90 protein-coding genes and 1 tRNA gene (2 of these 91 running past the window's edge) are annotated in these 115,343 nt (G+C 46.2%); 48 read left to right on the top strand and 43 right to left on the bottom strand.

The features are described 5' to 3' along the window. On the top strand, positions 1–443 hold the 3' portion of the coding sequence (locus tag NQ565_RS03420; protein ID WP_005655768.1) for a radical SAM protein. 331 nt of this gene lie to the left of the window's left edge; only the last 443 of its 774 coding nucleotides appear in the window; the start codon falls outside the window, past its left edge; the stop codon is at positions 441–443. A gap of 74 nt (positions 444–517) precedes the next feature. Continuing rightward, positions 518–1,186 carry a DUF1573 domain-containing protein gene (locus NQ565_RS03415; RefSeq protein ID WP_175455999.1) on the top strand — a complete coding sequence of 223 codons (669 nt, stop codon included), beginning with the start codon at positions 518–520 and terminating at the stop codon, positions 1,184–1,186. A gap of 9 nt (positions 1,187–1,195) precedes the next feature. On the opposite strand, the gene NQ565_RS03410 is transcribed toward NQ565_RS03415, so the two are convergent. The 10 genes from NQ565_RS03410 to NQ565_RS03365 all read right to left on the bottom strand — a co-directional run bounded on the left by NQ565_RS03410 (position 1,196) and on the right by NQ565_RS03365 (position 18,990). Next, positions 1,196–2,275, bottom strand: a complete 1,080-nt coding sequence (locus NQ565_RS03410; protein WP_005655764.1) for a hypothetical protein — start codon at positions 2,273–2,275, stop codon at positions 1,196–1,198. Then, entirely contained in the window at positions 2,275–4,095 is a 1,821-nt protein-coding gene (locus tag NQ565_RS03405) for a leucine-rich repeat domain-containing protein (RefSeq protein WP_175456000.1), read from the bottom strand. Before NQ565_RS03405 ends, NQ565_RS03410 begins: the two co-directional genes overlap by 1 nt. A 31-nt stretch (positions 4,096–4,126) precedes the next feature. Then, the gene (locus NQ565_RS03400; RefSeq protein ID WP_005655762.1) at positions 4,127–5,911 is read right to left on the bottom strand and encodes a BACON domain-containing protein; all 1,785 of its coding nucleotides are present in this window, start codon (positions 5,909–5,911) and stop codon (positions 4,127–4,129) included. Positions 5,912–5,919: 8 nt separating this feature from the next. Beyond that, on the bottom strand, positions 5,920–8,547 hold the full coding sequence (locus NQ565_RS03395; protein WP_175456001.1) for a DUF4458 domain-containing protein: 2,628 nt from the start codon (positions 8,545–8,547) through the stop codon (positions 5,920–5,922). Between the two features lie 23 nt (positions 8,548–8,570). Further along, a complete protein-coding gene (locus tag NQ565_RS03390; protein ID WP_005655760.1) occupies positions 8,571–10,526 on the bottom strand; it encodes a BACON domain-containing protein in 1,956 nt (651 codons plus the stop codon). A gap of 11 nt (positions 10,527–10,537) precedes the next feature. Then, complete coding sequence (locus NQ565_RS03385) at positions 10,538–11,449, bottom strand: DUF4984 domain-containing protein (protein WP_162487333.1); 912 nt, start codon at positions 11,447–11,449, stop codon at positions 10,538–10,540. Between the two features lie 22 nt (positions 11,450–11,471). After that, positions 11,472–13,001: a RagB/SusD family nutrient uptake outer membrane protein gene (locus tag NQ565_RS03380; RefSeq protein WP_040316032.1), complete on the bottom strand. Its 1,530-nt coding sequence runs from the start codon at positions 12,999–13,001 to the stop codon at positions 11,472–11,474. 29 nt (positions 13,002–13,030) lie between these two features. Beyond that, positions 13,031–15,979 carry a SusC/RagA family TonB-linked outer membrane protein gene (locus tag NQ565_RS03375; RefSeq protein WP_005655755.1) on the bottom strand — a complete coding sequence of 983 codons (2,949 nt, stop codon included), beginning with the start codon at positions 15,977–15,979 and terminating at the stop codon, positions 13,031–13,033. 415 nt (positions 15,980–16,394) lie between these two features. Beyond that, positions 16,395–17,255, bottom strand: coding sequence for a DNA/RNA non-specific endonuclease (locus NQ565_RS03370; RefSeq protein WP_022104196.1), 861 nt, complete (start codon positions 17,253–17,255; stop codon positions 16,395–16,397). A 55-nt stretch (positions 17,256–17,310) separates the two neighbouring features. Continuing rightward, a complete protein-coding gene (locus tag NQ565_RS03365; protein WP_005655751.1) occupies positions 17,311–18,990 on the bottom strand; it encodes a SulP family inorganic anion transporter in 1,680 nt (559 codons plus the stop codon). Positions 18,991–19,407: 417 nt separating this feature from the next. Between NQ565_RS03365 and rbr the strand changes: the two genes are divergently transcribed. Further along, positions 19,408–19,986: a rubrerythrin gene (rbr, locus tag NQ565_RS03360; protein ID WP_005655746.1), complete on the top strand. Its 579-nt coding sequence runs from the start codon at positions 19,408–19,410 to the stop codon at positions 19,984–19,986. Between the two features lie 145 nt (positions 19,987–20,131). On the opposite strand, the gene NQ565_RS03355 is transcribed toward rbr, so the two are convergent. The 4 genes from NQ565_RS03355 to nadB all read right to left on the bottom strand — a co-directional run bounded on the left by NQ565_RS03355 (position 20,132) and on the right by nadB (position 26,429). After that, on the bottom strand, positions 20,132–22,333 hold the full coding sequence (locus NQ565_RS03355) for a DUF3857 domain-containing protein (RefSeq protein ID WP_005655741.1): 2,202 nt from the start codon (positions 22,331–22,333) through the stop codon (positions 20,132–20,134). Between the two features lie 2 nt (positions 22,334–22,335). After that, complete coding sequence (locus NQ565_RS03350; RefSeq protein ID WP_005655739.1) at positions 22,336–24,045, bottom strand: transglutaminase-like domain-containing protein; 1,710 nt, start codon at positions 24,043–24,045, stop codon at positions 22,336–22,338. A gap of 236 nt (positions 24,046–24,281) precedes the next feature. Beyond that, complete coding sequence (locus tag NQ565_RS03345; RefSeq protein WP_005655737.1) at positions 24,282–24,851, bottom strand: Crp/Fnr family transcriptional regulator; 570 nt, start codon at positions 24,849–24,851, stop codon at positions 24,282–24,284. 6 nt (positions 24,852–24,857) lie between these two features. Continuing rightward, on the bottom strand, positions 24,858–26,429 hold the full coding sequence (gene nadB, locus NQ565_RS03340; RefSeq protein WP_005655736.1) for an L-aspartate oxidase: 1,572 nt from the start codon (positions 26,427–26,429) through the stop codon (positions 24,858–24,860). A 108-nt stretch (positions 26,430–26,537) separates the two neighbouring features. On the opposite strand from nadB, the gene NQ565_RS03335 reads away from it, so the two are divergent. From NQ565_RS03335 to dacB, 3 genes are all read left to right on the top strand, one after another. Beyond that, positions 26,538–26,933, top strand: a complete 396-nt coding sequence (locus NQ565_RS03335; RefSeq protein ID WP_005655734.1) for a PH domain-containing protein — start codon at positions 26,538–26,540, stop codon at positions 26,931–26,933. An 84-nt stretch (positions 26,934–27,017) separates the two neighbouring features. Beyond that, on the top strand, positions 27,018–28,379 hold the full coding sequence (gene lpdA / locus NQ565_RS03330) for a dihydrolipoyl dehydrogenase (protein ID WP_040316029.1): 1,362 nt from the start codon (positions 27,018–27,020) through the stop codon (positions 28,377–28,379). 133 nt (positions 28,380–28,512) lie between these two features. Beyond that, entirely contained in the window at positions 28,513–29,943 is a 1,431-nt protein-coding gene (dacB, locus tag NQ565_RS03325) for a D-alanyl-D-alanine carboxypeptidase/D-alanyl-D-alanine endopeptidase (protein ID WP_034535859.1), read from the top strand. A gap of 147 nt (positions 29,944–30,090) precedes the next feature. Here dacB and NQ565_RS03320 read toward each other — a convergent pair whose 3' ends face one another. Further along, entirely contained in the window at positions 30,091–31,587 is a 1,497-nt protein-coding gene (locus tag NQ565_RS03320; protein ID WP_005655726.1) for an acetyl-CoA hydrolase/transferase family protein, read from the bottom strand. Between the two features lie 50 nt (positions 31,588–31,637). After that, on the bottom strand, positions 31,638–32,018 hold the full coding sequence (locus NQ565_RS03315) for a hypothetical protein (RefSeq protein ID WP_005655724.1): 381 nt from the start codon (positions 32,016–32,018) through the stop codon (positions 31,638–31,640). Positions 32,019–32,350: 332 nt separating this feature from the next. On the opposite strand from NQ565_RS03315, the gene miaB reads away from it, so the two are divergent. The 6 genes from miaB (at position 32,351) to NQ565_RS03285 (ending at position 43,398) form a co-directional block, all read left to right on the top strand. After that, positions 32,351–33,718, top strand: a complete 1,368-nt coding sequence (gene miaB, locus NQ565_RS03310) for a tRNA (N6-isopentenyl adenosine(37)-C2)-methylthiotransferase MiaB (protein ID WP_005655722.1) — start codon at positions 32,351–32,353, stop codon at positions 33,716–33,718. A gap of 668 nt (positions 33,719–34,386) precedes the next feature. Then, on the top strand, positions 34,387–36,024 hold the full coding sequence (locus NQ565_RS03305; RefSeq protein ID WP_005655719.1) for a fimbrillin family protein: 1,638 nt from the start codon (positions 34,387–34,389) through the stop codon (positions 36,022–36,024). A 67-nt stretch (positions 36,025–36,091) separates the two neighbouring features. Then, positions 36,092–38,020 carry a fimbrillin family protein gene (locus tag NQ565_RS03300; RefSeq protein ID WP_005655717.1) on the top strand — a complete coding sequence of 643 codons (1,929 nt, stop codon included), beginning with the start codon at positions 36,092–36,094 and terminating at the stop codon, positions 38,018–38,020. 190 nt (positions 38,021–38,210) lie between these two features. Continuing rightward, the gene (locus NQ565_RS03295; RefSeq protein WP_005655716.1) at positions 38,211–40,931 is read left to right on the top strand and encodes a TonB-dependent receptor; all 2,721 of its coding nucleotides are present in this window, start codon (positions 38,211–38,213) and stop codon (positions 40,929–40,931) included. A 33-nt stretch (positions 40,932–40,964) separates the two neighbouring features. Further along, a complete protein-coding gene (locus NQ565_RS03290; RefSeq protein ID WP_005655714.1) occupies positions 40,965–42,350 on the top strand; it encodes a DUF5689 domain-containing protein in 1,386 nt (461 codons plus the stop codon). Between the two features lie 13 nt (positions 42,351–42,363). Further along, positions 42,364–43,398: an endonuclease/exonuclease/phosphatase family protein gene (locus NQ565_RS03285; protein ID WP_005655712.1), complete on the top strand. Its 1,035-nt coding sequence runs from the start codon at positions 42,364–42,366 to the stop codon at positions 43,396–43,398. Between the two features lie 78 nt (positions 43,399–43,476). On the opposite strand, the gene NQ565_RS03280 is transcribed toward NQ565_RS03285, so the two are convergent. Continuing rightward, positions 43,477–43,932 carry a DUF3836 domain-containing protein gene (locus tag NQ565_RS03280; RefSeq protein ID WP_005655710.1) on the bottom strand — a complete coding sequence of 152 codons (456 nt, stop codon included), beginning with the start codon at positions 43,930–43,932 and terminating at the stop codon, positions 43,477–43,479. Positions 43,933–44,361: 429 nt separating this feature from the next. Here NQ565_RS03280 and NQ565_RS03275 point away from each other — a divergent pair, with 429 nt between their 5' ends. From NQ565_RS03275 to NQ565_RS03165, 23 genes are all read left to right on the top strand, one after another. Beyond that, entirely contained in the window at positions 44,362–45,279 is a 918-nt protein-coding gene (locus NQ565_RS03275) for a class I SAM-dependent methyltransferase (RefSeq protein ID WP_040316027.1), read from the top strand. Positions 45,280–45,301: 22 nt separating this feature from the next. Next, complete coding sequence (locus NQ565_RS03270) at positions 45,302–46,183, top strand: cell division protein FtsX (RefSeq protein WP_005655706.1); 882 nt, start codon at positions 45,302–45,304, stop codon at positions 46,181–46,183. A 65-nt stretch (positions 46,184–46,248) separates the two neighbouring features. Further along, on the top strand, positions 46,249–46,491 hold the full coding sequence (locus NQ565_RS03265) for a DUF3098 domain-containing protein (RefSeq protein WP_005655705.1): 243 nt from the start codon (positions 46,249–46,251) through the stop codon (positions 46,489–46,491). Between the two features lie 2 nt (positions 46,492–46,493). Beyond that, complete coding sequence (locus tag NQ565_RS03260) at positions 46,494–47,348, top strand: undecaprenyl-diphosphate phosphatase (protein ID WP_005655703.1); 855 nt, start codon at positions 46,494–46,496, stop codon at positions 47,346–47,348. Beyond that, positions 47,348–48,058, top strand: a complete 711-nt coding sequence (gene truB, locus NQ565_RS03255; RefSeq protein ID WP_005655702.1) for a tRNA pseudouridine(55) synthase TruB — start codon at positions 47,348–47,350, stop codon at positions 48,056–48,058. Before NQ565_RS03260 ends, truB begins: the two co-directional genes overlap by 1 nt. A gap of 101 nt (positions 48,059–48,159) precedes the next feature. Next, positions 48,160–49,218, top strand: coding sequence for a tRNA preQ1(34) S-adenosylmethionine ribosyltransferase-isomerase QueA (queA, locus tag NQ565_RS03250; RefSeq protein ID WP_005655700.1), 1,059 nt, complete (start codon positions 48,160–48,162; stop codon positions 49,216–49,218). Positions 49,219–49,344: 126 nt separating this feature from the next. Then, a complete protein-coding gene (gene folK, locus NQ565_RS03245; RefSeq protein WP_040316025.1) occupies positions 49,345–49,794 on the top strand; it encodes a 2-amino-4-hydroxy-6-hydroxymethyldihydropteridine diphosphokinase in 450 nt (149 codons plus the stop codon). A gap of 40 nt (positions 49,795–49,834) precedes the next feature. After that, positions 49,835–51,451, top strand: coding sequence for a DUF6377 domain-containing protein (locus NQ565_RS03240; RefSeq protein ID WP_005655697.1), 1,617 nt, complete (start codon positions 49,835–49,837; stop codon positions 51,449–51,451). 209 nt (positions 51,452–51,660) lie between these two features. After that, complete coding sequence (locus tag NQ565_RS03235; protein WP_005655696.1) at positions 51,661–54,636, top strand: SusC/RagA family TonB-linked outer membrane protein; 2,976 nt, start codon at positions 51,661–51,663, stop codon at positions 54,634–54,636. A 19-nt stretch (positions 54,637–54,655) separates the two neighbouring features. Then, entirely contained in the window at positions 54,656–56,353 is a 1,698-nt protein-coding gene (locus tag NQ565_RS03230) for a RagB/SusD family nutrient uptake outer membrane protein (RefSeq protein WP_005655694.1), read from the top strand. Positions 56,354–56,357: 4 nt separating this feature from the next. After that, positions 56,358–57,632: a histidine-type phosphatase gene (locus NQ565_RS03225; protein ID WP_005655692.1), complete on the top strand. Its 1,275-nt coding sequence runs from the start codon at positions 56,358–56,360 to the stop codon at positions 57,630–57,632. A 329-nt stretch (positions 57,633–57,961) separates the two neighbouring features. Beyond that, on the top strand, positions 57,962–59,254 hold the full coding sequence (gene metK, locus NQ565_RS03220) for a methionine adenosyltransferase (protein WP_005655688.1): 1,293 nt from the start codon (positions 57,962–57,964) through the stop codon (positions 59,252–59,254). Between the two features lie 177 nt (positions 59,255–59,431). Next, a complete protein-coding gene (locus NQ565_RS03215; protein WP_040316023.1) occupies positions 59,432–60,019 on the top strand; it encodes an LOG family protein in 588 nt (195 codons plus the stop codon). Next, positions 60,016–60,747: a DUF4271 domain-containing protein gene (locus NQ565_RS03210; protein ID WP_005655681.1), complete on the top strand. Its 732-nt coding sequence runs from the start codon at positions 60,016–60,018 to the stop codon at positions 60,745–60,747. The genes NQ565_RS03215 and NQ565_RS03210 overlap by 4 nt, the downstream gene beginning before the upstream one ends. A 4-nt stretch (positions 60,748–60,751) precedes the next feature. Then, on the top strand, positions 60,752–61,504 hold the full coding sequence (locus tag NQ565_RS03205; protein WP_005655679.1) for a uroporphyrinogen-III synthase: 753 nt from the start codon (positions 60,752–60,754) through the stop codon (positions 61,502–61,504). 164 nt (positions 61,505–61,668) lie between these two features. Continuing rightward, positions 61,669–62,091 (top strand): ribonuclease P protein component, encoded by a 423-nt coding sequence (gene rnpA, locus NQ565_RS03200; RefSeq protein WP_005655677.1) that lies wholly within the window; start codon positions 61,669–61,671, stop codon positions 62,089–62,091. After that, a complete protein-coding gene (yidD, locus tag NQ565_RS03195) occupies positions 62,088–62,309 on the top strand; it encodes a membrane protein insertion efficiency factor YidD (protein WP_005655675.1) in 222 nt (73 codons plus the stop codon). The genes rnpA and yidD overlap by 4 nt, the downstream gene beginning before the upstream one ends. Beyond that, positions 62,306–62,953: a TatD family hydrolase gene (locus tag NQ565_RS03190; RefSeq protein WP_005655674.1), complete on the top strand. Its 648-nt coding sequence runs from the start codon at positions 62,306–62,308 to the stop codon at positions 62,951–62,953. The genes yidD and NQ565_RS03190 overlap by 4 nt, the downstream gene beginning before the upstream one ends. A gap of 78 nt (positions 62,954–63,031) precedes the next feature. Next, complete coding sequence (gene tyrS / locus NQ565_RS03185; protein WP_005655672.1) at positions 63,032–64,324, top strand: tyrosine--tRNA ligase; 1,293 nt, start codon at positions 63,032–63,034, stop codon at positions 64,322–64,324. A gap of 92 nt (positions 64,325–64,416) precedes the next feature. After that, positions 64,417–64,487, top strand: a tRNA-Gln gene (locus NQ565_RS03180). Between the two features lie 338 nt (positions 64,488–64,825). Beyond that, positions 64,826–65,668 (top strand): 5-dehydro-4-deoxy-D-glucuronate isomerase, encoded by an 843-nt coding sequence (kduI, locus tag NQ565_RS03175; protein ID WP_005655670.1) that lies wholly within the window; start codon positions 64,826–64,828, stop codon positions 65,666–65,668. Positions 65,669–65,701: 33 nt separating this feature from the next. Next, positions 65,702–66,505 (top strand): gluconate 5-dehydrogenase, encoded by an 804-nt coding sequence (locus NQ565_RS03170; RefSeq protein WP_005655668.1) that lies wholly within the window; start codon positions 65,702–65,704, stop codon positions 66,503–66,505. Between the two features lie 143 nt (positions 66,506–66,648). Further along, the gene (locus NQ565_RS03165) at positions 66,649–67,881 is read left to right on the top strand and encodes a DUF4861 domain-containing protein (RefSeq protein ID WP_005655665.1); all 1,233 of its coding nucleotides are present in this window, start codon (positions 66,649–66,651) and stop codon (positions 67,879–67,881) included. A gap of 80 nt (positions 67,882–67,961) precedes the next feature. Here the strand turns inward: NQ565_RS03165 and NQ565_RS03160 are convergent, their stop codons facing one another. From NQ565_RS03160 to NQ565_RS03110, 11 genes are all read right to left on the bottom strand, one after another. Then, entirely contained in the window at positions 67,962–68,576 is a 615-nt protein-coding gene (locus NQ565_RS03160; protein WP_016660930.1) for a polysaccharide deacetylase family protein, read from the bottom strand. 114 nt (positions 68,577–68,690) lie between these two features. After that, positions 68,691–72,056, bottom strand: coding sequence for a glycosyltransferase family 117 protein (locus NQ565_RS03155; protein WP_005655660.1), 3,366 nt, complete (start codon positions 72,054–72,056; stop codon positions 68,691–68,693). A 429-nt stretch (positions 72,057–72,485) separates the two neighbouring features. Continuing rightward, positions 72,486–73,247: a metal ABC transporter ATP-binding protein gene (locus NQ565_RS03150; RefSeq protein ID WP_005655658.1), complete on the bottom strand. Its 762-nt coding sequence runs from the start codon at positions 73,245–73,247 to the stop codon at positions 72,486–72,488. A 4-nt stretch (positions 73,248–73,251) separates the two neighbouring features. After that, complete coding sequence (locus NQ565_RS03145) at positions 73,252–74,160, bottom strand: metal ABC transporter solute-binding protein, Zn/Mn family (RefSeq protein ID WP_005655656.1); 909 nt, start codon at positions 74,158–74,160, stop codon at positions 73,252–73,254. A 71-nt stretch (positions 74,161–74,231) separates the two neighbouring features. Next, on the bottom strand, positions 74,232–74,939 hold the full coding sequence (mnmD, locus tag NQ565_RS03140; protein ID WP_005655653.1) for a tRNA (5-methylaminomethyl-2-thiouridine)(34)-methyltransferase MnmD: 708 nt from the start codon (positions 74,937–74,939) through the stop codon (positions 74,232–74,234). 33 nt (positions 74,940–74,972) lie between these two features. Then, positions 74,973–75,452 (bottom strand): YqaA family protein, encoded by a 480-nt coding sequence (locus tag NQ565_RS03135; protein WP_005655651.1) that lies wholly within the window; start codon positions 75,450–75,452, stop codon positions 74,973–74,975. Continuing rightward, complete coding sequence (locus NQ565_RS03130) at positions 75,437–76,432, bottom strand: hypothetical protein (RefSeq protein ID WP_005655649.1); 996 nt, start codon at positions 76,430–76,432, stop codon at positions 75,437–75,439. The genes NQ565_RS03135 and NQ565_RS03130 overlap by 16 nt, the downstream gene beginning before the upstream one ends. Before the next feature lie 6 nt (positions 76,433–76,438). Next, entirely contained in the window at positions 76,439–77,713 is a 1,275-nt protein-coding gene (gene purD, locus NQ565_RS03125) for a phosphoribosylamine--glycine ligase (RefSeq protein WP_005655647.1), read from the bottom strand. Positions 77,714–77,757: 44 nt separating this feature from the next. Next, entirely contained in the window at positions 77,758–79,950 is a 2,193-nt protein-coding gene (locus NQ565_RS03120) for a S9 family peptidase (protein ID WP_005655645.1), read from the bottom strand. Between the two features lie 20 nt (positions 79,951–79,970). Continuing rightward, a complete protein-coding gene (locus NQ565_RS03115) occupies positions 79,971–81,416 on the bottom strand; it encodes a THUMP domain-containing class I SAM-dependent RNA methyltransferase (protein WP_005655642.1) in 1,446 nt (481 codons plus the stop codon). 101 nt (positions 81,417–81,517) lie between these two features. Then, the gene (locus NQ565_RS03110; RefSeq protein WP_005655640.1) at positions 81,518–82,417 is read right to left on the bottom strand and encodes a serine O-acetyltransferase; all 900 of its coding nucleotides are present in this window, start codon (positions 82,415–82,417) and stop codon (positions 81,518–81,520) included. A 158-nt stretch (positions 82,418–82,575) separates the two neighbouring features. Between NQ565_RS03110 and cysK the strand changes: the two genes are divergently transcribed. Then, positions 82,576–83,523, top strand: coding sequence for a cysteine synthase A (cysK, locus tag NQ565_RS03105; RefSeq protein WP_005655638.1), 948 nt, complete (start codon positions 82,576–82,578; stop codon positions 83,521–83,523). 126 nt (positions 83,524–83,649) lie between these two features. On the opposite strand, the gene NQ565_RS03100 is transcribed toward cysK, so the two are convergent. Continuing rightward, positions 83,650–84,129: a pyridoxamine 5'-phosphate oxidase family protein gene (locus NQ565_RS03100; RefSeq protein ID WP_005655636.1), complete on the bottom strand. Its 480-nt coding sequence runs from the start codon at positions 84,127–84,129 to the stop codon at positions 83,650–83,652. Between the two features lie 43 nt (positions 84,130–84,172). Then, positions 84,173–86,332 (bottom strand): ribonuclease R, encoded by a 2,160-nt coding sequence (rnr, locus tag NQ565_RS03095; protein WP_005655634.1) that lies wholly within the window; start codon positions 86,330–86,332, stop codon positions 84,173–84,175. Positions 86,333–86,490: 158 nt separating this feature from the next. Here rnr and NQ565_RS03090 point away from each other — a divergent pair, with 158 nt between their 5' ends. The 3 genes from NQ565_RS03090 to NQ565_RS03080 all read left to right on the top strand — a co-directional run bounded on the left by NQ565_RS03090 (position 86,491) and on the right by NQ565_RS03080 (position 89,456). After that, entirely contained in the window at positions 86,491–87,405 is a 915-nt protein-coding gene (locus NQ565_RS03090) for a cation diffusion facilitator family transporter (protein ID WP_005655632.1), read from the top strand. 87 nt (positions 87,406–87,492) lie between these two features. Next, complete coding sequence (locus NQ565_RS03085) at positions 87,493–88,500, top strand: NAD-dependent epimerase/dehydratase family protein (RefSeq protein ID WP_005655630.1); 1,008 nt, start codon at positions 87,493–87,495, stop codon at positions 88,498–88,500. Beyond that, positions 88,491–89,456, top strand: a complete 966-nt coding sequence (locus NQ565_RS03080) for a phosphatase PAP2 family protein (protein ID WP_005655628.1) — start codon at positions 88,491–88,493, stop codon at positions 89,454–89,456. Before NQ565_RS03085 ends, NQ565_RS03080 begins: the two co-directional genes overlap by 10 nt. Positions 89,457–89,575: 119 nt before the next feature. Here NQ565_RS03080 and dusB read toward each other — a convergent pair whose 3' ends face one another. Beyond that, positions 89,576–90,553 (bottom strand): tRNA dihydrouridine synthase DusB, encoded by a 978-nt coding sequence (dusB, locus tag NQ565_RS03075; RefSeq protein ID WP_005655626.1) that lies wholly within the window; start codon positions 90,551–90,553, stop codon positions 89,576–89,578. Positions 90,554–90,695: 142 nt separating this feature from the next. Between dusB and NQ565_RS03070 the strand changes: the two genes are divergently transcribed. The 8 genes from NQ565_RS03070 to NQ565_RS03035 all read left to right on the top strand — a co-directional run bounded on the left by NQ565_RS03070 (position 90,696) and on the right by NQ565_RS03035 (position 98,427). Beyond that, positions 90,696–91,160: a DUF2059 domain-containing protein gene (locus tag NQ565_RS03070; RefSeq protein ID WP_005655625.1), complete on the top strand. Its 465-nt coding sequence runs from the start codon at positions 90,696–90,698 to the stop codon at positions 91,158–91,160. A 24-nt stretch (positions 91,161–91,184) separates the two neighbouring features. Continuing rightward, positions 91,185–92,477: a peptidase U32 family protein gene (locus tag NQ565_RS03065; RefSeq protein WP_005655623.1), complete on the top strand. Its 1,293-nt coding sequence runs from the start codon at positions 91,185–91,187 to the stop codon at positions 92,475–92,477. Between the two features lie 37 nt (positions 92,478–92,514). After that, complete coding sequence (locus NQ565_RS03060; RefSeq protein WP_005655620.1) at positions 92,515–92,922, top strand: acyl-CoA thioesterase; 408 nt, start codon at positions 92,515–92,517, stop codon at positions 92,920–92,922. After that, positions 92,915–94,033 (top strand): DNA-processing protein DprA, encoded by a 1,119-nt coding sequence (gene dprA, locus NQ565_RS03055; RefSeq protein ID WP_005655619.1) that lies wholly within the window; start codon positions 92,915–92,917, stop codon positions 94,031–94,033. The genes NQ565_RS03060 and dprA overlap by 8 nt, the downstream gene beginning before the upstream one ends. Before the next feature lie 406 nt (positions 94,034–94,439). Beyond that, positions 94,440–95,405, top strand: coding sequence for a DUF3575 domain-containing protein (locus NQ565_RS03050; RefSeq protein ID WP_005655617.1), 966 nt, complete (start codon positions 94,440–94,442; stop codon positions 95,403–95,405). Then, complete coding sequence (locus tag NQ565_RS03045) at positions 95,402–96,367, top strand: DUF5119 domain-containing protein (protein WP_005655615.1); 966 nt, start codon at positions 95,402–95,404, stop codon at positions 96,365–96,367. The genes NQ565_RS03050 and NQ565_RS03045 overlap by 4 nt, the downstream gene beginning before the upstream one ends. Before the next feature lie 43 nt (positions 96,368–96,410). After that, positions 96,411–97,391 (top strand): fimbrillin family protein, encoded by a 981-nt coding sequence (locus NQ565_RS03040; RefSeq protein ID WP_229127125.1) that lies wholly within the window; start codon positions 96,411–96,413, stop codon positions 97,389–97,391. Between the two features lie 145 nt (positions 97,392–97,536). After that, positions 97,537–98,427: a helix-turn-helix transcriptional regulator gene (locus NQ565_RS03035; protein WP_005655611.1), complete on the top strand. Its 891-nt coding sequence runs from the start codon at positions 97,537–97,539 to the stop codon at positions 98,425–98,427. A gap of 111 nt (positions 98,428–98,538) precedes the next feature. Here the strand turns inward: NQ565_RS03035 and NQ565_RS03030 are convergent, their stop codons facing one another. The 4 genes from NQ565_RS03030 to NQ565_RS03015 form a co-directional block, all read right to left on the bottom strand. Further along, positions 98,539–99,294, bottom strand: a complete 756-nt coding sequence (locus tag NQ565_RS03030) for a succinate dehydrogenase/fumarate reductase iron-sulfur subunit (RefSeq protein WP_005655609.1) — start codon at positions 99,292–99,294, stop codon at positions 98,539–98,541. Positions 99,295–99,327: 33 nt separating this feature from the next. After that, positions 99,328–101,274 carry a fumarate reductase/succinate dehydrogenase flavoprotein subunit gene (locus NQ565_RS03025; protein WP_005655608.1) on the bottom strand — a complete coding sequence of 649 codons (1,947 nt, stop codon included), beginning with the start codon at positions 101,272–101,274 and terminating at the stop codon, positions 99,328–99,330. 35 nt (positions 101,275–101,309) lie between these two features. Then, positions 101,310–102,014: a succinate dehydrogenase/fumarate reductase cytochrome b subunit gene (locus NQ565_RS03020; RefSeq protein WP_005655606.1), complete on the bottom strand. Its 705-nt coding sequence runs from the start codon at positions 102,012–102,014 to the stop codon at positions 101,310–101,312. 162 nt (positions 102,015–102,176) lie between these two features. Beyond that, complete coding sequence (locus tag NQ565_RS03015) at positions 102,177–103,079, bottom strand: helix-turn-helix domain-containing protein (protein ID WP_081448468.1); 903 nt, start codon at positions 103,077–103,079, stop codon at positions 102,177–102,179. Positions 103,080–103,192: 113 nt separating this feature from the next. Here NQ565_RS03015 and NQ565_RS03010 point away from each other — a divergent pair, with 113 nt between their 5' ends. Continuing rightward, a complete protein-coding gene (locus NQ565_RS03010; RefSeq protein ID WP_005655601.1) occupies positions 103,193–103,795 on the top strand; it encodes a phosphatase PAP2 family protein in 603 nt (200 codons plus the stop codon). Positions 103,796–103,808: 13 nt separating this feature from the next. On the opposite strand, the gene NQ565_RS03005 is transcribed toward NQ565_RS03010, so the two are convergent. From NQ565_RS03005 to NQ565_RS02970, 8 genes are all read right to left on the bottom strand, one after another. After that, positions 103,809–105,431: a S41 family peptidase gene (locus tag NQ565_RS03005; protein ID WP_005655599.1), complete on the bottom strand. Its 1,623-nt coding sequence runs from the start codon at positions 105,429–105,431 to the stop codon at positions 103,809–103,811. Between the two features lie 22 nt (positions 105,432–105,453). Further along, positions 105,454–105,921 (bottom strand): pantetheine-phosphate adenylyltransferase, encoded by a 468-nt coding sequence (coaD, locus tag NQ565_RS03000; RefSeq protein WP_005655597.1) that lies wholly within the window; start codon positions 105,919–105,921, stop codon positions 105,454–105,456. Further along, complete coding sequence (locus NQ565_RS02995) at positions 105,918–107,822, bottom strand: DNA topoisomerase IV subunit B (protein ID WP_016660905.1); 1,905 nt, start codon at positions 107,820–107,822, stop codon at positions 105,918–105,920. The genes coaD and NQ565_RS02995 overlap by 4 nt, the downstream gene beginning before the upstream one ends. A gap of 474 nt (positions 107,823–108,296) precedes the next feature. After that, a complete protein-coding gene (locus NQ565_RS02990; protein WP_005655592.1) occupies positions 108,297–109,430 on the bottom strand; it encodes a hypothetical protein in 1,134 nt (377 codons plus the stop codon). 57 nt (positions 109,431–109,487) lie between these two features. Further along, the gene (locus NQ565_RS02985) at positions 109,488–110,450 is read right to left on the bottom strand and encodes a calcium/sodium antiporter (RefSeq protein ID WP_005655591.1); all 963 of its coding nucleotides are present in this window, start codon (positions 110,448–110,450) and stop codon (positions 109,488–109,490) included. 281 nt (positions 110,451–110,731) lie between these two features. Next, complete coding sequence (locus NQ565_RS02980; RefSeq protein ID WP_005655588.1) at positions 110,732–111,664, bottom strand: metallophosphoesterase; 933 nt, start codon at positions 111,662–111,664, stop codon at positions 110,732–110,734. A 102-nt stretch (positions 111,665–111,766) separates the two neighbouring features. Next, positions 111,767–114,535: a TonB-dependent receptor gene (locus NQ565_RS02975; RefSeq protein ID WP_005655586.1), complete on the bottom strand. Its 2,769-nt coding sequence runs from the start codon at positions 114,533–114,535 to the stop codon at positions 111,767–111,769. Positions 114,536–114,741: 206 nt separating this feature from the next. Beyond that, positions 114,742–115,343, bottom strand: the 3' end of a protein-coding gene (locus tag NQ565_RS02970; RefSeq protein ID WP_040316021.1) for a THUMP-like domain-containing protein. The gene runs 607 nt beyond the window's last position; 602 of the gene's 1,209 nt are visible here — the last part of the coding sequence; its start codon lies beyond the right edge, outside the window; the stop codon is at positions 114,742–114,744.

Raw genomic sequence — 115,343 nt, 5'->3', positions numbered from 1 at the left:
TTCCGAAAACCAAGGTAAGCGTATTGAGCAATTCTACTTTCATTCATCGTCCTGCCGTATTCGAGGCTTTGAACAAAGTGGATAACAATATTCTGAAACTGGATACGGCAGACGAAGCTTATATCCGTGAGCTCGATCGTCCGGCAGGACATTATTCCGTCCGCGGGATAATCGGGGGAATGAAGGCTTTTAAAGGTAACTGTATTATCCAAACCATGTTCTTGAAAGGCGGTTTTGGAGATAAGGATATGGATAATACTTCCGATAAGTATGTTTTGCCCTGGTTGGAGGCCGTCAAGGAGATTTCTCCCCGCCAGGTAATGATTTATACTATCGACAGGGAAACTCCCGACCATGACCTGCAAAAGGCTACTCATGAGGAATTGGACCGTATTGCAGCATTGGTGAAAGAAGCAGGGATGGCTGTGAGTGTCTCTTATTGAAAAACATAATTTCCGATATTCTCATGCGAATTCTTTTTCTGATTGTTGCGAATCTTTTGGGTTTATGTGAAATTGTGGCACAAGACATAGTTTTCAATAAGACTGTTTATGATTTAGGTACTGTTTCCGAAGATGCAGATCCGGTTACGGCTACCTATATTTTTACAAATAAAACGAAAGCTCCTTTAGCTGTTGCCACTGTCAGGACAACCTGCGGATGTACTACGGCGAATTATTCCAAAGCTCCGATATTGCCGGGAAAGCAGGGCAGTATTAATATTGTTTATAATCCTGCTGGAAGACCGGGAGTGTTCAATCGTTCTGTTACCGTATTTTTTTCCGGGAAAGAGAATCCTTTCGTATTGCAGGTTAAAGGCTATGTAAGACCCGGAAAGCCGCGAAAATATGCGGGATATGCGTATGTATTGGGCAAGTTGCAATTACGTACTACTCTGGTGCGTTTTCATCCGATGAAACTAGGGACACAGATGCAGAAATCAAATGTCATGGTAATCAATTCAGGCAATTATTCTCTTCAAATCAGGTTTAAAACGGAAGATCCGGATTTTTCTGCTGTAATGATACCAGCCAAACTCGCTCCGGGCGAAAAAGGGGAGATAGTCATTACCCGTAGGAGTACGGAAAAACAAAAACAAGCGGAACAACGGTGTGTCCGCTTGTTTGAGTTAAGCTCAAGAGAGAATGTGTTAGAGTTGTTGGTAAAAAATGAGCTTTGTCAGTAAATTTGATAATCAGGAATGATAACTGATTGTACGTTGTACGTAGAAAGTTCCGCTCCAATGGCTCCAATCGATTTGTTCACTCTGTTTCTGAATGGATTTTGTCCAATTGCCTTGTGCGTCCGTTTCTTCGTATTCATATAGCTCTTTTGGGGTTTCTTCCGGATTATCTGTTGCCGGTAGGTTGCGTATTGCTGATTTTAACCGGCCGTTATTGTCGTAACTATAGGCGATTTCCGTAACATAACTTTGTGCATCAGTTTTGATAAGTACCGGTGCAAGTGGCACGGTTTCGCTGTAACTAGTAGCGACAGACACTTCCAGCGTTCCGTCAGCGGTATAACTTTCTTGCTTGGAAAAGAGTAAAGCACCTTTTTCGTTCCATTGATAATGAATGTTTTCCGTGCTTTCCAATTCCTCGTTTGTATACGTTGTAACTGTTGCGCTTTCAGGAAACAAAGTTTCTGTATCTTTATAGGTATAAACCGTTTCGGTGCGTGTTTCAAACAAAGACCCTGCGTTGGCTATTTGTGTATGTACGAATGTATTGTCCGATTTCCATTCAGAGATATTCCCTGACGGGTCTGTAATTTGTTTCACTCCTTTTATACAAAAGAAACTCATCTCTCCCAAAGGGAATGGCAGCGGAACATAACGTTCCTGTTCATCATAAGAGATATTGTAAACCGTGGGAGAAGTTGTGCCGAGTGTATAAACGGCAATGCTTCTCATTTTGCCTTGTTCGTCATATGTATATTGGAAGTAGTTTAAGTCTACTCCCAACATACGTGTTGACGGTTCCACACCGGTTCCGTTATAATAAGTCAGATTTCCTTTGGTATCAAAGGAATAGTCCGTTACATGAAACGGCTCTTCTGTTTCCGTACCTTCTCCGGTGGCCGGATTAACCATTTGTTGATGTACATCGGAGACATTCCCCTTCAGTCCGAAAAAGGAGGTATGGGGATTGTCCCAGATATATGCGTTTTCAGGTACAGCCGGATTGTCATTGCCGGCAGGCAATGTATCATCTTCACAGGCTGTTACTGAAAACAGCAATAGTGTACATATGGATAGAGCAAATACTTTCATTATTTAAGATTCTGTTCTTTCCACTCTTCAAAATCCTTCACAGGACGCGCATCATGGTTTTTTCCACACTCTTTGTCATTTTCCAGTGGTTCTTTACAATGTTGCGTACGTGTTACTCCATTGGAGTTTTTATGATAAACAACTACATGAGAATCACCGAATTTCAGTCCTACTTTGTTTGTGACATCTATAGTTGGGATGTGATTCCAGGAATCGGGAATAGCCCAGGTCAGATTCGGACAATTATCTACGTCTACACATGCCATATAAATGGGTCTTGCAATTGATGTATTCGTCGATTCTTCCAATTTGTAATCAGTAGTGGTATAGAAAGCATTATTGTCAATTCTTTGTAACTCATTGTTGCCTTCCAGACCCAGTATCGAGAACATTTTACACTTGGTGAAAGCATCTGCCTTAACTTCCTGTATATGATTTTTTGCTACGTACAGAGAACGTAAATTGGGCAATCCGCTTACATCGGGTATCTCGGTCAAACCGCAGTTATCCAAGCTCAGTTCCATCAATTTCTCGTGATTGATTACCGGAGCAGCGCTTAACGGGTTACCATCCAGAATCAGACATTGTAAAGTAGCGCTCAATTCATTGTTGCTGACAGATGTAATTTTGTTGTCTGCCAATGACAACATACGGATACCTTCCGTTGCTGCAATTGCAGGAATTGAAGTAAATCCGCAGCCATCGAGCAGGAAGCCTGCCAATGCTACCCCTTCACCGCGTGTTTCAGGCAGCGAAGAAAGGTCCGGATTGTTTCTGAAGTCGAAAGTAGAAACTTTCTTCATACTGAATATTTCAGCGGGAAGAGACTGCAATTTTGTGTTTCGCATGCTCAATGAGGCTAGTTTCTGCCAGCTCTTTGCAAGTTCTGCCGGGAATGAAGTTATCTCGTTGCCATCCAGGTTTACAGCAAACAGATTCTCCAGTTTCTGTAAGGAAGCCGGGATTTCGGTAAGCTTACTGTTGATGATACTCAAGGTGTTGAGATGCTTTATATTCTCGAAATGCTTCGGAAACTCCTTTAATGAAGTATTCAATACCGTAATCGAACTGATGCCGGATTTATTGAGATTGTCGGGCAACTCTTCAAATTCCGGAATATTCCGGATTACAAGGCTCTCGATAGTAGGCATTTCGGCAACGGCAGACGGCAATTTTTTCATTCCGCCAAATCCTTTTTCAGTATTGGCTGCGAATTTTTCATCGAATACGATTTCTGAAAGGTACGTGATGTTGCCGTAGTCATCGGTTTCAAAATGAAGGTTTTCCCAAGTCAGGAAGTCCTCATTTTCTTCACGCCAGGTTTTAGGCCATAAGGTAGAGTCGTTTCCGAATATCTCGGTACAGATTCCGAATAAAGTACTGCGCAACATGTTGTTGGAGTAAGTAATTCGAATCGAGATAGGGAAGTAGAACGTTGTTATGTTTTCGTGCTCTACTACCAGTTCATTATCGCTTTCCAGATAAGCTTCCATCACTTGTACTCCTTTATCGTTATAAGCGATGTATTTTTTTACCGTATAAACACCGTTATCCAGACGGATAGGTTCGGAAGTCATGGCTTTTTCGTCACCGGTCAGGTCAAATGTAGGTAATGTAATTGTTTCACCGTCTTTTTCGAGCGTCACTTTCAGGCGCACCATCTCCTCGAGGGAGGTGATGCTGTATACCTGATTGCGCTCGAACGTGAATATAACTTCTCCTTGCCCTTCCGCTAATGCTTCTTGGACATCATCATCGTCTGAGCAGGCTGTGAACAGTGCTGTGCACAGCATCAGACAATAAAGAAATATATGTTTCATATATATATTCATAGTTCGTATATCATTCTATTTATTTAATTCTGTTATAGTATCTCCAGTTACCATAGATAGGGCAGTTATTACCATACTTTTCCCATGGATATTTTGCTGAGAATTCAGCCGCAACCGCTTTTTCCGCATCATTAAGAATCGGCAGGTTAAGCAACTGTGCCTCTTCTTCCTCATCGGTCGGACAATCCGGCATGTTATCGGTAAATTCTCTTTCATTGTCGAATCCTGAAAGGTCTCCTTCGTAGTCTCTTCCTTCCTGATTGAGAATCAGAATGGCAGCGCCCCAGCATCCTCTATATTCGTGGTTGATCATCCATTGAGGTAGCTTGCCTGTAAAACGGTTCAAATTGATAGAGAGATATTTCAACTTAGGCAGGATTTCTCCTCCTTCGAAGTCTGTTTTAGCAAGGTCGGGAACTTGTCCATGCAGGTAGTTATAAGAAAGATTCAAATATTCCATATTCGGGAAATAGGTAAATATTTCTTTAGGAAGTGTACCTGTCAAACCTATATGACGTCCTGATACGGGATCGATACCATTAGGTGTATCAGCCAAGTTTTTGGTTGCATCACCGTCTACAATACGGCAAGAAGCCAGATTTAGATATTTCAGTTTCGGTCCTAAATTTTTCAAAGGCTTGATAACGTCGTCTAAGCTTTGGAAAGTGTTGGCGCTTAAATTCAATTCTTCCAGATTTTCCATATCGCCTATCGAAGCGGGCAGCTTGGAAATACCATAGCCGAACAATGATAAACTTTTTAATTTTTTCAGTGTAGTGACCACGTCACCTAGTTCAATTTCTTTGATGTAAGAGTTTGAATTGGATGTTATGGCAAGAGTCTCCAACTGGTCCAAATACTTAAGTTGGTCGGGTAAGGATTCTTTCGTCTCAATCATGGAAAGAGTAAATCCTACAACACGCTCCTCAGTACGTTCTTCTTCAATGGTACCGTCATTGTATGTATAAGTAACAGGTCTTGTCTTGACGTTGTTCCAGTGTGTGATAGGACGGCTGGTATTCCATGGAACACCTACGTTCAACATACGCGCTACAGTCAGCAGAGCCAATGAGTCGCCGGTTCTTGAAGGGATGATGCGCGGAGCTTTTTCCTGAATCACACCTACTTCTGATACAATGCCGTCAGTACGTCCGGTTTCGATATATTGCAAATCGGCTCTACGTTCGCTATCCCATTCGATATGGGTCTTGAAGTAAAGACGCACTTTTTGTTTGCGTGGAATGGTAGTTTCCGCATTAAACTCTTCCTCGTACTTTGGGCTGTTTTCGTCCTTGAAATATAGCCATTCGCGGGCTGTTTCCGGGATTACTACCTTATAAGATACGTTGGCTGTAGCCTCGATGTCTACATATGCTTCGTCCAGCGGTTTGTAATGAGGTACGTGCAACGTGTCGTCCTGCAGGCTTTCAAATTTGATGGCACGTTCGTATCCGCCTTGCTGAATCTTCACTGTATATTCGCCCGATACGGTACGGAAAGTAATCAATCCCTCACGTTGCGTATACATATATGATGAGTCGGCTTTAACCACGCAGACAGCGCTGCCTTCACCGTTGGCAGGAGTTATCATATACCAATCGGCATCAGAAGAAGCAGTCCATCGTTCGTTGGTTGAAATCTGAAGTGCCACCTCACCGCCGTTATCAGGCAATTCGATGCTTTCTTTATCAAGTCGGAAGCCTGTGATACCTTCTTCGTCATCTTTGCAAGAGCTGATACAGACAGCTAACCCCATAAAAGCTATTGCTAAAACATGTTTATAATTCAGTATATTCAATTTCATAATTTCTCTTATTTATTTATATCCAAATCCAATGCCGGACAACCTAATATGTACTGGTCTGAATCAAATCCCAACATGTATGTTCCTTTAACAATTGATTCGCAAACACTGGACGGAATCGTCATTTCCAGGTTTGGATTATCTGCAACGTTAAATTCCATCAGTATGCCTGGGAAATCTTCTTCCGAAATTATCCGGATGTCATTGCCCGATACATCCAGAAAACGCAAACCGAATACCTGGTCCATACCGCTTGGGAATTCTTTCAGACAACGTGTGTTGCCATCTCTGTCGGTCTGGCTGGAGATATAAAGTTTGTACAGTCTTTGTACATTGAATACCTCTATCGGAAATTTAGAGAAGCAGTTTTGACTCAGATTCAAGCCAGTCAGGTACGGGAAAGTCTCTACATTGAATTTGTAAGGAATGTAGCGCAAATTGTTGCCCGAGAGGTCCCATGCCTGAAGATTCTTGAAGTACTGGAAACCGTCTGTATAAGTAATGGAGTCCAAATTACAGTTCATTGTTTCCAAGTTTTGGATGGATACGCGCTCGGGAGACTGGCCGTTTTCTGTAGCTTTGGCAAAAGCAGAAGGGAAGTAGCTTACTCCGTTTTTAACCTCGCCAATCGGATTCCAGCTCAATGAAAGCGTTTCAGTGCGGATACCCTTGAAGTCTTCCGGGAACTTGGAAATCCGGTTGTCTGTAAAATCAATGGTTTCAGCTGCATATTTGCCGTCTATTGCACCTTGATTAAACAATAACGGGAATTCTTCGATGTGGTTGCTGACAATTGAGAATTTTTCAATGTCATTGGTTCCGCAGAAAAACTGCTCTACTTTGGTAATCAAATTATTATCAAAGAATGCTTGTATAGGTGCAAACTTCGGAGCAAATTCAGCATTTTCTTTTTGGGGCAATTTAGTCAGTTTATTATCCGTCATGTCGAGCATAACAAGATTTTCTGCATCTAATATACCCATTGGGAATTCGGTCAGTCCGCATTCCTGTGCATAGAGTATCTGTAGGTTCTTAGAGCTATTGAACAGTGCATTCAAACCTTCCATCATCTGTTTACCGTCCGTATCACCTTCGATGGAAGTCGTACTGAGGTTCAATGCAATGATATTCTGCATCTTCTTCAATGCTTCGGGGAATTCTTCCAACTTACAGTTATAGAGTTCCATATCTGTCAGGTTGGGCAATTCTACCAATTCCTCAGGAAGATTGGTAATCCGGCCATTGGCGATATACAGAATTTCCAACTTTTGCAAGTTTTTGATAGTGGTAGGAATGCTTGTAATTCCGTTGAATATATCGCCCTTGTTCACATCGTATGTAGCATGCTCGGCATAAGTATAAGCCTGTTTCTTCTGGTTGCACATGGGAGATGCTTTGCGGCGAGGATGACGCAGAGCCAGTTCTTCGCGGGCAATGGACAAACGGTTTTTCCGTAAATCCACTCCTTTGTGATAAAGACTGTATTTACTTAATTTGTAAGAAACACTTTCGGTTTCATATAAGTCATCATCATGTTTTCCCAACCACAGGCTTTCCAGTTCGGTCAGTTTACCCAATGCCTCGGGAATGTCTCCTTTGGCATTGAACGAACCCAAGTCCAATGATTTCACACGGCCGTCAGCATTTACTTGTACACCCGGTTGATTACCCCATTCATCGATGGGACGACCATCGAATTTCCAGTTGGATTTGGCTACATAAGTTTCGCCCGCATAACTCCAATTTGGACCATCCATTGCTTTCCAAATTTCATAAAGAGCCATATAATCGGAAATGGCTTTCATGTTTTCAGGATAGGTTACATCAATGTCCTGTTTGTTAAGTACATTAGGAGCTACGGTAATCTCGATGTTCGGATTGGTAACGAGCAACAGATTCTGGCGCTTCTTGTCATAATACTTCACTTCCGTAACGGTATATTCACCTGCAACCAGTGAAAGTGTATCAGTGTGGAAATAATCCGCATCGGTTGCCAAGTATACTTTTGCTTGTGAGGTACGTGCCACTTGGCTACCCATTTTGTACGTAACGTCTACCTCGGCTATCTGGTCGTACTGGAACAGTGTCTCATCTTTTGCAGTTGCGCGTGTAGATGCGTTGTTCACCTTATCCATCTCTTCCTGATAATTGGAGAGGTCCTTTATCAGATTAAAGCTGATTTTACCTCGTAAGGTAGCTTCTACATTAACATCTATTTCTGTGAGATGTCCTTGTGCGATTTGGAAGTTTAAATCGCCCGGATAGCCGTATGCTAACTCTTCCGGTGTATCTTTGCCCGGTTTTACTGCACCGTAAATAGTGTAACTCATCAATTGATAGTCACCGGTCAGTAATTCTATTTTTTCTGTTATCAAGCCTGCACCTTCAGCTTCCGGTACGGAAGAAAGTCCTAAAGTTTGAACGACAGTCAGACCATCACAGTCCAACTCGAGTTCTATCTTTTTAGCATCTGCCATATCGTTTAAGGCACGTGTGGTACCCTCGGCAAACAGACGTAACTGCAAGTATCCTTTTCCTCCTGCAATTACAGCATCATCCTCATCGGAACATGCTGTAACTGCTAACAAGGAGAGGAAGGAAAAGAATAAGTAGGTTATATTTTTCCTTAAATTCATCGTTGTTTTTCTCTTATAAATCATTATTCTTTACCTTTTTGTGTAATAGTAAACTTACACAATAATTCATTTCCTGTATCTGCTACAAATCCGCAAGATCTCTCTGTGCGTGGTGATGGGCTTTCATTTTCAGTAATTGTCAAAGTGCTACTAACACTACCATCTTCATTACCCTTAATTGTAGCAGTAACGAATGAATCCGGGGCGTCTGGAGCATAAGAAGCTATACCGTCCCAACCTTCTTGATAAGGTTCGCCCGTTATTCGATAATAGAATCCTAAACCGTCAGTTTCCATATCGATATTATTTGCTTCGAGCACTACTTGGAATTCACCGCCTGTTGCGGGAACTGTAATATTACCATCTTTTAATTCATAGATGGTACCACCTAAAGAAAGTCCTTTAACAACAAATTCATAGTTTTTCTTCAATCCTTTTTGCTCGACTTTGATGAATTTGTCTTCGTATTCGGGAAGTAGTTCACCATCCTCGTCAAATAGATCTGCAAACGTTTCAACTGTATTCGGAACAACAAATAATGCCAAGTAACGTTTTTTAGATGCAGCGTTAGGATCCATAGGGCTCTCATATATGTAGCGATCTTTTAAAATCAAATCATACTCTTGGCTTTCTATTTTACTTCGGGTAGCAGGTTTAGGTCTAACCATTGCCCACCATTCATCTGCATTATCATCTTTCCCATTTATATACGTATTTGTAGGGCGGTTATTTACCATTTTAGCCAAATAACAGTTAGTATTGTCTCCTGCCTTTACACTAAAACTTTTAGAAATACCTTTGCCAAAATCATCTATTTCTGTATTTCCTTCAGCCTCAAAAGTATAATATCCGTTTTCAGTATTTTGCTGACCGAAACCTTCTGCATTAACCGAAATATAATCATTCCCGGCTCCATTAAATTTAACAGTCAATGGAGTAAATTCGATTTCTCCGGTTTTGTTTCCAGTAATTTTTAGCGATGCAGGCTCATATTTTTCTGTATCCAGATACTCGTCTTTTAATGAAAAGATAAGAGTTTGTTCAGATGTAAAGAAATCCGCTTCACCAAATGGAGCAATTCCCTCTTGGTCGGTTATACTCTCGCCTGTGATATTTTCGATAACCAGCCATTCGGGCAAGTCGGAGAATATTCCTTTAAAATTGGAAGTAACCGTTACTATTTTTTTAAAATTGTCATCTATGTCTCTTTCAAGACTAAACTCGCTTATTTCTTCATCATTAACAGTAAAGGTAACCGTGGGCACAATGTTTACTTTTACTTTATAAGACACAACTACGGGAGTTGCTTTGGTTGCACTTTTGTAAGTAAATGAAACGGATGCTTCTTCCGAAAAAGAAGAGAGTTTTTGGGGATCTGCGTAGAAGCTTATATTTTTGCTGACGCCATTGTCACCAGCTTCTGTAATTTCGTAGCTTAACCACTCTTCTGCGATTTCGACCGTCCAGTCATAATTGCTGACTACTTCTACAGTACCTGCGATGCTACCAGCTTCATTATTGATCTTCAGTTCCATACTATTGTCACTGTTACCGTCACCGTCGGGCGTGTTGAACACCAGTTCGGCATCAATTCCGTGTTGAACAACTGTTACTACAACAGGTTCTGCGTTATTATTGCCGGCAATGGTTATTTTTGCCTCACGGTTGGCGACTTCTTTGTTTTCTTTTACAGTGACGAGAATAGTATGTTCACCGGCCGTACCTCTTTTTTTGTCAAGAGATAACCAGCCGTGAGATGTTTTAGCTTTCCATTCTCCTGTAGCGGTAAACTTTATATCGAAGGTGATAGCTGTAGCGCCTTCGGCAGGTTTTGCCAACACAGCTTCACTCTCATTGGAGGACAGTTCTATCTTTGAAGATAAAGAACTCTTGTCGTCGTCATCACTACAAGCTGCAAATATTGCCAGTGTAAGGCATGCGGCAAACATTGCTTTTAAATAAAAAAATGTAGTTTTCATACTGTGTTATTTTAGTTTTCAGATAGTGCTCTGAGGCTCAAAATAGAACCTCCTGTATTGATTTCACCGTTGTCCATTTCCCAGGCTTCTTCTTTGGTGATGCATTTGAAGATGTATTGGTATACGCCAAAACTACCTACTTGCGGGATATACATTTCCAGATAAAGAATAAAGAAACGGTCGGGTACATTGAAGTACGAAGGATACATCTCTACAGAGCGTAAATAAATGGTACCGTAATTGCTGTCTTTAAACGCTTCCTGTTCAGGTACGTTAATGACATAATTCAGCGGGTCGCTGTCATCGAAAATGAGTCGGATGGGATACAGGTCGCTGAAAGCGTTCTTTAATTTGATTGTATGGTCATCCACCACTTCGGCATCCACACGTATCTGCTGCAATTGGTCACCGAACGGGAAAGAAGCGAGCATATATGTGTAAGCGCCCGGATACATGAAATTATCCATACTGAAAGGATAGCATTTCTGCATATCCACACGCGTTACATTACCGTACAGGTCGAGTTCTTCGTCTTTCGGTTCCAACAATCGCAGGCTAATAACCAGGCTGTCTTCACGAGCTACATTGGCGTATGTCGGTTTCAGTTTTACTATACCCACACGTTCACCGGCTTTGATAGTGATATTATTGGTGCCATCTACAAAATCGAAATGATAGCCGCGTATGGCTGTAGATTTCTCATTGATGATTTCTACAGCATAGTTGCGGTCATAGTCTGTGGCATTGGTAGCCGATACGGGTACTTCAAACACCTTGTCGTCTTCCAATACAGGCATGGTATAGACAGAGTCGGAGAACATTACGTAGTCTCCGCCGTTGTACACCACGTCTTCCGACTGGCAACCTACAGCCAGCAGTGCCGTTAAAGGCAATGCCCATAGAACTTTTAAAAGTTTCTTCATTTTTGCTAATCGGGTTTTATTGTTAATTATTACTTCCATTACTTCTATTGCCTTTTACCACTCCGTTGGTAGCCTCAATCTCATTTTTGGGGATAGGCCATGTAAAGAGCGGATGGTCTTTCGTACGTTTCAGTTCATTGTTGCTCGGTCCGTCCATTGTATAAAGCTGTTTTTTGCGTACCAAGTCAAGTCCCCAGCGCTTCATGTCCGAAAGACGGAAACCTTCCATGTATAATTCGCGTATGCGTTCGTTGCGGATTTCCTTAATGAGGTCTTCACCTTCAGCACTAAAGCTGCCGAACGACTGATAACGTTTGCGTTTCAGTGCTGTAAGGTCTTGGGAAGCTTCCGTAGCTTTTCCTAAATTGTAATAAGCTTCGGCGCGAATCAGATATACTTCCGAAAGGCGGAGAGGTTTCGGCATGTTGATGAAATTCTGCTGCAGACCACCATCCAAATTCGGGTTGCCCGGATATTTTACAATCATGTAAACAGTGTTTCCGGCCGAATTTTCCTGTTGCGCACAGAATACGCTCGTACGGAAGTCGTTGCTTTCATATAAATTCAGAATTTGCTCGGAGAAGATATATTGCGGGTTGTAAGTAGCTCCGTTATAGTTAAGGAACACATTGCCCAGGCTTCCTCCATAGCTGTCGGATGACATGGCTACTTTCCAGATGATTTCATCGGCTTCATCATATCTCCACATATATTGATATTCGGATATCTGAGTATCGCCTACAGTAGCATAGGGAGTAGTGGCATCGGCCAATGTATAGATTTTGCTTCCGATAACTTTGGTAGCTGCTTTCACGGCACCTTCATAGTCGAGCATATATAGGCAGACACGTGCACGGAGCGCATTAACGGCACCGATACTGAAGTAGGGAGAGTCGGCAACCGAACGTTCGGCCGGTATATATTTCTCGGCTTGTTCCAGGTCGTCCAGTACTTGTTTGTAAGATTCGTACAGTGTGGAACGCTTTACCTTGGGAACCGCTTCGGCATACGTCATCGGAAGTGAGATACCCATATCCGGAGTATCTTTGTTTTCTTCCGTATATGCCTCACAGAAAGTACGGATTAAATCGGCAAAAGCCAGCGCACGGGCAAAATATACATCACCCAAACGCTTTTCGAAAGTCTTTTTATCTTCTTCTTTCGTCAGTGTTTCATACACTTGGTCTTTGTAGTCCAGAAAGAAGTTGCAGCGGGCTACAATCTGGTAAAGTCCTGCATAAATGCTTTCCACGTCAGTATCGTTGGGTTTTATTTCCCAGCGGTAGGCAGCCGTATACTGTCCCATGTTGGTGGAAGAAGCATATGCCATATCTGCCTGAATATCGGGCAGGATAGTCAAAGGACCACTATAAAGCGCACCGTTTTTAAACGCGCTATAAATACCGGTCACAACTTCGCTGCAATCGTCCAATGTCTTCATGGCGTCTTTTTCCGGAATAGCCGAGTCCGGATAGCGGTCCAGAAAATCACTGCACGATGTCGCTCCCAAAGCAAACAGGAAGCAAAGCGATGCTATTTTTATTTTTTTCATATATATGCTGTTATATAATTTATTACACATTAAAAACCTATCTCAAGTCCTATGGAGAACTGGCGAGACATCGGATATTGCGCCGCATAGATGTTCATGCTCGATTCCGGGTCCATGCCCTGGAACTTCGTGAATGTAAGTAGATTTTGTCCTTGTGCATATACGCGGATATTCTCAACTACTTTCAACGGAGCAAGCAGGTTGGCGGGCAATGTATAAGAAACCATCAGGTTTTTCCAACGCAAGAAAGACGCGTCTTCCAAGAAACGGCTGTCCAACTGTGCGGCGATGCCGTAACGAGGAACTGTGGCTACGTCGCCCGGTTTCTTCCAGCGGTCGTAAAGCATTTTCTTCGACTGGTTATAGTTGACGAACGTACCGTTGCTTTCATTGAAATAGCGGTCGTTGTTCATCATCCAACGGTCGGCCACCCAACTGAACTGAGTAGATACGGTAAGTCCTTTCCAGGAAAGGGATGTACCGAAACCGCCCTGCCAGGGAGCGATATAGCTTTTACCTACCAGCACTTTGTCTTCGTCCAGACATTCGTTGGTGAGGTTACCGTTTTTGTCGTACCACAAAGCATCACCATTGGCGGGGTTGACTCCAGCGAAACGGTTGGTGTAGAACTCACCGAAAGAGTGTCCTTTTTTCAGGAACAGACCGGTGGTAGAGAGTTCGTATTCATCGCGACCCTCATAGAGTTCCTTGATTTCATTTTTGTTGTAAGATGCGTTGGCTGAAACAGTCCAAAGGAAATCTTTGAATTTCAGCACATTTACATTCAAGTCCAGGTCTACACCGCGGTTAACCATGGCACCCATGTTGCTCCAGCGGGTGGAGTATCCGCCTACTACGGAAACGGGAACAGCCATCAGCATGTCCGAGGTATATTTGTTATAGAATTCCGCAGTCAGGTTAAATCTGTTCAGGAATCCCAATTTCATGGTGATGTTCAGGATAGTGGTCTTTTCCCAAGTTAAGTCTTCGTTTCCTTTGGAGTAAGGAGCAAGACCCGGAAGAACCTGGCCTTCGAGTCCGTAGATAGGACCGCCTGCCACTAATGCCAGATGATCATAGTCGGGGATGGAAGAGTTACCGGATGTACCGATGCTGGCAAGTAGCTGTGCGTTGTCCAGCCAAGATACATTTTCCAAGAAGCTTTCGGCTTTTGCATTCCACATTGTACCTACCGACCAGAAGTTGGCCCAACGCGAATTGGTACCGAAACGTGAAGATGCATCCCGGCGTGCGCTGAGGTCAACGAAGTATTTACCTAAATAGTTATATTCCGCACGACCGAAGAAAGAGAGGTAAGTACTGCCGCTTCTTGAATCGGTAGGAATATCGGCACGGGTTGCAGCAGACAGGTTCACAAGATAAGAGTTTGTCTGTCCGCGGCCTATTACGGAGAAAGCGTCAGATTGGTTATCCACAGCTTCCTGTCCCAATAGCACATTGAAGTGATGATCGTCTTTGATGTCGAACAAATAAGAGATGGTATTGGTCCAGGTAAGGTTCGTTGCACGGGAGAAACCGCGGCCAATGGCACCTTCACCCTGGTTGCCGACAAAGTCGGGAGAAGTTTCGTTGTTGCTTCTCATATCCAGGAAGTCTATACCTCCCAATGTACGGAGCGTTAAACCGGGGAGCGGACGCAGTTCGGCAAAAGCCGTGGCAATGACTTTCCATTTGTTCGTATCGTTCCAGTTAGTTGTCTGCCACTCCATAGGGTTAACATTGGAACCAGTCCAACTTCCGTCGGCGGCAGAAGCCCAGCTTCCGTCTTCTTTATAAGGGTTCCAGTAGGGAAGCATCAGGCGTGACGCGGAAATAGGAGTAGAGGTTGTGTACTCTCCTTCCTGAGCTTCGCTTATTTTTTCGTATGCGAAAGTGGCGTTGCTTCCTACTTTGAACCAATTGTTGATTTTAGCTTCCAGGTTGGCACGGAAAGTATAACGGTCGTAGCTGGACCCAACGGCGATACCGTCTTGCGAAAATATATTTCCTGAGATGAAGTAGTTAAATCCGCCTTGCGTAGCTCCGCTTGTTTGGATTTCGGTGCTGTAGAAACTTGCAGCATCGTTATATACTACATCACGCCAGTCTATGTTTGTGCGTTCCAGCAGTTCACGGTCGTATGAACCCGCCTTACGCAATCCTATTTCTTCTTCATAGTTAAGTCGTTCGGTCGTATTCATTACGTCCCATTTGCCATAGGCAAGTGAAGATACACCGTATTGTGCACGTACTGCAATCTTACCGTTATCTCCTACACGTCCGCGTTTGGTGGTAATCACAATTACACCGTTGGCTGCACGTGCTCCATAGATGGAAGTGGAGGAGGCATCTTTCAATACCGATACGCTTTCTATATCACTGGGGTTGATAGCTGAAAAGTCTTCTGACGAAACGGCTACTCCGTCCAGGATAAATAAAGGTTCTGTACCAGCATTGATAGAGTTGATACCGCGGATTTTGAAATTAGCTACGGCACCGGGTTCACCGCTGCTGGACAAAACCTGTAATCCTGAAGCTTGTCCTTGCAGTGCCTGGTCGAAACTTGGAGTAGGAACAGCTTCCATGATTTTGTCTTTTACAACCGACATTGAACCTGTTGTTGTTCCTTTCTTACGCACACCGTAAGCCACAACTACCACTTCATCTACCATTTCCGCACTGGATTCCATCTTCAAATCAAAGCGGGTGGCAGCCGTAAACTCTTTTTCTACAGTTTTCATACCAATATAAGAAAACTGTAAACTCGTAGGTGATTTTGTCACCATAATACTATAATTACCGTCAACATCGGTAATTACACCATTTGTTGTACCTTTTTCTATAATGGACACACCAATAACCGGTTGATTGTCATCAGCCGAGATGATTTGTCCCGTCACCCGAAATCCATTTTGTGCAAGCACATAAGGAATCTCGAATAATGTTAAAAGTACAAACCAAAGAATTGATTTTCTCATCCTTGTCTTTAAATTATTATTGATTAAAATTGAATTGATAAATGCCTAATGTTGTAGAATTTCAGAAAGTAATTATCTAAAAATTAAGTGTCATCACGCTTTTTTATGTTTCTCCAAACAAAAATTCTTTTTGACACTGTATACAAATTCATTTTATTTTGTTAAAATTAAGCCTGTTATTATCGGGGCGCAAAGATATTAAATTAATAATAATAAGGTTTGAAAAAAAGAAAATAATAAGGTGATAAAATGTAAGTATATAGAAACGATATATTATATAAATATAAAGTAAAATATCGTTTAAACGCTTTTACTATTACATTTTGATAAATACAGAGGGAGTTGTATGTATAATATATGCTACATACAATGACATTATGTTGTTTAAATTTGTAAGCTTAAAAAAGGTTAACAGTTAGCGAAAGCTCCATAAATTTAAATCTTGCATGGCTTCAACCTTTTTCTCAACATCATCCGGCAGAGCAGGAAAAAAGTCAATGCCAGTGATGCGTTCCACTTCATCCACGCTGTTGACATAGTTTTTTAACGGATGATTTCCTGATAAATTTTTAAAGATAAAGCCAATGGCTTTAGGATGCCCGTTGCGGGTACTGAGTATGACTTTGAAGAAAGCTTCGGGCACGGTAACTTTGTGTTTCCTGCCTATGGTACGGTGTTTTTGCCGGTAAAGAATCGGACCGCATACGATGTATAGCTTTCCTTCTTTTTTTGTCCACAGGCGGCAGGCATCTTCCAGTTCTTTCCAGTCGCCCCGGTTCAGATTGTGGTTTTGGGGGCAGATGTTGGTCATGTAGAAACTTTCCTGCATGGCTTTCCAGTGCCAGCGGTTGTCGCCGGCAGGGCACATGTGTCCGCGGTCCATGCCGGAGCGTTTATAATCGTCGGTAGTCACAGCTTGGCTTTCGGGCAGGTCGGGGTCGGGCAGGAATTTGTCGGTACGGCTTTCCCGCTCTATCAGTTTTTCGGGTGTCAGTTCCCATGCCACCCAGTTGGGTATCTTATGTTCGCGGTTGTACGAAGTGGTATAGCCCTTGCGGTGCAATATCTGTTCGGGTACGTTTTTCAGGGGAGCGGGAAGCAGGGGGCTTCCGGTGATGGCGGGTGTTGCTTTTTGCGTTATCCTCTCTTTAATTACAGGAAGCTTGTCTTGCAGCGCACGGGCTATCGGTTCACGGCAGATGAGTGCCAGACATGCCAGCACTATCAGGTAAATCACTCCTTGAGATTGCTTCTTGCTGCTTTTTCTTTTTGCCATGACGATACGGTTTTCTTTTCCTGTTATTAAAGAGAGGCGGTTTGCAATTGCCGGGTCATTCAACCAGTTTGTGTGCCCGTTCCAGTGCCACGTTGATGTTGGGGCAGATATTCTCTTTGCCTAAAAGCGTGTAGAAATCCGCCTTTTCCAATACCTGATGTACCTTTGTGTTTACGCCGGAGAGCACGACGGTTATCTTTTCTTTCTGAGACATTTTGCAAAGGCTTTCTAGGTTATGGATACCCGTGGAGTCGATGAAAGGAACCTTGCGCATACGGATGATGCGTACTTTGGGGCGGTCGCCGAGCTGTGCCATCACTTCCTCGAACTTCGTTGCAATGCCGAAGAAGTAAGGGCCGTTGATTTCGTACACCTCTACGCCTTTCGGAATAATAAGATGCTCTTCGTTCGTTGTGATGTCCGTTTCGGCGTTCGGGTCTATTTCATCCTTGATAACCGAAATTTCGGTCGTCTCCATTACACGGCGCATGAAGAGCACGCAGGCGATGACCAGACCCACTTCGATGGCAACTGTAAGGTCGAAGATAACCGTCAGGAAGAAGGTTATCAGTAACACGGTAACGTCCGATTTCGGGTTCTTCAACAATGCCTTGAACACGCGCCAGCCACTCATATTATAGGACACAACCACCAGTACGCCTGCCAGGCAGCCCATCGGAATGTATTGCGCCAGCGGCATCAGCAGCAGAAGAATCAGGAGCAGCACCACTGCATGTACTATACCGGCCACGGGCGATTTGCCGCCGTTGTTGATATTCGCCATTGTGCGGGCAATGGCGCCCGTAGCGGGGATACCGCCGAAAAGGGGAGTAGCCATATTGGCAACGCCCTGGGCTATCAGTTCGGTATTGGAGTCGTGCTTGTCGCCGATAACACCATCGGCTACGGTGGCGGACAGCAAGGATTCTATCGCTCCCAGTACGGCAATCGTGATGGCAACGGGAAACAGATTCTTAATCGCTTCCCAGTTCAGCGCGGGCATTACGGCATCGGGCAGTTCGGCTTTGATGCTGAAACGGTCGCCGATAGTGTCGATGCAGTCGATGCCGCCATACATCTTCATCAGGTACACGGCTACGGTCACTACGATAATGGCGATGAGCGAGCCGGGAATCTTCTTCGAGAACTTCGGAGTGATGGCAATGATAACGATGCTGACGATGCTGACAGCCGTATTCCACCAGTTGACGGTATCGAAATGACGGAAATAAACCAGCCATTTCCCGATGAAGTCTCCCGGAACTTTCTCTCCGCCGAAATTCAATCCGAATACATCCGCAATCTGGGTGGTGAAGATAGTAACGGCGATACCGCTTGTAAAGCCTACGATAATAGGATAGGGGATAAACTTAATGACTGCCCCCAGTTTGAATACTCCCAGAAGAATGAGGATGACACCCGCCATCAGTGTGGCGACAATCAGCCCGGCCTCTCCGTATTGCTGGATAATGCCGTAGATAATGACGATGAACGCACCGGTAGGGCCGCCGATCTGAACTTTACTTCCTCCTAACAGGGAGATGATAAAACCGGCGATGATTGCCGTGATAATACCTTTCTCGGGCGATACGCCTGATGCAATACCGAACGCAATGGCAAGCGGCAAGGCAACGATACCCACAATGATACCGGCCATCAGGTCTGCCATGAAGAGTTCTTTCGAGTAATTTTTTAAAGCCGTGTATAGCTTTGGCTTGAATTCGAACGCTTTCATTTTATTTTAGAAACTTTGTTTTACCTGTGAGGATGCACCGATCCGATTTCGATACGTTCTCTTTTTTTGAAAAGAGATTGCAAAATTAGGTAAAATAATGCAAACAGCTATAATTATTCCGCTCTTTTTGTTTTTATGCACCGTTTCGGGCACGATGACTGATTGTTTTTTGTGGGTGCTTGAACATAAACAAGGTGTTTCTTGTTATTAACATCAGACTGCTTGTTATTAATCAGAAATAAAAAATAGCTTCATTGGATTTATGGAACGAAATAGATTTTACCTATTAGGCGGTAGATAAATCCAATGAGGCAAAGTGGGGTTTTATTAAAACTAAATTCGTATTTTTGTCTTGTAAATAAAGGAAATACGAACAATCTATCTATACGTAATTACATTAACTAATAAAAAAGAATTATGAGCAAGAGTATCAAAGGAACTCAGACAGAAAAAAATCTGTTGACTTCATTCGCCGGTGAATCACAAGCAAGAATGCGCTACACTTATTTTGCAAGCGTGGCAAAGAAAGAGGGTTACGAGCAAATCTCCGCTATCTTTACCGAAACAGCCGATCAGGAGAAAGAACATGCGAAACGTATGTTTAAGTTTCTGGAAGGCGGTATGGTAGAAATCACCGCCTCTTATCCTGCAGGAGTTATCGGCACTACACTGGAGAATTTACAGGCTGCCGCTGCAGGCGAACATGAAGAGTGGGCGTTGGACTATCCTCACTTTGCCGATGTTGCCGAGCAGGAAGGCTTTCCTGAAATTGCCGCCATGTACCGTAATATTTCCATTGCAGAGAAAGGACACGAAGAACGCTACCGCGCTTTTGTACAGAACATTGAAAATGCTACTGTTTTCGCTAAGGAAGGCGAAGTAGTATGGCAGTGCCGTAACTGCGGTTTCATCTACACAGGCAAGGAAGCTCCTCAGGTATGTCCGGCTTGTTTGCATCCGCAGGCTTATTTCGAGGTGAAGAAGGAAAACTATTGATAGTCGGTACATCTGTCCGAATACTGGATTCAGGCGCGGATTATACGAAGGCATACAGAATATTTTGTCTGTTATATTCGTATAATCCGCGCCTTGATTCCGGTTCATTCGGCGACCGGTTTTCGGCCGCTTTTTATCTGTAATATTATTTCTTTAGTACTACGGAAAGCGCTTCATAGGCTTTGGAAGCATCTTGAATCTGAAGCAGTTTTTCCCAATTGGCAGCCGGTTCTATCTTATGATTATATCGTTTGAGGATATTCAATATAAGTTTGCCGTTTTCTGTAACAGCTTTTGCAATGAAAGCACCACATTCGTTTTCTACTTTTACATTTAACTTCTCTACTCCTTCGGGAGCCGCTTTGTACCCTTCCGGAAGATTTACAGTGATATTCCATTGGAAAGTGCGGGGAGCGGACATATAAATGTCGGCGGAGCGTTTACGTTCCTTACCTTCAATCTGCGTCTGCTCACCTATGAGTCTGCCTGCGGAAAGCACGTAATTAGGTCCTGCTTTTCGGATATAGCCATCCATTGTATAACGAACGTTATAAATAAAGGCTGCGCTGTCCGGACGATTACCCAAACATTGCATCTGATAGCCGAGCAACTCTTTGGCATTTTCGCCGTGGTAGAAGTCTATTTCCCATTTATAATCTTCCTTTTCCTGTTCGCGGCCCTTTCGGAATGCTTCTCGAAGATCATCCGCGTATTTCTTGCCTACTTCTTCGGCAAACTCCTTATCAATGCTAAGCAGGCGCCGATAGGCTGCATCCACATCTTCCAGCTTAACCAATGCAGACTGCATGTATTCTTTTTGTGTTCCGGTGCGGTATTCGTTCCGGCTGACGGTGAGCAGCGTATTGTCGATGTCGGCCTGTATGGTAGTGATGTTTTGGTTATCATCGGCTGTACCTGCTGGCAGATTGAAATGTTCCCGCTCGGCCTTTGTCTTCAGCTTCTTGGCTTTCTTCTTATCCGGTTCCAGGATGGCTTGTCTGCCTTGATAACGGGCAGGAATTTCATGGGGAATAAGGTAGGCTGTAGGCGGGAGGTAGTATTTCTGACTTTCCGGAAGTGCAAGAAGCCAGGTGGTGTTGCGGTAATTCGTCAATTTGTCAAGCGGTTCTTTGTCTTCGTTGGTAACCATTCCAAACAGATTGGGAACATCCACCCAATCCAGCAATCCCTGAAAATAGATGATGAACAGCTCGTTGTTGCAATCACTTTTAATGTCCGATAACAATGCAAAACGATAGTAATTGTAGATGAAATCTGCTTTTTTTTCGTCTGTCCAGTCTTTTTTCTTTATTTGCTTTACGTTGCGGAGAAGCCGGATACCTTTCTTGGGGCTACTTAAACCGCCATATCCGCTATATTTTTGAGCTTGCTTTATAAATTCCCAGTCGTCTTCCTGTATGGCAGCCGCATCAGGATTGGATTGTAGTCCTTTTTCTGTGGTGCTTTTTGGAATATAGGTGTATTTTTTCATCTTGCTATTGGTGATGTACATCAATGTCATTGGAGTTTGCTGCATAGGGTTGTACCATAAGTCGGGTTCGGTTTGTTCTATATCCTTTACAGCCACATCAAGCAGGATGTTTCCGTTTTCGTCTTTGCTTTGTTTAAAGTCCGGTGCGCCGTTCAGAGTACGGTACTGGGTAGTAAGTTTGTCATCTATCTCGCAATGTACCGTATAGGAAAGCATCGGGTGGCTTTGGCGAAACCGGAAGACGAACGGGTCGAGATTGTGGTTTTCCAATGAAGTGTAGTTGAAGAAGAAAATATCTATCTTATCACCGATTTCCAGTCCGGGTACGGCAAGTTTCTGAAGTTGTTCCTGATCTTTCTTGCCTTCGGTGGCTGTCATGTATTCGTCGGTGCTTATTTCGTTTACGGTACCATCCGGTTTGATGATGCGCACGCCCAGTACTTGCTGGTAGTTTTCGTCGTACCGCCAGTCTTTTTTACGTATTTCCGCTTTATAATCAAATTCGGAGAACTCTTTCAAAGCGGCTTTATCGTTAATTTGCACAAGCATACGGTATAAGTCGCGACAATTTACTTCACGGTCGATATAATGAAATCCTCCGAGGAAGGCGCCGACGTTGAATCGGGTCTTTTTGGTGATTTCCAACCGGCTGTGTGCTGCCAGAATGACGGCTGACTCATCTTTATATTTATCGGGAACAGCCGTGTTGGTAAATTCGGGCAGTTTCAATGCCCAGACTTCTTTTCTCGTTTCCTCTGCAAAGAGTTTGTATTTCTCTTTGTCATCGGCATTGGCATTAGGGGTGGTTAATAAAAGTGCCAACACCCCCATCAGGAATAACATGTTCTGTTTCATTATTATTGTTTTTTGAGGATGATTTGTTCGTGGGATGCATCAGCCCATTTCCGCAAGTGTGTATTCCAGGTTGCAATTTCGTTGCGGGGAATACGTTTTTCGGTTATCTCCATTACTTTCCGGAAAATGATTTTGTTTCTTTCTGTTTTGTAAGAGCAACAGAGTATACCTTGCGGCGTATGGATTGAGATGCCTTTGGGGCAATAAGAAAGTACGTAGCCTGCGGGTATTTCCAGTTCTGTGTGGCGTACGATGCGGCAACGGAGCGGGAGCTCGTAATCATGGATGCGTTTGGCGGTGTCTATCGGTTGGTCAAACAGGTCATTGTGAAGGTCCAGCTCTATGTAAAACTCGTTATCGGCTATTTGTACAGCACTGCTGTTTATTACTTCTCCGGTCAGAGCAGCCCATTCCTGTTGAGGTTCCTGCTGTATCCAACTGACCGAATTAATCTGATAATTGTGATTATCTCCGGTCAGGATACGGGAAAGATACTCTTTCCGACCGCTTTTATCGTTTTCATGGTAGGCTGTGAGGAAAAATTCTTTCATGTCTCCACTCCAACTACGGGTTGCATTGCCCTGCAATACTTTGTTCGCTTGTTTGTCGGATAGGCTACAGATATAGGACAAACTGTCTATAGATGCACTGCTGTTCAGCATGGGCAATGTGTGCACGATACAGTTTTCTCCATTTTCTATTACAGCTTCCCTTCCTTGTATGCTTTCGGGTATGAATTCCGCGTTTATATATTCGTTGGTGGCATCCAGATAATAGGTTTTTCCCCGGTAGATAAGGCTGCATATCATGTGATTGACGGATGCAAGTGTAGCTATTTCGCTCATCCGGTAGGGGATGTCTACAGTGCCTATATCGGTAAGGCGGGCATCAAAACCTTGTGCTTTCAGCAATGTACGGAGCAAGATTGCCATTCCTTTGCAGTCGCCGTACCGTTTACGCAACACTTCTGCGGGAGTATCGGGTTTGTGTCCCAATATACCTGCTTCAAAAGCGATATAACGGATATTTTGTTGTACCCAGGCATATGTGTTACGTATTTTTTCCATGTCCGTACGGCAGCCTTCGGTGATTTCTGCTAATAGACTGTCGAGTTCGGGTATGTTGCAGTCTACTTGTGCCAGTCCGTTAGACCACCGGTACATATCGTGAACATCTTTAAATGAGCCGGTTATCAGTATGTGCGGGTATATTTTACCCGATGCCGGCATATGTTTTTCGTCTTTCATGGCCGGCATGTCCGTCACGGTATAAGTGAATAAGGAGTCTCCGGCACTGTTGATGCCGCGTTCACAGTGAATAGAAGGAGTAAAATTCCTTTCTGTCAACCGGAAATGGGAGAGGGATTGCGGAATGATGAATGTTATTTGCTTTGTTTTTATAAAATAATCCTCACCCAAATAGATTCGTGTAAAATAATGCAGGTCATGAAAAGTACGTTTAAACGTAACTTCCGTCTTTTTTCCTTTACGGTCAAGATTGATGTTGAAGAAGCAAACCTTGCTGTCGTCGAAGAAGACATTTTCCGGCGTGATGCTTTTATATTCTGCCTTTCCTCCGCCTTTGGCGGAAGCTCCGTCCAATGAAATGAATTCTCCGTAGTAGGTGTAGGGTTGCAATGCAGTTCCCATTCTTGTGGCTTCATAGGATGTTTCTTTTCTGTTGCGTACGGTAGGAATACCGTCTTCTTCCATAAAGATATAGGAGTCGCTGCATTGTGTAATGACAATGTTGTCATCAAGTGTTTGTCCGTGTAAGTTGCAAACGTACAAGCACAAAAGTATACATGTATAGATACAACTGCTTTTCATGTCAGTCTGCTATAAGATTAGATAATAGGTATTTACAAAGATAGCAGTTTGTAATATTTTGACAAAAATAAATATATTAAAATTGCAATTTCTTGCCTTGAAGCAAGAAATTAATCTTTTTATCCGAAAGTTATTTCCCGTCGGATGCGGCTTAAGGTATATGGAGAGATATTCAAGAAAGAAGCGATTTCCTTCAGACTTATCTGGTGAACGATGTCGGGACATCTTCTCAATAATTCTTGATAGCGTATTCTAGGAGAATTCGGATATAGACTCAATAGCCGGTGATAAGTCATACAGAACAGGTTTTCTGCAATCTTACGGCCTAATAACTGGTTTTGCTGGCTTGCTGCCCAAAATGCTTCCAATTGGTTATAAGATAATTGATAGACGGTACTCGCCTTGATTGCTTCCGTATAAACAATGGCGGGTGTCTGTTTTGTGAATGACTCATAGTCTACCACAAAATCCTTTTCAAAACTGTAGCCAATGATATGTTTGTCTTCTTCCGTATCAAGGTAGAAGTAACGGAAACCTCCTTGGGAGATATAGGCAATGTTATGGCACACTTCACTTGCCTGACAAAAGAACTCTCCTTTCTTGTAAAGACGTTTTTTCCCGTTTTGCAGGAAATGTTTAATCAAAGGAGAAAGTTCCAAAAAGTTCAGATACTCGTTGAAGTGTGCCATAACCGTTTATTTCTGCGGATGCGGATAGTCTATCGTATAGTGCAGTCCGCGGCTTTCCTTGCGCTCCATGGCCTGGCGGGTAATCAGGTATCCTACGTTAATCATGTTGCGCAGTTCGCAAAGCTCGCGGGTGGCCTTGCTGCTCTTGAACAGTTTTTCCGTCTCCTCGTAAAGAATATCCAGGCGGTTCCATGCGCGGGTCAGGCGGGTGTTGCTGCGGACGATGCCTACGTAGGATTCCATAATCTGGTTCACTTCCTTCATGCTTTGCGTAATGAGCACACGCTCTTCGTTGGAGATGGTGCCCTCGTCGTTCCATTCGGGGATGTCTTCGTTGAAATCATAACGTTCCAATACGCTCAACGCATGCTTGGCGGCTGCATCGGCATAAACTACCGCTTCAATCAATGAGTTGGAAGCCAGGCGGTTGCCTCCGTGAAGACCGGTGCAAGAGCATTCGCCGATGGCATACAGGCGGCGGATGCTGGACTGTCCGTCCAGGTCTACCTTGATACCGCCGCAGAGATAGTGTGCCGCAGGGGCTACCGGAATGTAGTCTTTCGTAATGTCGATGCCTATGCTGAGGCATTTCTTATAGATATTCGGGAAGTGTTTCTTGGTTTCTTCGGGGTCTTTGTGGGTGACATCCAGATACACATGCTCGTCGCCGCGCTGCTTCATCTCGTTGTCGATGGCACGTGCCACGATGTCGCGCGGGGCGAGTGAAAGACGCGGGTCGTACTTCTGCATGAATTCCTTGCCGTCCATGGTACGGAGCACGCCGCCGTAGCCGCGCATGGCTTCCGTTATCAGGAAGCAGGGGCGGTCGCCCGGATGATAGAGGGCGGTGGGGTGGAACTGGATAAACTCCATGTCCTTCACGGCGCCTTTGGCGCGGTAGACCATGGCGATGCCGTCGCCCGTGGCCACCAGCGGGTTGGTGGTGTTGCGGTATACAGCTTCGCAACCGCCCGTAGCCATAATGGTTACTTTGGAGAGGAACGTATCCACCTCTCCGGTATTTTCGTTCAGCACATAGGCGCCATAGCATTTGATGCCCGGAGTATAGCGGGTGACGATAATGCCCAAGTGGTGCTGCGTAATGATTTCCACCGCAAAGAAATTGGTAAATACGGTGATGTTGGGGTGCTGCTTCACGGCTTCAATCAGGCTTTCCTGTATCTCCGCACCCGTATTGTCCTTGTGGTGCAGGATGCGGAATTCCGAGTGTCCGCCTTCCTTGTGCAGGTCGAATTCTCCGTTATCTTTTTTGTCGAAATTCACTCCCCATTTAATGAGTTCACTGATTTGTCCTGGAGCATTGCGCACTACCTTTTCTACGGCTGCACGGTCGCTTATCCAGTCTCCGGCAATCATGGTGTCTTCGATATGCTTGTCGAAATTGTCTACCGCCAGGTTGGTGACGGAGGCTATCCCGCCTTGTGCGAAATAAGTGTTTGCCTCTTCCAGGCCGGCCTTGCAGATGAGGGCTACTGTTCCTTTATGCGCCACTTTCAGCGCAAAACTCATACCGGCAATTCCGGAGCCGATAACGAGGAAATCGAACTTTCTTACCATAGTTTCGTGTATTTAACACCGCAAAACTACAAAATAAGTACGTTCCTTGTCTCCCTTATGGGCATTAATTCGTAAAAATACCTACCTTAGCGGCAAAAACCGGATAAAATGAATCGAATTTTTCATGCGCGTATCGCTGCCGGACAGTATTTGTTTGTTGCTTTGGCAGGTGTAATAGCCGTTTACGGCCTTTGGGAAAAGCAAATTCTCATCGCTGTCCTTTTTATGCTTCTGCTGGTTGTCAGTATCGAGAAGTTGATTCATACTACCTATACCGTTACTGCCGACAATAAACTGTTGCTGTTTTTCGGCCGGTTTTCACGGGGGAAGGAAATCCTGCTGAAGGATATTACGTCGGTAGAGCGCGCTTCCTCCATGCAGATAGGCGGATTTGCCGTTATGCGCTATGTCCTGGTGAGGTATGGCGAGGGTAAGTGTGCAGCGCTTCTTCCCGTCAAAGAGGAAGAGTTTATCCGCCTGCTTGAGCAGCGTATGTCGCAATAAGATGATAATTATGTAAGGCATTACGCTTTTTTTTCTGAATTTCTTGTCGTATCTTGCATGCAGAAATCCATAAATGTAAGAACTATGAAATATCAAGTTGCCATTATCGGCGGCGGTCCTGCGGGATATACGGCTGCGGAAACAGCCGGAAAGGCCGGTTTGAGTGTTGTGCTTTTTGAAAAGCGGAATCTTGGCGGAGTGTGTCTGAACGAGGGGTGTATTCCTACCAAGACTTTATTGTACTCTGCAAAAACGTATGACAATGCATGCCACGCATCCAAATACGCGGTCAGCGTGTCGGAAGTTTCGTTTGATTTGTCCAAGATTATAGCACGCAAGCAGAAGGTTGTGCGGAAACTGGTGTTGGGTGTCAAAGGAAAACTGACTGCCGGCAATGTAACCATTGTGACCGGCGAGGCTTCCGTCATAGATAAGAATCATGTTCTGTGCGGTGACGAAACTTATGAATGCGATAATCTATTGCTCTGCACAGGTTCGGAAACATTTATTCCGCCCATTCCCGGAGTGGATACGGTGCCTTACTGGACGCATCGCGATGCGTTGGACAATAAGGAGCTTCCAAAGTCACTGGCCATTATCGGTGGTGGGGTAATCGGTATGGAGTTTGCCTCATTCTTCAACAGCCTGGGGGTAGAGGTCACTGTCATCGAGATGCTGGACGAGATATTGGGTGGAATGGACAAGGAGCTGTCGGCCATGCTTCGTGCGGAGTATGCCAAGCGCGGCATTAAATTCATGCTGGACACAAAGGTGGTGGCACTGTCCGAAGTTGCGTCCGGAAATGGAGACACGCAGCAGATACAGGTAAATTATGAAAATGCCGAAGGTGCGGGTTGTGTAATTGCGGAAAGATTATTGATGAGCGTCGGCCGCCGTCCCGTAACGAAAGGCTTCGGATTGGAGAACCTGAATTTAGATAAAACGGCGCGCGGAAATATACAGGTGGACGGACAGATGCAGACTTCCGTTCCGGGGGTATATGCCTGCGGGGATTTAACCGGATTTTCTTTGCTGGCCCATACCGCTGTGCGCGAGGCGGAAGTGGCGGTACATGCCGTACTGGGGAAGAAAGACTGTATGAGTTACAGGGCTATTCCCGGTGTAGTATATACCAATCCTGAGATTGCGGGTGTGGGAGATACGGAAGAGGCCTTGCAAAGAAAGGGTATTCCTTATCGTGCCGTCAAGCTGCCTATGGCTTATTCCGGTCGCTTTGTCGCGGAGAATGAGGGCATTAACGGTATGTGCAAGTTGTTGCTGGCGGAAGATAATACCGTTTTGGGAGCACATGTGCTGGGCAATCCGGCTTCGGAGATTATCACGCTGGCCGGTATGGCTGTCGAACTCAAACTGACGGCCTCGGAATGGAAAAAGATGGTATTCCCGCATCCTACGGTAGGCGAAATCTTTAAGGAAGCGCTTTGATAGACAAAATACGGGGTGTTATGAAAATCGTGAAGCTGATGACTTGCGATTCTGCGGCGGTTATCGTTTCTTTGTTGTCCGGTTGCCGGAAACAGCCGGATAACAGAGAAACTGAATGATAGCTTGTAAGAAGATGAGAAAATATTGCTTATTCCCGATTGTATTGATTTTGACGTTGATTCCCTGTGTATTGCCTGCACAGGGAATATCACCTGAAACAAACTCTTTGTCTTCGCAACTGGATACATTGATAAAGTATCAATTGCCCGCAGGCTCCAATGTATCTGTTTCAGCATACGACCTGACCGCCAATAAGGTTCTGTATGATTATCAGGCGGATAAACTTTCCCGTCCGGCCTCTACGATGAAGCTGCTGACTACGATTACGGCGCTTGCGCGTCCTGAGGCGGACGAGCCTTTCCGTACGGAAGTCTGGTATAAGGGAGTGATTGAGCGTGATACGCTGAAAGGGGATATATACGTTGTCGGCGGCTTCGACCCTGAGTTTGACGACGAGGCGCTGGATTCTTTGGTAGGCAGCGTGGCGCGGCTGCCTTTCTCTGTGGTTCAAGGCAGGATATATGGCGATGTTTCCATGAAAGACTCCCTGTATTGGGGAAGCGGCTGGCTGTGGGACGATACGCCCCATTCTTTTCAGCCGTACCTGTCGCCGCTGATGCTCGATAAAGGAGTGGTTACGGTGACCGCTTTTCCCGGTGCACAAGGTGATGCGGCACGTTTGGAATGTACGCCCGCTTCGTCTTATTACACGCTGGCCAATACAACGAAAACCCGTACTCCCTCTGCCGGACGTTTCCGCGTATCCCGCAACTGGCTGGAGAACGGCAATGAACTGGCGGTATCGGGTAATGTGGATGGGAGGCGTACCGGTACGGTGAATATCTACTCTTCTCAGGATTTCTTTATGCACACCTTCCTGGAGCGTTTACGGGCAAAAGGCATTCATTGTCTGTCGGATTATTCTTTCCGCGAGTTTCAAAAAGACAGTGTTTCAGTGCGAATGGCATCTTATAGCACTTCTGTACAGGCGGTAGTCAACCGGATAATGAAGGAGAGCGACAATCTGAATGCAGAAGCTTTGTTATGCCGTTTGGGTGCACAGTTTACGGGCGGCAGGCATGTTTCGGCTGCGGACGGGCTTTCGGCTGTCCGTCAGTTAATCGGAAAGCTGGGTTATCTCCCCGACCGCTATAATCTGGCAGACGGTTGCGGGCTTTCCAACTATAACTACATCTCCTCTGAACTTTTAGTCGCTTTCTTGAAATTCGCTTATTCACGCACGGATGTGTTTCAGAAACTGTATAAGGCGTTGCCTATCGGAGGAGTGGACGGAACACTGAAGAACCGTATGAGGAAAGGGACGCTTTCTTATAAGAATGTGCATGCCAAGACCGGTTCTTTTACGGCTATAAACTGCCTGGCTGGTTATTTGAAGGCGAATAACGGACACCACATTGCTTTTGCCATTATGAATCAGAATGTGCTTTCCGGCAGGGAGGCGCGTAAATTCCAGGATGCAGTCTGTGACATGCTTATCCGATGAATGGCCGGTTGGTGTGAACTTTATTTTTCAGGCACGGAATTACGCAGGTTGCACGGATTTTTTCAGTTTAATCCATGCTGCACTTTTCATCCGTGCAATCCGCGTAATCCCGTGCCTGAAAGGTCTTTTTAACGGAAGGAACTGTCTTTATTTATACTGTGCCCAGTCCACATTCTTCATATCCCCGCTTTTTGCCAGTTCGGCGTGCATAGCCAGAGCGGCACGCATGGAATGAGGAGTCTGCGCTTTGCCGTCGGTCAGTTTCAGATAATCCCACAGGATATTCTTGTAGTCCGGATGAACACAGTTCTCGATGATTGCCTGTGCACGTTCTTTCGGGCTCTTGCCGCGCAGGTCGGCAACACCTTGTTCGGTAACGATGATGTTGACATCATGCTCGCTGTGGTCCACATGGGATACCATCGGTACGATGGCGCTGATTTTGCCTTCTTTGGCTACGGACGGGCAGGTGAAGATGGAGATGTAGGCGTTGCGCGTAAAGTCGCCCGAACCGCCGATACCGTTCATCATCTTCGTGCCGCCGATATGGGTGGAGTTTACGTTTCCGTAGAGGTCGGCTTCGATGGCCGTGTTGATGGAGATAATACCTAAACGGCGCACCACTTCGGGACTGTTGGATATTTCCGACGGACGGAGAACCAGCTTGTCGCGGAAGAAGTCCATATCCTCGTATATACCGTTCAGGCAGTCGTTGGTTACGGTCAGTGAGCAGGCGCTGCCAAACTTCACGCGGCCTTCGCGAATCAGTCCGATAACGGAGTTCTGGATAACCTCTGTGTACATCTCGAATGCCGGAATCGTCTTGTCACGTCCCAAAGCACCTAATACTGCGTTGGCGATGTTGCCTACGCCCGACTGTAACGGGAGGAAGGTGGAAGGGATGATACCGCGTTTCATATCTGCGGCAAGGAAGTCGGCTACGTTCTGTCCGATTTTGTCGGTCAGCGGGTCGGCAGCGGCGAAAGAGCGGGCTTCGTCCGGCCAGTTGGTTTCCACGATGCCCACAATCTTTTTCGGGTCTACCTGGATGTAAGGCTGTCCGATACGGTCGCTCGGCTTGAAGATAGGTATTTCGCGGCGGTAAGGCGGGTCGAGCGGTTCGTAGACGTCGTGCAGGCCCATGGCGTTTTTGCTGTGTGCTGCATTCAGCTCTATGATAATCTGGTCGGCAAGGCAGCAGATAGTGGGAGCGATACCTCCGGCAGCAGTCAGGTAGATTTTACCGTCGGGAGTCACCTCGCAGGCTTCGATGATGGCGACATTTACTTTTCCCATGAAACCGTAGCGTACTTCTTGCGCCATTTGCGACAAATGGATATCATTGTAGGCAATCTCGCCGTTGTTCACCGCTTTGCGGAAATCGGGGTTGGTTGTGTAAGGAGCACGGTAGCGGATGGCTTTGACGCGTGAGAGGACACCGTCACAGGAGTCGCCGGTTGAAGCTCCTGTAAAAATGCCTACCTGGAAAGGGTTTCCTTTGGCATGTTCCGCTTCTGCTATTTTTGCCAGTTCAGCCGTAACGGCTTTGGCTGTGCCTGCGGGAGTAAATCCGCTCAGGCCGATATTGTAGCCATGTTTAATCAGGCTTGCAGCTTCTGCTGCTGAAATGTAATTAAATGCCATAATGTTATAGTTATTTTTTCGTGTAAGGAATCAACTTATTTTCAATCGCATTAATACTTTCGTTGTAATATCTCTCCCCAGATGATGGCTTTGCGTGCCTCTTCTGCCGAGTGTATTTCAAATTGGGATGAGGCCTCGGTGGGTTCGGGAGACATATTGTCGGTGTTTGGACAGACGGGAGGTTGTTTGGGAGCGGACTTATGTTTCTTTGCGGCTTTCTTTCGCGGCGCGCTTACTTCCGGTCCGGGGTTTTCGGGGTTATATCCGTCATAGGGTACGCCGTTCCAATTTTCCGGAAAAGGACTTTCTGCATCAGGCATAGGCATGGCGGGACCGTTGCCGGTACTGGTTTTCGCTTCTTTCCTGGCCTGTCTTACGAAGCCAATAGCAATGATGCCTATCACGAACAGAAATTTGAAGATGTCTTCCATAAGTCTTTCTTTGTTTTTTACATCGCCAAAGGTAATTATTTAATCTGATTGTAACCAATAAATTGGCATTAAAAAAGGGCAGCTTCACAGCTCCCCTTATTTTTTTTAACCTAAACCTTAACTATGAAAAAATCTAATGTTTCTTTCATTTCACAAAAATGGAAATTTATTCTAATAATGCCAAATTAACACTCGGAAAATGTTTAGTCACTTAACATTAATTAGTAGAAATCTGTCAATTAGAGGAAGTTAAGTGTTATTTTTCCACAGTTTCACTGCTTTATTGAACGTGAAGATGTATCTTTGCGGCGAAACTAAAAAAATAAGAAACAATGGAAAATATGACGGGAGCAGACTTTAAATCTGCAACTGCTGATGACAACAGAAAGTTGTTCATCGAGACGTACGGCTGCCAGATGAATGTGGCAGACAGTGAAGTGATAGCCTCTGTGATGCAGATGGCGGGGTATTCGGTGGCCGATACACTGGAAGAGGCGGATGCGGTATTCATGAATACCTGTTCTATCCGCGACAATGCCGAACAGAAAATTTTAAACCGGCTGGAGTTTTTTCATTCGCTCAAGAAGAAAAAGAAGAATCTGATTGTCGGTGTGTTGGGATGTATGGCGGAACGTGTCAAGGACGACCTGATTACGAACCACCATGTCGACTTGGTGGTGGGGCCGGATGCTTATCTCAGCCTGCCCGATTTGATTGCGGCTGTGGAAGCCGGTGAGAAAGCCATTAACGTGGAGCTGTCCACAACGGAGACTTACCGCGATGTGATACCTTCGCGTATCTGCGGTAACCACATCTCCGGCTTTGTCTCTATCATGCGCGGTTGCAATAACTTCTGTACCTACTGCATCGTTCCCTATACACGCGGACGGGAACGCAGCCGTGATGTGGAAAGTATCTTGAATGAAGTGGCGGATTTGGTGGCTAAAGGCTATAAGGAAGTGACCCTGCTGGGGCAGAATGTCAACTCGTACCGTTTTGAGAAGGCGGACGGGGAGGTTGTCACTTTCCCTATGTTGTTGCGCACCGTAGCAGAGTCTGCACCGGGCGTACGCATCCGTTTCACTACTTCGCACCCCAAGGATATGAGCGATGAAACCCTGCAGGTTATTGCGGAAGTGCCCAATGTGTGCAAGCATATCCACCTGCCCGTGCAGAGCGGAAGCAGCCGTATCCTGAAACTGATGAACCGTAAGTATACCCGTGAATGGTATCTGGAGCGTGTAGATGCTATCCGCCGTATCATTTCCGACTGCGGTTTGTCTACGGATATATTTTCCGGTTTCCATTCCGAGACGGAAGAAGACCACCGGCTTTCTCTTTCCCTGATGGAAGAATGCGGTTATGATGCCGCCTTTATGTTCAAGTATTCCGAGCGTCCGGGTACGTATGCCAGCAAGCATTTGCCGGATGATGTGCCGGAAGAGGTGAAGATCCGCCGTCTGAATGAAATTATCGCTTTGCAGAACCGCCTTTCTGCCGAAGCCAACGCCCGCTGCATGGGTAAAACCTACGAAGTATTGGTGGAGGGAGTGTCCAAGCGTTCGCGCGACCAGCTCTTCGGACGTACCGAGCAGAACCGGGTAGTGGTTTTCGATAGGGGTACGCATCGCGTGGGCGATTTTGTGAACGTGAAAATCACGGAAAGCAGTTCGGCTACGCTGAAAGGAGAAGAAGTGTGATTTTGCGGTAATATTGCCGGTAATTTTACCGGTAATATTACCGCAAGTGATATATATAATATATATAATACCAGTCAGTATAAATACTGATCGGTTTGAAGCGTAAAAAACGCAATTTTACTATCCTGCAAGGTCCGTTTCCGGAATGCCGCGGGTTTGCTTCCGAAATACCGTGAGTTTACTCCCGAAATGCCGTGTGTTTGTCATGAAAACGCCCGGCATTTGTGTTTGAAATGCCTGGCATTTCAGGAGCAAACTCACGGCATTTTCTTTTTAAATAATTCACTTTTCAAAAACAAACTACAGGTTATTCATTTTTAGATATTTCGATTGACGCTATCTTTATTGTTAAATGGATTTTTTATTATTGATGCTCTGTTTTTTTACTTGATATTTCTAACCTGTATAGTTGTTGTTTTCATCCTATTCTTTTTATTTTCTTGTTTATTTCCCATTGGGTCTATAATGGGAAGGGTTTATATTTGACATTATATTTTCATATTATTGTCATATTTTTGGTAAAAAAGGACTTTTTTACTGTATGCTATGCAGATTTTGTTCCGGGTCTTTATTTATGTGTATTTTATTTTATAATTTTATGCACTTATTTTAAAAAAACAGAAAACAGTTCAATAAAAACAATTGTAAGATATTTAATATTTTTCAGTATGACAATTAAAAGTGCAATCGGATTTCTATCCTTGTTTATCGTTCTTCAGGCTTGTGAAAGTAAATTTGCTGAATTGCCGCAGGGTAATCAGGCTGCGGAAGCCACATTTACATCTGTCATAGATGATAGGGTGATGTCGAGAGCGGTCAATGCTTCGTGGGAAGCGAATGATGTGATCGGTCTTTTTATGCTCGACAATGCCGATAAAAAGGTCCTTAAAGCCAATGCGGCGTATGTCACCGCACGAGGTGACGGCAATTTCGTGGGCAAAGCGGGCAATGCCGTTTATTATCCGGAAGACGGAACGGCGGTGGATTTCATTGCTTATTATCCGTATGATGAGCAAGTGACGGATCATACCCGGTATGTCCTTGATGTGACAGACCAGAGCCGTCAGCAGGATATAGACCTGATGGCAGCTGTTAACCTGACAGGCAGAACTGCGACGTCCCCTACCGGCAATCTTCAATTCCGCCATTTGCTGGCAAAACTGGTGCTGAATCTGAGCAGTGCCGACGGCAGTTCGCTAACGGGCATCAAAGCAACGGTGCAGCCACTGATAAGCAAGGCTACCATAGACCTTTCGAAAGAGAGTGATAACATTGAATTGGGAAATGAAGAAAAAGCTGTTTCCATGTGCGTCAATAAAGAGTGTACGCAGGCGGATGCTGTGCTGATACCGCAATCCTTTGAAGGAAAACTGAAAATTACATTATCCATCAACGGGAAAGATAAGGAGATTGAAACAAATGTAGCGGGAAATATTGAGGCAGGAGAAAGGTATACGCTTAATTTGAAAATCAGTAATACAGGGGGAAATACAACGGTAGACCCTGAAGCGCCTAAGTATGCCAAGTGGTTTGAGACGCCGGTTATAACGAAGGCACAGATGGAAAATCATGATTTGATGTATGTTACTCATAATACGAAGCAAAAATATAAGGGTACTGCCCGACCGGATATGGAGGGACAGATGATACGTAATTATAGTATGCTGTATGATAAAAAGATGAAGATGGCACATTGGGTGGCTTATCCTTTGCATCGGTGCTATACTGAGAAAAATGTAGAGCGAAAGGATAACTGGGTTTCTGATCCTCTTGTGAGGGAGAATGAATTTCAAACTGTGGTTTCAAAATCCTATGGTGGGAAGATTTATAGAAGAGGACATCAAATACCGAGTAATGACCGTGTAGCTACCATGGAGATGAATAATCAGACATTTTATTTTACCAATCAGACTCCGCAAAGACAAGACAAATTTAACGGAGCTATTTGGATGAATTTGGAACATAGAATTAATAGTTGGTCTACGGCTTCGGATACAGTTTATGTTGTGACCGGTGCAGTACCGCCTTCAGATGATGCTACTTGGATAAAAGAAAAATCTATAAAGGATAATGATGGCAAGGATATTCCTATTCCGTCCTATTATTTTAAGGCTGTGGCGCGTAAGATAGGCGGCAAGTATCATACGATTGCTTTCTGGATGCAACATAGGGACTATACAGATTCTCAATCCTATATGAAATATGCGGTTTCCGTCAGTGATTTGGAAAAGAATACCGGATTTGAGTTCTTCCCGGGACTTGATGAGAGCACAAAGAGCCAATTGGATTTATCCAAATGGCAATAATCCTACTGTACAAAGGTACTCAATTAAGACAACATAAAAACAAAACCAATCTCAAAAACAAATCATTATGAGAGTCAGTAATTTATTGATTATGGGCGCATTGTCAGCCCTTGTTTTTACGGGATGTACTAACAATGATGACAATAGTGAATGGTTGGACAGTAACAGCGTTACTTTCAATTCCCGCATTGACGGCCTGCAGACCAAAGCTTCCAAAGACGTTTGGAGCAATGGTGATGAGGTAGGTATCTTTATGACGACGCAAACTGCTGAATTTGCCAACAAGAAATATGTTGCATCGGACGGCGGTACGCTTACGGCTGCTCCGGGACAGACATTGAGGTATCCGGAAGAAGGAACGGCAAATTTCATTGCTTATTATCCTTATTCCGCATCTTTAAACGGTAAGACTTTAGCCGTGTCTGTAGATAATCAGGCAGACCCTGCCAAAGTAGACTTGCTTTATTCTGATAATGCCAAGGCAATTGCTGCCGGAGAGGCTGTAGACCTGGCTTTCAAACATAAACTGAGTCAGATTGTGATTGCTGTCGGTAGCGATGAGACTCTTCCCGATATAAGCGGATTGAAAATCTCTCTTTCCGGAATGAATACACAAGCCGATTTTAATCTGGCTGACGGTACGCTGGCAGCTAAAGAGAGTAAAGCCGATATCGAGATGAATGTCAGTGCCGATGGCACTACTGCTGAGGCGATTATCTTGCCTACCACTACACTGGATGGCGTCAAGATGACATTCGTGCTGGACGGTAAGACTTTCGAATGGCCTGTTTCCGTAAATGGCGGTGCCGGTTTTGAGGCCGGATATAAGTACACGTACACTGCTACTTTGTCCACGGAAAACGGTAAACCTGCCGTTACTATGGGCGGAGCAAGCATTGAATCGTGGACAGACCAGCCTGGTGGCGATATTAATGTGGACTTTGGTGAAGGTGGCGGTGAGCAGCCGGAAGGAGTGGTATTTATTGAAACTTTTGGTACACCGGAAAAAAATGGTAACCAATGGCCATTGGTAAAAGATTATACAGGGTTTGATAATCCTAAAGAAATGTTTGAGGATGCTACGGGAAAACTTAGTGTGCGTACTACTGGTACTGATAAAAAAACTAATGTTTGGTTCTCCACAAATGTAGAGCATTCATTGAAGATAAAGAACATTGATATGAAAGGAGCTACTACTGCTACTTTGGAATATGAAGTTGGGGCAAATGTTTATGATCCGGGTGCCAGCCAGGACTTGGCTACTTTAAAGGTTCGTTGTAACGGTGTAGACCTTGCCGTACCGAGTAAAGTGGTAAGTAAAGAGAATAACGAAGCTAATCTTCCGTTTAAATTAGTTATTGAGAATGTTGCAGTAAGTGATAAAACTACATTGGAATTCTATTGTACATCAACTGATAATACTTGTGGTTTACGTTTATTTAGTGTTAAATTATCTTCAGGAGAAGGTGGAGGCACTGTTGAACCGGAGCCGGAACCGGAGCCAACGCCGGGTAATAATCTTTTAATTAACCCTGGATTTGAAGAATGGGGAGAAAAACTTCCTATCAAATGGGATAATAATTATAATATAGGTGAAATTGTAAAGGAAGCAACCATAAAACATAGTGGAGATTATTCTTTGAGACAAACATCAAGTAGTAAGACAAGTAAAATACAGCAGGAAGCTGAGGTTTTGGGCGGAAAGAAATATCGCTTGTCCTATTGGTTCTTAGATAATGATGCCAAAGCCAGCAGTCGTTATTGGTTTGCTTTAGTTGATGCTAATGGGAAAACTGTTAATGATTTGAATGCCGAAATACAGCAAGAGGAATATTCTGTCGACAATCCTGATTGGCAACAAGTAAAAATTGAGATTACAATGCCTGAAAATGTGGTTAAAGTACGTTTTGAGATAAGAGCTTATAGAAATATGACTACAAATGAAGCAGGAGGCTATATCTATTACGATGATATGGAGTTAATCCAGCTTGATTAATCCAACTTTTTTCTTCTTTGTATTTTGCATAGTGTGTCAAAATCTTCTTATCATAGACTATACAGGTAAATATAGATATGGATGGTAATCAATTCCTTAATCTTGTGTTTATCTGTGTACCTATAGTAGATTTTGACGCATTATTATCAGAATAGTTTTTAACCCCTCATTATTATACCCCAATTAACGTATGAAACTAAAATTACTGTTCTTCATTACATTCTTCTTCCCCTGTCTCGCCTTTGCTCAAAGTGCAGGTACGGTGAAAGGCAGTGTAGTCGGAGCAGTGAGCAATGAGCCTGTACCCGGAGTCATCGTCACTCTGACCGGGCAGGACAGACAGGTTACTACCGATGCAAACGGTAATTTCATTCTCCGTAATTTGCAGCCGGGAAGCCATGTCATACAGCTCAACTCCGTATTGATTACTCCGAAGAGTGTAACCATTGAAGTGGAAAAACTGGGCGTTACAGAACTTGAGCCCATTAAGGTGACCGAGCTGAATGCCACCGAAGACATCTCCATGATTGGCGTGATAGACGCAGGCATGGTGGATGACGATGTGGAGAACGCTTCGCAGGATGTGAGCTCCACCGTAATCCTCTCTAACGATGTCTTTCTGAACCGCGCCGCCTACCAGTTGTCGCCCGCCCGTTTCTCGCCGCGCGGCTATACCGGTTCGCAGGAACTGAAATACATCAACGGCGTGGAGTTTAATGACCAGAACCGCGGAGTGTTTAATTATGCCTCTGTTGGAGCATTGAATGACATGACCCGCAACGGTGACGTAACCAACTTCACCGCACCCTCTACCTTTACTTTCGGAGCACTGGGCGGTGCCGAAAATATAAATATGCGTGCATCGTCCTATACTCCCGGCGGCAAGGCTACCGTGAGCTATACCAACCGTAACTACTACCTGCGGGGCATGTTTACCTATTCCACCGGACTCAACGAAAAAGGATGGGCGTTTACCGCATCGGCAGGTGGCCGCTATTCGCACGAGGGAAACATAGACGGTACGTTTTACAACAACCTGGCTCTTGCTTTCTCTGCCGAGAAGCAGTGGCAGGGCGGCAAGCACAGCCTTTCGATGACCGCTTTCGTATCGCCCGTACAGCGCGGACAGCAAGGTAACTCATACCGTGAGGTCTACGAGCTGACCGACAACTACCTTTACAATCCTAATTGGGGATACCAGAATGGCAAGAAACGCAATGCGAAAGTAGTGACCGCATTCGACCCGACCGCCGTTATCTCGCATATCTGGAAGATAGACGATACTACGACGCTCACCACTGGTGTGGGTGCGCATTATGCACGCTATGGCAATACGGCGCTGAACTGGTATAACGCTCCCGACCCGCGTCCCGACTACTATCGCTACCTGCCCTCTTATTTTGAAGACGAGGATATGCAGATGCAGTACCGTGACTTATGGCGTAGCGGACGTCCCGATTTCACCCAGATAAACTGGGACAACCTTTATCTGGCCAATGCCAATAACCTGCGTGCCGGTAACGGTGCTGCCGTATATATGGTGGAAGAGCGCCGCAGCGACCTGTTGGAGACCTCGTTCAACTCCACACTGAACAAGCAGTTTAACCGTCATCTGGGTTTGACGGCGGGAGTAGGGGCGCGCTTTACGCAGTCGCGCCAGTTCAAGACGGTAGACGACCTGCTGGGCAGCAACTATGTGCTGGATATCGACAAGTTTGCCGAACGCGATTTTTCGGGCGACCACGACAAGTTGCAGAACGACTTGAACCGTCCGGACCGTAAAGTGTATAAGGACGGTATCTTCGGTTACAATTTCAATCTGAACATCTACTCGGCAAATGCCTGGGCGGTGAACCGCTATACTTCGCGGCACTGGGACTACTACTATGGAGCCAAGCTGACTTATACCAATTTCCGCCGCGACGGAAAGATGCGCAACGGACGCTATCCGGACAGTTCCTATGGCAAGGGTATCCGTCATCAGTTTACCGATATTACCGTAAAGGGCGGTCTCACTTATAAGTTTAACGGGCGCCATATGCTGACCGCCAACATCAGTTACGGCAGCGAAGCGCCGCTGCCCAATGAGGCGTATATCTCACCCCGTATCACCGACCGCACAATCGACAACATGAAGAGCGGACGCATCTTCAGCGCCGACCTCAACTATGTATTCTCCATGCCCCAACTGGCTGGACGTATCGGTGTTTTCCAAACCAATTTCTACGACCAGATGGAGCGTAACAGTTATTACGACGGCATAGAGGGCACATTCATCAATCACGTGTTGTACGGTGTAAACCGCATTCACCGCGGACTGGAACTGGGGGCTACCTACAAGTTGGACGACCATTGGAGCTTCGACCTTGCAGGAACCATTTCCGAATATTATTACAGCAATAACCCTGACGGTGTGAAGCACTCCGAAAACGGTAAGATAACGGATCAGGAAAAGGTGTACATGAAAGATGTTTATGTGGGTGGAATGCCGCAGTTTGCCGGCACTTTCGGTGTGCGTTACTTTGTGAACTACTGGTTCCTGGGAGCCAATGTCAACGGTTTTGCCCGCAATTATATCGAGGTTGCACCGTTGCGCCGCCTGTCGTCCAACTATGCTTCCGTCAATCCCTACAATCCGGAACAGATGGAGGCCTACCGTACACTGACTACGCAGGAACGTTTTCCGGCAGCTTATACGGTGGACATTTCGGTGGGTAAGATATTCTATCTGCCCGGACGCCAGTCTGTCAACTTCAACCTTTCGGTAAACAACCTGCTGAACAAGAAAGATATATGTACGGGCGGCTATGAACAGGGCCGTTCCGACCTGAGCTATCCTACGCGTTTTGGTGGCAAGTATTACTATATGCAGGGACTGAATTGTTTCCTCAACGTAAGTTATCGTTTTTAACCAATCCTATATAATCAGAAAAATTATAAGAATATGAAACTTTTCAATAGAATCAGCTTATTGCTTATCTCTTCTCTTGTGTTCGCAGCCTGCGAGCGCGATTATGATGCGCCGCCTTTGAACGAGCCCAAGTATGATGGTCCGGCAGCCAATACCACGATAGAGGAACTGCGTGCTATGGGGGCAACAGTAGGGGAGGATGCTCCCTATACCATTGGCGAGGAAAAAGTGATGAAAGCCGTTATCACTGCCAATGACGAGTCGGGAAATATCTTCAAGAAGATTTATTTGCAGGACGAAACCGGCGCCATCGAAATGGAAGTGGACCAGAACAGCGTGTATAATTACTATCCCGTAGGGCAGACGGTTTATATCGACCTGAAAGGATTGAGCCTTTCCATGTATGGCGATGAGTTGCAACTGGGACACCCCGACGGGTATCTTTACCGTACACCGTGGGAAGAGTTTCAGGCACACGTGAAGAAAGACAGTTGGGCAAATCCGGAGAATGTGACTCCGCTTGTAATAGATGATATCAGCAAGGTGAATGCCGATGTGAACGGCTATAAGTTCAAATTGGTGAAATTTACCGGCGTAACATTCCAAAATGGCGGAAAAGGCACTTTTGCTCCGGAGGATGACTATGGGGAAGAGAACATAGAGGACAGTCACGGGAATGTCATTATGATACGCACCAGCTCGTATGCCAACTTTGCAGCCAATCAGCTGCCGAAAGGAAAAGGAAGCGTAACCGGTATCCTGGGACGTTTCAAAGGAGGCTGGCAACTTACGGTAAGAAGTGCGGATGATGTGGCGGACTTTACGGAAACTCCGGGGGGAGATGAGACGCCGGAACAGCCGGAGGAGATGGTGACAATCCTTGAAGAGTCTTTTGGCAAGGAGAGCGGGCAAGGTGCATTTACCATAGAGGATGTCCAGCTTCCGCAGGGAAGTGATTATGTGTGGAAAGCGTCTAACTATAATGAAACTTATTATATGATGGCAAGCGCCTATGTTAATGGCGCTAATCAAGCCTCTGAAAGCCGTCTTGTTTCTCCTGTACTTGATTTGACAGGCAAAAATAGTGTAATCTTGACTTTCGACCACACCTTTAAAACATTTGCTGCCGATACGCATTTGGAAGATTTGAAACTGGAAGTAAGAGAAGAAGGGGGAGACGTATGGACAGAAGTCGGCATTCCTACCTATTCTACAGGAACAGATAATAAGTTCGTTGCTTCCGGTGATATTAAATTGGATACTTATACAGGTAAGAAAATTCAATTTGCGTTCCATTATAAGAGTTCGACGGCTAATGCTTTGAGGTGGCAGATACAAAAAGTAAAAGTAACAGCGGTTACCGGTGGCAATACCGGTAACGGCGGAACAGTTATCGAACCTACTCCTACCGGTAATTAAAAAATTGCGCTTTATGAACAGACGACTCATATTGTCAGCTTTTTTGGTATTATGCCTGTCCACCGGCTTGCTCGCACAGGGCAAGCTGCGTGTATATGCTGCCGCCTTTTATAATCTGGAGAATCTGTGGGATACGGAAGACAATCCGGATAATCCGGGCGATGATGACTTTACTCCGGGCGGTAAGTACGAATGGACACAGGTCAAATACGAACAGAAATTGCAGAATGTTGCCAAGGTGATTTCACAATTGGCGCGTGACTATTGTCCTGCCGGACCTGCCATTATCGGCATCTCCGAAGTAGAAAACAAAAAAGTCCTGGAGGACCTGGTAAAGACAGAGCCTATCGCCTCATTGGGCTACCGGATAGTGCATTTCGAGAGTCCCGACCACCGTGGCATCGATGTGGCTGCCCTTTACAATCCGCGACTGTTTACTTTTGTGTCTGCACGTACTTATCCGTTTGCCAAGCCCGACATGCCGGGCTATAAAACACGCGACCAGCTTTTGGTGAGCGGTATACTGGCAGGAGAGCCTTTTCACATGATTGTAAACCATTGGCCGTCACGCTATGGCGGTTCCAAATCATCACCCTTGCGCGAGTTTGCAGCCGGCATCACTCGCCATATAGCCGACTCGCTGCATGCCGATAACCCGCAGGCAAAGGTGATAATTGTAGGCGACATGAATGACGACCCCGATAACAAGAGTTGCAGCCAAGTGCTGGGAGCTGTGAAGAGCATCAGGGAAGTGAAGCCCGGCGGTTATTATAATGCTACCTGGAAGCTCTTTGAGCAAGGCATCGGTTCGCTCTGTTACCAGAATCAGTGGAACTTGTTCGACCAGCAGATTGTTTCGGGTAATCTGATAGGAAAGGACCGCAGTACATTGAAGTTTTGGAAATCGGAAGTCTTTAACCGTCCGTTCCTTATCCAGCAGGAAGGAAAGTATAAAGGCTATCCGTTGCGCACTTTCTCCGGAACTACTTTCCAGAACGGATACAGTGACCATTTGCCTACTTTGACTTATTTTGTAAAAGAACTCTGAGTAAGGTACAAAGACGGGGAGTACGAACCTCACGGACCGTACTCCCCTTATTAATGTATTGTTAACTTTAATTTTTCATTATTCTGCCATTGTCAGTAGGTTTACCGTGTGGTATATGCGGTTGCTTTTGTAGGCTACCGGCATATTCTCCGCATTCATTTCGTACACGCTCTTTCTCACATCTTTATCATAAGACTGATGCTTTTCGTTCCAGCGGGCGTAGGATAAGGTGATTTCATTGTCGGCATACTGATAGGACATCCTGAAATAAGGCATCCATTTTTCTTTGACGCTGTCCCATTTGGAGGCGGTTTTATTTGTCAGGCGGTTTTCGTCATCGTATGTAAATTCATAACGCATGTGGTTGTAGAGGTAAGTTCCGCTTTGTCTGAAGATGGTTTTTGCCACTATCAGGTCATTCTGTACTTCCTCATTGGTAATGAATCTGTCCTGGGCTTTGACTTCTGAGTTCATGATACTTACGATAATCATTGCTACGAATGCGACTGCTTTGAATAAATTTGTAGTTTTCATAATCTTTATTTTTTTATTGTTACTATTCCTGTTTTACCGTTAGACGTGACTGCCGATATAAAAAGTTGCTTTTTCCGTCTTTTTTTCTCGAACGTCTTCGCATTATAAAAGTCAATAACCGTGCCAATAGATTAACTGTTTGATTAACAGTGTATTTCTTGTTTTTATCTCTGTTCATTATCGGACAGTTGTCCGCCTAAGAACGGACACAAAGGTGATAACCGGTCCGTTTTGTGAAGAAAACCTGAGTTGGGATTTCTCTGTCTTTTCAATATCGGGTTGCAGTAGGGCGGACTTTTATTTCATGTTAATATTAAATCTCCTTAATGAAAGCCTTGTAAATCACTTTTTATTTGTTATTTTGCACCAAATTTAGGATTAATGCGGTCTGTCCGTTTCAGGCTGCATTTCCTTATCGGTAAACGTTCGATGAATAAACTCACTATAAAAGCTTGTCCGGTATGTGGAGGAACGCATTTGGAGCGTACCTTGACCTGCATAGACCATTATGCTTCGGGCGAGGCATTCCATTTGTGCCGTTGCCGAGATTGCGGTTTTATCTTTACTCAGGATTTTCCTGTGGAAGCGGAAATCGGACGCTATTACGAAACTCCCGATTATATTTCCCACTCGGATACGAAAAAAGGAGCGATGAACTCCGTATACCACCGTGTACGCAGTTATATGCTGAAGCGGAAAGCGCGTCTGGTAGCGCATGAGGCGCATCGCAAGACGGGACGTCTGCTGGATATAGGTACGGGTACCGGTTACTTTGCCGATACGATGAACCGTGCCGGCTGGCAGGTGGAAGCCGTTGAAAAGAATGCCGGAGCGCGTGTGTTTGCCAAAGAACATTTTGGATTGGAAGTGAAGCCGGATACTGCGTTGAAGGATTTTGAGCCGGGGAGCTTCGATGTCATCACGTTGTGGCATGTAATGGAGCATCTTGAAGTATTGAACGGGACTTGGGAAACCTTGAACTCGTTGCTGACGGATAAAGGTGTGCTGATAGTGGCCGTACCCAACTGTTCTTCATATGATGCCAGAAAGTACGGTGCATATTGGGCTGCCTACGATGTTCCCCGTCATTTGTGGCATTTCACTCCCGCTACTATCCAGAAATTAGGCTCCAGGCACGGCTTTATTCTGGCAGAGCGGCATCCCATGCCGTTTGACGCGTTTTACGTGTCTATGTTGACGGAGAAGAACATGCGTCGTTCGTGCCCGTTTCTGCGCGGCATGGTTGTCGGTACGCTGGCATGGTTTCATGCGTTGGTAAGGAAAGAACGCAGCAGCTCCATGATTTACGTATTCCGTAAGAAAAAGAGCGAAAAAACGGTAGAGTGATAAATGTGAGAAGGGATTGAAAATGAATAAGAAAGCTAAAAACAAGTCTGTGCCCTGTTTTGATATGCAGTTCATCACATCCAGCATAAGCACTACGTTGGTGTTGCTGCTGCTGGGGCTGGTGGTGTTCTTTGTATTGGGCGCTCACAACCTTTCCGTATACGTAAAGGAGAATATCAACTTCTCCATTCTCATCAGCGACGACATGAAGGAGAGCGATATACTGAAGTTGCAGAAAAAACTGGATAAAGAACCGTTTGTGAAGGAAACGGAGTATATCTCCAAAAAGCAGGCGCTCCGCGAGCAGACCGAGGCAATGGGAACAGACCCGCAGGAGTTTCTCGGCTATAACCCTTTTACGGCGTCCATTGAAATTAAACTGCATTCCGGTTACGCCAATTCGGACAGCATCGCCAAGATAGAGAAGAAAATCAGGAAGAATACGGATATACAGGAGGTGCTTTATCAGAAAGACCTGATTGATGCGGTGAATGAGAACATCCGCAATATCAGTCTGATGTTGCTGGGGCTGGCAGTCATTCTGACTTTCATCTCTTTTGCCTTGATAAACAATACAATCCGCCTGACCATTTACTCCAAAAGGTTCCTTATCCATACGATGAAGCTGGTGGGGGCAAGCTGGGGCTTCATCAGGCGTCCGTTCCTGCGGCGCAACTTCCGGATAGGCGTATTGTCGGCTGTCATTGCCGATGCCATTTTGTGGGGAGCCGCCTATTGGCTGGTTTCTTACGAACCGGAACTGATCAGGGTTATCACTCCGGAGGTGATGCTGCTGGTGTCTGTTTCCGTACTGGTGTTCGGAGTGCTTATTACCTGGTTGTGTGCATTGCTTTCCATCAACAAATATCTGAAAATGAAGGCAAGCACCCTGTATTACATATAACACTGCTTTCCGAAAAGCAAAGTTTCAGATAGTAAATAGTAAATCGTTAAATAGTAAATAAACAGATGAGTAAACAGAAGTTCGCTTTCGACAAGACCAATTTTATTTTGCTTGCTGTCGGCATGGCGGTAGTGATACTTGGTTTTATCTTAATGACCGGTCCCGTATCCACACCGACACACTTTGAGCCGGATATCTTTAGTGTAAGACGCATTAAAGTGGCGCCGCTGGTATGCCTGCTGGGGTTTGTCTTTATGATATATGCAGTATTACGTAAACCGAAAACAGAAGATAAAACAGAAGAATAACTATGGGAGATTTGAGTACGCTTGAAGTGATTATTATCGCTATTGTAGAGGGACTGACGGAATTTTTGCCGGTTTCTTCTACGGGACACATGATTATTACACAAAATCTGTTGGGCATAGAGAGTACGGAATTTGTGAAAGCCTTTACGGTAATCATACAGTTCGGTGCAATCCTTTCGGTGGTCTGGCTGTATTGGAAACGTTTCTTCCGTCTGAACCATACTCCGGTTCCGGCAGATACTTCCGCGCTGAAACGCTTCCTGCATAAGTTTGATTTTTACTGGAAACTGCTGGTGGCGTTCGTTCCGGCGGCTGTGCTGGGATTTCTGTTCAGCGACAAGGTCGACGAAATGCTGGAGAGCGTGACCGTAGTGGCCGTGATGCTCGTGATTGGCGGTGTGTTCATGCTGTTCTGTGACAAGATATTCTCGAAAAACAGTGAGGATACCGTTCTGACGGAGAAGAAAGCCTTTAATATCGGTCTGTTCCAGTGTATTGCGATGATACCGGGTGTGTCCCGTTCCATGGCAACGATTGTCGGCGGTATGGCACAGAAGATGACGCGTAAGGCTGCGGCCGAGTTCTCTTTCTTCCTGGCTGTTCCCACGATGTTTGCAGCTACGGTATATAAGATGCTGAAACTCTTTCTGGACGGAGGAACGGAGATTATCATGAATAATCTGCCGGCGCTGATAATAGGCAATGTGGTGGCATTTGTGGTGGCTTTGCTTGCTATCAAGTTCTTCATCAGCTTTGTAACGAAATATGGTTTCAAGGCATTCGGATGGTATCGTATCATCGTCGGAGGAATCATCCTTCTGCTGTTGCTTACGGGACACAATTTAGAGGTGGTGTGATGATGGATTTTAAAGAGGGAGAAGTTCTGTATTTCAATAAACCGCTGGGGTGGACATCGTTCAAGGTCGTAGGGCATGCGCGTTACCACATTTGCCGGCGGATGAAGGTAAAGAAGTTGAAAGTAGGCCATGCCGGTACACTCGACCCGCTTGCCACGGGCGTGATGATAGTATGTACGGGCAAGGCGACAAAGCGGATTGAGGAGTTCCAGTATCATACCAAGGAGTATATCGCCACCATTCGGTTGGGCGCTACCACCCCTTCCTATGATTTGGAGCACGAGATAGACGCTACCTATCCTACGGAGCATATCACGCGGGAGCTGGTGGAGGAGACATTGAAGAAGTTCACAGGCGAGATACAGCAGGTGCCGCCTGCTTTTTCGGCTTGTATGGTGAACGGCAAGCGTGCCTACGACCTTGCCCGCAAAGGTGAGGAGGTAGAGCTGAAGCCCAAGTTGCTGGTGATTGACGAGATTGAACTGCTGGAATGCAACCTGCCGGAAATAAAAGTCCGGGTAGTGTGCAGCAAAGGCACTTACATCCGCGCCTTGGCACGCGACATCGGTGAAGCGCTGCATAGCGGTGCTCATCTCACGGCCCTGGAACGTACCCGTGTGGGGGATGTCCGCATAGAAGACTGTCTGAATCCGCTTGATTTCAAAGAGTGGATAGACGGGCAGGATTTAGTTATGAGTGATGGGTTATAAGTTATTGCTACGAAGGAGCATACTGCTGGATAACTCATGCCATTTATGACTAAAAAATATACTGAAATAAACAATAAATAACTTATAACTCATAACTGATTATGAAACTGTCGCAATTTAAGTTTAAACTTCCTGAAGAGAAGATTGCCTTACATCCTACAAGGTATAGAGATGAGTCGCGCCTGATGGTACTGCACAGAAAGACGGGCGAAATCGAACACCGTATGTTCAAGGATATTTTGGATTATTTCGATGATAAGGATGTATTTATCTTTAATGATACGAAGGTGTTTCCCGCCCGGCTGTACGGCAACAAGGAAAAAACCGGTGCACGTATCGAGGTATTTCTGTTGCGTGAGTTGAATGAGGAGTTGCGCTTGTGGGACGTGCTGGTAGACCCTGCCCGCAAAATCCGTATCGGCAACAAACTCTATTTCGGTGAAGATGACTCTATGGTAGCCGAGGTGATTGACAATACCACTTCGCGCGGACGTACCCTTCGTTTTCTGTATGACGGGCCGCACGACGAGTTCAAGAAGGCATTGTATGCTTTGGGCGAGACGCCGCTGCCGCACAGCATCATCAACCGTCCCGTGGAACCGGAGGATTCGGAACGTTTCCAGTCTATCTTTGCCCGCAACGAAGGTGCTGTAACGGCTCCTACGGCAAGCCTGCATTTCAGCCGCGAGCTGATGAAGCGCATGGAGATTAAGGGAATTGACTTTGCCTATATTACATTGCATGCCGGTTTGGGCAACTTCCGCGACATCGATGTAGAGGACCTTACCAAGCATAAGACGGATTCCGAGCAGATGATTGTTACGGAAGAAGCCGTAAAGGTTGTAAACCGTGCCAAGGATTTGAACAGGCAGGTGTGTGCCGTAGGTACTACGGTGATGCGTGCGATAGAGAGTACCGTCAGCACAGACGGCCATTTGAAGGAATATGAAGGCTGGACGAATAAGTTCATCTTCCCGCCGTATGACTTTACGGTGGCCAATGCGATGGTATCCAATTTCCATATGCCGCTTTCCACGCTGCTGATGATTGTTGCCGCTTTCGGCGGTTACGAGCAGGTGATGGAAGCCTATAACGTGGCATTGAAAGAAGATTACCGTTTCGGTACTTATGGAGATGCGATGTTGATAACAGACAGGTAAAATAGCGGTTAGGGATTAGCGGTTAGTGTTTAATGATTAGTGATTAGCACTATGCAGGCAGGTTGCGTTATTACGCCGCAGGGCACTAATCGCTAATCACTGAACACTAATCACTAAACTTAAATGATGTACGTTTACTTTGGCTTAGGAACTAATCTCGGCGACAAGGAGCACAATCTCCGCCTCGCTGTCCGGAAAATAGAAGAGCGGGTAGGGAAAGTCGTTTCCCTGTCCGCTTTTTATGCTACTGCTCCGTGGGGCTTTTCTTCGGAACATACGTTTCTGAATGCGGCGGCCTGCGTGGAAACGCTTCTTCCGCCTTTGTCCGTGCTTCATCTCACCCAGGAGATAGAACGCGAGATAGGGCGTACGCATAAGTCTGTAGGCGGGGTCTATAGCGATCGGGTGATTGATATCGACCTGCTTTTATACGGTGACCTGGTGCTGGATACTCCCGAATTGAAGCTGCCTCACCCGCTGATGCACGAACGCCGCTTTGTGATGGAACCGTTGGCGGAGATTGCACCGGACCTGGTGCATCCGATATTAAAGAAAAAGATGCGGGAGTTGTTGTGAAAAATAGTATCTTTGTTTCCGTGCATAAATAAGTTTGCTCATGTTCAGATATTCGGCTTTCATACTGTTCCTTTTTTGTTTTTATTCCGGTTTGGCGGCCGCGGATAAGACTGATGACGATGCCTTGCTGTTGCAGCTGGATAAGATGATTGAGCAACGGGAGGTCTATCAGGAGAAGGTGGAAAAGGAGATTACAGAGCTCCGCAAGATGCTGGATTATGTGGGAGACGATAAAGCTAAGTTTGATATTCTGGGCGATTTGTTTGTTATGTACCGCTCCTTTAAAGTCGATACGGCGCTGATTGTAGCGGAGCAAAGGCTGCAATTGGCAGACAGGTTGGGTGAAGAGTATGTTAATCAAGGATTAATGAACCTGGCCGACGCTTTGAATAAGATAGGAAAACATGAAAATGCGTTGAATGTTCTTGACAGGGTGAAAAGAACCGGGGCGGTACGGAAGGATACTTACTTTTATTATCTGTATCATACTACCTATCTGTCCTGCTATAATGATGAAACGGAGGCTTCCAGGAAGCGGTTGTTTATGCGGCAGATAAAGGCTTATAAAGATACTTTGATAGCTATCAGCGACCCTAATACGGCCAGTTATGTGACCAATCAGTGCGGTCGCCTGGGTTTGCAGGGAAAATGGGATGAGGCTATCCGGATACTGACCGGATATTATGAACACTGTACGGATACGAACCCCGACAAGGCGAGGGTGGAATATCTGTTGGCGGAATTATATTTGGGCAAACGTGACATACAGCAGGCAAAGCACTTCCTTATCCGGGCTTCCATTACCGACATAGCGAATGCCAAGAAAGTATATATGTCTTTGCAGCAATTGGCAATCCTGCTTTTTCAGGAAGGAGACATTGCAAGAGCCTATAATTATATCTCCTGTTCACTGGAAGATGTGAGCTTCGGGAAAGCCCGTTACCGCATAATAGATATTGCCGAATATCTTCCTATTATCAAAGCGGCTAATGACAGCCGCATCAAGGCTGATAGAGACAGGGTCTTGTTTTTTCTTTTGGCTTTATCCGTACTTGTTATTGCATTGGTAATCGTTTTCTTTTTCCTTCGTAAGAAAAATCATAATCTGCTGAAGGTAAAGAAGTCGTTGGCCGAACAGAACCAACGCTTACAGGAAGTGACCGGAAATCTGACCCGGATGAATGAAGAGATTAAAGAATCCAACCATATTAAGGAAGAGTATATCGGTTTGTTATTCAATATCTGTTCCGAATATATTTATAAGCAGGAGAATAACCGCAAGAGTTTACTGAAAATCGTCAATACCGGTTCTATGGCGGATATTTCCAAAATGCTTCATAATCAGTCTTCGACAACGGAAGATTTCAAACTGTTCATCAGTAAGTTCGATACTATCTTCCTATCTATATTTCCGGATTTTGTGGAATCGTTCAATGCTCTTTTGAAAGAGGATGAACGTATACAGGTGAAAGAAGGCGAGTTGCTGACTCCCGAATTACGTATCTATGCACTTATCCGTTTAGGTATCAACGATAATTCCAAAATTGCCAACTTCCTTCACTATTCGCTTCAAACCGTATATAACTATCGTTTGAAAATGCGGAATAAAGCGATTGTTCCCGGAAAAGACCTGGCTGTTCAGGTACAAAAGCTTTAAAAAACACTTCCTCCGGACTTACTTTTACAACATATAGTGTGTTTGGTATGTCGTTGTAAATAAATGTATTATCCTATATAATACTTTCCTTTCACTTACTTTTTCATTCAGTGTCTTTGTTCGGCGAATTTGTAATATCTACTTTCGCTCACAATCTAATTCATACCGGATTTTCGGTATACTTTGTTACACTTTAATTTAAAAACATTATGAAAGGCAAGAAAAATCCAGAGACTTTTGGAAGAAAGTGGCGGTATCTGTTTATGATACTCGCTTTGGTTTTCAGTGTAGGGGGTTCTGCACAAAAGACAGTTGTGAAAGGCAATATCCTTGACAGGGACAATCTACCCGTTATCGGAGCCAATATTTTGGAAAAAGGGACGACAAATGGAACAATCAGTGATGTAGACGGTAACTTCACAATCGCCGTAAGCAGCCCCAAAGCTGTTTTACTCATTAAATACATCGGCTATAAAGATGTGGAAAAGGCGGTTTCTCCAATGATGAAAATTGTGATGGAGGAAGATAGTGAGATGCTCGAAGACGTAGTCGTTATAGGTTATGGAAGTGTGAAGAAGTCTGATGCGACAGGGTCGGTAACCGCTATCAAGCCGGATGATTTCAATAAGGGACTGCGAACTACTGCCCAGGATGCATTGGTAGGTAAAGTGCCGGGCGTAAATGTTGTTGCAAGCTCCGGCGCTCCGGGAGCGGGTGCTACTATCCGCATCAGAAGCGGTGCATCGCTTTCCGCATCCAATGATCCGCTAATCGTTGTTGACGGTGTACCGGTGGATAACTCCACTATCGAAGGTGGTGGAAACGTAATCGGCGGTATCAACCCGAACGATATCGAGACATTTACCGTATTGAAAGATGCTTCGGCAACTGCTATCTACGGTTCCCGGGCATCTAATGGCGTGATTGTGATTACTACTAAGAAAGGGTCCGATTCCAATCTGCGTTTCAACTATTCCACTAACCTTTCTGTAAGTACCATTACGGAAAAATTGGATGTGCTTTCTGCCGATGAATTCCGTGAATTTGTTCCTACGGTATCGGGTGTCCCGGGTTCTGTAACTTTAGGGACGGCTTCCACGGATTGGCAGGATGAGATTTACCGTACGGCATTCGGACAAGAGCACAACTTTTCCGTTTCCGGCAAGGTGAAGAAAAATGCACCTTATCGTCTGTCGGTAGGCTATAATAACCAGAACGGTGTGGTGAAAACAAACAACTACGAACGCTTTACCTTTAATGGCGGTATATCACCCAAATTCTTTGATAACCATCTTACCGTTGATTTGAATGTTAAGGTTTCGTATGAAGACAATCAGAAAGTAGATGAGAGTGTCGTTAATAATGCATTGCGATATGACCCTACCCGTCCTGTTATGACCGGAAGTGCAACGGGTGCTGATGAACCGGGACTGGGTTATTTCATCTGGATGAATGGAAACTCCCCCATGGCTATCCAAACCGATAATCCTGTGGCACAGCTTGAATTGCAGGATTTGCATAATAAAGTGACCCGCTCCATCGGTAATGCCGCTATCAATTATAAGGTACATCGTTTGGAGGATTTGCAGCTGAATGCGAATTTGGGTTATGATGTGCTGAAAAGCAAATATACCAAGAATGTGCCCGATATGGCCGGTATGATGTATACATCTAACATGAAAGACGGTACAGGGCTTGTGTATGATTCTAAACAGAACAAGCGTAACTACTTGCTGGACTTATATGCCAACTATGCTCATGTATTCAATGAAAAACATAATTTCAGCGCAATGGCGGGATACGGTTGGCAGCATTTCTGGAAGAAATTCGATGCAACCACTCTTTCTCCGGAAGGCAAAGAACTGTTTTCGCCCAATCATTATGAGTCTGAATATTACCTGCTCTCTTTTTACGGACGTCTGAATTACTCGTATGACAACCGCTATATGATTACCGCCACTTTACGTTCGGATGCGTCTTCGCGTTTTGCCAAAGATAACCGTTGGGGATTATTCCCTTCCGTAGCGTTGGGATGGAAAATCAGTCAGGAAGCATTCTTGCGCGACTCGGAAGTGTTGTCAGACTTGAAACTGCGTTTGAGCTACGGTCAGACCGGACAGCAGGATATTCTGAATGACTATCCGTATATGACTACCTTTACGGTATCTTATCCGGAATCTTGTTATCAATTCGGAGACAAATGGTATTATACCTATCGTCCGAACGGTTATGACTCGGATATTAAATGGGAGACTACCGAAACCTACAATATCGGTTTGGATTACGGTTTCCTGAATAACCGCATTTACGGTTCTGTCGATTATTACCAACGCCATACGAAAGACTTGCTGAATACTATCAATGTAATTTCAGGAACCAACTATTCTTCCGTCATCACAACAAATATCGGCGAGATGGATAATAAAGGTGTGGAATTTGCTATCAATGCAGTGCCTGTACATACAAAAAACTGGAAATGGACAGTAGGCATGAATTATACGTGGAATGATTCTGAAATCACGAAGCTGAATGTTATCGATTCGGATGCCAATTTTGTGCAGACAGGAGCCATTTCCGGTACGGGCAAGACAGTTCAGGTGTTTATGGTAGGTCAGCGTCCTTATACTTTCTACCTGGCAAAGCAGGCCTATGACGATGATGGCAAACCTATGGAAGGGCAGTATGTGCAACCGGATGGTTCCATCTCTGCCACGGAAACCAAATATGCTACGGACAAAAGCGCATTGCCTACTTCCTATCTGGGATTCAATACCCAGCTTACTTATAAGAATTGGGATTTTGCCATCAGCGGACACGGGGCATTCGGCAACTATGTATACAATTATGTGGCTGCCGACCAGTATGTACAATCCGTGTACAGCGATCAGGGCAACTTCTCCAACATATTGCGCAGAACCAAAGATTCCGGTTTCCAGAACCAGCAGCTTTATTCGGATTATTTCCTGGAAAAGGGCAACTTCTTCCGTATTGACAATATTTCTTTGGGATATACGTTCCAGAAGTTATGGAATAGCTCCAGCTCTTTACGCCTGACGTTCGGTGTACAGAATGTTGCTACCTTTACAAGCTATTCCGGTATCGACCCGGAGATTTACAGCGGCATCGATAAAGAGGTATATCCCCGTCCGCGCGTATTCTCATTAAGTGCTAATTTAAATTTCTAACGGCTTAAAACTATACAATATGAAAAATATAATTGCTTATTCGTTTATTTTGTTCTTCGCGGGCATAAGTCTGGTTTCTTGCTTGGGCGACCTGGACACGATGCCTTTGGATGATAACCAGCTGGTAAGTGAAAAGGTATACCAGACAAAAGACGGCTACACCGGTGTTTTGGCAAAGTGTTATGCATCACTGGTTCTGACAGGGCAGAAAGGTGGTGACGGAGGTGACGGCGACCTCGAAGGTGCTAATGAGGGCTATTCCGGTTATGTGCGCCTGTTGTTTTATTTGCAGGAGTTGAGTACGGATAATTTTTTGATGCCTTCCTCTTCCAACGGTTTGCGTAAATGTTTGAATTTGCAGTGGGATGCTTCCAATGCTTCGGTCATTACATGGACTTACCAGAGACTTTATATGAGTATTGCCTATTGTAACGAGCTTTTGCGTGAATGTACGGAAGGCAAGTTGCAGAGCAGAGGACTTTGGGAAGAGATGAAAGATGATTATGTGAGCTATCGCGCAGAAGCCCGCTTCATACGTGCTTATTGCTATTCGATGCTTTGCGATTTGTTTGGTGCGGTTCCTTATGTGGATGAAAATACGGGTGTGAAAGAAATTCCGGTTCAATATACGCGTAAGCAGATTTTTGAGTTTGCAGAAAGTGAATTGCTGGCTATCGAAAACGAACTGAAAGCTCCGGGAAGCAATGAGTACGGACGTGTTGACCGGGTAGCCGGCTGGTTCCTGCTGGCCCGAATGTATCTGAATGCACAGACTTGGATTAATGAGAATAAATACCAGGAAGCATATGCTTATGCGGTAAAAGTCATTGCCGACGGGCATTATCCATTGGCTTCCGATTATCGTGAAATCTTTTTAGCGGATAATAATACCTGTAAGGAGATTATCTGGCCGCTGGTACAGGACGGCTTGCGTGCACAGAGTTCTGCCGGAACGAATTTCTATGTGAAAGCTTTTGTAAACGGTCCTATGGATGAACTTTATAAGACCGGTGTCGGCTCCAGAGGCTGGGGTAATGTCCGCGCTAAAGTATCATTGGTGGATGCGTTCGATGCGGATGATGTCATGTTCGACGGCAATGATACTTGGGGAAATAATAAGAAAGATAAGAGAGCACAGTTCATGACCGCTCTTCCTAATCAGGTGAAAGACACATGGGATGTAAATATGGATATGACCAGTACGTTTACATGCGGATACGGTTATATCAAGTGGAGAAACGTTACGAAAGAGGATGAACTTTGTCCTTCGGGAGATGCCTATACTTCCATTGATTTTCCGCTGTTCCGCACAGCAGATGCCTATTTGATGGCTGCTGAGGCCATTTTGCGCGGAGCGAACGGTACGCAAAGTGAAGCGTTGGGGTATGTCAATGAGGTCAGAACAAGGGCTTATATGTCCGGTAAATATGCGAAAAACGGCGTACGTTCCGATGTGTCCGGTGAAATTACGGCCAATGAACTTAATCTGGACTTTCTGTTGGTTGAACGTCAGAAAGAACTGGCTTCTGAATTGACAAGGCGCACCGATTTGATTCGGTTCGGCAAATATACGAAAGGGAATAACTGGGATTGGAAAAACGGTGTGCGTTTAGGGGCGGATGTGGACGATAAATACAATTTGTTCCCGATTCCGGAAAGTGAACTGACGAACAATCCTACTCTGGTGCAAAACGATGGCTATAAAGTAATAAAGTAAAAATATGATGAAACTGAAACAAATTCTGTTATGTGGTTTGATGGTGCTGTGCTGTGCTCCGCTTGGGGCACAGACATCCAAAGAAGAGATGTTTGCTACTCCTGAGAAGACGGGAGGAGTCTATTGGGCATATCCGTTGGATTTCGCGCCACAGACTAAAGCGCCTAAGGGATATAAGCCTTTTTATATCAGTCATTACGGACGGCATGGTTCCCGTTACCTGATTGGCGACCGTGATTATAAATGGCTGGTAGACCTGTTTGAAGAGGCGCATCGTGCACATGCGCTTACCGGTTTGGGTGAAGATACCTACCGGCGTTTGCTCAAGGTATGGGAAGAGGCGGAAGGACATGGCGGGGATTTGACTCCATTGGGAGTCAGGCAGCATCGCGGCATTGCTGAAAGAATGTATGCTTCGTTTCCGGAGGTATTCAAAGGCAATCCCTTTATATCTGCCCGTTCTACCGTTGTATTGCGTTGTGCTATGAGTATGGTGGCTTTTGGTGACCGTTTGAAAGAGCTGAATCCGGATTTGCGGATTTCTTATGAGGCAAGTGAGAAATATATGGATTATCTGAATTATCACACCGACGAATCCAACCGTTTTACTTCTTCCCAGGACGGTCCTTGGGCCGAGGAATACAGGAAATTTGAGGAAGCCCATACCAATCCGGAGCGTTTGGTCGTATCCTTGTTCAAGGATAAACATTTTGTCGTAAAGAAAGTAAATCCTAAGGAATTGATGTGGGGAATGTACTGGGTAGCCAGTGACATGCAGAATGCTGAAACAAAAGTTTCTTTCTATGATTTGTTCGAAGCACAGGAATTATTTGATTTGTGGCAGTGTGTCAATTACCGTTTTTATGTGGGGAATGCCAATCATGCCGATGGAAAAGGTATTGTAGTGGCCAATGCCAAATCTCTGTTAAGAAATATTCTGGACAGTGCTGACGAGGCTATCCGGAAAGGGGGAATTGCCGCTACTCTCCGCTTCGGGCACGATGGTAATGTGATTCCTTTGGTTGCGTTGATGCAGATAGAGAATTGTAATGTTGTAGTTAGCGATCCGTATGAAGTTTATAAGGTATGGAGTGATTTCAAGGTGGTTCCTATGGCTGCTAATGTACAGATTATCTTTTTCCGGAACGAGAAGTCCGGGGATATTCTGGTAAAGGTTATGCACAATGAGAATGAAGTGCATATTCCGGTAGAGACTGATATGTTTCCTTATTATAAATGGGAGGATGTCGAGAGGTTTTATCGAAATTTGTTGAATTGAGTTTTTTGAAGTTAACAATATAGAAACGATTATGGGAGTGCGGCGATGGGATATCGGCGCACTTTTTTTGCAAAAATAGATATTTTGCAGTAATAAGCGTGTTTTTTAGTTAATACTTTGCCCGTTGTGTACCATATTCCCATAAAACCTTTATCTTTGCAGCCGAAAACGATATGTGGAAAGATTTGGGTAGCTTGCAACCACGGAAAAAAATGCTAAAACACATCCTTTTCTGACGGTACTCCGGTGTACCGGGATTTGCATACCTACTCATTAATGACGCTTTCCTCATCTCCTTTTTAATTATTCATTTTTAATTTCTAATTGAAATGGGATACTTATTCACATCCGAATCGGTGTCGGAAGGACACCCCGACAAAGTGGCCGATCAAATATCGGACGCTGTGCTTGACAAACTGTTGGCGTATGACCCCAGTTCGAAAGTAGCTTGCGAAACTCTGGTTACTACCGGACAGGTAGTGCTGGCTGGAGAAGTGAAAACCAAAGCGTATGTTGACCTTCAACTTATCGCGCGTGAAGTAATCAAGAAAATCGGCTATACCAAAGGCGAGTATATGTTCGAGAGCAATTCGTGTGGCGTGCTTTCCGCCATTCACGAGCAGAGCCCCGACATCAACCGTGGTGTGGAGCGCCAGGATCCTATGGAACAAGGTGCGGGCGACCAGGGCATGATGTTCGGTTATGCCACTAACGAAACGGAAAATTATATGCCGCTCTCCCTGGATCTTGCCCACCGTATCCTGCAAGTGCTGGCGGATATCCGTCGCGAAGGAGAGGTGATGACGTATCTGCGTCCGGACTCCAAGAGCCAGGTAACCATTGAATATGATGATAACGGCAATCCTGTCCGTATCGATACGATTGTAGTTTCTACCCAACACGATGATTTCATTCAGCCTGCCGACGACGGCGAAGCTGCACAGTTGAAGGCGGACGAGGAGATGTTGGGCATTATCCGCAACGACGTCGTTAATATCCTGATGCCCCGTGTCATCGCGTCTATCCATCACGAGAAAGTATTGTCGCTGTTTAACGATAATATCAAGTATCATGTGAATCCTACCGGCAAATTCGTAATCGGCGGTCCTCATGGGGATACCGGTTTGACCGGACGTAAGATTATTGTGGATACTTACGGCGGTAAAGGTGCACACGGCGGTGGCGCTTTCTCCGGTAAGGACCCCAGCAAGGTAGACCGCAGTGCCGCATACGCTGCACGTCACATTGCCAAGAACCTGGTAGCTGCCGGTGTGGCGGATGAAATGCTGGTACAGGTATCTTACGCCATCGGTGTGGCGCGTCCTATCAATATATATGTAAATACCTACGGGCGCAGCCATGTAAATATGAGCGACGGCGAGATAGCCAGAAAGATCGATGAGCTTTTCGACCTTCGTCCGAAAGCCATTGAAGACCGTTTGAAACTGCGTAACCCTATCTATCAGGAAACAGCCGCTTACGGTCATATGGGACGTGAGCCGCAGGTTGTCACCAAACACTTCAAGTCTCGCTATGAAGGCGATAAAGACGTGACTGTAGAACTGTTCACCTGGGAGAAACTGGATTACGTTGATAAGGTGAAAGCGGCTTTCGGCCTCTAATTCTCCGTTCTTCGTTAAAGAAAACAGTAATCAGCATAGCTTTACAGCTATTTATTATAGAAAGCTGCCTTTCTGCCTTCGGAATATTCCGGGGTAGAATGAGCAGCTTCTTTTTTCAAATCTCCTTAAAATCATATACCTTTGCAACAAGGTAATAATTGATATAGCTGAAAGATGATGAATAAAATAACCTCCGTATGTGTATACAGTGCTTCGAGCACTAAAATAGACCCCGTTTATTTTGATGCCGCCCGTGAACTGGGAACGTTGCTGGGGCAGCGGCATATCCGTTTGGTGAACGGTGCCGGTAATATGGGACTTATGGCTGCGGTGGCGGATGCCACACTTGCGGCAGGCGGTGAGGTGACCGGAGTGATACCCCGTTTTATGATTGAGCAGGGGTGGCATCATACAGGACTGACCAAGCTTGTAGAGGTGGAAAATATGCATGAACGCAAGCAACTGATGGCGGATTTGAGCGATGCCGTGATTGCATTGCCCGGCGGTTGCGGTACTTTGGAAGAATTGCTCGAAGTCATTACCTGGAAACAATTGGGACTGTATCTGAATCCGATAGTCATATTGAATATCAAGGGGTATTTCGACCCGTTGCTGGCTATGTTGCAGAAGGCTGTAGACGAAAACTTCATGCGTGCGCAGCACAGTGCCATCTGGCATGTAGCCGCGACAGCCGGGGAAGCGGTTGAACTGGTACATACCGTACCTTTGTGGGATGCCTCTATCCGTAAGTTTGCAGCGATATGATAAGTTGGTTGGCGGCATGGATACCCGGTGGAGCGGAAGGTGTGCCTATTCCCTATTCTCCGAGAATGGACGACGGCATCACCATTGTGCTGCTGTGTTGTTTTTTTCTGTCGGCCTATGTGCTTTCCCGTAGCCGTAGGTTTCTGTTGCAGCTGGTAAAGGATTTCCTGTTGCATCGTGAGCGTACCAGCATATTTGCAACCTCAACGGCGGGTGATATGCGCTACCTGCTATTGTTGATTTTGCAGACTTGCATACTCTCCGGGGTCTGCATTTTTAATTACTGCAATGATATTCAGCCTGAATTGGTGCATCATGTTCCGCCTTTTGCGCTATTGGGGCTTTATATCGGGATAAGTCTTTTGTATTTATTTCTGAAATGGATTTTATACTCTGTATTAGGTTGGATTTTTTTTGACGAAAGTACTACGACTCTTTGGCTTGAGTCATATTCTACCCTGCTTTATTATCTTGGTTTCACTCTTTTCCCGTTTGTGCTGTTTATTGTTTATTTCGATTTAAGTCTGCAACTTACAGTAATAATTGGATTGATTTTAGCCTTTTTTACTAAAATATTGATGTTCTATAAGTGGTTCAAGCTTTTTTGTAGCAATTTACATGGCAGTTTCCTTTTAATTTTGTACTTTTGTGCCCTTGAAATCATGCCTTGTTTTATGCTATACCAAGGAGTGATACAACTAAACGATTATTTGATAATAAAATTTTAGGACGTTGAAAATTAAGAAAGTACTTGTGTCGCAGCCGAAACCGGCATCAGAGAAATCTCCTTACTACGACATTGCCGAGAAGTACGGTGTGAAAATCGATTTTCGCCCGTTTATCAAAGTAGAGAGCCTTTCAGCAAAAGAGTTCAGACAGCAGAAGGTCTCTATATTGGATCATACCGCCGTTATTTTCACTTCGCGTCATGCAATCGATCACTTTTTTCATCTTTGTACGGAATTGCGCGTAACAATCCCTGAGACCATGAAATATTTCTGTGTGACGGAGGCGATTGCTTTGTATATTCAGAAATATGTACAATACCGCAAGCGTAAGATTTTCTTTGGAAATACCGGAAAGTTTGATGACCTGTTGTCTTCCATTATAAAGCATAAGACTGAAAAGTATTTGGTGCCGATGTCGGATGTACATACAGACGATATTAAGAATCTGTTGGACAAGAGTAAAATCCAGCATACGGAAGTAGTCATGTATCGTACGGTAAGTAATGATTTTACTCCGGATGAAAAGTTTGACTATGACATGCTGGTATTCTTCAGCCCTGCCGGTGTGTCTTCTTTGAAGAAGAATTTCCCGGATTTCGAGCAGAAAGAGATTAAAATCGGAACATTCGGCTCTACAACAGCACAGGCTGTCCGTGATGCCGGACTCCGTTTGGATTTGGAAGCTCCCAGTGTGCAGGCGCCCTCTATGACGGCAGCGCTTGATATGTTCATAAAGGAGAACAACAAGGGAAAGTGAAAAGAAGTATAAGTTATGAATTATAAGTTATAAGCCTGTCGGATACATTTATAATCGTAACGAAGCAATAACGGGCGGCGGGCAGACTGCGGAATCTTAGCAGCACTACCTGTAGCCCGTTTTTTCATATCCCCCTCTATATTTTACATTATACCTTATACTTCATGGCGAATACCTTACATAAAGTCGAAAGGCTGGATAAAAAAAAGATAATAGAGAAGATGTTTGCGGGCGGTTCGCGTTCGTTTTCGGTCTTCCCGTTGCGTGTGGTGTATTTGCCGGTAGAGGAGCTGGAGGCGGATGCTTCCATTCTTATCAGTGTTTCGAAGCGCCGCTTCAAACGTGCGGTGAAGCGCAACCGCGTAAAGCGTCAGATACGCGAGGCTTACCGTGTAAACAAACATGAACTGTTGAACGCTTTGGCAGAAAAGAAGTGCCGGTTGGCCATTGCCTTTATTTACCTTTCCGACCAGCTGACGGAATCTTCCGTAATAGAAGAGAGGGTGAAGACTGCTTTGGCGCGTATTGTTGAGAAAGTTACCGTATCGGATGCGAATATGGCAGCCGTAGCGCCTATGAAGCCATGAAACGCCTGCTTTCATATCTGCTGTTGCTTCCTATTTATTTTTACCGGAAGTGCATTTCGCCCATGACTTCCCCTTCGTGCAGATTTACTCCTACCTGTTCTCAATATGCAGTTGAGGCTATTAAGAAACATGGCCCTTTCAAAGGCCTTTATCTGGCGGTAAAACGTATATTGCGTTGCCATCCCTGGGGTGGTTCCGGATATGATCCTGTTCCATGAAATTTCCTGTCGATATACATACGCATCGCTTGCCGCCTGTGCCCGGAACGGCTATTGCGAACCGTTATCCCGATACTTTTGTTCCGGAAGAGGGGGCGTGGTATTCGGTAGGCATACATCCCTGGCATATCCCGGCAACCGTTACTCCGGTTGTTCGGAATGAAATGAATGTTTTGGCTTCTTTAGCCGGGCATCCGCAGGTTCTTGCCATAGGGGAAGCCGGACTGGATAAATTGGCCGATGCTCCGATGGTTGTGCAGATAAAGGTTTTTGAATATCAGGCACGGTTGTCTGTGGAGCTTGACAAGCCTTTGGTCATTCATTTGGTAAAGGCTATGAGTGAGTTGCTGAAGTTGAAACAGCAGATAAAGCCGGCCAACCCCTGGATTATTCATGGTTTTCGCGGGAAAGCGGCTCTGGCGGAGGAATGTCTGAGGCATGGGTTTTATCTCTCTTTCGGGGAGAAATATCAGGAAGAGGCGCTGCGGATAACTCCTGCCGACCGTCTGTTCCTGGAAACTGACGAAAGCTCCGTGCCGGTTGCGGATTTATACAGCCGGGCAGCCGAAGTCCGTCGCGTATCTTTGGCGGAACTCACGGAAGCGATACGGGAAAATATCGCCAAAGTCTTTTTTAAACAATAAGAGTTGTTTGTTCGGATAAAGAGTCGTACTTTTGTCGCAGACAAAGTATAAATCAAATAATTAATAGTTAATCATTCGATGAATTTTGTAGAAGAATTAAAATGGCGTGGCATGCTCCACGATATGATGCCGGGTACGGAAGAACTGCTGGCAAAGGAACAGGTGACTGCATATATCGGTTTCGACCCTACGGCAGACTCCCTGCACATCGGACACCTTTGCAGTGTGATGATATTGCGTCACTTCCAGCGTTGCGGCCATAAGCCGTTGGCACTGATAGGCGGTGCTACGGGTATGATTGGCGACCCTTCCGGTAAGTCGGCGGAACGCAATCTGCTCACTGAAGAAACATTGCAGCGCAATATGGCAGGCATGAAGAAGCAGTTGAGCAAGTTTTTGGATTTTGATTCGGATGCCCCTAACCGTGCGGAGTTGGTGAACAACTACGATTGGATGAAGGACTTCAGTTTCCTTGATTTTGCCCGTGAAGTAGGCAAGCATATCACCGTAAACTATATGATGGCTAAGGATTCGGTGAAGAAGCGTCTGAACGGTGAAGCCCGCGACGGTCTTTCTTTCACAGAATTCACTTATCAGTTGCTGCAAGGCTACGATTTCCTGCATCTGTACGAAACCAAAGGTTGCAAGCTGCAAATGGGCGGCTCGGACCAGTGGGGTAACATCACCACGGGAGCCGAACTGATTCGCCGTACCAATGGCGGTGAGGTATTTGCCCTGACAAGCCCTCTGATTACAAAGGCGGACGGCGGTAAATTCGGTAAGACGGAATCCGGCAATATATGGCTCGATCCCCGCTATACATCTCCTTATAAGTTCTACCAGTTCTGGCTGAACGTAAGCGATGCCGATGCAGCCCGCTACATCAAGATATTCACTTCTTTGTCCAGGGAAGAAATCGAGGCTCTGACGGCCGAGCACGAAGCAGCTCCGCACTTGCGTGTCCTGCAGAAGCGTCTGGCCAAGGAAGTCACCATTATGGTACACTCCGAAGAGGACTACAACGCGGCTGTCGATGCGTCCAACATTCTTTTCGGCAATGCCACATCGGAGGCGTTGAAAAAGCTGGACGAAGATACTTTGCTGGCAGTGTTTGAGGGTGTTCCTCAGTTTGAGGTATCCCGTGATGCGCTGGCTGCCGGTGTAAAGGCAGTTGATCTGTTCGTAGACAATGCGGCTGTATTTGCATCGAAAGGCGAAATGCGCAAGCTGGTGCAGGGCGGCGGCGTCTCTTTGAACAAAGAAAAACTGGCTGCTTTCGATCAGGTTGTTACAACTGCTGATTTATTGGATGACAAGTATCTGCTGGTGCAACGCGGCAAGAAGAACTATTATCTGATTATTGCAAAATAATATAGGGATATGAAAAAATGTCCCGAAATATTTGCATATTTCGGGACATACTTCTATCTTTGCACCGCTTTTTAACAGAAAGCGCATATGTTTGGACTATGGTGTAATGGTAGCACAACAGGTTTTGGTTCTGTTTGTCCAAGTTCGAATCTTGGTAGTCCAACGAAAAAAGCTCCGACAGTCGATGATTGTCGGAGCTTTTTTCATTAGTATATGAGTTGTGCCAATATAGTGGCACAACTTTGTCTATTATATGGCACGGGTTTGCCATATAGATGGCACGGTTGGCAACTATAGGATTCTCTTTTATTTTTTCTTTTGATTTATTCATTCAATATTAGGACATTTCTGATGATTTTTCCTTTCTTTGTACAATATTGATAGATAATTAGGACAAAAAAGCAATGTTTTGCCGTTTTCTTTTGCTACATTTGCAATCGTGTACGTAAACGACGTACCGCTGGCTGTTAATTTTGAAAATTAAAGAAAGGTAATATAATCATGAGAACGAACTATGAGATCCGCTACGCTGCGCATCCGGAAGATGCGAAAAGTTATGATACGAAAAGAATTCGTCGTGATTTCCTTATAGAGAAAGTATTCTCCCCGAATGAAGTGAATATGGTATATTCCATGTACGACCGTATGGTGGTAGGTGGTGCCATGCCGGTGGGTGAGGTGTTGCAACTGGAGGCTATCGACCCGTTGAAAGCCCCTTATTTCCTGACCCGCCGCGAGATGGGTATTTTCAATGTAGGCGGACCGGGCGTGGTCAGAGCCGGCGACGCTGTGTTTGAAATGGATTATAAAGAAGCCCTCTACCTGGGTTCGGGCGACCGTGAAGTTACTTTTGAGAGCAAGGACGAGGCTCATCCGGCCAAGTTCTATTTTAATTCCGTAACGGCTCATCGCAACTATCCCGACAAGAAAGTGACGAAGAGAGATGCGGTAGTGGCTGAGATGGGTTCTTTGGAAGGCTCCAACCACCGTAATATCAACAAGATGCTGGTAAATCAGGTGCTGCCGACCTGCCAATTGCAAATGGGCATGACGGAACTTGCTCCGGGCAGTGTGTGGAATACAATGCCGGCACACGTCCACAGCCGCCGTATGGAAGCTTATTTTTACTTTGAGATTCCGGAAGACCATGCTATCTGCCACTTTATGGGCGAGGTGGACGAAACCCGCCATGTGTGGATGAAGGGCGACCAGGCTGTCCTTTCTCCCGAATGGTCTATCCACTCTGCCGCAGCTACGCACAATTATACCTTTATATGGGGGATGGGCGGCGAGAATCTGGATTACGGCGACCAGGATTTCTCCTTGATTACCGATTTGAAATAACACTATTTTTTCAACCTAAAATAAATAAACATCATGAATCAGTATTTGAATTTTTCTCTGGAAGGTAAAGTAGCCCTCGTAACAGGTGCTTCTTACGGTATCGGTTTTGCCATTGCTTCGGCTTTTGCAGAACAAGGTGCGAAAATCTGTTTCAACGACATCAACCAGGAGCTGGTAGACAAAGGTATGGCTGCTTATGCCGAAAAGGGTATCAAGGCACATGGTTATGTATGCGACGTAACCGATGAACCGGCTGTTCAGGCTATGGTGGCTACTATCGAAAAAGAAGTGGGCTCTGTTGATATTCTGGTTAACAACGCAGGTATCATCCGCCGTATCCCTATGCACGAAATGGAAGCTGCCGATTTCCGTCGCGTTATCGACATCGACCTGAATGCTCCGTTCATCGTTTCTAAGGCTGTTCTGCCTGCAATGATGAAGAAGGGTCACGGTAAGATCATCAACATCTGCTCCATGATGTCCGAACTGGGTCGTGAGACTGTATCTGCATACGCTGCCGCTAAGGGTGGTTTGAAGATGCTGACTCGTAACATCTGCTCCGAATACGGTGGATACAACATCCAATGTAATGGTATCGGCCCGGGTTACATCGCTACTCCGCAGACTGCTCCGTTGCGTGAAAAACAAGCTGACGGCAGCCGTCACCCGTTCGATTCATTCATTTGCGCTAAGACTCCGGCCGGTCGTTGGTTGGATCCGCAAGAACTCACAGGTCCTGCTGTGTTCTTGGCATCTGAGGCTTCCAACGCAGTGAACGGACATATTCTGTACGTTGACGGCGGTATCTTGGCTTACATCGGAAAACAACCGAAATAACAGGTAATAAGGTAGTGAGGCGGTAAGTGATAGAGGATATTGCTTTACCGCCTTATTTTTTATAATAAGGTTGCTTCATCACCTGCTGCATTATCGCATTACCATCCTGTTACATTACCACTTTATCACATTATTTATTCACTATGAAGAAACTTCTTTTATTAGGTATGACGGCCTTGTTTTGCTTCGCTTGCAACGACAGCAGGACGGTGACCGTTACGGTAACCAATCCGTTGGCCATGGAGCGCTCCAATGAAATGGTAGAGGTGTCTATGGAAACTGTTACAGACCGCCTGGGCTTGGCGGACACGGCACAGATTGTAGTATTGAATGCCGACGGGCAGCAAGTGCCTTATCAGATTACGTACGACGGCAAGGTTATATTCCCGGCTGCGATAGCTGCTGGCGGCACCGCTACGTACACCATACAAACCGGTACGCCTGAGGCTTTTGATGTAAAGGCCTGCGGCAGATGCTATCCCGAACGTATGGATGATATGGCTTGGGAGAATGATTTGGTGGCTTTCCGCGCTTACGGTCCTGCTTTGCAGGCTAAAGGAGAGCGTGGTTTCGGTTATGACCTGTTTACGAAGTACAACACTACCGAACCGATACTGGAGGCCATGTACGCCAAAGAACTGGACAAGGAAACGCTTGCCAAGATTGCCGAACTGAAAAAGACCGATCCGAAGGCTGCTGCCGAGTTAAGCCGCGAGCGTTCTTATCACATCGACCACGGTTACGGGATGGACTGTTATGCAGTAGGCCCTACATTGGGAGCCGGTGTAGCCGCGCTGATGGTAAACGATACGATTATCTATCCGTGGTGCTATAAGAACCAGGAGATTTTGGATAACGGCCCGTTACGCTTTACGGTGAAGCTGGAGTTTACTCCGCTGACTGTAAAGGGAGATTCGACCGTGGTAGAAACGCGTCTGATTACACTTGATGCAGGCTCACATTTGAACAAGACTGCCGTGTCGTACAGCAATTTGAAAGAAACATTGCCTATCGTTGCAGGCATCGTATTGCATGAACCCGATGGAGCTGTCGTTGCCGATGCTGCTAACGGTTACATTACTTATGTAGACCCTACGACCGGTCCCGATAACGGTAAAATCTTTATGGGTGCTGCGGTTCCCGCTGTTGTCAAAGATGCGAAAACCGTACTTTTCTCCGAGAAGGAAAAGAAAGAACGTAACAATGCCGATGGCCATGTACTTGCTGTAAGCGACTACGAACCGGGTTCGGAATATGTATATTATTGGGGATTTGCATGGGATAAGGCAGATATCAAGACTGCCGATGCCTGGAACCGGTATATGGCTGATTTCGCCCAAAAAGTGCGTAATCCGCTGACGGTAAAAGTAAACTAAAAACATTGAGAGTTGAAAGTCAGGCTGCGCAATTGTGCTGCATGAAAACTTTCAACTCTCAACTTTATAACTCTATAATTCTATAACAGTCTGAACTCGTATCCCTCTTCTTTCAGAAATTCTATTGCCCGTGGCAGTGCATATTGCAGGTTGCCGTTGTTCCAGGACTTTAAGGAATCGTGAAATGTAATGATAGAGCCATTGCGCGCATATTTCATAACGTTGGCAAGCACCTGAGGCCCGCGGAGTTTCTTACTGTAGTCACGGGTTACCAAATCCCACATTATTATCTTATAACGGCGTTTCAGTATCATGTACTGCGTCCATCCCATGTGGCCGTGCGGAGGGCGGAACAGGTCTGTTTTCATTACCTCGTTGGCTTTCTCGGCATTTGCCAGATAATCTTTGAAGTTGTATTCAAATCCCCTAAGATGGTTGAAGGTATGGTTACCGATGCGGTGTCCCCGCTCCACAACCATTTGGAATTCATCAGGGTGCTTACGGATATTGTCACCTACCATAAAGAAGGTGGCTTTTATGTCGTATTTGTCAAGCAAGTCGAGTACCCACGGAGTAACTTCGGGGATAGGTCCGTCATCGAAAGTCAGATAGACGGCTCTCTCGTCCGGGTCCATTCGCCATACGGCGCTGGGATATAACTTACGAACAAACTCGGGTGGCTGTTCTATAAACACGGTTAATCGGTGGTTAACGGTTATTGACTGATGCTGGGCATCCGGTGGCGAATGGCAGGTTTACCGGCAGGATGTACCTGCGGTAATCCGCTCATTCGCTACCGTGTACCGGCATTATTTTTTTTCCATTTTTTGTAATCTTTCGTATCTTTCCGCATACAAGTTGTACAACTCTTCTACCTTCGGAGCGTAGATTTCTGCCAGTTTGGAATTGTATTTCTTCATAATCTTCACTTCAGCATCGAGCACTGCCCAGTGATATTCAAATTCACGGGTAGAGATGGAGAAGCGGTTGTCGTCCATGCTCAGATACCAGGTGAGGTATTCCACGGCTTTGTCGGCAAGGGCTTTCATCATGTCGTCGGCTTTTGTAGAATCGCCCAACTGGTAGTATGCTTCGGCCATCTGTACGGCACCGTTCTGCCAGTCGTATGGCACGTTGAAGGCGGGAATCATCTTCTCGGCATAGTCCAGTGCGGCTTTAGCCTTATCCTTCTTGCCTTCGCGTATCAACTGCTGTGCAAGCTGGGAGAAGATACGGCGATGCGAGTGACACATGCGCATGGCATTCTCATCAATGTAGATGCCCGGTTTGTCGATGCCGCCGAACTTGAACTTGTGCATCAGGTTGTCGTACATCTTTTCGCTGTCTATTTTCACACCCAGCTTGTCGGTATCGAACGGAGTGAAACGGTAGGTGAGACCCTCCTGAATGAAGTGGTTGCCCATGTTCAGTTGGTTCTCCGGCCCTACGCTGACTGCGATGTAGATAGGACGCTCCCAATTGGCTTCCGTCAGCATTTCGAGCATCATCAGCTCACTCTTGTAGAGGGCGCGTTTGCCTTTCAGCGAGATGTGCATGTAGTCGGGGATGGAATCGCCCGGTATCATCATTCCGCTGCGGCGTACGGCTTCCTTATCCACTTTCATCACGATGCTGTCGGTAGGAATTATCTTCAGGTCCTCGTTCTTGCTGCGTATCCAGTATTTCAGTATGTTCTTGAGTTCGTAAGGATTTTCGCCGAATTCTTTCTTCACGTTTACCAGTGCTTCGGTGTTGCCGCTCAGGGCTTGTTTCTCTGCTTCGGCATACAGGGCATCGATGCTCTTCTTGTATTCGGGACGTACCGGAACATATTCGTTGGTACCTTCTACATACTCCATACGGTCCCACGTGATAGGCAGGGAGGGAGAGTCGTAGGCGGGACGCTTCATCTGGTCGATGTACCAGTCGGTCTGCAGGTAGCTGAGGTTGCAGGTACGGGCGTCGGTACGGAAGCCTTCCGTTTCTTGGTTGTACCACAGGGGGAAGGTATCGTTATCGCCGTTGGTGTATATAATCGGATTACCCGTTTCCTGCAATGACATCAGGTAGTTCTGCCCGAAATCGCGTGCCACATAACGGCCGCTGCGGTCATGGTCGTCCCACGTCTGGCTTGCCATCTGTATGGGAACGAAAAGGCAGGCCACTGAAACGATAGCGGCGGCGGGAAGTTCCTTCATCTTAGCATAATGCTGCAACAGACGGATAATGCCTGCCACGCCCATACCAATCCAGATGGCGAAAGCATAGAACGAACCTGCGTATGCGTAGTCGCGTTCGCGCGGCTGGCTCGGTGTCTGGTTCAGGTAGAGCACAATCGCTATACCGGTCATGAAGAAGAGGAAGAACACTACCCAGAACTGCTGGATACCCTTCTGCCCGCGGTAGGCCTGCCACAACAGACCGATGATGCCGAGCAACAACGGCAGGCAGTAGAATACGTTATGCCCCTTGTTCTCTTTCAGTTCTTTCGGCAGCAAGTCCTGATTGCCTACCAGCATATTGTCGATAAACTTGATGCCGGTAATCCAGTTGCCGTGTTCGATTTCTCCGCTACCCTGCAAGTCGTTCTGGCGTCCGGCGAAGTTCCACATGAAATAGCGCCAGTACATCCAGTTGAGCTGGTAGGAGAAGAAGAACTTAATGTTTTCCCACTGCGTAGGCATAGTTACCATAATCATTTCGCCGCATTTGTCGTAGGGTACGTCATATCCCTTGATGTCCTGCCATGCCTTATATTGGTTGGCATGAGCGCTGCTGTACATACGGGGGAAGAGCATATTCTGCGCATACTCGTATTCGATGCGTCCGGGGATTTCGATGTAGCTGTCTTTCTCGTCGTCAGTGGCCTTTTCCTTACGGATGTATTTGGTTCCGTTGTAGGAGATGCGCGGTTCGCAATATCCGTCTTTTACATCCAGGGCTACCTGTGAGGAGTAAGCCGGACCGTAGAACAGCGGGCGTGTACCGTACTGTTCGCGTCCCAGGTATTCGCCCAATGTGAAGATATCTTCCGGAGAATTCTGGTCCATCGGCGTATTGGCGGTGGAGCGGATTACGATAAGCGCGTAGGATGAATATCCGATAACAATCATCATGGTGCACAGCAGTGATGTGTTCAGTGTGCGTGCCGATACGCGGTATCTCTCCTTAATCTTCTCCTGCGTGCCCGGTTTGAGATAGAGCCACAGCAGCGCGATAACGATAATGCCGATAATGACAGAACTGCCGCCATGACCATAGAAAGGAATACCCAGCATGGCTATGGTCAGTATGAACGAGAGTGCCATACGCGACTTGCTCTTTTCATTGTAGCTTTCGTATACACCCCAGATGAGGCAAGCCGCCAGCAAGATGATATATACGATGACACCGCTGTTGAAAGACATGCCGAGCGTGTTGACAAAGAACAGCTCGAACCAGCCGCCCACTTTTACGATGCCCGGAACGATACCGTACAGCACAACCGCTACCAGCACCATAGATGCGAGAAGTGCTAACAGCGAACCTTTTGCGTTGGCATTGGGTACTTTCTTATAGTAGTATACCAGCACGATAGCCGGAAGACAGAGCAGGTTCAGCAAGTGAACACCGATACTCAATCCGGTGAGATAGGCGATAAGAATCAGCCAGCGGTCGGAATGCGGCTCGTCCGCCACATCTTCCCATTTCAATATCAGCCAGAACACTACTGCCGTGAACAGTGAGGAGAAAGCATACACCTCACCCTCTACGGCGCTGAACCAGAACGTATCACTGAATGTGTATGCCAATGCACCCACCAGACCGCTGCTCATGACAGTAATCAGTTGTCCTTTGGTGATGTTGTTTTCATCGGTAATAACCAGTTTGCGTACCAGGTGAGTGATGCTCCAGAATAAGAACAGGATACAAGCGCCGCTCATCAGTGCACTCATGTAGTTCACCATCTTGGCAACGGTAGAGGCATCGGAAGCAAACTGAGAAAACAGATTGGCTACTAACATAAAGAACGGTGCACCGGGCGGGTGTCCTACTTCCAGCTTATAGCCGGTGGTAATGAACTCCGGGCAGTCCCAAAAACTTGCAGTCGGCTCAATAGTCATGCAATAAACCGTTGCTGCAATGATAAAGGTAATCCAACCAATCAGGTTGTTTACGGTTTTGTACTGTTTCATTCGGATGAAATTCGTTATGGTTTTATTTTAATTTCGGCATATATGGGCGCAAAGATAATGATTTCAGTTCTAAATAAGTGACAATAAGGCGGATTATTAGGATTGGTTTAGAGATATAGGGGGAATTTTATAGAAAAAGGGAGAGGCTGCTCAAAACTCCTGAGCTTTCCGCGCAAAAGACCGGGACTTTCGGGGTAAAACTCCCAGACTTTTCGTGCAAAACTCCCGGTCTTTTGAAGAAAATGCCCCGTCTTTTGTCTGAGAACTCCCGGACTTTCTGCCGCTAAATATTTGTCGGGTGTAAACTATGCAAGACCGCTGAGGAAGCTAAACTGTTAAGGGAGAATATCATTACTGGTTTTCGTATCCAATATGAGAGAAATACAGTCAGAGAGGAAATAGGGCAAAATCAGTTATGGAGTGTAACCGTTAATGATGATGTTCCCCCAGTACCCGGTGCGGCAATGTTCCATGTCCCAGCAGTTCTATGGGGCAGTTGAAATTGCGTTCCAGCCATTCGCCGGTAATGCCGGTATCGGGGTGGTAGTCCAGTGTTTCGTTGACACAGGCAATGGATTTCACCTGCTGCAATACTGTACCTATGTCGTGGCTGACGAGTATGATGGCGCAATCTTTGTTGATTTCGGCTAACAATTGGTATAGGCGTGCCTCAAATCGCTTGTCGATATAGGTACTGGGTTCGTCGAGGATTACCACTTCGGGATCGGAAATAATGGCGCGACCCAGCAAGGCGCGTTGAAGCTGTCCGCCGCTCAATGCACCGATAGCCCGTTCTTCCAGTCCTTCCAGTCCCATGCGTACAATGACTTGATGTGCCTTTTCTTTATGTTCTTTTGTAAAACGCGAAATAAGTGACTTCTTGCTGCTGAGCCCTGACAGAATCACCTCTTCGACGGTGATAGGAAACTTGCGGTCTATACTGTTGTATTGAGGCAGATAGCCCATGGTGAGCTGTAAGTTGCCTGCCGTGCGGGAAGAGGTGAAAGATATTTCACCGGAAAGCGGTTTGAGCAATCCTAAAATACATTTGATAAGAGTGGTCTTGCCACCTCCGTTCGGACCGATGATACCCAGAAAATCCCGGTCGTAAACGGTGAGGTTTACATCGCGAAGTACTGTACGGCCGTCGTATCCGGCATTGAGGTTTTTGATTTCAATAATAGGTTTCATTGCTTCATTCTTGGTTCTTCATTGGGTTCAGCGCTTGGGCTATATTCAGCATTTCCGTTTCCCAATCGTAAGATAAGGGATTGATGTCAACAACCCGGGTTCCGGTTTGTTGGGCGATGAGTTCGGCATTGCGGCGGTCAAATTCCGGCTGTACGAAGATGACATGTACATTTTCGCTGCTGCAGGTATCAATCAAGGCTTTCAGATGTGCAGGAGACGGTTCTTTGCCACCGGCTTCGATGGGAATCTGATGCAATCCGTAGTCGCGGGCGAAATAAGAGAGTGCCGGGTGGTAAATCATAAAGGCATGGTCTGCGCCGGGGGTCGCCAGCGTTTGCCGTATGAGGCTGTCGGTATGTTCTATCTTCCGGCAAAGAGTATTATAGCGTTCCAGATAAAAATCTTCGTTGCCTTTGTCGATATTACGTAAGGCACTTAAGATATTGCCTGCGATGATTTGGGCGTTGACGGCCGAGTTCCATATATGGGGCTCCACACCGATGGCGTGTTGGTGCTCTTTTTCGTTGGCTGCGTGATGATGAACATGCGTGTTGTCATAAATCAGATCCACACCTTGCGACATATCGAAGAATTGCAGGTGAGGAGCGTTGTCTGTCAGCTTGTCAGTCCAAGTCTGCTCGAAACCGATATAGCCGATGCGGAAGTAAGCCTTACTGCGTGCAAGCTCTACGAGCTGTTGAGGCGTAGGGTCATAGGTTTCCGGACTTGTGCCCTTGGGAACCATGCTGACTACCGTAAAGCGGTCGCCGGCAATGGCTTCAGTGAGGTACCGCAGAGGCTCGAGGGTAACGGTGATAACCGGTTTTCCTTCGCTCCTATTGTTGGTTTTGCTTCCGGGTTTGCAGGAAGCTATCAGTATAGTTGTAAGTAGTAGAAAGTATATCTTTTTCATTTATTCTATCTATGGTTTTTTGTATATGTGGCTCTGTGGGGCCGTTACTTTGTTTGTTTTTTGTGTATGGCTCATTCCTTTGTTTTGGATGCCCGCAGTATTTCGCGTTTACCACCCGGCGGACCGGGAAGACGCTCTACCCTAAATCCGATGGCTTGCAAAAGCCTGCGGATAACGCCTTTTGCACAATATGTGGTCAGTATGCCGTTGTTGTTCATGGCGGCATATATGTGCCGGAAAAGCTCTTCGCTCCACATTTCCGGCTGTTTTTCGGGAGCAAAGGCATCGAAATAGACAAGGTCGAAATAGTGATTAGTGGTTAGCGATGAGTGATGAACAGGTAATCTGTCACTCATCGCTGACTGCTTGTCGCTCATCACTTTATTTACGTCTCCTTGTATCTTGTGTAACGTGAAGTACGGTGTAATGTTCACGTCTTTGTGCCAGGGTGCCGTGTGTAATTCCTTAAACAGGGGATTGTCGCTATAATGTAAAACATCCACCTCTTCCCATGACAGAGGATAAAGTTCGATACCGGTATAGTGAACCGGCCTTTGCTCCAGTCCGGCTGTTTCCAGTGTGAGCAGAGCGTTCAGTCCCGTGCCGAAACCTATTTCAAGGATATGCGGCAAGGTAGCGGCGGAGGCTTTTAGTCCCATGTCGATGAAAATATGTTGCGATTCTGTGCGCGCTCCTTTTACCGAGTGATAATGCTCATTCAACTCCGGCACAAACAATGTGGTGCTTCCGTCTTCCGTCTGTTCTATAATCCGTTCCATACCCGCTAATCACTAAATATTAATTACCAACCGCTAAACACTCATCACCGACAAAGCGCCTTGAAGAGCCGATAACATAACGATGTACCGTATCAGTTTTCCTGTAAACATGGAAAGGGAAGTCAGCATTACGTTGCTGCGCATAAATCCCAGTGCTATGGCAATGGCTTCTCCTATAAAGGGCAGAAAGGCAAAGAAAGCCATGAGCGCTCCTTTACCTTGCAGGAAACGCTGCATTTTGTCTATTTTTTCTTGCTTCACTTTGAAATATTTTTCTATCCAGTCCGTCTTGCCGAGATGTCCCATGTAATAGCAGGTCATGCCGCCCATTGTGTTTCCCAGTGTGGCGGCAAGAACACAGATGGCAGGGTTCAAGCCTACCTTGACGAGTGCCAGCATCACCAGCTCGGAACTGAACGGAATGATGCTTCCCGCCAATAAGGCCGAGATAAAGAGCCCTGCATATCCCCAGTCTATCAGGAGTTGTATGAGTGTATCTATAAAAGCGTCCATAGATTGAATCCGAATAAAGTAAATAATCCGACCAGCATAATGATGAAGAACAGGTTGGAACTCCGGCTGTTGGTCAGTACGAATAAGTGTCCTATCAGAATACTGGTGCCGATTAGCAGCAGAGAGAACAGATGGGGATACAGAGCGGGTTGCAGTCCTATATAGACGAAAATACAGAAGTTCAGGAATATCAGGAAGTGCAGATAGCTGCGCGTACGTATCTTGTCCTCATATCCGGCTATTAAACAATGGCTTGAACTGACCATATATAAAAGGAGTATATACCCGATTGTCGCCAATTCCCAAGGCCGGAAACCAAATAGGATAGAGCGGAAATTCACCAGTTCCAGGAATGGCTGGTAGAATAAATCCATGTGTCCGGATAGATAGGCATAGCCCAATAGAAACCAATAAGGTACGCTCCAGCCGATAAGCGAAGCGAAAAAACTCTTGGGGTGCAGGGACTGGAAGCTATACGCGCCTATCCAAAATACGGGAACAAAGAATATCAGTTGCGGAAAAAGCAGACTCCCCATTCCTATAAATACGAATGCGTGAAACAGATAGCTTGCAGATTTGGATTGCTGATAGCTCTTGAACAGGAAATACAGAGCAATGAGAAAAGTGACCGCTACCAAATCTCCTGCATACAGTATGTGCATGGTAGGGCAAACGGAAATCAGCAGGAAATAAATGGCTGTCTGTACTGAGGCCCGCATGCGGATGATGGCAAAGGCGTTGTTCAGCCCGATAAGAAAATACCCTATGACGGAGTACAGGATGAAGCTGAAAAGACGAGTGCCCCACGTTGGAATACATGAGCTATAGAATATGTCCCATAGGGGGTAATTGCCTTTCCGTATCTCCAAATCGGGCAACAGAATAGCGCTCAGTATCCAGCAGGCTACTGATATAAGGATGGCGGCGGGAAGCGTAAATCGTCCCGCCGTAACCCGATTTTGGAATCTTTGGCTTCTCATTGACTGTTAAAGGTCGAATCCGATATCGCGACGGAAGTATTTGCCTTCAAAACTTAACATGTCGGCCACTTTATAACTCTTTTTCAAAGCCTCTTCTTTTGTCTCTCCATAGGAGCAGACAGCTATGACGCGTCCGCCGTTGGTGACGATATGCCCGTCTTTTACGGCGGTACCGGCATGGAACAGAATGCTGTCCGTGGTTTCTGCCAAGTCAAAGCCGCTCATGGGATAGCCTTTCTGATACGTTTCGGGGTACCCGCCACTGACCAGCATTACGCAGGCAGCCGTGCGCGTGTCGAGTTCCATTGCCTTGGTGTCGAGGTTTACCTTGTGCACGCCTTCGAAAAGCTCTACAATGTCGCTCTTGATGCGCAGCATGACACTTTCGGTTTCCGGGTCGCCCATACGTACATTATATTCGATAACCATAGGCTCGTTCTGTACATTGATAAGTCCCAGGAAAATGAAACCTTTGTACAGAATGCCTTCTTCGCGCAGTCCGTTGATGGTAGGCTCTATGATGCGTTTGCGCACCTTTTCCATAAATACCTCATCGGCAAACGGAACGGGTGTTACGCTACCCATACCGCCAGTGTTCAATCCCTTATCACCTTCTCCGATACGTTTATAGTCTTTGGCTACAGGCAGCACCTTATAGTGCTCACCATCGCTCAGGACAAATACCGAGCACTCTATCCCGCTGAGGAATTCTTCGATAACCACTGTTGCGCTGGCATCGCCGAACATACCGCTAAGCATCTCTTTCAGCTCTTTCCGGGCTTCTTCCAGAGTCGGAAGAATCAGCACGCCTTTACCGGCGCACAGGCCATCGGCTTTCAGAACGTAGGGAGCGGTGAGCGTTTCGAGAAAAGCAAGTCCTTCTTCGAGTGTTGCAGCAGTCACGCTTTTATAGCGGGCGGTAGGGATGTGATGGCGCAGCATGAATTCCTTGGCAAATTCTTTGCTGCCTTCCAATTGCGCACCTTTTGCAGAAGGACCGATGACAGCAATGTGCTGTGTAGCGGCATCTTCTTTGAAGAAGTCGAAAATGCCCTGTACCAACGGGTCTTCGGGACCCACTACAATCATGTCAATCTTATGTTCAAGGGCAAAAGCCTTGAGGGCGGGGAAGTCCGTAGCTTTGATGGCTACATTTTCGCCCACTGCACTTGTTCCCGCGTTGCCGGGAGCGATATACAGTTTCTCTATTTTGGGGCTTTGTGCAATTTTCCAAGCCAAAGCGTGTTCACGGCCACCTGAGCCAAGCAATAATACTTTCATTTTATGGATACGTTTAATTGTTTACTGTTGAAAATGTGTCCGGTTTATAAATAATCCTCGAAATATCGGGTTATCTTTTCGTGCAGATGTACGCGGTCGCGTCCCAAAACGTTGTGTTTATGTCCGGGATAGATAAACAGATCGGGATAGGTGCGTGCATCTACACATGCTTTCATGAAAGAAAGCGTATGCTGGGGCACGCAGGTGTCGTCGTGGTCATCGTGGATAATGAGCAGATGTCCTTTCAGTTGCCCTGCGAGGTTCTTCAAGTCGCACTGTTCATAACCTTCGGGGTTTGTCTGCGGGGTGTCCATATAGCGCTCGCCATACATTATCTCATAATATTTCCAGTCGATGACCGGTCCGCCGGCCACGCCTACTTTGAAAATCTCCGGATAGCGCAGCATGAGTGCGGTAGTCATGTGTCCGCCGAAACTCCAGCCGTGAACGCCGATGCGGCTGCTGTCTATGTAAGGCAGGCTTTTCAGGTAGTCCACTCCTTTTACCTGGTCTTTGCCCTCTTCAATACCTAAGTGTCTGAAGGTGATGTTTTCGAACTCCAGCCCCCGGTTACTGCTACCGCGGTTGTCGAGCGTGAACATGATATAACCCTTATTGGCCATATAGATGTCCCAGCCGCGTGCGTCATTCATCCAGCCGTTGGTAATCATCTGGGCATGAGGACCGCCATATACATAGACGATTGCAGGATATTTCTTATTCGGGTCGAAGTCGGCAGGCTTTACAAGGCGGTAATATAAGTCGGTCTTGCCGTCGGCAGCCTTTATTGTACCGGTTTCTATGGCAGGCATGACAAAGCCTTCATAAGGATTCTTCGCAGTGAGCAAAGAGACACTTTTCTTGTTTTGGGTATTGGTTATCTCTATTTTGCGGGGAGTATCCGGAGTTGAATACCGGTCGATAATATAATTGCCCGAAGCGGAAAGTATTCCGTTGTGTACTCCCTTGCTGTTGTCCAATGGAGTACGTTTGCCGGTATTGACATTGACCTTGTACAGGTTGCTTTGCAAAGGAGATACTTCCGTAGAAGCGATGATAACTTCTTTCTTTCTGGCATTGAATCCTAAAATGTTCTGTACCAGCCACTCCCCTTTTGTCAGTTGCTTGATGAGCTTGCCGTCCGTATTATAGAGATACAGATGGTTGTAGCCGTCTTTCTGGCTCTGGTAGATAAATTGAGTATGATCCCAAGTCAGGAACAGGATGGGTTGTTGAGGCTCCACATATTTGGGATGCGTTTCTTCGATAAGTGTGGACATCAGTTCGCCGGTCTCGCTGTTGTATCGGCAAAGTTTTGCATGATTCTGGTCACGGTTCAGCTCTATGAGATAAAGACTCTTTCCGTCGGGCGCCCAACTGATATTGGTGAAATAACGGTTGGTAGGATCGCCGGTATTCAAGTAAACGGTTTTTTGAGTGTCCGGATTATAGATACCTACGGTAACCTGATGGCTGAGCATCCCTGCCATCGGATAACGTATCTTGTCCACCAGCGCTATTCTGGGAGTAATATCCACCAGCGGATAGGGAGTTACCATGCTTTCGTTCATGCGGTAAAAGGCCAGCAGATTTCCTTGAGGACTCCAGAAGGTGCCCTTGCCGATTCCGAATTCATTGCGGTGTGCGCTCTGCCCGCATACAATTCCTTCGGGTTCTTCGGTTACGGCTTTGTTGTCCACGAAGAGGTTATTCTTAACGGTATAGGCTATGTGTCCGCCTTCCGGGGTATAGTCAATGTTTGCACCGTTTCTTTCTCCGGCCTGCGGCAGACCTTTGACGAATTCATCTTTCTCGAAATCATAAACGATGTATCTCGCAGGCAATTTGATAAGCATATACGGTTTGTCCGGCCATGGAAACTCGGTATTGTAGAAATGCTGTACTTTATTTCCCTTATGGCCGGGTGTTGCGGTTGTTTCCGTAGGAGTTATCAGTGAGTTGAGTACTTTATTTACCTTTTCCCGGGTTGTGAGCAATGTCTCCTTCCCGTTTTTGGGATTGACGGCAAACAAAGAGTCGATGCCGGGTTTTATACATACGTCACCCCACCACTGCAAACCCGGCAGGTTCTCAGCGATACGATAGGTTGCGCCACCGGGAAGAAGGTCTTCCAGAGTGGGCATTTTCAAGTCTTGTGCCATAAGCTCCATTGAAGATAAAGCAGGTGTTGCCAGTAGCAATACCATGATTGCCTTACCGATTCTCTTTATGTTCATAGCTTTTAATTTTAACGGTTTCAGTCGTTATTCCGTTCGTTGTTCCGTTTCCGAAACTCTCCCGGTTTACGTTCTTTATTAAATTCTCGCTCTCTGTCAAATTCTCGCTTCGGTTTCCATTCTCCGTCTGCCGGTTTTCTGTATTCACGAGGCTTGAACTCCCGTTTATCATCCGATTTGAATTCTCTTCTCTCTCTCGGCTTGAATTCCCTTTTCTCTCCGGATTTAAACTCTCTTCTTTCTCCGGTCTTGAATTCTCTTTTTTCTCTTGCAGCGTAAGGTCTATACTCTTTATTACCCTCTTCGCTTTCCTGCTTTTTGAATTCTTTGTATTTTCCGTCGAAGATTTCGTATTTACGGAACTCACATTCCAGAGCACCGTTGAACAGAGGTATCTTGGCAGTAGGTTTCAATCCGATTTGATCGAAGCATTCTTCACGATAAGAAAGTATCCACGCGGTGTTGCCTGTAAACGCGTGTTTCAGCCGTTCGCCAATCATAGAGTATAAGCCCAGCAGGTCGTTGGTAGATATACGCTCTCCATAAGGCGGGTTGGTAATGATAACAGCCTTTTCCTTAGGTTGCTCAAACTGCTGGAAAGGTTGCAACTTCAGCGTTACGTCTTTGGATACGCCTGCTGCCTTGATGTTATGGGTTGCGATTTCGTTGGCTTTCGGGTTGTTGTCGTATCCGTATATCTTATGAGCGAATTCACGTTCCTGGCTGTCATCGTTATAAATCTTATCGAACAGCTCCTGGTCGAAATCAATCCATTTTTCAAAAGCAAACTCCTTACGGAATACGCCCGGTGCGATATTCCTGGCTATCAAGGCAGCTTCGATGGGGATTGTTCCCGAGCCGCACATCGGGTCTATCAGGTCACATTCTCCGTGCCAACCGCTCATTAATATCATGCCGGCTGCCAAAACCTCATTCAGAGGAGCTTCCACGGCTTCCTGACGATAACCGCGGCGGTGCAGAGACTCGCCGGATGAATCGAGAGAAAGAGTGCATTTGGTTTCTGCAATGTGAATGTTCAATAATACATCCGGCTTGCTGATGCGTACGGACGGGCGTTTGTCGTATGCATCCCGGAAATAGTCCACAATGGCATCCTTCACTTTGTAGGAAACAAATTTGGAATGGCGGAATTCCTCGCTGAACACAACTGCGTCTACGGCGAAAGTTTTATCTATATCCAGATAATCTTCCCAGTGGATTGCCTTGATCTGTTCATACACCTCATCGGCATTTTTCGCTACAAACTGTTTGATAGGTTTCAGGATGCGGATAGCGGTCCGCAGGCAGAAATTCGCCTTGTACATCATTTCCTTGTCGCCGCGGAATGATACCATACGACGTCCTATCTGTATCTCGTCTGCACCCAAAGAGGTCAGTTCCTGTGCCAATGTTTCTTCCAGTCCCTGGAAAGTTTTGGCAATCATTTCGAATGATTGTTCGCTCATCTACTTATTTATGATTTATAATTTATGATTTATTCCGGTATGATTTCATTTTTACTATTACGCATATGATATGGATTATAATTCTGAAATCATAAAATCTCTTACTTTTTTGCTTTGGTTTGTACTATTCTTGCGCCTGCGGGCACATCTTCCGTTACCCAGATGTTGCCGCCTACGGTAGCGTCTTTTCCAATGGTGATACGCCCTAATATGGTGGCATTGGAATAGACAATGACATTATCTTCCAGTATGGGATGGCGGGGTATGCCTTTGATGGGTTTACCGTCCTGGTCCAGCGGGAAACTTTTGGCTCCGAGGGTTACACCCTGGTATAGTTTTACGTTCTTGCCGATGATGCAAGTCTCGCCGATTACCACACCTGTACCGTGGTCTATCGTGAAATAACCGCCTATGGCAGCTCCCGGATGAATATCGATACCGGTTTCGCTATGGGCCATTTCGGTGATGATACGCGGAATGAGAGGCACGCCGAGTACCAACAGTTCGTGTGCTATGCGGTAATTGCTGATAGCGCGTATGGCCGGATAGCAACTGATAACCTCGCCAAACGAATGTGCGGCAGGGTCGCCGTTGTAAGCGGCTTCAACATCCGTAGCCAGTATGCGACGCAGTTCAGGTAAATGGCTGATGAACCGGGCGGCAATTGATGCGGCCTCCTCACGTTGAAGTTCGGTACAGCAACTGCATTCGTCATCACTGCCGAAACAGAGTCCTGCCAATATTTGCTCGGTCAGCAGGTCGAACAGTCTTTCTACATTGACTCCGATATGGTAAGTTACCGTACGGCTGTTGACCGTTGAATTTCCAAAATATCCGGGGAAGATAATGGCACGTGCAAGTTCGATAATATCGCACAATGCCTTAGCTGAAGGCAATGGATTGCCGTCCGTGTGCTGGTGAAACAGTCCTTTGTAGGATTCGCTTTCCGATAGCTCATCGACTGCCTGTGTCAGGATGTGAGTAAAATTAAGTGGACTCATTATGATATCCTTTATTAATAAAGTGGCTACAAAGGTATAAAATACTCACCAATTTTCCTACATATCCCTCATTTATAGTATGGATTTACCACATTTATGGTATTTTGAATGAACGGACTCCGCCGTACTTTTGTCTTATTGATAATTCACTGTAAGATATGAAAAAAATAGCACAACGCCTGACTGATTTAGTTGGCAATACTCCTTTGTTGGAGTTGAACAATTATGGTAAAAACAAGAACTTGAAAGCTCGTGTCATCGTCAAACTGGAATACTTTAATCCTGCGGGCAGCGTAAAGGACCGTGTTGCGCTGGCTATGATAGAAGATGCGGAAACGAAAGGGCTGTTGAAGCCCGGTGCAACGGTTATTGAGCCGACCAGTGGGAATACCGGGGTAGGGCTTGCCTTTGTGGCAGCTTCCAAAGGCTATAAATTGATTTTGACTATGCCGGATACCATGAGTACGGAACGTCGCAATCTGCTGAAAGCCCTTGGTGCGGAACTTGTTTTGACGCCCGGTGCAGACGGTATGAAAGGTGCTATAGCCCGTGCCGAAGAGTTGCAGGCAAGCACTCCCGGTTCACTGATTTTGCAGCAGTTTAATAATCGGGCTAACCCTGCCGTTCATGAGCGCACTACCGGACAGGAAATCTGGCAGGATACGGACGGGAAGGTCGATATATTCGTGGCCGGTGTAGGGACTGGCGGAACGGTGAGCGGCGTGGGTGCGGCTTTGAAGAAACATAACTCCCGGATACAAGTGGTAGCCGTAGAACCGGAAGATTCTCCGGTATTGTCAGGCGGAAAACCGGGCCCGCATAAGATTCAGGGTATCGGTGCAGGTTTTGTTCCGAAAAACTATAATAGTGCCGTGGTAGACGGAATTATGCAGGTATCCAATGATGACGCTATCCGTACCGGGCGGGAACTGGCGAAATACGAAGGCCTGTTGGTGGGGATTTCTTCGGGAGCGGCTGTCAGTGCTGCAACCCGGTTGGCGCAGTTGCCGGAGAATGAGGGTAAAAACATAGTAGTGTTGCTCCCTGATACGGGAGAACGCTATTTGTCGACGCTGTTGTATGCCTTTGAGGAATATCCCTTATGATGAGTTATGTGCTCAGTCCTATACAGAGACTACCTATGTGACTGAAGTATTCTGAGTATAGGACTGGGATACCTTGAATATGCAGGTTAGTGGCAATCAAACTTCGGGCAAAGTTTTTTGTAGAGATTATTTCAATTCACTCGGCCTCAGCCCGAACGATTTGCAGCTTATTTCATCTACTTTCACTTCCCATATTTTCACATTGCGTACAGCCGGTTCGGCGTAGCTACATGCATTGTCCGTATATTGCTTCATAAGCAGGTCGAGTATCCGTCGCTTTTCATCCATATCTTCTATGAAACGCACTTTGCCTTTACAGATAACGCTGCGGGATTTCATGCTGTAACTGCAAGCTATCTGTTTATGCATATACACCAGTTCGTGCCCTTCACAGAAGGTGATGCAGACCTGCGGATGCCGTGCCACCATTTCTACTTTACTTCCTTCGGGGCCCGAATGCAGATAAATAGTATCATTTTCCCAGGCAAAGTTCATAGGTATTACATACGGATTACCCTCTCCGTCGATAATCCCGACCGTACAATAAGGGCATTTACGGATGATATCTTCTATTTGCGAGCGGTTTGTAATAGTAATTGTCTTCATGTATGTGTAGGTAAGCTTTTGTAACTGACAATGATAATTCCGCCTATTCAACCAGTGCAAAGTCCAACTGCTTTTTCTCCAGGTTGGCGCGTGCCACCTTGATGGTGATAGCGTCGCCGAGGCTGTATGTGCGTTTCTTCCGTCGTCCGCGCAGGCAATAATTCTTTTCGTCGAACTCGTAGTAATCATCATCGAGGTCGCGGATAGGTATCATTCCTTCACATTTATTCTCGTTCAGCTCAACGTACAGTCCCCATTCGGTAACACCGGAAATAACGCCGTCGTAAGTCTGTCCCAGGCGTTCCGTCATGTATTCCACCTGTTTGTACTTGATAGAGGCGCGTTCCGCATTGGCAGCTATCTGTTCCATGCTGCTGGAATGCTCGCAGAGGGCTTCGTATTTCTGTTCGGAAACGCTTCGTCCGCCTAAATCCAGGTATTTGGTCAGCAACCGGTGCACCAGCATGTCCGGATAGCGTCGGATGGGAGAAGTGAAATGGGTGTAATAATCGAATGCCAATCCGTAGTGACCGATGTTGTGCACGGAATAGCGTGCTTTCTGCATGGCACGGATGGATACGGTTTCAATAAGGTTCTCCTCTTTCTTTCCCTGAATATCATCCAGCAGATGGTTGATGGATTTGGATACATCCGTTTTGGTTCCGCCGGTGCGCAGTTTGTAGCCGAAGCGGGCGATGAACTGTGCCAGGTTATCCAACTTTTCAGGGTCCGGAAGGTCGTGAATACGATAGGGGAATACTTTCGGCTTTTTGTTTTTGGGTACACGTCCTATTTTTTCCGCCACAGTGCGGTTGGCGAGTAGCATGAACTCTTCTACCAGTTTGTTGGCGTCTTTGGATTCCTTGAAATATACGCTGACAGGCTTGCCCTGCTCGTCAATCTCAAATTTCACCTCATAGCGGTCGAAGTTGATGGCGCCGGCGGTAAACCGTTTTTCACGCAATATCTTGGCAAGCGAGTCCAGTTTGAGGATTTCTTCCTTAAAGTCTCCCTCTTTGGTTTCGATAATCTGCTGCGCCTCTTCGTAGGTGAAGCGGCGGTCGGACTTGATAACCGTATGCACAATGCGCGAGTTCTTTACTTCTCCCTTGTCCGTCATCTCGAAGATGGCAGAGTAAGCCAGTTTCTCTTCATCGGGGCGCAGGGAACAGATGAAGTTACACAACCGTTCGGGCAGCATCGGGATGGTGCGGTCTACGAGGTAAACGGATGTGGCGCGTTTCTCGGCTTCTTTGTCGATGATGCTGCCTTCCGTTACGTAGTGCGTCACGTCGGCAATGTGTACACCCACTTCCCAAAGATTGTCCTTCAGTTTGCGGATGGACAAGGCATCGTCAAAGTCCTTAGCGTCTTTGGGGTCTATGGTAAAGGTGGTTACATTGCGGAAATCCTCACGTTTGGCATATTCTTCTGCGGGAATTTCGGCAGGTATCCTGTCTGCGGCTTTTTCCACGGATGCGGGGTAAACATACGGCAATCCGAATTCGGCCAGGATGGCGTGCATCTCGGTGGTGTTATCTCCGGCTTTCCCCAGAATGTCGATAACCTGACCGATAGGATTCTTTGCCTTGTCAGGCCATTCCACCACTTTGACGATGGCCTTGTCGCCTGTCTTTCCACCTTTCAGTTTCTCTTTGGGGATAAAGATATCATTGGCCAGCGTGCGGTTTTCCGTAACAAGGAAAGCATATGATTTGGCAACTTCCAATGTTCCTACGAAGGTATCGTTGGCGCGTTCCAGTATCTCGATGACTTCGCCTTCGGCTTCGCGTCCGCGGCGTTTGGCATAAAAGGCGATACGTACTTTATCGCCCGCCATGGCGTGTGCCGAGTTCCGTTCGGCAATGAAGATGGGGTCGCCGCCGCCTTCGGGTATGAATGAGTTCTTTCCGTTGCTCTTCCGTTGGAAAGTGCCGGTCATCTCCACACCATGATTGTTCAGTTTGTATTTATGCTTGTCCACTTCGGTGATGTAATCGTCATCCGACAGTTCGGACAGAATATCCATACACAGCATTTTCAGCGGGTGTGTAGTGAGATGCAGTTGTTCGAAAATGTATTTCAGGGACAGTACTTCGTCTTGTTTTACGTGGAAGAAGTCCAATAGTGCTTTGACGAGCTCTTTCTTCTTCATTCGCTTGCCGGCTTTTTTCTCTTTCTTTTCCTTTTTTGTCTTAGCCATAATCTGGTGTCTTTTTATCTTTCTTGCAAAGTAAACAAATAAATGTATTCACTCGTTCACTCCGGCTTCAAAATCTTTCTGTCTTACTGAAAATTATAAGGGAACGACCGGTCATAACGGATTTATGTACTATATTTGCAACAACTTAGAAAAACGTCATGGAAGTACAATCTATGGATAAGGAAGAGGTTGCGAGGGAAAAAGGCATTTACCGCGTAACGATTGTGGGGAGCGTAGTGAACTTCCTGCTGCTTCTGTTCAAGTTCTTTGCGGGCATCATGGGGCATAGTGCCGCCATGCTGGCGGATGCCGTACATTCGTTATCGGACTTTGTTACAGACATCATTGTCATTGTTTTTGTGCGTATCTCTTCCAAGCCGGAAGATGAGGGACACGACTACGGACATGGCAAATACGAGACTTTGGCAACTGCCATTATCGGCATAATATTGCTCGGCGTCGGTTTTGGGATTTTCTGGAATGGCGCTTCATCTATCTATCGGTTTCTTCACGGTGGTTCTTTGCAGGAACCGGGAATGCTGGCACTGATAGCGGCATTGGTGTCCGTTGCCTTTAAGGAAGCGCTTTATCGCTATACGGTGTTTAAGGGGAAGAGGTTGAATTCTCAGGCAGTGGTGGCCAATGCGTGGCATCATCGCAGTGATGCTCTTTCTTCCATAGGAACTGCCATAGGTATCGGCGGGGCTATTCTTTTGGGAAATCATTGGCGGGTGCTCGACCCGATAGCCGCGGTTGTTGTCAGTTTCTTCATCATGAAGGTGGCCGTAAAGTTATTGATTCCTTGCGTAGATGAGTTGCTGGAGAAATCGCTGCCCGCCGATGTGGAAAATGAAATTCAGAAGATTATCCTTTCTTTTCCCGGAGTAAGTTCGCCTCACCATTTGCGTACCCGCCGTATCGGGAATTATTACGCGATAGAGGTGCATGTGCGCATGGATGGAAAAATAACACTGGAAGAAGCACACCGTACGGCAACGGCCATTGAGAATACCTTGAAGGAACAGTTCGGTAAAGGCACTCATGTAGGTATTCATGTAGAGCCGGTGAAATGATGAGGCCGTACAGTAGGGGCGAAATGGTGAAGTAACGGGATACCGGGAGAAAATAATTCATAATTTATAAAATTCATAATTCATAACGTGGAATCGGTTTTAGTAACAGGAGCAAGCGGGTTTATCGGGAGTTTCATCGTGGAAGAGGCGTTGAGGCGGGGATTCGGCGTATGGGCAGGCATCCGTTCGTCCAGCAGCCGGGAGTATTTGCAGGACAAGAAGATACATTTTCTTGAACTCGACTTTGCGCATCCCGGTGAGCTTTGTGCGCAACTTTCCGGTCATAAGGAACTGTATGGTAAGTTCGATTACATTATCCACTGTGCCGGAGCTACAAAATGTGTAGATAAGAACGACTTCGAACGTGTGAACTACCGGCAGACCAAATGTTTTGTAGACACGTTGCGGGAGTTGGACATGATTCCCAGGCAGTTTGTCTTTATCAGTACCTTGAGCGTATTCGGTCCGATACGTGAAAAGACCTATACTCCGATTACGGAAAAGGATACCCCTGTGCCCAATACCGCCTATGGCCTTAGCAAACTGAAAGCGGAGAGGTATCTGCAAGGCATGTCGGATTTTCCTTACGTCATCTATCGTCCTACGGGTGTGTACGGACCGCGCGAGAAGGATTACTTCCTGATGGCAAAGTCTATCCGTCGGCACACGGACTTCTCCGTGGGTTTCCGCCGGCAGGATTTGACGTTTGTTTACGTCAAGGATATCGTGCAGGCTGTTTTCCTGGGGATAGAGAAACAAATATCCCGCCGCACCTATTTTCTGGCAGACGGCAAGGTGTACCGGAGCCGTGCTTTTTCCGACCTGATACGGAAAGAACTGGGGAATCCGTTTGTAATTCGTCTGAGATGTCCGTTAATTATATTGAAAGTTGTATCTTTGCTCGCCGAATATTGGGCGAAACGCCGGAATACCACCAGTACGCTCAATTCGGACAAGTATAGAATAATGAAACAACGCAACTGGCAATGCGATATAACTCCGACTGTCGAGGAATTGGGCTACAGTCCCGAATATGACCTGGAACGGGGAGTGAAGGAAACGATTGCCTGGTATAAAGATAAAGGATGGCTTTAGACTTATTCAAGAGAGTAGAAACCCGTAAAGGGCTTTTTGCGGTAGAGAAGATTACGCTGATATATAATCTGCTGACTTCCATACTCATACTGTTTCTTTTCCAAGAAATGGATCATCCGGTGCAGATGCTTGCAGACCGCGCTGTGATTGCAGGCATGACGTTTTTGCTGATGTATCTTTACCGGCTTGCGCCCTGCAAGTTTTCCGCCTTCATCCGCATCGTTATCCAGATGTCGTTGCTCTCCTACTGGTATCCCGACACATTCGAGTTCAACCGTATCTTCCCCAACCTGGACCATGTTTTCGCTTCGGTCGAGCAATGGATATTCGGCGGACAGCCTGCCGTATGGTTCTGTCTGCGTTTTCCGCAGATGTGGGTGAGCGAACCGTTCAATATGGGTTATTTCTTCTACTATCCGATGATACTTCTGGTAGTGGTGTGGTATTTTCTCTACCGCTTCGACCTTTTTGAGAAAGTGTCGTTCGTGATAGTCACCGCTTTCTTCATCTACTACCTGATATATATCTTCGTGCCGGTGGCAGGGCCGCAGTTCTATTTTCCGGCTATCGGCGGGGATAACGTGGGGCAGGGGATATTCCCGGCTATCGGCGATTACTTCAACCACAACCAGGAGCTGCTGCCCGGTCCGGGATATGAACACGGATTCTTTTATAATCTGGTGGAAAGCTCGCAGCAAGTGGGCGAGCGTCCGACGGCGGCATTCCCCAGTTCGCATGTCGGCATGTCCACCATCCTGATGATTATGGCATGGCGGGGCAGCAGGCGTTTGTTTGCCTGCCTGCTTCCTTTTTATCTGCTGCTGTGCGGGGCTACGGTGTACATACAGGCGCATTACCTGATTGATGCCATTGTGGGCTTTTTCTCTGCCATTGTGCTCTATGTGGTGGCAACGTGGATGTTCAAGCGGTGGTTTGCGCAGCCGATGTTCAAATGATGCCAGTCCCTGACTCATTGTCTTTCACTCCCTGACTGAATGAGGTTCGCTCGGCGGATGATTGCCGACCCATAGAAAAGCAGGGCACTCTTTTGGTTGGGGTTGTAAGATAATTTAAACTATATCAGTTTTTCTATTTCGTTGAAGATACGGTACAGTTCCTCTTTTGTCTCTGCCCGCAACATGGCGATGCGCGTTTCCCGGAAGTTAGGGATACCCTTGAACAGCGGGCTTGCTGCCAAGTGGCGACGTACGTGCAGGATACCTCTCCGTTCGTCCAGCAGTTTTACGCTGTCTTCCACTTCCTGCCGGAGTACATTCAGTTTCCATTCGGAACTGAGGGGCGGTATCTCTTCACCCGTCTCCAGATAATGTTTCACTTCCTTGAATATCCAAGGGCGGCCGAAGCTGGCGCGGCCTATCATAACGGCGTCCACCCCGTAGCGGTCGAAGCACTCTTTGGCCCTTTGAGGGGTGGTGACGTCACCGTTGCCGATGATGGGGATGTGCATGCGCGGATTGTTTTTGACTTCACCAATCAGTGTCCAGTCTGCTTCACCCGTATACATTTGGGCGCGGGTGCGGCCGTGAATGGTAAGGGCGGCAATGCCGCAGTCCTGCAGTTGTTCTGCCAAATCTACGATAATCTTGCTGCCGGCATCCCAGCCGAGACGGGTTTTTACGGTCACGGGTATCTTTACGGCATCTGCCACGGCACGGGTTATCTCCAGCATCTTGGGGATATTCTGCAACATTCCCGCACCGGCTCCTTTGCCGGCCACACGTTTTACGGGGCAGCCGAAATTGATGTCCAGTATGTCCGGGCGCGCCTGCTCCACGATACGTGCCGCCTCTACCATAGTGTCCGTATCTTTGCCGTATATCTGTATGGCTACGGGGCGCTCTTCGTCACTGATGTTCAGCTTCTGTTCGGTCTTGCTGACGGAACGTATCAGCGCGTCGCTCGACACAAACTCGGTGTACACCATATCCGCTCCGAAACCTTTGCACATCAGTCGGAAAGCGGGGTCGGTCACATCTTCCATGGGGGCAAGCAATATGGGGTGCTTGCCGAGGTCTATATCTTTAATCTTCATAATCTGACGGGATTTGCCTGCAAAAGTACGGAAAAAGCCTGTTTCATTCGCTATGCAGGAGTGAAATCCTTGAAAGAATATACAGCTTCTTCCTTAAATCTGTATATTTGCACTATTCATTCACTTAACAACAGAAATAATTATGAAAAAGAGTTTGCTTTCAGTCGCATTGTGCGTGATGACACTGCTCATCGGCATTTCCCCTGTTTCTGCACAAGGGCAGAATAAGGAATATCAGGAAACGTTGCATAAAATGCTGTTGCTTTCCGGCGGTCTGGCCACTGTGGATACGATGGTTCCGCAGATAATCGGCATGATGAAGCAGCAGTCCCCCTCTGTATCGGAGGCCACGTGGAACGCAGTAATGGAAAAGGCAAAGCAGTTTTTCAGCGATAATCTGGTGAAGGTGTATGTGCCCATCTATCAGAAACACCTGACATTGGACGACCTGAAGAAGATTGTAGCCTTCTACGAATCTCCGGTGGGCAAGAAGCTGGGAGCGGCTACTCCAGCCATTACAATGGAAGGGATGACGGCAGGCCAACAGCTTGGCATGGAACTTGTGACACTGATTCAACGGGAATTAGATGCGCACGGTAATAAATAATTGCATCATTAAATTTCATATTGGATGAATTCTACTACTTTGAACGATTTTGAAATCATGGCTCCGGTAGGCTCGCGCGAGTCTCTTGCCGCAGCTATCCAGGCGGGTGCGGACTCTATTTACTTCGGTATCGAAAACCTGAATATGCGTGCCCGTTCCGCCAATACCTTTACCATTAACGATTTGCGGGAGATTGCCCAAACCTGTGATGAGCATGGTATGAAAAGTTACCTTACGGTAAATACCATTATCTACGATAACGATATCTCCCTGATGCGAACCATTGTGGATGCGGCAAAAGCGGCAGGTATCTCGGCGGTGATTGCAGCCGATGTGGCTGTGATGAGCTACGCCCGGCAGATAGGACAGGAGGTGCATCTGTCCACGCAACTGAATATTTCGAATGTGGAGGCTTTGCGTTTCTATGCCCAATTTGCCGATGTGGTGGTGCTGGCGCGCGAACTGAATCTGGAGCAGGTGGCGGAAATCTACCGTCATATCTGTGAAGAGAATATCTGCGGACCGAGCGGTGAGCGGATACGTATCGAGATGTTCTGCCACGGCGCTTTGTGCATGGCGGTATCGGGCAAGTGCTATCTTTCGCTGCACGAGATGAACCATTCGGCCAACCGGGGAGCCTGTATGCAGGTATGCCGCCGCTCGTATACGGTGCGCGACAAGGAAACGGATGTGGAACTGGATATAGACAACCAGTACATTATGTCGCCCAAAGACCTGAAAACCATTCATTTCATGAACAAAATGCTAGATGCAGGCGTGCGTGTGTTCAAGATTGAAGGACGCGCCCGCGGTCCCGAGTATGTGCGTACGGTGGTGGAATGTTATAAGGAGGCCATTCGCTCCTATGTGGAAGGCACGTTTACCGACGAAAAGATAGCTGCCTGGGACGAGCGCCTGAAAACCGTGTTTAACCGTGGTTTCTGGGACGGCTATTATCTGGGGCAGCGCTTGGGCGAATGGACCCGGAACTACGGTTCTGCCGCTACCGAACGTAAGATTTATGTCGGCAAGGGTATCCGTTACTTCTCGAATATCGGCGTGGCGGAGTTCTTGGTGGAAGCCGCCGAAATCAATGTCGGCGACAAGCTGCTGATAACGGGACCGACAACGGGAGCCGTATTCACTACATTGGAAGAAGCGCGCGTGGATCTGAAACCCGTGCAGACGGTGAAAAAAGGGCAGCATTTCTCGATGAAAGCGGATAAAATACGTCCCAGCGACAAACTCTACAAACTGGTTTCCGTAGAGGAGCTCAAGCGGTTCAAAGGTTTGGATATCGAGAATAAACGCGGTTAATTATCAAATGGTAAATTGTTAAATTGCAGGTATTATAATGAACTATATTTATGAACTGAAAATGAAGGTCCGCGACTATGAATGCGACCTTCAGGGTATTGTCAACAATGCCAACTACCAGCATTATCTGGAGCATACGCGGCACGAGTTCCTGTTGAGTACGGGTGTCAGCTTTGCCGCACTCCACGAACAGGGGGTAGATCCAGTGGTAGCACGCATCAATATGGCTTTCAAGACACCGTTGAAAAGCGGTGATGAGTTCGTATCGAAGCTGGCAATGAAGAAAGAAGGCATCAAGTATGTATTCTACCAGGATATTTTCAGGGCAAGTGACAATAAAGTGGCCATCAAGGCAGTGGTTGAAACGGTATGTGTGGTAAACGGACGTTTAAGCGACAGCGAGTTATTCGATAACGTCTTTGCCCCCTACCTCGACCATGAATAAGGACGAACGTCTTTGCAGTATAGCTCTTACGCTCTGTCCCGGTATAGGACATATCGGGGCAAAGCGTTTAATAGATGCCATAGGTAGCGCCGTTGACGTTTTCGGGTATCGTAAGGAATTGCCGGAACGTCTGCCCGGCGTGAATTCCTCGATAATTACGGCTCTTGACTGTCCTGCCGCTTTTCTTCGTGCCGAACGTGAAATGGAGTTTGTGGAAAAGAACCGCCTGACTTGTCTTACTTTGCGGGATGAGGCCTATCCTTCCCGTCTGCGGGAATGTGAGGATGCGCCGATTGTCATGTTTTTCAAGGGAAACACTGATTTTAACCGTTTACATGTTATCAATATGGTAGGTACGCGCCGTGCAACGGAGTACGGCAAACGGTTTTGTACGGATTTCGTGCACGATTTATCCGTGCTTCTCCCTGATGCCCTGATAGTGAGCGGTCTCGCCTACGGCATTGATATTCATGCACATCGTGCCGCCCTGGCCGATAATATGTCTACTGTTGCCGTTCTGGCTCACGGTTTGGACCGTATCTATCCTTCTGTACATCGTAAGACGGCTGTCGATATGTTGGTCAACGGCGGTTTGCTTACCGAGTTCTTATCCGAAACTACTCCGGACAGGCATAACTTTGTCAGCCGTAACCGTATTGTGGCAGGTATGTGCGATGCGACGATTGTTGTGGAATCTGCCGCTAAAGGCGGTTCTTTGATTACAGCGGATTTGGCCGACGGCTATCACCGTGATTGCTTTGCCGTGCCCGGGCGGGTGACGGATGCCGCTTCTATCGGCTGCAACCGGTTGATACGGGATAATAAGGCTGCGCTTGTACAGAGTGCCGAAGAGTTCGTAAAAACAATGGGGTGGGCGAGTGCAGAGCCTGCTGCCAAAGCAGCCGGTATCCAGCGCAATCTGTTTCCGGAACTGACGGATGAGGAGGAGCTGGTGGTGCGTATACTGACTCATCAGGGAGACTTGCATATCAATGCGCTGGTAGTGGAGGCGGACATACCCGTAAACCGTATGAGCGCCTTGCTTTTCGAACTGGAGATGAAAGGGGTGGTAAAGGCATTGGTTGGAGGAGTATATTGCTTATTGGCATAAAAAAAGGAGTACCGCTGTACTCCAACCTTTGTTAACCTTAAATCTAATACTATGAAAAAAATCACGTAACAAATGTATAGCTTCTTCATATATTTCCCAAATATTTACTCTTTTTCTGAATTTCTTTTAGTTTTCTTTTGCGAATATTTACTGTTTTCGTGCACGCTTGGACATCTTGACTTAAATAAAGTGTATATAATGACTATATGATAACTATCGGATAAGCGAGGCTTGCTGTTGGGGCTTTTCGTGGAATATTCCGGTTCTTTGTCTGTATTGGAAGTAGCATAAGTTGCAAAAAACTTCCAATCGTTTCACAGAATCTTCCAAGTTGCTAAATGAGTTGGTTTTTCTGTATCTTCTTTAATTTTAATGGTTTATTTTTGGCTTTGTACAAAGCAAAGTTATGGTGAACCGTATCTATATAGTAACTCTTATAATACTCTTTTTTTTATCAGTGGGAAGAGCATCTGTACGGGCGGACATATTGATGGTTGTAAACAGTGTAATGCTGGACTCGGTTATAAAACCGGACGAATGGAGAGAAGTATATCGGTGGGTACTCGCTGATAAGAATGTGCCGGACAGGAAAGAGGTTTTGATGTTAATCCGGTATCATTATGGGAATTTCGGCAAATTGACGGAACTGTTGTTCTATCTGAACGAAGGCAAGGCCTGTAAATATCTGTTGCAGTTTGTTTTTCCGCGGATAGGCAGCTATACGGTACATTCGAAGGAGTTTCCTATTGCCGGAATACGGATGCCGGAGAAGGCACTGCCGGTAATGTCTGCCGGTAGCGGAGAACTGGTTCCGACTGCGTTCCCTGAGAAAAGAAAAAGGCTGGGACCATCACATAAGGTTATGGTAGCTCTGAAGAATAATATGATATATGATTTGGCGTTGGCTCCGAATGTGGAAGTTGAGTTTTCGACAGGAAAGAGGTGGTCTTTGAATACTGAATATAAATGTCCTTGGTGGTTGAACTGTCGGAACGGCTTTTGTTATCAGCTTCTTTCGGGAGGTGTGGAAGTACGCTGTTGGCTGGGCAACAGAAATCTGTGTAACAGATTGACAGGGTATTTTCTGGGGCTATATACCGAGGGAGGAGTATATGATTTTCAGTTGAAAGAAGAGAGTGGCATTCGCGGTAAGTATTATATGACTTCGGGGCTGAGCTGCGGATATGCACGCAGAATAACCGGGCACCTTGCAATCGAGTGCAGTTTGGGAATAGGTTATTTGACAACGGAATACTGTAAATATACCTCTTATAAAGGGGAATTAGTCCGAACTAATGGAGGACACTTTCATTTTGTGGGTCCTACAAAGGTAGCGGTCTCTTTAGTATGGCATATAACGGCAGGACAATGAATGTGGTGGAAAATATCAGATATAATGTACCGTTGCCTCTGTTCTGTCTGTTGATAATCCTGTCAGGGTGCAATTTCAGGGAGGTGCTGGACGATTATCCTGTCAGTGGCGTACAGATAACGCTGGACTGGACGGGAGTTGCGGAGAATTTGCCGGAGACCGTGCGGGTAATATTTTATCTGAAAGATGCCGAAGGGCGGAAAGTAGACGGCTATTTGCCGGCTGCCGGCGGGGAAATGAAAGTACCGCCCGGCCATTATGCAATGATAGTTTACAACTATAATACGGAATGTGTCTGCATAGAAGGCGATGAGTGCTATGGTACTATCAGGGCATATACGGAACGGTGTATTGGAATGGATGCCGGAGAGGATATGATTTGGTCGCCGGACGATTTCTACGTTGTGGCGTTGGATGATGTGGAAATAGCAAAAAGCGAAGCGGCTATGGTGATGAAACTGAAACCGGAACGGGTAGTAAGCAGTTATTCGTTTGCCGTGAAGGTGGATGGTGTAGAAAATATATCGGCTGTTGTGTGCTACGTCAGCGGGTTGAATGGCGGTTATTTTCTCGGTAGAAGGCTGTGTACACTTGCAGAAGTGCCCGTTTATGTGGAGAATGATTGTAAAAACGGACTGTTGCAGGGGCATTTTTCGCATTTCAGGCTTCCGAAAAGTGCGGATACGCGGGGCGATAGTCCGGTAGTGCTGACCATCAGGATTATCAAGGTGGATAAGCAGGTACAGGAGATACAGGTTGATATCAAAGAGCTGATAACACCTCCGACCTCCGGTGAGGAAGAAGAAATACAGCCTGCTCCTGATGGGGAAATACATATTGAGGTGCCTGTTCCCGATGGACAGATTACGGTAGAGGTGGATAAGGAAGAAGGTGGAAATAGCGGTATCGGAGGTGATATAGGTGATTGGGATGATGAAACGAATGTGGATATAATCGTGTAGAAACAAGATAAGCAATTAATATATTAACTAAAAACAAATGGTTATGAGAAAAATTTTATTGGTGGCTTTAACAGCCGCAGCAATGGTAAGTTGCTCTGAAAATGAAGGGTTTGAGAATGAAAGTACAATGAACCGGATTAAATTCGGGACAGTGGTGAAGACCGGAACAAAGACATTGGTTGCCACTACTGAGAATTTCAGTAAGTTTACTGTAAGCGCTTATAAAACAACAGATGACATGGGAGGAACTGTACAGTTGAATACGGGGTTTATGGATGATATAGAAGTTGATAAATCAAGCGGGGAATGGAAGTATAAGGGCGATTACTACTGGCCTGCCTCCGGTAAATTGCAATTTTTTGCTACCTCACCGGCGCAAACTTTGGATATTACTACTGCTGCCGGTTATCCGAAATTCGAGTATGCGGTGAAGGCGGTTGACAGTCAGGAAGATCTGGTTGCTGCCAACGTAATAAATCAGGTAAAGTCTGAGTCAGCCATTTCTCTTCCTTTCCAGCATCTTCTGACGCAGGTGAACTTTACAATCAAGGGTGATGTTGCCGATTTTATTTATACCGTATCGAAATTGGTGATTAAAGGTGCAAAGGATAAGGCTACTTTTACTTTTGACGGAAGCAGCACTGTGGGGGCTTGGAGTAACCTGGCAGAGTCTGCTTCGGGCGTGACATACGAATACACCGGCACTCCCGTATCCGTTACTCCGACTGCTGCAGAACCTGATGCTTTTACTGCTTTTGAGACTTCCGGCAATGCTTTGTTTATGCTGATGCCTCAAGACGACCTGACAGGCGTTACTTTGGAGATTACCTATACTGCTGCACCGAAAGATAAATCAAGTGAGTATACCTGGAACGATACCAAGGTCGTTAACCTTACAGGCAGTTGGGGCATGGGCAAGAATATTCGGTATACATTGACGCTGACCAACAATGCTACTCCTATTAAGTTTACTCCGAATGTTGGCATATGGACCAATGAGGACGGAACATTCACCGGGCTATAAGAGTTTGATATAAGAGTCCTGTTGATTTCATAATATTTTGATTCTTCCCCGAAAACGTTTTTAAAGTTTTCGGGGAATATGTTTTTTTGTTGGCTGCTAATGTTTATTTTTGCCAGAGCAAACAAACAAAACATTCTATCCTGTCATGTACGACTCTCCCGCTTGTGAAGCGGTTAACGCCGATTGCCTGAAATGCCCCAAGGCTGTGGACAATCTTATCTTATACGCCTCTCATAGTAGAGGGTTTCACTTTATTATGCCCAAGTGCGATAACAATATCATTATGTTTCTTTTAAAAGGTGAGGCTCTTGTCAACAGTGAAGAATATGCAGGCGTGACGTTGTATGCCGGTGAGTTTATTCTGCAGGCTGTCGGTTCAAAATACGAAGTGCTTGCCATGACCGATGTAGAGTGTGTATGCTATCGTTTTTCCCAGCCGGAATCTTTTTGTGAAGGACGTTTTCAGCATATCGCAAAAGATGTGGTTCCACCTCTTATCTTTTTTCCGTTGAAAATATGCTCTGAACTGAATTTTTTCTTGGAAGCTTCGAAGTCTTATCTGGTTGAGGGGAAGATTTGTAGGGAGCTACTGCAATTTAAGCAGAAAGAACTTGCGTTTATCCTGTGGCGTTACTATTCGGATTATGAGCTTTCCATGCTGGTGCATACGTTATCGAAATACACGGATAGTTTTCAGTATTTCGTACTTAAGAATCATGATAAGGTCAAGACGGTTGAAGAATTTGCCGAATTAGGGGGATATACAGTGACGACTTTCCGCCGTATCTTTACTTCTGTATTCCATCAGCCTGTATACGAGTGGATGCAGGAACGCAGAAAAGAAGGCATTCTTTATGAACTTCGGCATACAAACTTTACAATCTCTGAAATTTGTTATAAATATGGCTTTGAATCTTTATCTCATTTCTCTAATTTCTGCAAGAAGAATTTTGGGTTGTCTCCCCGTAATTTAAGGAAAGAGGTTGAGAAGCCATCTTTATCTGCACCCCAGGATTCTATGTTTTTGTCTGTTTAACCTGCTTGGGATATCAAGCTGTTTCCATAATTTCTTATCATAAAAAAACTCCTCTACCGGTTTTCCCGATAGAAGAGTTCTTGTGATATTAATCAAATGCAGAAAGTACGGTTAGTCTTTCAATTTTGCGGTAATGAAGTCGCGGTTCAGACGTGCGATGTTGCTGATAGAGACATTCTTCGGACATTCGGCCTCACAAGCACGGGTGTTTGTACAGTTACCGAAACCGAGTTCGTCCATTTTGCTCAACATGGCTTTGGCACGGCGCAATGCTTCCGGTTTGCCTTGAGGAAGCAGGTTCAACTGGCTTACCTTAGCGGAAACGAACAACATGGCGGAACCGTTCTTACAAGCGGCTACACAAGCACCGCAACCGATACAGGAAGCGGCATCCATGGCTTCATCGGCGATGGGCTTCGGAATCAGGATAGCGTTGGCATCCTGAGGAGCACCTGTACGTACGCTGACATAACCGCCTGCCTGCATAATCTTGTCGTATGCAGTACGGTCTACCATCAAGTCTTTGATTACCGGGAAGCCGGCAGAACGCCAGGGTTCTACGGTAATGGTGTCGCCGTCGTTGAAGCGGCGCATATAGATTTGGCAGGTAGTGGCTCCTGTTGCAGGACCGTGCGGATGTCCGTTGATGTAAAGAGAACACATACCGCAGATACCTTCGCGGCAGTCATGGTCGAATACAACCGGTTCTTTACCTTCACTGATGAGCTGTTCGTTCAGAATATCCAGCATTTCGAGGAATGAGGTATCGCCCGGAATATCTTTCATTTGGTATGTTTCAAAAGCGCCTTTTGCTTTCGGACCCTTCTGGCGCCATACCTTGAGCGTAAATGATATATTTTTATCCATTTTCTTTAATTCTTTAAATGTTCAACTTCCCGATTAGCTCTTGTAGTTACGAGTCTGTACCTTGATTGCTTCGTATACCAGAGGTTCTTTCAGCAATACCGGTTCTTTTTCGTCTGAACCCTGGTATTCCCAGCAGGCAACGTAGAAGTAGTTTTCGTCATCGCGCTTGGCTTCGCCTTCTTCTGTCTGGTACTCTTCGCGGAAGTGACCGCCGCAGCTTTCGTTACGGTTCAAGGCATCGTATGCTACGAGTTCGCCCATTGTGATGAAGTCGTACAGACGGATAGCCTTGTCGAGTTCGACGTTCATGCCTTCTTTCTCGCCGGGGATGAACAACTCTTTCTCGAATTCGTTGCGGATTTCCTTCAGTCTCTTCAAGCCTTCTTTCAAGCCCTCTGCAGTACGTCCCATACCTACATATTCCCACATTACGTGGCCCAGTTCCTTATGGATAGAGTCTACAGACTTCTTACCCTTGATGTTCATCATCCAGTCGATTTTGTCCTGAATGGCTTTTTCTGCCGCTGCGAACTCAGGCAGGTCGGTAGAGAAGCGGGGAACGGTAATCTGGTCGGCCAGGTAGTTCTGGATAGTATAAGGCAATACGAAGTAACCGTCTGCCAGACCCTGCATCAATGCGGAAGCACCGAGGCGGTTGGCGCCGTGGTCCGAGAAGTTACATTCACCGATGGCGAACAAGCCCTTGATAGAAGTCATTAGTTCGTAGTCTACCCAGATACCACCCATTGTATAGTGGATAGCCGGATAAATCATCATCGGGTTTTCGTACGGGCTGACATCTGTGATTTCTTCGTACATGTCGAAGAGGTTGCCGTAACGCTGTGCAACCACATCTTTGCCCAAACGGTTGATAGCTTCGGAGAAGTCGAGGAATACGGCAAGACCTGTATTGTTCACGCCATAACCCTTGTCGCAACGTTCTTTGGCAGCACGGCTGGCAACGTCACGCGGAACGAGGTTACCGAATGCCGGATAACGGCGCTCCAGGTAGTAGTCGCGGTCTTCTTCGGGAATATCTTTTCCTTGCAGTGTACCTTCCTGCAACTTCTTGGCATCTTCCAGTTTCTTCGGAACCCAGATACGTCCGTCGTTACGCAAAGATTCGGACATCAAAGTCAGTTTGGACTGCTTGTCGCCGTGAACGGGGATACAAGTCGGGTGAATCTGTACGTAAGCGGGGTTGGCAAACCAGGCTCCTTTACGGTAGCAGGCCATGGCAGCGGAACAGTTGCAAGCCATTGCATTGGTAGAGAGGAAGTATGCGTTGCCGTAACCGCCGGTAGCGATAACCACAGCGTGAGCGGCAAAACGTTCCAGCTTACCTGTTACGAGATTCTTGGCGATGATACCGCGGGCACGTCCGTCGATGATGACAACGTCTTCCATTTCATAACGCGTGTACAGTTTCACCGTACCCACGTTTACCTGACGGCTCAGTGCGGAGTAAGCTCCCAGCAGCAATTGCTGTCCTGTCTGTCCTTTGGCGTAGAATGTACGTGATACCTGTGCACCACCGAATGAACGGTTGTCGAGCAAGCCGCCGTATTCGCGTGCAAAAGGAACACCTTGTGCAACACACTGGTCGATGATGTTGTTGGAAACCTCGGCCAGACGGTAAACGTTTGCTTCGCGGGCACGATAATCACCACCTTTTACCGTATCGTAGAACAGACGGTAAACGGAGTCGCCGTCGTTCTGGTAATTCTTTGCAGCATTGATACCACCTTGCGCAGCGATAGAGTGTGCGCGGCGCGGAGAGTCCTGAATGCAGAAGTTGAACACTCTGAAACCCATTTCACCGAGAGAAGCGGCAGCGGAAGCGCCGGCAAGTCCGGTTCCTACTACGATGATGTCCAAACGGCGTTTGTTGGCAGGGTTTACTAATTTTTGGTGAGCTTTATAGTTGGTCCATTTCTCAGCCACCGGTCCTTCCGGTATTTTAGAATCTATCTTAGTCATAATGCTATTACAATTTAATCATTTACAATAATTTATCAGCAAGCGCCGCTGCACATCAGTGATTTGATGAAGAATACGACAACTACCAGAGCGAAGCATACAACAACGATAGTGGAGTAGATGTTGGAGATACATTTCCAACGGTTGATCCATACTTTGTTGTTCCAGCCCAAAGACTGCATGGAGCTCCAGAAACCGTGAGTCAGGTGGAACCACAATGCACCCAGCCAAATGAGGTAAAGCACTACGAATACCGGGTTGGAGAAGGTGTTCTGAATGTGATAGACACCGTTGGCAGCGTAAGCCAGCGTGAGCATGTCGGCATGTGCGCCCATGTTGTGCATCAGTTCGGGGAGCTGCATCTTTGCCCAGAAGTTAACCAGGTGCAGACCGAGACCTACGATTACCACGATACCCAGTACGAGCATGTTTTGAGAGGCCCATTCCACGGTTTTAGGCTTGTCTACTACTGCATAACGCTCGTTACCGCGCGCTTTGCGGTTTTGCATCGTCAGCCAGAAAGCGTAGATGATGTGGATGATGAACAGGGCAGCCAGACCTACGGTAGCTACCAGCGCGTACCAGTTTGCTCCCAAGAACTCACAAACCATGTTATAGCCATTGGCCGAAACCAATGCAACAAGGTTCATCGCCATGTGAAATGTCAGAAACAGGATAAGGGCGATACCGGTAACACTCATCACCACTTTCCTTCCTACAGATGAATTACTTAACCACATAAATGATTGAATTTAAATTATTTAATAGTTAGAAAATATATTCTTAAAAGCTCGTCAGACTAATATCCTGCAAAAATAGAGGAAATACCTTGATTAAACAAGGAATTAAAGAAATTATTCCGTAATGAGCGGGTAGCAAGATTGCCGGGCGAATCAGCGGTGTCATTCGTCCTCTTGTTCCTTGTTATGTTCTTTACAGATAATAGTTATGTTTTCGCCGTTGGCAGTACGTTTGCGCAGAGCGCGCGGGGTGTCGCCGAAAGAGTCTTTGCAGAAATGGGCAAAGTGTGATAATGAATCGAATCCGTATCGGGTGCTGATTGTGGAGATGCGTTGCTTGGTGTGTTGCAGGTCGTTTAAAATGCCCTCGCGTTTTTTGTCCAGAATCCATTCGTATACAGGTACGCCATACATGTTCTTGAATAATCGGCGGAAAGTGGTTGTGGTATATCCGCCAAGGTGGGCAAACTCTTCTACGTTTTTCACTTTATCGTAGTTCTGCATGACGAAATAGTGGAAACTTTCTGTATATGTACTGATTGGATAGAAGAAAGTGGAGACTTGCTGGATTGGGTAGTAGCAAGTCAGGATATAAATTATCTCCTGGCATTTAACGTCAAGATACCTGCTGCACGTGTTCGGCTGCTCCCTGAAATATTCCGTTAAATCTCCGAATAATCTTTCCAGTTTAGGAATGATGGGCAAAGGAGTATAGGTCAGAGGGGCATAAGCCCTTTCAAGTATGTCTTTGTAGCGTTCTTCACAGAGGAGAGGAAGTTCGGTGAATCGGTAGGTAAAATATTCAACATCGGTTAGCGCCAGCAATTCTACTTTGGAGCCGATAGCTTGCAAGATACATTGGCGGGCCTGCAGAGTAGTGCCGGGATATTCCTCGCTATTGACAAGCAACTCGCCTTTCAATATAAATATTATACAATTTTGTGTACACTTTTCGGCAGGGAAATGCTGTCCTTTAGGATATTGGCTATATATCAATACTCCTTGGGATGTTTTAGGACATAGTGCACAATCAATTTGCCGAGAGCAACAACTATTTAATGCCATGAATAGATATGTGAATTGTATTAATATGTAAATTGTGGCAACAAAGATAAGATAATTTTGCGAATACTCTAAGGATTTCGGCTATCTTTGCGCCAAACTAATAGATAGGTTTTATGAGAAGAACCATTTTTTTTGTATTTTTTATTTCCTTTGTTGTATCAAATCTCTTTGCACAGAATTGGGATATTAATACCTTACATCGGGTTAATGGCTGGGATAATAAATTTGTCCGTAATTACAATAAATTTATTTCCCGTTCGGAGCCTTATGTGGCCATTGGTGTCCCGGTAGCTATGGCTTTGACGGCATGGGCTAAAAAGGACAAGGGCTTGTTGAAGGATGCCGTATACGTCGGAACAAGTGTGGCGGGTGCTTTTGTGGTGGCGTATGGTATGAAATATCTTGTCGACCGCGAACGTCCGTATGAACGCTATCCGGATAGGGTACATCCGTATAGCCATGAGAGCAGTCCTTCATTTCCCTCCGGGCATACCGCATCGGCTTTCGCACTTGCCACTTCTCTGTGCATAAAATATCCTAAGTGGTACGTAATAGCCCCTTCTGCCTTGTGGGCTTGTTCCGTCGGAGTGTCCCGTATGAATGAGGGTGTACATTATCCCTCGGATGTACTGGCAGGTGCGGCTATCGGTGCAGGCTGTGCGATTGTGAATATCTATGTAAACCGCTGGCTGAACCGCTGGTTGTTTGGAAAGTGATAAGGTTATAACCTTACCACTTTTTCATAACCACTTTTTCATACGCTCCTTCATTTAGAACTTTCAGGGCTTGTAGTACGCTGCTGTCCGTAGTATTCATTATCTGGAAGTATTCATTCATATCCCACAGGTCGCGGGCTATCAACGCTTTTAGTTGCGTCTTGATGAGCGGCAGGGACTTCCGGTATTGCTTCTCGTCGAACTTAATCTTTTCTTGTTCCGCAAGAGTCTGCATGTTTGCTAATATCTCATCGCTGATTTCGAACTTATCGTTGAACGTTTCGAATTTCTTATATTTGCTTTGCAACTCTTTCCGATGGCTTTCTATAAATTTCATAGTTGTCTTGATAACGACACCTTTAGCAACGATATTCCGATGATAATCTGTGTATTGGGTGGTATCTATCGGCACGAAGAAGTCGGGCATGATACCGCCACCGCCATAAACGGTGCGCGCTAATTTTTTTGTCTGGTACTTCAGGGAATCGGGGAAATGTATGCTGTCGGCATGCATTAATTCGCCATGATTAAAGCGGTCTATCAATTCCTGGTTGTATTTTTCCAGATTATTTTCCCCGCTAAGCGTGCCGTCCGGGTTGGCGGTCTTGTCATAAGGCTTCTGTATGCAACGGCCGGAAGGAGTATAGTAGCGGGCAATGGTCAGGCGTATCATAGAGCCGTCCGGCAGGTCGATAGGGCGTTGCACCAATCCTTTGCCGAAAGTGCGCCGGCCTACGACTACACCTCTATCCCAATCCTGAATGGCTCCGGTTACGATTTCACTGGCGGATGCGGAATATTCATCCACCAGAACGACGAGACGGCCGTCTTTAAACTTTCCGTTTCCTTTGGCATGGAAATTACTGCGGCGTGCGGCTCTGCCTTCCGTATAAACAATGAGGTCCTTTTGTTGCAGGAATTCATTGGCGAGGTCGATAGCGGCGTTCAGATAGCCACCGCCATTTCCTTGCAGGTCGAGTATCAGGTCTTTCATTCCTTTTTTCTGCAACTCCTTTAATGCTTTAAGAAACTCTTCGGCAGTGGTTGCCCCAAAGCGATTGATGCGGATATAACCTGTCCGGGGCTGTATCATATATGCGGCATCCAGACTGAGAATAGGTATTTTATCCCGTTTTACAGTGAAGAATAAGGGTTCATTTACTCCGCGGCGCACGATTGTCAGTTTGACTTCCGAGCCTTTCTCTCCGCGTAACCGGCTCATGATGTCTTCCGTGCTCATTTTAACTCCGGCAATGGCGGAGTCGTTAACGGCTATGATGCGGTCGCCGGCAAGAATGCCTACTTTCTCCGAGGGACCGTTGCTGACGGGCTGTACTACAAGCAGCGTATCTTCTATCATTTGGAACTGTACGCCGATACCTTCGAAGTTGCCTTGCAGGGGTTCGTTCATTTTCTTTACTTCTTCGGCATTGTTGTAGGTAGAGTGCGGATCAAGCTGCGCCAGCATCTTGATAATGGCCTCTTCCACCAGTCTGTTCTCATCCACGGAGTCCACGTAGAGGTTGGCTATGGCAAACTCTGCCATTTGCAACTTGCGGAGAGCTTCATTGCCCATTTTCTGAGCCTGCGCCGTTACGGCACATATACATACTATAATAGCAAAAATCTTCTTCATTATTCTTGTCACTAACTACCAATCATTTCATCTCATCACTCATTTCCATTCCTTCCGGAAGGAACATGCTTATATCCTTTCCGAATTGCAGCAGTTCGCGTACGGTAGTGGAACTTACGCAGGTCAGTTCCGGTTCCGTAAAGAGCAGAATGGTTTCAATTCCTGTCAGCTTGCGGTTTATATCGGCAATCGTTTCCTCGTACTCGAAATCCTTTACCGTGCGTATGCCGCGTATAATCAGACTGGCATCCACTTCTTTGGCGAAGTCAATGGTCAGACAGTCGTATGACTGTACCTTGATGCGCGGCTCGTCCCGGTAGTAATCCCGTATCATCTTTTCGCGCTTTTCAATAGGGAAATGCGTATTCTTATTCTCGTTGATACCTATTCCTATGACGATTTCGTCAATGAAAGTCAGCGCACGGCGCACTACCGAAGCATGGCCGATAGTGAACGGGTCGAATGTGCCCGGAAAGATTGCTCTTCTCATGATGCTAAATCTTCTTCTATAACCAGATTATCGATGATAAAGTTTTGCCGTTCCATAGTGTTTTTACCCATGTAGAACTCCAATAACTCTTTTACTAAGTCTGTTTTGCGTAAGGATACCTGTTCCAGACGCATGTCTTTGCCGATGAAATGTCTGAATTCATCCGGTGAAATCTCTCCCAGACCCTTGAACCGGGTGATTTCCGGATTCGGACCTAATTCCTCAATTGCTTTCACCCGTTCGTCCTCTGTGTAGCAATAGCTTGTTTTCTTCTTGTTGCGCACACGGAACAAGGGAGTCTGCAAGATGTATACATGCCCTTTCTTTATCAGATCGGGGAAGAACTGCAGGAAGAATGTGATGATAAGCAGACGGATGTGCATGCCGTCCACATCGGCATCGGTGGCAACAATCACTTTGTTATAGCGAAGCCCTTCGATACCGTCTTCGATGTTCAGCGCCGCCTGAAGTAAATTAAACTCTTCATTTTCATAGACTACTTTCTTTGTCAGGCCGTAGGAATTGAGGGGCTTACCGCGTAGGCTGAATACTGCTTGCGTGTTTACATCGCGGCTCTTGGTGATGGAGCCGCTGGCGGAATCACCCTCGGTAATGAAGATACACGATTCCGCTTCCTGGTCTTTGCCTTTACCGTCGCTCAGGTGGAAGCGGCAATCGCGTAACTTGCGGTTATGCAAATTAGCCTTTTTAGCCCGTTCGCGGGCCAGCTTGGTAACCCCGGCAATAGCCTTGCGCTCTTTCTCGGAGTCCTGTATCTTTTGCAGCATGACTTCGGACACTAACGGATTCTTGTGCAGGTAGTTGTCCACTTCCGTCTTGATGAAGTCGCCTACATATTTGTTTACGGTAGGGCCTTCGGGCCACATATTGTTAGAGCCTAACTTGGTCTTGGTCTGACTTTCGAACATCGGTTCTTCCACATCAATGGCAATGGCGGCTACCAGTCCGTTGCGGATGTCGGCATAATCCTGGTTCTTGTTATAGAACTCCTTGATGGTGCGGGCTATATGTTCCTTTAAGGCAGTCTGGTGCGTACCGCCCTGTGTGGTGTGCTGTCCGTTTACGAAAGAATAATATTCCTCTCCATACTGGTTGGTATGCGTAAAGGCTATTTCGATGTCTTCCCCTTTCAGGTGGACGATGTCATAAAGCCCCTCGCTGGTCATGTTGTCTTTCAGAAGGTCTTCCAAACCGTGGCGGGAGATAATCCGTTGCCCGTTGTAGATGAAAGTCAGCCCCGTATTGAGATAAGTATAGTTGCGTAGCAGTGTCTCTACAAACTGGTTCTGGAAGGAGTAATTGGTAAAGAGGGTGTTATCGGGTTCAAAGAAGATATACGTACCGTTTTCTTCCGTACTGTCCTCTGTCAGGTCGCTTTGCAGTACGCCTTTCTCGAAAATAGCCGTGCGTACTTTGCCGTCGCGGTAACTGCGTACCTCGAAACGGCTGCTGAGTGCATTGACTGCCTTGATGCCGACACCGTTCAGACCAACGCTCTTTTTGAATGCCTTGCTGTCGTATTTACCGCCGGTATTCAGTTTGCTGACTGCCTCTACCAGCTTTCCTTGCGGAATGCCTCGTCCGTAGTCGCGTACGCTTACGCGGAGATTTTCTTCTATGTTGACTTCGATTCGTTTGCCGGCACCCATCTTGAATTCATCGATACTGTTGTCCATTACCTCTTTCAGCAATACATAGATACCGTCATCATTTTGCGAACCGTCGCCAAGACGGCCTATGTACATGCCCGAACGGACACGGATATGCTCCATGTCGTCCAAATGGCGAATGTTATCTTCATTGTATTCAACCTCACTGCTGCCGGTATTTGTACCGGTTGTCTTTTCCTCATAACCGGCAGAACCTTCCAACGGCAACATCATATTATTATCTTCCATAGAAAACATCTTGTATTGTAAGCACTGATATTTCGCAAAGTTAATAAGAAAATCAATATAAAACACCCTATGTAAACAAATATATGCCCTGAAACTTTTTTCAGTTTACTGGGTATTTAATAGGAAAAAGTATGGTTGAAAAGGTTGTTAGGCTATAGGAAAAACCTCGTTTTCCAACTGCGGGCTCCACGGTTGCCAATTGCGGGCTCTTCATCCCGCATATGCAAACCGGACATCCCGCAGTTGGAAAACGAAGAAAAGGTATAGGCAAAAGCAAGTTATCCTTGATAGATTGGTATATTTATAATGGGGAAAACGGATGTTTATCAATGGGGAAATGGTGTGTAAGACCATTATATTTGCCGGCACAATTGCAAACTCTTAGACGGAAAGGGAGGTAAGGTGATGTGTGCCGGCAAAATGCGGGTCTTTTGTATGCTGATGAACTACGTGTTTTTAGATTGCCTTGGTAAATGCTCTTCTACGCTTATGCTGTTCGGTCTTGAAATATTCCCATTGTGCCTGTACCTTGCCGTTTTGTTCCAATTCGGGGTTGCTTTCCGCAAAGACAAACCCCAGTTTCTGATAAACGGGGATTAGGTCGGAGAATAGCAAGGCGTTTACGCCCTTGTTCTGATATTCGGGTTTCACGGCTACCAGTAACAGATCCAGCATCTTGGCACGGCGTTTCATAAACAAGGCTTTCAGCAGGTGATACCAACCGAAAGGCAGCAAACGGCCATGAGATTTTTGCAAAGCCTCTGACAAGGAAGGCATGGAGATGCCTACGGCTACCAGTTTGTCTTCGGCATCTGTAACCAGCGTCACCATGCGCAGGTCCAGAATGGGCAGATACATCTTTACGTATTGGTTAATCTGGCGCTGTGACAGGGCAGAGTAACCGTACAACGGGCTGTATGCTTCGTTCATCAGCTCGAAAATGGCTTGTCCGTAGTCGCGGGCAATCTTCTTGGCAGATGAATATTTCTTGATTTTGAGATTGTATTTACGTTGGATTAGGTCCGAAATACGCTTATGCTTGTCGGGTATGGCATCCGGGATATAAATCTTGTATTCTACCCAGTCGGCATCTTTCTCAAAGCCCATGCGTTCCATGTGTTGCGGGTAGTAAGGGTAGTTATAGGTGGTTGCCATTGTGCTAAGCTGGTCGTAGCCTTCGATAAGCATACCTTCCGCATCGAAATCGGTGAAGCCTAACGGGCCTTGTATATGGGTCATGCCCCGTTCCTTGCCCCATTCTTCAACGGTATGTATAAGGGCCTCCGATACTTCGGGGTCGTCGATAAAGTCAATCCAGCCGAAGCGCACCTCTTTCTTGTTCCAGGTTTGGTTGGCTTTATGGTTGATGATGGCGGCTACGCGTCCTACGATTTTATCATCCTTGTAAGCAAGAAAATAATCGGCTTCGCAAAATTCGAAAGCGGCATTTTTCTTCTTGTTGAAGGTATTGAGCATATCATCGTAGAGATCGGGTACCGAATACGGATTGTTTTTGTATAGTTTGTAGTTGAAGCGGATAAACTGCTTCAATTCCTTTTTCGTAGAGACCTTTTTAATTGTAATTGCCATAGTTGTATGTTGTTATGAGCCGGCAAAGATACATGAAAATCTTTAAAAACGGGTGTCTTACAGGTTATAAATGAGGAATGTCGTATATGCAACGTAGCAAAGCACCATGATGCTTCCCTCAATGCGGGTGATGGTACGCTTGGCAAAGAACAGCCCGAAGAACCAAAGCAGGATTCCGGAACCTGCCAGTACCCACAAGTCCAGATTAGTGATTCCGGTCAGGTGTAACGGAGTGATGGATGCACTGCATCCCAGTACAAAGAACACGTTGAACAGATTGCTGCCTACTACGTTGCCAATGGCTATTTCCGGATTTTTCTTCAAGGCGGCTACAATGGATGTGGCAAGTTCGGGCAGGGATGTTCCGCCTGCCACCAGCGTCAGTCCGATAACAGATTCGCTTACTCCCAGGCTGCGTGCAATGCCGCTTGCACCGTCAACAAAGAAACTGCCGCCGGCAATAAGTGCTCCAAGCCCGCCCAGAATGTAGAGGACAGACTTCCAAAGTGGCAGTTGCCTGATAGTTTCCTCACTGCCGGCTGTTTCTTCGGGACTGTGTGAGGCGATGGCAAAAGTATAACTCAGGAAGATAGCGAAGAAGCAGAGCAAAAGCAAGCCGTCTGTGATACTGAGAGTATTAGCCTTGTCTCCGTTCAGGAATATGTCGTTGGCACAAACCAGTAAAGCAATGGAAGACAGGATGCACAGAGGTATTTCCTTTTGTAATGTGTTCCGGGTTACGGCAATTGGGGCGAACAGTGCGGTGCAGCCCACAATCATCAGTGTGTTGAAGATATTGCTGCCCACCACGTTGCCGATGGCAATATCGGCGCTTCCTTTCAGGGCGGAAGATACGCTGACCGTCAACTCCGGAGCTGATGTTCCGAAAGCAACGATTGTCAGTCCGATAACGATATTGGGTATGCGGAAGCGTTTGGCAACGGATGCTGCTCCGTCTGTCAGTCCGTTTGCACCTAACAGGATGAGGAGAAGTCCTCCTATAAGTAATAGAATGTTCATGAAGTATATTATTTTGCGCGCAAAGATAATGCAAAATTCTGATTAAACGAGCCAAGAGGAAGTCCGTTTGCGCTTGTAAATGCGGAGAATTGTTCCGAAACCGGGGCGGAAATTATATCTCCACATTATATGGTTACGCGTGACGTAAATGTAAGTACGGCTCCGAAGGATGGTGCTACGGAAAAAGAAATAATTGAAAGAAGTCGTATCGGAATGATGGTTTGGTTCTTTCCGATACAACTTCGTATAATCAGGATTTTCCTATTGACTTAAAAAACGGGTTATTTGCTGCGTGTAACAGTGTGCAGTACATTGCCTTGTTTGTCAATCATGCGCAGTTCCAGTGTTTTTTTATCGGCAGATACTATGGAAAAGCCCGGTTCGGGACTGCAAAAAACGGTACCTTCAATAGGGTTGACTTTGCGGCTGAGCGAACCTGAGGTGTTGGTGATATAATCTATATTACTGCCCGGTACGCGCACATGCTGGAAGTTATGGATATGTCCGCAGATATACATGTCTACGTTGTGCCTGCGGAGTATAGGGTCGAGCCGCGACTGCATATCCCGGCGTTCGCTTCCGTCTTTCGGTGTTTCGGCATAAATGGGGTGGTGTCCGGCCACGATTACCCAGTCTTCTTTAGCGGCGGTCAGGACAGAATCAATCCATGCGAGTTGTTGTTTGTAATCTTGTTGGCAAGCATCGGGATAAGTCTCTTTCTCATTACGGTATTTGTCTATCATCGGAGCGGTATCTACCCAAACTACCCGGATAGTCATGCCTTTGTCTTCAAAAACTTTGGTATAGTAACGTGCGGGCATTGTCCAGCGGCGGCTGATATTCGAATAATCCAGTACGGCTTGCGTGTTGCCGCGGTATTCATGATTACCCAGCAAAGGAAACCAGTCTATCATCAGTTCGGGATGGCTGTAAATCAGTTCGTAATTAGTCATCCACAACGGGTCGTTGACGGAACGTACGCCTTCAAAGTGGTGCACATCACCCGTAGCGAGTACAAACTCCGGATCTGTGCCGTTTTCCGCCATTACTCCCATCAGTTCGGCAATGGGCTTCTGGTCATAATAGCCGTTGCGTCCCAGGTCATTGGCTACATAGAAGTTGAACTTTTTGTCGAATACGGAATAATCGGTAATTTGGGCACTTGCCCAGTTGCCCAGCAGGGCGACGAATAGTAAAAAGAATATTTTCTTCATTGTTTGGATGTTATTTATTCACTGCAGAGGGTATACAGTTGCATTGTTTTTTCATTTAGTGTGTTACAAAAGAAAATGCTCTGTCTCTCTGTGGTGATGTGTTTAAAAATTAATCTTCACTCCGGCATTCACCTTTACACCGTAGTATTCGGCTTGCATGGTACGGTCTTTCGTTCCCTGATAGTAGCGGAGAGGCTGGTTCAGCAGGTTATTGGCTTCGGCATAGAATGTAGTCTTTATTTTCTTTCCGAACGTATAGCTTGCATTGGCGTCCATGTAGTTCACTTTGTCGTAGTAACGGTCGTAGAAAGTGCTTTCACCCATTTCATCGATAAAGTCGGAAGCGAAATTATAGCTTACGCGGATGTTCAGTCCGGCTTTCTCGAAATAGAGCGAAGCATTGGCGGTGTGTGCCGGTGAACCCGGCATACTGAGGCCTTCTTCGTTTTCGCGCCCTTCGAAGTTGAAGTCTTCTACGCGGGAGTGCGTATAGGTGTAAGTTCCGTAAAAGCCGATGCACTTCAAGGCAGGGGCGATGAATCCGAAGTCGCGTTGGTAAGAGAGTTCTACTCCGAGCAGGTTGGCGTTGCCCGCATTCTTGGGCTGTGTGAATCGAGTATATACATTACCCTGATATTCGTAGTTGGTGCTGACTTGGTCTACGATGAAATCATCGATTTTCTTGTAGAAGATACCAGCACTGACCAGACCGATGCTGCGGAAATAATAGTCGGCGCTCAAGTCGAAGTTGTAGGATGTGGTCGGTTTCAATTCCGGATTACCGATAGTGATTTCGTTGTCGGAACGCTTGATGTTTACGCTCGGTACAAGAGCCGAGTACTTGGGACGTGACAGTGTTTGGGTAAATGAACCGCGTACCTTGAAGTCATCGTTTACATTCCACTTTACCAGCAGCGAAGGCAGGAAATTGATGTAGCTGTTGCGCTGACGTTCGGTCTTGCCGGTGATGTCTTCGTCTGCATCGTATGTACGTCCGGTATAAGCCAGATTGGTGTTCTCGATACGCAAGCCGGACATCAGCTCTATGCGGTCTGTGATTTTTGAGTCAAAGCGGACATAGCCGGAGCTGACCGTTTCGCGTGCCTCAAAGTTACCTGCCAGTTCTTCCTGTACTTGTTCTTTCTCGAACAATGCAGGGTTGTTAAGGTCTAATGCTCCGGTGTATTCCTTGCTGGCATAGATTCCTGTCTGGTATTTGCTGTTGGGCATAAAGTGCTTGTTGGATTGGTCAACAGTATTTTTAAGGCTGTTTTCCATAAAAGCATCTTCGTCCAGCGGAGAATATTCGTAGAAGTCCACAGTTTTATCTTTGGTTTTACGAACTACCTTTGCGCCGAATTTCAGTTTGTTGCCATTCTTGAACGGGAGTTTGAAGTTGGCGGAGAATTTCAAGTCCTGCTCTTTGATGTCTTCCTGTTGCTCGGTCAGTTCTTTCAGGCTGAATTCGTCATTCAAGGTCATTGTAGAACCGTCTTTGGGAGATGCAAAAGGCTGGCGTTCGTTGCTCAGGTCTATATCGAATTTCTGTTTCTTGAGTTGGAAGTCGATGTAGCGCTCGTTGGGACGCTCTTCGCTGGCTTTGGCATAACTTGCATGCCAGTCCATGGAAAGAAGTCCGAAGAGATGTTCACCGCCAAGTGAAAAATCCATCGTGCGCTGGCGTTCCAGACGGGCATTACGGTTGTCGGGCGTTCCGGCTTTGGTTTGTATGCGTACGGTGGCGCTGCCGTCCGGTTCAAGGTCTTTCAGGTTAGTGCGGTAACGGTTTTCCCAGTCGTTGCGGTTATTGAAGATACCTTTGAAAGTGAGTTTGTGGTTGGTGCTGATGTCCCAGTCCAAAGCGGCGGAGTAGCTTTGACGTTCGCGGGTTACGTAATACTGGCGCATTTGATAGTCGTTGACGTATGCTTTGCCGTCTTTATCCTGCTCCCAGGTAAACTCGGTGTCGTAAGAACCGGAGGGGGCATTTTGATAGGAGGCAGATACCATCAACCCTAATTTATTATTGAAGAAACGGTCGCCGTAGGTAAATCCCAGGTTCAGCTGGGCTTTTTCGCTAATCCAGTTGTAGCCTGTTCCTGCGGTGGCAGCAATGCTGCGCTTATAGGGTGAGTTCTTCGTTACCAGATTGATAGAGCCGCCAATGGCATCGGCGTCCATATCCGGGGTTACTACCTTGTTTACTTCGATAGTCTGAATCATGTCGGCCGGAATCAGGTCGAGCTGTACGTTACGGGTATCACCTTCGGCAGAGGGTACACGGTTGCCGTTGACAGTTACGGAGCTCAGGTCGGCGCTTGTTCCGCGTACTTGTCCGAAGCGGGCTTCTCCCTGGTCGTACTGCACGTTGATACCGGAGATACGCTTTAAGGCATCGCCGATGTTGGAGTCGGGGAATTTGCCTACCTGGTCGGCAGATACTACATTGGTAATTCCCAAGTTGCTCTTTTGGGCGTTGATGGCGCGGCGCTGTCCCTGAAATGCGCCGCCTACAACTACTTCCTGAAGTTCGACTCCTTCGTTCAGTACCACATCTTTCTCTAAAGTGCGTCCGGCGGGAATTGTAATTTTCAGTTCTACGGGTGAGTAGCCTACATAGCTCACCTTCACTGTATAGGTTCCCGGGTCGAGGTTGGGGAAAGTGTAGAAGCCGTTGACGTCGCTCGTCACGCCTGTGTGTAGTTTCTCGATGTAGATTGAAGCACCCGGGAGAGTTTGCTTGGTTACGTCGATGATACGGCCGCGTACCGTACCTTGCTTAACGATATTTGCTTTTTCGTCGGCCATTGTCGTGTTGCTGGCCGCTGCGAATAGTAGAAGGAATAAGAATGCTCTTACAATTTGTTTCATACCTGTTATTATCTGTTAATAATCTGCGGCAAAAGTATAGGTATGGGATTACGTCTGTCTTACGGAATTTTGAAGAAACGGTAACGATAATATTACAAACCAATTGCAAATGATGCATCAGGGGACGATATAATTTATCTTGTATGTACTGAATGACAGATTATAAGATTGGAATGTACTTTACTTTTATTTGCTTTAACTGTATATTAAGGCTGTTTACAGGCAATCAACAGCTTTTTCTCATCGGCAAGAGTCGTTGCAAACAGGTACATGTCTCCACCTTCCGCCAGCTTCAGGCGTTTTCGCAACTCGGCTACGCTGGCAGGAAAATTACGTACTGTGAGGTTGGCCTTCTTTTCCGTTCCTATCAGCTTTTTAAGTTCTTTCTTGTTGAGACTGCTGCTATCGGTAATGCGGAACTTGCGTCCGGGAAAGTCCGGTATATACTCGTCGGAAGTATAAAGATGACTGTTGGGGTGCAGTTTCTCTACATTATATATAGATGAAACGCTGCGGAAGGCTCCGGCTTTTAGGATGGATGCATTGGGTTCGTACAAGTATGTTTTCAATGTGGGAGTATACGGGCATGTATGTTCTTTCTCCTGTTGGCGGGTGAACAGGAGCTTTTGAACCTTCTGCGATGCAGTGAGGTTGATGCAGTGGATAGGGATTTCTTCAGGTACTAATTCCTTCCCGCGCTCTAATACAAGGAGAAGTTCCTTGCATTCGTTGTTGACGGAAACGACGTGGGCGGCTTGTACATGTTTCAAGTCATGCAGTGCAAGGGTAAGGTCCAGCATGGGAGATA

Source organism: Bacteroides stercoris ATCC 43183 (assembly GCF_025147325.1).
Taxonomy (GTDB): Bacteria; Bacteroidota; Bacteroidia; order Bacteroidales; family Bacteroidaceae; genus Bacteroides; species Bacteroides stercoris.
This window is presented reverse-complemented; position numbering and strand designations above follow the sequence as displayed.

Excerpts from the sequence above, each read along its gene's own strand:
- nadB (WP_005655736.1), bottom strand. The coding sequence starts at position 26,429 with ATGGTAAGAAAGTTCGATTTCCTCGTTATCGGCTCCGGAATTGCCGGT.
- NQ565_RS03110 (WP_005655640.1), bottom strand. The coding sequence starts at position 82,417 with ATGAGTCCACTTAATTTTACTCACATCCTGACACAGGCAGTCGATGAG.
- NQ565_RS03130 (WP_005655649.1), bottom strand. The coding sequence starts at position 76,432 with ATGAGAAGCCAAAGATTCCAAAATCGGGTTACGGCGGGACGATTTACG.
- NQ565_RS03315 (WP_005655724.1), bottom strand. The coding sequence starts at position 32,018 with ATGGAAGACATCTTCAAATTTCTGTTCGTGATAGGCATCATTGCTATT.
- tyrS (WP_005655672.1), top strand. The coding sequence starts at position 63,032 with ATGAATTTTGTAGAAGAATTAAAATGGCGTGGCATGCTCCACGATATG.
- NQ565_RS03260 (WP_005655703.1), top strand. The coding sequence starts at position 46,494 with ATGGGAGATTTGAGTACGCTTGAAGTGATTATTATCGCTATTGTAGAG.
- NQ565_RS03115 (WP_005655642.1), bottom strand. The coding sequence starts at position 81,416 with ATGAGCGAACAATCATTCGAAATGATTGCCAAAACTTTCCAGGGACTG.
- purD (WP_005655647.1), bottom strand. The coding sequence starts at position 77,713 with ATGAAAGTATTATTGCTTGGCTCAGGTGGCCGTGAACACGCTTTGGCT.
- NQ565_RS03305 (WP_005655719.1), top strand. The coding sequence starts at position 34,387 with ATGACAATTAAAAGTGCAATCGGATTTCTATCCTTGTTTATCGTTCTT.
- NQ565_RS03030 (WP_005655609.1), bottom strand. The coding sequence starts at position 99,294 with ATGGATAAAAATATATCATTTACGCTCAAGGTATGGCGCCAGAAGGGT.
- NQ565_RS03280 (WP_005655710.1), bottom strand. The coding sequence starts at position 43,932 with ATGAAAACTACAAATTTATTCAAAGCAGTCGCATTCGTAGCAATGATT.
- NQ565_RS03020 (WP_005655606.1), bottom strand. The coding sequence starts at position 102,014 with ATGTGGTTAAGTAATTCATCTGTAGGAAGGAAAGTGGTGATGAGTGTT.
- NQ565_RS03210 (WP_005655681.1), top strand. The coding sequence starts at position 60,016 with ATGATAAGTTGGTTGGCGGCATGGATACCCGGTGGAGCGGAAGGTGTG.
- NQ565_RS03345 (WP_005655737.1), bottom strand. The coding sequence starts at position 24,851 with ATGGCACACTTCAACGAGTATCTGAACTTTTTGGAACTTTCTCCTTTG.
- lpdA (WP_040316029.1), top strand. The coding sequence starts at position 27,018 with ATGAAATATCAAGTTGCCATTATCGGCGGCGGTCCTGCGGGATATACG.
- NQ565_RS02980 (WP_005655588.1), bottom strand. The coding sequence starts at position 111,664 with ATGAAGAAAATATTCTTTTTACTATTCGTCGCCCTGCTGGGCAACTGG.
- NQ565_RS03275 (WP_040316027.1), top strand. The coding sequence starts at position 44,362 with ATGAATAAACTCACTATAAAAGCTTGTCCGGTATGTGGAGGAACGCAT.
- NQ565_RS03010 (WP_005655601.1), top strand. The coding sequence starts at position 103,193 with ATGAGAAGAACCATTTTTTTTGTATTTTTTATTTCCTTTGTTGTATCA.
- dusB (WP_005655626.1), bottom strand. The coding sequence starts at position 90,553 with ATGAAGATTAAAGATATAGACCTCGGCAAGCACCCCATATTGCTTGCC.
- NQ565_RS03060 (WP_005655620.1), top strand. The coding sequence starts at position 92,515 with ATGAACTATATTTATGAACTGAAAATGAAGGTCCGCGACTATGAATGC.
- NQ565_RS02975 (WP_005655586.1), bottom strand. The coding sequence starts at position 114,535 with ATGAAACAAATTGTAAGAGCATTCTTATTCCTTCTACTATTCGCAGCG.
- dprA (WP_005655619.1), top strand. The coding sequence starts at position 92,915 with ATGAATAAGGACGAACGTCTTTGCAGTATAGCTCTTACGCTCTGTCCC.
- mnmD (WP_005655653.1), bottom strand. The coding sequence starts at position 74,939 with ATGGAACGGATTATAGAACAGACGGAAGACGGAAGCACCACATTGTTT.
- NQ565_RS03365 (WP_005655751.1), bottom strand. The coding sequence starts at position 18,990 with ATGAAAGCGTTCGAATTCAAGCCAAAGCTATACACGGCTTTAAAAAAT.
- NQ565_RS03070 (WP_005655625.1), top strand. The coding sequence starts at position 90,696 with ATGAAAAAGAGTTTGCTTTCAGTCGCATTGTGCGTGATGACACTGCTC.
- NQ565_RS03165 (WP_005655665.1), top strand. The coding sequence starts at position 66,649 with ATGAAGAAACTTCTTTTATTAGGTATGACGGCCTTGTTTTGCTTCGCT.
- NQ565_RS03285 (WP_005655712.1), top strand. The coding sequence starts at position 42,364 with ATGAACAGACGACTCATATTGTCAGCTTTTTTGGTATTATGCCTGTCC.
- NQ565_RS03190 (WP_005655674.1), top strand. The coding sequence starts at position 62,306 with ATGAAATTTCCTGTCGATATACATACGCATCGCTTGCCGCCTGTGCCC.
- yidD (WP_005655675.1), top strand. The coding sequence starts at position 62,088 with ATGAAACGCCTGCTTTCATATCTGCTGTTGCTTCCTATTTATTTTTAC.
- NQ565_RS03040 (WP_229127125.1), top strand. The coding sequence starts at position 96,411 with ATGAGAAAAATTTTATTGGTGGCTTTAACAGCCGCAGCAATGGTAAGT.
- NQ565_RS03400 (WP_005655762.1), bottom strand. The coding sequence starts at position 5,911 with ATGAAATTGAATATACTGAATTATAAACATGTTTTAGCAATAGCTTTT.
- NQ565_RS03355 (WP_005655741.1), bottom strand. The coding sequence starts at position 22,333 with ATGAAACAGAACATGTTATTCCTGATGGGGGTGTTGGCACTTTTATTA.
- NQ565_RS03135 (WP_005655651.1), bottom strand. The coding sequence starts at position 75,452 with ATGGACGCTTTTATAGATACACTCATACAACTCCTGATAGACTGGGGA.
- NQ565_RS03240 (WP_005655697.1), top strand. The coding sequence starts at position 49,835 with ATGTTCAGATATTCGGCTTTCATACTGTTCCTTTTTTGTTTTTATTCC.
- coaD (WP_005655597.1), bottom strand. The coding sequence starts at position 105,921 with ATGAGAAGAGCAATCTTTCCGGGCACATTCGACCCGTTCACTATCGGC.
- NQ565_RS03350 (WP_005655739.1), bottom strand. The coding sequence starts at position 24,045 with ATGGAAGAAGACGGTATTCCTACCGTACGCAACAGAAAAGAAACATCC.
- NQ565_RS03035 (WP_005655611.1), top strand. The coding sequence starts at position 97,537 with ATGTACGACTCTCCCGCTTGTGAAGCGGTTAACGCCGATTGCCTGAAA.
- queA (WP_005655700.1), top strand. The coding sequence starts at position 48,160 with ATGAAACTGTCGCAATTTAAGTTTAAACTTCCTGAAGAGAAGATTGCC.
- NQ565_RS03215 (WP_040316023.1), top strand. The coding sequence starts at position 59,432 with ATGAATAAAATAACCTCCGTATGTGTATACAGTGCTTCGAGCACTAAA.
- miaB (WP_005655722.1), top strand. The coding sequence starts at position 32,351 with ATGGAAAATATGACGGGAGCAGACTTTAAATCTGCAACTGCTGATGAC.
- NQ565_RS03270 (WP_005655706.1), top strand. The coding sequence starts at position 45,302 with ATGAATAAGAAAGCTAAAAACAAGTCTGTGCCCTGTTTTGATATGCAG.
- NQ565_RS03015 (WP_081448468.1), bottom strand. The coding sequence starts at position 103,079 with ATGGCATTAAATAGTTGTTGCTCTCGGCAAATTGATTGTGCACTATGT.
- NQ565_RS03005 (WP_005655599.1), bottom strand. The coding sequence starts at position 105,431 with ATGAAGAAGATTTTTGCTATTATAGTATGTATATGTGCCGTAACGGCG.
- rnr (WP_005655634.1), bottom strand. The coding sequence starts at position 86,332 with ATGGCTAAGACAAAAAAGGAAAAGAAAGAGAAAAAAGCCGGCAAGCGA.
- truB (WP_005655702.1), top strand. The coding sequence starts at position 47,348 with ATGATGGATTTTAAAGAGGGAGAAGTTCTGTATTTCAATAAACCGCTG.
- NQ565_RS03380 (WP_040316032.1), bottom strand. The coding sequence starts at position 13,001 with ATGAAAAAAATAAAAATAGCATCGCTTTGCTTCCTGTTTGCTTTGGGA.
- folK (WP_040316025.1), top strand. The coding sequence starts at position 49,345 with ATGTACGTTTACTTTGGCTTAGGAACTAATCTCGGCGACAAGGAGCAC.
- NQ565_RS02985 (WP_005655591.1), bottom strand. The coding sequence starts at position 110,450 with ATGAACATTCTATTACTTATAGGAGGACTTCTCCTCATCCTGTTAGGT.
- NQ565_RS03025 (WP_005655608.1), bottom strand. The coding sequence starts at position 101,274 with ATGACTAAGATAGATTCTAAAATACCGGAAGGACCGGTGGCTGAGAAA.
- NQ565_RS03335 (WP_005655734.1), top strand. The coding sequence starts at position 26,538 with ATGAATCGAATTTTTCATGCGCGTATCGCTGCCGGACAGTATTTGTTT.
- NQ565_RS03230 (WP_005655694.1), top strand. The coding sequence starts at position 54,656 with ATGAAAAATATAATTGCTTATTCGTTTATTTTGTTCTTCGCGGGCATA.
- NQ565_RS02995 (WP_016660905.1), bottom strand. The coding sequence starts at position 107,822 with ATGTTGCCGTTGGAAGGTTCTGCCGGTTATGAGGAAAAGACAACCGGT.
- NQ565_RS03145 (WP_005655656.1), bottom strand. The coding sequence starts at position 74,160 with ATGAAAAAGATATACTTTCTACTACTTACAACTATACTGATAGCTTCC.
- NQ565_RS03410 (WP_005655764.1), bottom strand. The coding sequence starts at position 2,275 with ATGAAAGTATTTGCTCTATCCATATGTACACTATTGCTGTTTTCAGTA.
- NQ565_RS03080 (WP_005655628.1), top strand. The coding sequence starts at position 88,491 with ATGGCTTTAGACTTATTCAAGAGAGTAGAAACCCGTAAAGGGCTTTTT.
- NQ565_RS03290 (WP_005655714.1), top strand. The coding sequence starts at position 40,965 with ATGAAACTTTTCAATAGAATCAGCTTATTGCTTATCTCTTCTCTTGTG.
- NQ565_RS03235 (WP_005655696.1), top strand. The coding sequence starts at position 51,661 with ATGAAAGGCAAGAAAAATCCAGAGACTTTTGGAAGAAAGTGGCGGTAT.
- NQ565_RS03120 (WP_005655645.1), bottom strand. The coding sequence starts at position 79,950 with ATGAACATAAAGAGAATCGGTAAGGCAATCATGGTATTGCTACTGGCA.
- NQ565_RS03150 (WP_005655658.1), bottom strand. The coding sequence starts at position 73,247 with ATGAAACCTATTATTGAAATCAAAAACCTCAATGCCGGATACGACGGC.
- NQ565_RS03045 (WP_005655615.1), top strand. The coding sequence starts at position 95,402 with ATGAATGTGGTGGAAAATATCAGATATAATGTACCGTTGCCTCTGTTC.
- NQ565_RS03155 (WP_005655660.1), bottom strand. The coding sequence starts at position 72,056 with ATGAAACAGTACAAAACCGTAAACAACCTGATTGGTTGGATTACCTTT.
- kduI (WP_005655670.1), top strand. The coding sequence starts at position 64,826 with ATGAGAACGAACTATGAGATCCGCTACGCTGCGCATCCGGAAGATGCG.
- NQ565_RS03090 (WP_005655632.1), top strand. The coding sequence starts at position 86,491 with ATGGAAGTACAATCTATGGATAAGGAAGAGGTTGCGAGGGAAAAAGGC.
- NQ565_RS03170 (WP_005655668.1), top strand. The coding sequence starts at position 65,702 with ATGAATCAGTATTTGAATTTTTCTCTGGAAGGTAAAGTAGCCCTCGTA.
- NQ565_RS03225 (WP_005655692.1), top strand. The coding sequence starts at position 56,358 with ATGATGAAACTGAAACAAATTCTGTTATGTGGTTTGATGGTGCTGTGC.
- NQ565_RS03390 (WP_005655760.1), bottom strand. The coding sequence starts at position 10,526 with ATGAAAACTACATTTTTTTATTTAAAAGCAATGTTTGCCGCATGCCTT.
- NQ565_RS03320 (WP_005655726.1), bottom strand. The coding sequence starts at position 31,587 with ATGGCATTTAATTACATTTCAGCAGCAGAAGCTGCAAGCCTGATTAAA.
- cysK (WP_005655638.1), top strand. The coding sequence starts at position 82,576 with ATGAAAAAAATAGCACAACGCCTGACTGATTTAGTTGGCAATACTCCT.
- NQ565_RS03065 (WP_005655623.1), top strand. The coding sequence starts at position 91,185 with ATGAATTCTACTACTTTGAACGATTTTGAAATCATGGCTCCGGTAGGC.
- NQ565_RS03295 (WP_005655716.1), top strand. The coding sequence starts at position 38,211 with ATGAAACTAAAATTACTGTTCTTCATTACATTCTTCTTCCCCTGTCTC.
- NQ565_RS03300 (WP_005655717.1), top strand. The coding sequence starts at position 36,092 with ATGAGAGTCAGTAATTTATTGATTATGGGCGCATTGTCAGCCCTTGTT.
- NQ565_RS03405 (WP_175456000.1), bottom strand. The coding sequence starts at position 4,095 with ATGAAACATATATTTCTTTATTGTCTGATGCTGTGCACAGCACTGTTC.
- NQ565_RS03395 (WP_175456001.1), bottom strand. The coding sequence starts at position 8,547 with ATGAATTTAAGGAAAAATATAACCTACTTATTCTTTTCCTTCCTCTCC.
- NQ565_RS03265 (WP_005655705.1), top strand. The coding sequence starts at position 46,249 with ATGAGTAAACAGAAGTTCGCTTTCGACAAGACCAATTTTATTTTGCTT.
- NQ565_RS03370 (WP_022104196.1), bottom strand. The coding sequence starts at position 17,255 with ATGGCAAAAAGAAAAAGCAGCAAGAAGCAATCTCAAGGAGTGATTTAC.
- NQ565_RS03385 (WP_162487333.1), bottom strand. The coding sequence starts at position 11,449 with ATGAAGAAACTTTTAAAAGTTCTATGGGCATTGCCTTTAACGGCACTG.
- metK (WP_005655688.1), top strand. The coding sequence starts at position 57,962 with ATGGGATACTTATTCACATCCGAATCGGTGTCGGAAGGACACCCCGAC.
- NQ565_RS03100 (WP_005655636.1), bottom strand. The coding sequence starts at position 84,129 with ATGAAGACAATTACTATTACAAACCGCTCGCAAATAGAAGATATCATC.
- NQ565_RS02990 (WP_005655592.1), bottom strand. The coding sequence starts at position 109,430 with ATGGCAATTACAATTAAAAAGGTCTCTACGAAAAAGGAATTGAAGCAG.
- NQ565_RS03050 (WP_005655617.1), top strand. The coding sequence starts at position 94,440 with ATGGTGAACCGTATCTATATAGTAACTCTTATAATACTCTTTTTTTTA.
- NQ565_RS03375 (WP_005655755.1), bottom strand. The coding sequence starts at position 15,979 with ATGAGAAAATCAATTCTTTGGTTTGTACTTTTAACATTATTCGAGATT.
- dacB (WP_034535859.1), top strand. The coding sequence starts at position 28,513 with ATGAGAAAATATTGCTTATTCCCGATTGTATTGATTTTGACGTTGATT.
- rbr (WP_005655746.1), top strand. The coding sequence starts at position 19,408 with ATGAGCAAGAGTATCAAAGGAACTCAGACAGAAAAAAATCTGTTGACT.
- rnpA (WP_005655677.1), top strand. The coding sequence starts at position 61,669 with ATGGCGAATACCTTACATAAAGTCGAAAGGCTGGATAAAAAAAAGATA.